The organism is Micromonospora sp. DT47, from assembly GCF_049844475.1.
Lineage (GTDB): Bacteria > Actinomycetota > Actinomycetes > Mycobacteriales > Micromonosporaceae > Micromonospora.
In genome coordinates this window covers 1-111,237 of record NZ_JBNCLC010000016.1, presented here as the reverse complement: position 1 = coordinate 111,237, position 111,237 = coordinate 1, and the positions used below count along the sequence as shown (strand labels likewise).

114 protein-coding genes and 2 pseudogenes are annotated in these 111,237 nt (G+C 69.8%); 59 read left to right on the top strand and 57 right to left on the bottom strand.

All coding sequences use genetic code 11. From position 1 onward, the window contains the following. The first annotated feature begins 175 nt into the window (after nt 1–175). Nucleotides 176–559 (top strand): hypothetical protein, encoded by a 384-nt coding sequence (locus ACLQ2U_RS22665; protein ID WP_425752746.1) that lies wholly within the window; start codon nt 176–178, stop codon nt 557–559. 332 nt (nt 560–891) lie between these two features. Here the strand turns inward: ACLQ2U_RS22665 and ACLQ2U_RS22660 are convergent, their stop codons facing one another. Continuing rightward, nucleotides 892–1,203, bottom strand: coding sequence for a hypothetical protein (locus ACLQ2U_RS22660; protein WP_425752745.1), 312 nt, complete (start codon nt 1,201–1,203; stop codon nt 892–894). A 339-nt stretch (nt 1,204–1,542) separates the two neighbouring features. Between ACLQ2U_RS22660 and ACLQ2U_RS22655 the strand changes: the two genes are divergently transcribed. Together ACLQ2U_RS22655 and ACLQ2U_RS22650 are read left to right on the top strand one after the other, a co-directional pair. Then, nucleotides 1,543–1,959, top strand: a complete 417-nt coding sequence (locus tag ACLQ2U_RS22655; protein WP_425752743.1) for a hypothetical protein — start codon at nt 1,543–1,545, stop codon at nt 1,957–1,959. 164 nt (nt 1,960–2,123) lie between these two features. Beyond that, a complete protein-coding gene (locus tag ACLQ2U_RS22650) occupies nt 2,124–2,699 on the top strand; it encodes a hypothetical protein (RefSeq protein ID WP_425752742.1) in 576 nt (191 codons plus the stop codon). Nucleotides 2,700–2,996: 297 nt separating this feature from the next. Here ACLQ2U_RS22650 and ACLQ2U_RS22645 read toward each other — a convergent pair whose 3' ends face one another. Then, nucleotides 2,997–3,494: a YcxB family protein gene (locus tag ACLQ2U_RS22645; protein WP_425752741.1), complete on the bottom strand. Its 498-nt coding sequence runs from the start codon at nt 3,492–3,494 to the stop codon at nt 2,997–2,999. 334 nt (nt 3,495–3,828) lie between these two features. Then, nucleotides 3,829–4,335 carry a GNAT family N-acetyltransferase gene (locus ACLQ2U_RS22640; protein ID WP_425752740.1) on the bottom strand — a complete coding sequence of 169 codons (507 nt, stop codon included), beginning with the start codon at nt 4,333–4,335 and terminating at the stop codon, nt 3,829–3,831. A gap of 225 nt (nt 4,336–4,560) precedes the next feature. On the opposite strand from ACLQ2U_RS22640, the gene ACLQ2U_RS22635 reads away from it, so the two are divergent. After that, a complete protein-coding gene (locus tag ACLQ2U_RS22635) occupies nt 4,561–6,201 on the top strand; it encodes a RecQ family ATP-dependent DNA helicase (RefSeq protein WP_425752739.1) in 1,641 nt (546 codons plus the stop codon). Between the two features lie 47 nt (nt 6,202–6,248). Here the strand turns inward: ACLQ2U_RS22635 and ACLQ2U_RS22630 are convergent, their stop codons facing one another. From ACLQ2U_RS22630 to ccsA, 5 genes are read right to left on the bottom strand one after another with little or no spacing between them, the layout of a single operon-like run. Next, the gene (locus tag ACLQ2U_RS22630; protein ID WP_425752738.1) at nt 6,249–7,145 is read right to left on the bottom strand and encodes a cytochrome c-type biogenesis protein CcmH; all 897 of its coding nucleotides are present in this window, start codon (nt 7,143–7,145) and stop codon (nt 6,249–6,251) included. Next, nucleotides 7,142–7,711, bottom strand: a complete 570-nt coding sequence (locus ACLQ2U_RS22625; RefSeq protein WP_425752737.1) for a TlpA family protein disulfide reductase — start codon at nt 7,709–7,711, stop codon at nt 7,142–7,144. Before ACLQ2U_RS22625 ends, ACLQ2U_RS22630 begins: the two co-directional genes overlap by 4 nt. Continuing rightward, on the bottom strand, nt 7,708–9,651 hold the full coding sequence (locus tag ACLQ2U_RS22620) for a heme lyase CcmF/NrfE family subunit (protein WP_425752736.1): 1,944 nt from the start codon (nt 9,649–9,651) through the stop codon (nt 7,708–7,710). Before ACLQ2U_RS22620 ends, ACLQ2U_RS22625 begins: the two co-directional genes overlap by 4 nt. Next, on the bottom strand, nt 9,641–10,051 hold the full coding sequence (locus tag ACLQ2U_RS22615; protein ID WP_425752735.1) for a cytochrome c maturation protein CcmE: 411 nt from the start codon (nt 10,049–10,051) through the stop codon (nt 9,641–9,643). Before ACLQ2U_RS22615 ends, ACLQ2U_RS22620 begins: the two co-directional genes overlap by 11 nt. Further along, nucleotides 10,048–10,806 carry a cytochrome c biogenesis protein CcsA gene (ccsA, locus tag ACLQ2U_RS22610; RefSeq protein ID WP_425752734.1) on the bottom strand — a complete coding sequence of 253 codons (759 nt, stop codon included), beginning with the start codon at nt 10,804–10,806 and terminating at the stop codon, nt 10,048–10,050. The genes ACLQ2U_RS22615 and ccsA overlap by 4 nt, the downstream gene beginning before the upstream one ends. A 138-nt stretch (nt 10,807–10,944) precedes the next feature. On the opposite strand from ccsA, the gene coxB reads away from it, so the two are divergent. The 10 genes from coxB (at nt 10,945) to ACLQ2U_RS22560 (ending at nt 20,538) form a co-directional block, all read left to right on the top strand. Further along, entirely contained in the window at nt 10,945–11,982 is a 1,038-nt protein-coding gene (gene coxB, locus ACLQ2U_RS22605) for a cytochrome c oxidase subunit II (protein WP_425752733.1), read from the top strand. A gap of 17 nt (nt 11,983–11,999) precedes the next feature. Continuing rightward, a complete protein-coding gene (ctaD, locus tag ACLQ2U_RS22600) occupies nt 12,000–13,928 on the top strand; it encodes a cytochrome c oxidase subunit I (protein ID WP_425752732.1) in 1,929 nt (642 codons plus the stop codon). Further along, nucleotides 13,925–14,554: a cytochrome c oxidase subunit 3 gene (locus ACLQ2U_RS22595; protein WP_425752731.1), complete on the top strand. Its 630-nt coding sequence runs from the start codon at nt 13,925–13,927 to the stop codon at nt 14,552–14,554. The genes ctaD and ACLQ2U_RS22595 overlap by 4 nt, the downstream gene beginning before the upstream one ends. Beyond that, nucleotides 14,551–14,955 (top strand): hypothetical protein, encoded by a 405-nt coding sequence (locus ACLQ2U_RS22590; protein WP_425752730.1) that lies wholly within the window; start codon nt 14,551–14,553, stop codon nt 14,953–14,955. Before ACLQ2U_RS22595 ends, ACLQ2U_RS22590 begins: the two co-directional genes overlap by 4 nt. Then, a complete protein-coding gene (locus ACLQ2U_RS22585) occupies nt 14,943–15,857 on the top strand; it encodes a cytochrome c oxidase assembly protein (RefSeq protein ID WP_425752729.1) in 915 nt (304 codons plus the stop codon). Before ACLQ2U_RS22590 ends, ACLQ2U_RS22585 begins: the two co-directional genes overlap by 13 nt. Next, entirely contained in the window at nt 15,854–16,246 is a 393-nt protein-coding gene (locus tag ACLQ2U_RS22580; RefSeq protein WP_425752728.1) for a c-type cytochrome, read from the top strand. Before ACLQ2U_RS22585 ends, ACLQ2U_RS22580 begins: the two co-directional genes overlap by 4 nt. Nucleotides 16,247–16,249: 3 nt before the next feature. Continuing rightward, nucleotides 16,250–17,053 (top strand): c-type cytochrome, encoded by an 804-nt coding sequence (locus tag ACLQ2U_RS22575; protein ID WP_425752727.1) that lies wholly within the window; start codon nt 16,250–16,252, stop codon nt 17,051–17,053. Beyond that, on the top strand, nt 17,050–17,913 hold the full coding sequence (locus tag ACLQ2U_RS22570; protein ID WP_425752726.1) for a ubiquinol-cytochrome c reductase iron-sulfur subunit: 864 nt from the start codon (nt 17,050–17,052) through the stop codon (nt 17,911–17,913). Before ACLQ2U_RS22575 ends, ACLQ2U_RS22570 begins: the two co-directional genes overlap by 4 nt. Then, nucleotides 17,910–19,685, top strand: a complete 1,776-nt coding sequence (locus ACLQ2U_RS22565; RefSeq protein ID WP_425752725.1) for a cytochrome b — start codon at nt 17,910–17,912, stop codon at nt 19,683–19,685. Before ACLQ2U_RS22570 ends, ACLQ2U_RS22565 begins: the two co-directional genes overlap by 4 nt. 205 nt (nt 19,686–19,890) lie before the next feature. After that, entirely contained in the window at nt 19,891–20,538 is a 648-nt protein-coding gene (locus tag ACLQ2U_RS22560; protein WP_425752724.1) for a DUF885 family protein, read from the top strand. A gap of 244 nt (nt 20,539–20,782) precedes the next feature. Here ACLQ2U_RS22560 and ACLQ2U_RS22555 read toward each other — a convergent pair whose 3' ends face one another. Further along, nucleotides 20,783–21,607 carry an ATP-grasp domain-containing protein gene (locus ACLQ2U_RS22555; protein ID WP_425752723.1) on the bottom strand — a complete coding sequence of 275 codons (825 nt, stop codon included), beginning with the start codon at nt 21,605–21,607 and terminating at the stop codon, nt 20,783–20,785. 536 nt (nt 21,608–22,143) lie between these two features. Between ACLQ2U_RS22555 and ACLQ2U_RS22550 the strand changes: the two genes are divergently transcribed. After that, the gene (locus ACLQ2U_RS22550) at nt 22,144–22,689 is read left to right on the top strand and encodes a YciI family protein (RefSeq protein WP_425752766.1); all 546 of its coding nucleotides are present in this window, start codon (nt 22,144–22,146) and stop codon (nt 22,687–22,689) included. Between the two features lie 189 nt (nt 22,690–22,878). On the opposite strand, the gene ACLQ2U_RS22545 is transcribed toward ACLQ2U_RS22550, so the two are convergent. Next, the gene (locus tag ACLQ2U_RS22545; protein ID WP_425752765.1) at nt 22,879–24,144 is read right to left on the bottom strand and encodes an MFS transporter; all 1,266 of its coding nucleotides are present in this window, start codon (nt 24,142–24,144) and stop codon (nt 22,879–22,881) included. 527 nt (nt 24,145–24,671) lie between these two features. Between ACLQ2U_RS22545 and ACLQ2U_RS22540 the strand changes: the two genes are divergently transcribed. Next, complete coding sequence (locus ACLQ2U_RS22540) at nt 24,672–25,766, top strand: winged helix DNA-binding domain-containing protein (RefSeq protein WP_425752722.1); 1,095 nt, start codon at nt 24,672–24,674, stop codon at nt 25,764–25,766. Here ACLQ2U_RS22540 and ACLQ2U_RS22535 read toward each other — a convergent pair. Beyond that, nucleotides 25,753–26,031, bottom strand: coding sequence for a hypothetical protein (locus ACLQ2U_RS22535; protein WP_425752721.1), 279 nt, complete (start codon nt 26,029–26,031; stop codon nt 25,753–25,755). The two genes, ACLQ2U_RS22540 and ACLQ2U_RS22535, sit on opposite strands and share 14 nt — an antisense overlap. Before the next feature lie 138 nt (nt 26,032–26,169). Here ACLQ2U_RS22535 and ACLQ2U_RS22530 point away from each other — a divergent pair, with 138 nt between their 5' ends. The 3 genes from ACLQ2U_RS22530 to ACLQ2U_RS22520 all read left to right on the top strand — a co-directional run bounded on the left by ACLQ2U_RS22530 (nt 26,170) and on the right by ACLQ2U_RS22520 (nt 28,089). Continuing rightward, the gene (locus ACLQ2U_RS22530; protein WP_425752720.1) at nt 26,170–26,880 is read left to right on the top strand and encodes a hypothetical protein; all 711 of its coding nucleotides are present in this window, start codon (nt 26,170–26,172) and stop codon (nt 26,878–26,880) included. 361 nt (nt 26,881–27,241) lie between these two features. Continuing rightward, nucleotides 27,242–27,910, top strand: coding sequence for a hypothetical protein (locus ACLQ2U_RS22525; protein WP_425752719.1), 669 nt, complete (start codon nt 27,242–27,244; stop codon nt 27,908–27,910). After that, on the top strand, nt 27,907–28,089 hold the full coding sequence (locus ACLQ2U_RS22520) for a hypothetical protein (protein WP_319461423.1): 183 nt from the start codon (nt 27,907–27,909) through the stop codon (nt 28,087–28,089). Before ACLQ2U_RS22525 ends, ACLQ2U_RS22520 begins: the two co-directional genes overlap by 4 nt. A gap of 131 nt (nt 28,090–28,220) precedes the next feature. On the opposite strand, the gene ACLQ2U_RS22515 is transcribed toward ACLQ2U_RS22520, so the two are convergent. After that, the gene (locus ACLQ2U_RS22515; protein ID WP_425752717.1) at nt 28,221–29,006 is read right to left on the bottom strand and encodes a PhzF family phenazine biosynthesis protein; all 786 of its coding nucleotides are present in this window, start codon (nt 29,004–29,006) and stop codon (nt 28,221–28,223) included. A gap of 172 nt (nt 29,007–29,178) precedes the next feature. Beyond that, nucleotides 29,179–30,651 carry a tetratricopeptide repeat protein gene (locus ACLQ2U_RS22510; RefSeq protein ID WP_425752716.1) on the bottom strand — a complete coding sequence of 491 codons (1,473 nt, stop codon included), beginning with the start codon at nt 30,649–30,651 and terminating at the stop codon, nt 29,179–29,181. 212 nt (nt 30,652–30,863) lie between these two features. Between ACLQ2U_RS22510 and ACLQ2U_RS22505 the strand changes: the two genes are divergently transcribed. Next, nucleotides 30,864–31,268, top strand: a complete 405-nt coding sequence (locus ACLQ2U_RS22505; protein ID WP_425752715.1) for an MmcQ/YjbR family DNA-binding protein — start codon at nt 30,864–30,866, stop codon at nt 31,266–31,268. A 123-nt stretch (nt 31,269–31,391) separates the two neighbouring features. Here ACLQ2U_RS22505 and ACLQ2U_RS22500 read toward each other — a convergent pair whose 3' ends face one another. Continuing rightward, complete coding sequence (locus ACLQ2U_RS22500) at nt 31,392–31,859, bottom strand: hypothetical protein (RefSeq protein ID WP_425752714.1); 468 nt, start codon at nt 31,857–31,859, stop codon at nt 31,392–31,394. 292 nt (nt 31,860–32,151) lie between these two features. Between ACLQ2U_RS22500 and ACLQ2U_RS22495 the strand changes: the two genes are divergently transcribed. Continuing rightward, the gene (locus tag ACLQ2U_RS22495) at nt 32,152–32,883 is read left to right on the top strand and encodes an SHOCT domain-containing protein (RefSeq protein WP_425752713.1); all 732 of its coding nucleotides are present in this window, start codon (nt 32,152–32,154) and stop codon (nt 32,881–32,883) included. 260 nt (nt 32,884–33,143) lie between these two features. Here ACLQ2U_RS22495 and ACLQ2U_RS22490 read toward each other — a convergent pair whose 3' ends face one another. The 3 genes from ACLQ2U_RS22490 to ACLQ2U_RS22480 all read right to left on the bottom strand — a co-directional run bounded on the left by ACLQ2U_RS22490 (nt 33,144) and on the right by ACLQ2U_RS22480 (nt 35,990). Beyond that, entirely contained in the window at nt 33,144–33,962 is an 819-nt protein-coding gene (locus tag ACLQ2U_RS22490; RefSeq protein WP_425752712.1) for a CPCC family cysteine-rich protein, read from the bottom strand. Nucleotides 33,963–34,251: 289 nt separating this feature from the next. Continuing rightward, nucleotides 34,252–34,653 (bottom strand): DUF805 domain-containing protein, encoded by a 402-nt coding sequence (locus ACLQ2U_RS22485; protein WP_425752711.1) that lies wholly within the window; start codon nt 34,651–34,653, stop codon nt 34,252–34,254. A 707-nt stretch (nt 34,654–35,360) separates the two neighbouring features. Then, entirely contained in the window at nt 35,361–35,990 is a 630-nt protein-coding gene (locus tag ACLQ2U_RS22480) for a hypothetical protein (protein WP_425752710.1), read from the bottom strand. 566 nt (nt 35,991–36,556) lie between these two features. Here ACLQ2U_RS22480 and ACLQ2U_RS22475 point away from each other — a divergent pair. Continuing rightward, nucleotides 36,557–37,279 (top strand): VOC family protein, encoded by a 723-nt coding sequence (locus tag ACLQ2U_RS22475; RefSeq protein WP_425752709.1) that lies wholly within the window; start codon nt 36,557–36,559, stop codon nt 37,277–37,279. A 294-nt stretch (nt 37,280–37,573) separates the two neighbouring features. Here ACLQ2U_RS22475 and hemC read toward each other — a convergent pair whose 3' ends face one another. From hemC to ACLQ2U_RS22455, 4 genes are all read right to left on the bottom strand, one after another. Continuing rightward, nucleotides 37,574–38,515, bottom strand: a complete 942-nt coding sequence (gene hemC / locus ACLQ2U_RS22470) for a hydroxymethylbilane synthase (protein ID WP_425752708.1) — start codon at nt 38,513–38,515, stop codon at nt 37,574–37,576. A gap of 300 nt (nt 38,516–38,815) precedes the next feature. Next, complete coding sequence (locus tag ACLQ2U_RS22465; protein ID WP_425752707.1) at nt 38,816–39,235, bottom strand: barstar family protein; 420 nt, start codon at nt 39,233–39,235, stop codon at nt 38,816–38,818. A gap of 91 nt (nt 39,236–39,326) precedes the next feature. After that, complete coding sequence (locus ACLQ2U_RS22460; RefSeq protein WP_425752706.1) at nt 39,327–39,629, bottom strand: hypothetical protein; 303 nt, start codon at nt 39,627–39,629, stop codon at nt 39,327–39,329. A gap of 111 nt (nt 39,630–39,740) precedes the next feature. Then, a complete protein-coding gene (locus ACLQ2U_RS22455; protein WP_425752705.1) occupies nt 39,741–40,196 on the bottom strand; it encodes a GNAT family N-acetyltransferase in 456 nt (151 codons plus the stop codon). 84 nt (nt 40,197–40,280) lie between these two features. On the opposite strand from ACLQ2U_RS22455, the gene ACLQ2U_RS22450 reads away from it, so the two are divergent. From ACLQ2U_RS22450 to ACLQ2U_RS22435, 4 genes are all read left to right on the top strand, one after another. Beyond that, nucleotides 40,281–40,673 carry an ATP-binding protein gene (locus tag ACLQ2U_RS22450; protein WP_425752704.1) on the top strand — a complete coding sequence of 131 codons (393 nt, stop codon included), beginning with the start codon at nt 40,281–40,283 and terminating at the stop codon, nt 40,671–40,673. An 8-nt stretch (nt 40,674–40,681) separates the two neighbouring features. After that, nucleotides 40,682–40,879, top strand: a complete 198-nt coding sequence (locus ACLQ2U_RS22445; protein WP_425752703.1) for a hypothetical protein — start codon at nt 40,682–40,684, stop codon at nt 40,877–40,879. A 126-nt stretch (nt 40,880–41,005) separates the two neighbouring features. After that, a complete protein-coding gene (locus tag ACLQ2U_RS22440; RefSeq protein WP_425752702.1) occupies nt 41,006–41,791 on the top strand; it encodes a maleylpyruvate isomerase N-terminal domain-containing protein in 786 nt (261 codons plus the stop codon). A gap of 70 nt (nt 41,792–41,861) precedes the next feature. Continuing rightward, on the top strand, nt 41,862–42,413 hold the full coding sequence (locus ACLQ2U_RS22435) for an AAA family ATPase (protein ID WP_425752701.1): 552 nt from the start codon (nt 41,862–41,864) through the stop codon (nt 42,411–42,413). Between the two features lie 364 nt (nt 42,414–42,777). On the opposite strand, the gene ACLQ2U_RS22430 is transcribed toward ACLQ2U_RS22435, so the two are convergent. Next, nucleotides 42,778–43,554: a maleylpyruvate isomerase family mycothiol-dependent enzyme gene (locus ACLQ2U_RS22430; protein WP_425752700.1), complete on the bottom strand. Its 777-nt coding sequence runs from the start codon at nt 43,552–43,554 to the stop codon at nt 42,778–42,780. A 217-nt stretch (nt 43,555–43,771) separates the two neighbouring features. Between ACLQ2U_RS22430 and ACLQ2U_RS22425 the strand changes: the two genes are divergently transcribed. Further along, the gene (locus tag ACLQ2U_RS22425) at nt 43,772–44,575 is read left to right on the top strand and encodes a DUF1062 domain-containing protein (RefSeq protein ID WP_425752699.1); all 804 of its coding nucleotides are present in this window, start codon (nt 43,772–43,774) and stop codon (nt 44,573–44,575) included. Between the two features lie 232 nt (nt 44,576–44,807). Here the strand turns inward: ACLQ2U_RS22425 and ACLQ2U_RS22420 are convergent, their stop codons facing one another. Next, nucleotides 44,808–45,263 carry a helix-turn-helix domain-containing protein gene (locus ACLQ2U_RS22420; protein WP_425752697.1) on the bottom strand — a complete coding sequence of 152 codons (456 nt, stop codon included), beginning with the start codon at nt 45,261–45,263 and terminating at the stop codon, nt 44,808–44,810. 187 nt (nt 45,264–45,450) lie between these two features. Here ACLQ2U_RS22420 and ACLQ2U_RS22415 point away from each other — a divergent pair, with 187 nt between their 5' ends. Then, complete coding sequence (locus ACLQ2U_RS22415) at nt 45,451–46,407, top strand: hypothetical protein (RefSeq protein WP_425752696.1); 957 nt, start codon at nt 45,451–45,453, stop codon at nt 46,405–46,407. Nucleotides 46,408–46,990: 583 nt separating this feature from the next. Then, a complete protein-coding gene (locus ACLQ2U_RS22410) occupies nt 46,991–47,395 on the top strand; it encodes a DUF1062 domain-containing protein (RefSeq protein WP_425752695.1) in 405 nt (134 codons plus the stop codon). Nucleotides 47,396–47,706: 311 nt separating this feature from the next. Here the strand turns inward: ACLQ2U_RS22410 and ACLQ2U_RS22405 are convergent, their stop codons facing one another. After that, complete coding sequence (locus tag ACLQ2U_RS22405) at nt 47,707–48,645, bottom strand: cyclase family protein (protein WP_425752694.1); 939 nt, start codon at nt 48,643–48,645, stop codon at nt 47,707–47,709. A gap of 205 nt (nt 48,646–48,850) precedes the next feature. Here ACLQ2U_RS22405 and ACLQ2U_RS22400 point away from each other — a divergent pair, with 205 nt between their 5' ends. The 5 genes from ACLQ2U_RS22400 (at nt 48,851) to ACLQ2U_RS22380 (ending at nt 52,959) form a co-directional block, all read left to right on the top strand. Continuing rightward, complete coding sequence (locus tag ACLQ2U_RS22400; RefSeq protein ID WP_425752693.1) at nt 48,851–49,501, top strand: DUF4304 domain-containing protein; 651 nt, start codon at nt 48,851–48,853, stop codon at nt 49,499–49,501. A 101-nt stretch (nt 49,502–49,602) separates the two neighbouring features. After that, nucleotides 49,603–50,112: a hypothetical protein gene (locus ACLQ2U_RS22395; protein WP_425752692.1), complete on the top strand. Its 510-nt coding sequence runs from the start codon at nt 49,603–49,605 to the stop codon at nt 50,110–50,112. 194 nt (nt 50,113–50,306) lie between these two features. Further along, on the top strand, nt 50,307–50,795 hold the full coding sequence (locus ACLQ2U_RS22390; protein WP_425752691.1) for a hypothetical protein: 489 nt from the start codon (nt 50,307–50,309) through the stop codon (nt 50,793–50,795). Between the two features lie 1,252 nt (nt 50,796–52,047). Then, nucleotides 52,048–52,251, top strand: a complete 204-nt coding sequence (locus tag ACLQ2U_RS22385; protein ID WP_250799179.1) for a cold-shock protein — start codon at nt 52,048–52,050, stop codon at nt 52,249–52,251. A 426-nt stretch (nt 52,252–52,677) separates the two neighbouring features. Continuing rightward, nucleotides 52,678–52,959: a hypothetical protein gene (locus tag ACLQ2U_RS22380; RefSeq protein WP_425752690.1), complete on the top strand. Its 282-nt coding sequence runs from the start codon at nt 52,678–52,680 to the stop codon at nt 52,957–52,959. A gap of 198 nt (nt 52,960–53,157) precedes the next feature. On the opposite strand, the gene ACLQ2U_RS22375 is transcribed toward ACLQ2U_RS22380, so the two are convergent. Further along, nucleotides 53,158–53,625, bottom strand: coding sequence for a hypothetical protein (locus ACLQ2U_RS22375; RefSeq protein ID WP_425752689.1), 468 nt, complete (start codon nt 53,623–53,625; stop codon nt 53,158–53,160). Nucleotides 53,626–53,733: 108 nt separating this feature from the next. Between ACLQ2U_RS22375 and ACLQ2U_RS22370 the strand changes: the two genes are divergently transcribed. Together ACLQ2U_RS22370 and ACLQ2U_RS22365 are read left to right on the top strand one after the other, a co-directional pair. Then, nucleotides 53,734–54,291: a DinB family protein gene (locus ACLQ2U_RS22370; protein ID WP_425752688.1), complete on the top strand. Its 558-nt coding sequence runs from the start codon at nt 53,734–53,736 to the stop codon at nt 54,289–54,291. A gap of 125 nt (nt 54,292–54,416) precedes the next feature. Further along, complete coding sequence (locus ACLQ2U_RS22365) at nt 54,417–54,869, top strand: VOC family protein (protein ID WP_425752764.1); 453 nt, start codon at nt 54,417–54,419, stop codon at nt 54,867–54,869. Here ACLQ2U_RS22365 and ACLQ2U_RS22360 read toward each other — a convergent pair. Further along, nucleotides 54,779–55,687, bottom strand: a complete 909-nt coding sequence (locus ACLQ2U_RS22360) for an alpha/beta fold hydrolase (RefSeq protein ID WP_425752687.1) — start codon at nt 55,685–55,687, stop codon at nt 54,779–54,781. The genes ACLQ2U_RS22365 and ACLQ2U_RS22360 overlap by 91 nt on opposite strands. 62 nt (nt 55,688–55,749) lie before the next feature. Between ACLQ2U_RS22360 and ACLQ2U_RS22355 the strand changes: the two genes are divergently transcribed. After that, complete coding sequence (locus ACLQ2U_RS22355) at nt 55,750–56,304, top strand: TetR/AcrR family transcriptional regulator (protein WP_425752686.1); 555 nt, start codon at nt 55,750–55,752, stop codon at nt 56,302–56,304. A 440-nt stretch (nt 56,305–56,744) separates the two neighbouring features. On the opposite strand, the gene ACLQ2U_RS22350 is transcribed toward ACLQ2U_RS22355, so the two are convergent. Both ACLQ2U_RS22350 and ACLQ2U_RS22345 read right to left on the bottom strand, forming a co-directional pair. Then, nucleotides 56,745–57,488 (bottom strand): class I SAM-dependent methyltransferase, encoded by a 744-nt coding sequence (locus ACLQ2U_RS22350; RefSeq protein WP_425752685.1) that lies wholly within the window; start codon nt 57,486–57,488, stop codon nt 56,745–56,747. A gap of 571 nt (nt 57,489–58,059) precedes the next feature. After that, nucleotides 58,060–58,752 carry an AAA family ATPase gene (locus ACLQ2U_RS22345; RefSeq protein WP_425752684.1) on the bottom strand — a complete coding sequence of 231 codons (693 nt, stop codon included), beginning with the start codon at nt 58,750–58,752 and terminating at the stop codon, nt 58,060–58,062. Nucleotides 58,753–59,818: 1,066 nt separating this feature from the next. Here ACLQ2U_RS22345 and ACLQ2U_RS22340 point away from each other — a divergent pair. Continuing rightward, the gene (locus ACLQ2U_RS22340) at nt 59,819–60,112 is read left to right on the top strand and encodes a DUF7336 domain-containing protein (RefSeq protein ID WP_425752683.1); all 294 of its coding nucleotides are present in this window, start codon (nt 59,819–59,821) and stop codon (nt 60,110–60,112) included. 155 nt (nt 60,113–60,267) lie between these two features. Here the strand turns inward: ACLQ2U_RS22340 and ACLQ2U_RS22335 are convergent, their stop codons facing one another. Beyond that, nucleotides 60,268–60,627: a hypothetical protein gene (locus ACLQ2U_RS22335; protein ID WP_425752682.1), complete on the bottom strand. Its 360-nt coding sequence runs from the start codon at nt 60,625–60,627 to the stop codon at nt 60,268–60,270. Between the two features lie 268 nt (nt 60,628–60,895). After that, entirely contained in the window at nt 60,896–61,360 is a 465-nt protein-coding gene (locus ACLQ2U_RS22330) for a MarR family winged helix-turn-helix transcriptional regulator (protein ID WP_425752681.1), read from the bottom strand. A gap of 95 nt (nt 61,361–61,455) precedes the next feature. On the opposite strand from ACLQ2U_RS22330, the gene ACLQ2U_RS22325 reads away from it, so the two are divergent. Then, the gene (locus ACLQ2U_RS22325; RefSeq protein ID WP_425752680.1) at nt 61,456–62,343 is read left to right on the top strand and encodes a pirin family protein; all 888 of its coding nucleotides are present in this window, start codon (nt 61,456–61,458) and stop codon (nt 62,341–62,343) included. Nucleotides 62,344–62,443: 100 nt separating this feature from the next. On the opposite strand, the gene ACLQ2U_RS22320 is transcribed toward ACLQ2U_RS22325, so the two are convergent. Further along, complete coding sequence (locus ACLQ2U_RS22320; protein ID WP_425752679.1) at nt 62,444–63,187, bottom strand: N-acetyltransferase; 744 nt, start codon at nt 63,185–63,187, stop codon at nt 62,444–62,446. Between the two features lie 315 nt (nt 63,188–63,502). Between ACLQ2U_RS22320 and ACLQ2U_RS22315 the strand changes: the two genes are divergently transcribed. After that, on the top strand, nt 63,503–63,808 hold the full coding sequence (locus ACLQ2U_RS22315; RefSeq protein WP_425752678.1) for a hypothetical protein: 306 nt from the start codon (nt 63,503–63,505) through the stop codon (nt 63,806–63,808). 89 nt (nt 63,809–63,897) lie between these two features. On the opposite strand, the gene ACLQ2U_RS22310 is transcribed toward ACLQ2U_RS22315, so the two are convergent. The 10 genes from ACLQ2U_RS22310 to ACLQ2U_RS22265 form a co-directional block, all read right to left on the bottom strand. Further along, nucleotides 63,898–64,404, bottom strand: coding sequence for a hypothetical protein (locus ACLQ2U_RS22310; protein WP_425752677.1), 507 nt, complete (start codon nt 64,402–64,404; stop codon nt 63,898–63,900). 32 nt (nt 64,405–64,436) lie between these two features. Then, nucleotides 64,437–64,943 carry a hypothetical protein gene (locus tag ACLQ2U_RS22305; protein ID WP_425752675.1) on the bottom strand — a complete coding sequence of 169 codons (507 nt, stop codon included), beginning with the start codon at nt 64,941–64,943 and terminating at the stop codon, nt 64,437–64,439. A 121-nt stretch (nt 64,944–65,064) separates the two neighbouring features. Next, the gene (locus ACLQ2U_RS22300) at nt 65,065–65,394 is read right to left on the bottom strand and encodes a DUF4190 domain-containing protein (protein ID WP_425752674.1); all 330 of its coding nucleotides are present in this window, start codon (nt 65,392–65,394) and stop codon (nt 65,065–65,067) included. Between the two features lie 121 nt (nt 65,395–65,515). After that, nucleotides 65,516–65,959 (bottom strand): hypothetical protein, encoded by a 444-nt coding sequence (locus tag ACLQ2U_RS22295; RefSeq protein WP_425752673.1) that lies wholly within the window; start codon nt 65,957–65,959, stop codon nt 65,516–65,518. Beyond that, nucleotides 65,956–68,391, bottom strand: a complete 2,436-nt coding sequence (locus ACLQ2U_RS22290; RefSeq protein WP_425752672.1) for an AAA family ATPase — start codon at nt 68,389–68,391, stop codon at nt 65,956–65,958. The genes ACLQ2U_RS22295 and ACLQ2U_RS22290 overlap by 4 nt, the downstream gene beginning before the upstream one ends. A gap of 132 nt (nt 68,392–68,523) precedes the next feature. After that, complete coding sequence (locus tag ACLQ2U_RS22285; protein ID WP_425752671.1) at nt 68,524–68,877, bottom strand: hypothetical protein; 354 nt, start codon at nt 68,875–68,877, stop codon at nt 68,524–68,526. Between the two features lie 135 nt (nt 68,878–69,012). Beyond that, the gene (locus ACLQ2U_RS22280) at nt 69,013–69,834 is read right to left on the bottom strand and encodes a ribonuclease HI (RefSeq protein WP_425752670.1); all 822 of its coding nucleotides are present in this window, start codon (nt 69,832–69,834) and stop codon (nt 69,013–69,015) included. Between the two features lie 40 nt (nt 69,835–69,874). Further along, the gene (locus ACLQ2U_RS22275; protein WP_425752669.1) at nt 69,875–70,603 is read right to left on the bottom strand and encodes a hypothetical protein; all 729 of its coding nucleotides are present in this window, start codon (nt 70,601–70,603) and stop codon (nt 69,875–69,877) included. A gap of 67 nt (nt 70,604–70,670) precedes the next feature. Then, a complete protein-coding gene (locus tag ACLQ2U_RS22270; protein WP_425752668.1) occupies nt 70,671–71,126 on the bottom strand; it encodes a hypothetical protein in 456 nt (151 codons plus the stop codon). 125 nt (nt 71,127–71,251) lie between these two features. Next, complete coding sequence (locus tag ACLQ2U_RS22265; protein WP_425752667.1) at nt 71,252–71,785, bottom strand: DUF4352 domain-containing protein; 534 nt, start codon at nt 71,783–71,785, stop codon at nt 71,252–71,254. A 99-nt stretch (nt 71,786–71,884) separates the two neighbouring features. Between ACLQ2U_RS22265 and ACLQ2U_RS22260 the strand changes: the two genes are divergently transcribed. The 6 genes from ACLQ2U_RS22260 (at nt 71,885) to ACLQ2U_RS22235 (ending at nt 82,953) form a co-directional block, all read left to right on the top strand. Further along, complete coding sequence (locus ACLQ2U_RS22260; RefSeq protein ID WP_425752666.1) at nt 71,885–73,825, top strand: N-6 DNA methylase; 1,941 nt, start codon at nt 71,885–71,887, stop codon at nt 73,823–73,825. A 117-nt stretch (nt 73,826–73,942) separates the two neighbouring features. After that, nucleotides 73,943–75,898 (top strand): type I restriction-modification system subunit M, encoded by a 1,956-nt coding sequence (locus ACLQ2U_RS22255; RefSeq protein ID WP_425752665.1) that lies wholly within the window; start codon nt 73,943–73,945, stop codon nt 75,896–75,898. Continuing rightward, on the top strand, nt 75,895–77,070 hold the full coding sequence (locus ACLQ2U_RS22250; RefSeq protein WP_425752664.1) for a hypothetical protein: 1,176 nt from the start codon (nt 75,895–75,897) through the stop codon (nt 77,068–77,070). Before ACLQ2U_RS22255 ends, ACLQ2U_RS22250 begins: the two co-directional genes overlap by 4 nt. Beyond that, nucleotides 77,067–80,123, top strand: coding sequence for a type I restriction endonuclease subunit R (locus ACLQ2U_RS22245; protein WP_425752663.1), 3,057 nt, complete (start codon nt 77,067–77,069; stop codon nt 80,121–80,123). The genes ACLQ2U_RS22250 and ACLQ2U_RS22245 overlap by 4 nt, the downstream gene beginning before the upstream one ends. 57 nt (nt 80,124–80,180) lie before the next feature. Then, nucleotides 80,181–81,791 carry a serine/threonine-protein kinase gene (locus ACLQ2U_RS22240; RefSeq protein ID WP_425752662.1) on the top strand — a complete coding sequence of 537 codons (1,611 nt, stop codon included), beginning with the start codon at nt 80,181–80,183 and terminating at the stop codon, nt 81,789–81,791. A 13-nt stretch (nt 81,792–81,804) separates the two neighbouring features. Next, nucleotides 81,805–82,953 (top strand): hypothetical protein, encoded by a 1,149-nt coding sequence (locus tag ACLQ2U_RS22235; RefSeq protein WP_425752661.1) that lies wholly within the window; start codon nt 81,805–81,807, stop codon nt 82,951–82,953. Between the two features lie 47 nt (nt 82,954–83,000). Here ACLQ2U_RS22235 and ACLQ2U_RS22230 read toward each other — a convergent pair whose 3' ends face one another. Further along, a complete protein-coding gene (locus tag ACLQ2U_RS22230; RefSeq protein ID WP_425752660.1) occupies nt 83,001–83,237 on the bottom strand; it encodes a GntR family transcriptional regulator in 237 nt (78 codons plus the stop codon). 404 nt (nt 83,238–83,641) lie between these two features. On the opposite strand from ACLQ2U_RS22230, the gene ACLQ2U_RS22225 reads away from it, so the two are divergent. The 5 genes and pseudogenes from ACLQ2U_RS22225 to ACLQ2U_RS22205 all read left to right on the top strand — a co-directional run bounded on the left by ACLQ2U_RS22225 (nt 83,642) and on the right by ACLQ2U_RS22205 (nt 88,810). Then, nucleotides 83,642–84,523, top strand: coding sequence for a helix-turn-helix domain-containing protein (locus ACLQ2U_RS22225; protein WP_425752659.1), 882 nt, complete (start codon nt 83,642–83,644; stop codon nt 84,521–84,523). Then, nucleotides 84,516–84,710 carry a DUF397 domain-containing protein gene (locus ACLQ2U_RS22220; RefSeq protein WP_425752658.1) on the top strand — a complete coding sequence of 65 codons (195 nt, stop codon included), beginning with the start codon at nt 84,516–84,518 and terminating at the stop codon, nt 84,708–84,710. The genes ACLQ2U_RS22225 and ACLQ2U_RS22220 overlap by 8 nt, the downstream gene beginning before the upstream one ends. A gap of 162 nt (nt 84,711–84,872) precedes the next feature. Continuing rightward, complete coding sequence (locus ACLQ2U_RS22215; protein ID WP_425752657.1) at nt 84,873–86,267, top strand: hypothetical protein; 1,395 nt, start codon at nt 84,873–84,875, stop codon at nt 86,265–86,267. Nucleotides 86,268–86,329: 62 nt separating this feature from the next. Further along, a pseudogene (locus tag ACLQ2U_RS22210) lies at nt 86,330–87,578 on the top strand (AAA family ATPase). Beyond that, nucleotides 87,575–88,810, top strand: a complete 1,236-nt coding sequence (locus ACLQ2U_RS22205) for a DUF2201 family putative metallopeptidase (protein WP_425752656.1) — start codon at nt 87,575–87,577, stop codon at nt 88,808–88,810. Before ACLQ2U_RS22210 ends, ACLQ2U_RS22205 begins: the two are co-directional and overlap by 4 nt. Here the strand turns inward: ACLQ2U_RS22205 and ACLQ2U_RS22200 are convergent. The 6 genes from ACLQ2U_RS22200 to ACLQ2U_RS22175 form a co-directional block, all read right to left on the bottom strand. After that, nucleotides 88,800–89,015, bottom strand: a complete 216-nt coding sequence (locus tag ACLQ2U_RS22200) for a hypothetical protein (RefSeq protein ID WP_425752655.1) — start codon at nt 89,013–89,015, stop codon at nt 88,800–88,802. The two genes, ACLQ2U_RS22205 and ACLQ2U_RS22200, sit on opposite strands and share 11 nt — an antisense overlap. A gap of 163 nt (nt 89,016–89,178) precedes the next feature. Continuing rightward, nucleotides 89,179–89,679, bottom strand: coding sequence for a hypothetical protein (locus tag ACLQ2U_RS22195; RefSeq protein WP_425752654.1), 501 nt, complete (start codon nt 89,677–89,679; stop codon nt 89,179–89,181). A gap of 9 nt (nt 89,680–89,688) precedes the next feature. Beyond that, a complete protein-coding gene (locus tag ACLQ2U_RS22190) occupies nt 89,689–89,895 on the bottom strand; it encodes a hypothetical protein (protein ID WP_425752653.1) in 207 nt (68 codons plus the stop codon). Nucleotides 89,896–89,904: 9 nt separating this feature from the next. Next, nucleotides 89,905–90,285, bottom strand: a complete 381-nt coding sequence (locus ACLQ2U_RS22185; protein ID WP_425752651.1) for a hypothetical protein — start codon at nt 90,283–90,285, stop codon at nt 89,905–89,907. 103 nt (nt 90,286–90,388) lie between these two features. Next, the gene (locus tag ACLQ2U_RS22180) at nt 90,389–90,607 is read right to left on the bottom strand and encodes a DUF397 domain-containing protein (protein ID WP_425752650.1); all 219 of its coding nucleotides are present in this window, start codon (nt 90,605–90,607) and stop codon (nt 90,389–90,391) included. Beyond that, complete coding sequence (locus ACLQ2U_RS22175; protein ID WP_425752649.1) at nt 90,600–91,487, bottom strand: helix-turn-helix domain-containing protein; 888 nt, start codon at nt 91,485–91,487, stop codon at nt 90,600–90,602. The genes ACLQ2U_RS22180 and ACLQ2U_RS22175 overlap by 8 nt, the downstream gene beginning before the upstream one ends. A gap of 326 nt (nt 91,488–91,813) precedes the next feature. Between ACLQ2U_RS22175 and ACLQ2U_RS22170 the strand changes: the two genes are divergently transcribed. Beyond that, nucleotides 91,814–92,113, top strand: coding sequence for a DivIVA domain-containing protein (locus ACLQ2U_RS22170; protein ID WP_425752648.1), 300 nt, complete (start codon nt 91,814–91,816; stop codon nt 92,111–92,113). Further along, on the top strand, nt 92,110–92,361 hold the full coding sequence (locus ACLQ2U_RS22165) for a hypothetical protein (RefSeq protein ID WP_425752647.1): 252 nt from the start codon (nt 92,110–92,112) through the stop codon (nt 92,359–92,361). The genes ACLQ2U_RS22170 and ACLQ2U_RS22165 overlap by 4 nt, the downstream gene beginning before the upstream one ends. Nucleotides 92,362–92,562: 201 nt before the next feature. On the opposite strand, the gene ACLQ2U_RS22160 is transcribed toward ACLQ2U_RS22165, so the two are convergent. After that, nucleotides 92,563–93,282: an N-acetylmannosamine-6-phosphate 2-epimerase gene (locus ACLQ2U_RS22160; RefSeq protein WP_425752646.1), complete on the bottom strand. Its 720-nt coding sequence runs from the start codon at nt 93,280–93,282 to the stop codon at nt 92,563–92,565. Next, nucleotides 93,279–94,181 (bottom strand): ROK family protein, encoded by a 903-nt coding sequence (locus ACLQ2U_RS22155; protein WP_425752645.1) that lies wholly within the window; start codon nt 94,179–94,181, stop codon nt 93,279–93,281. The genes ACLQ2U_RS22160 and ACLQ2U_RS22155 overlap by 4 nt, the downstream gene beginning before the upstream one ends. A 244-nt stretch (nt 94,182–94,425) precedes the next feature. On the opposite strand from ACLQ2U_RS22155, the gene ACLQ2U_RS22150 reads away from it, so the two are divergent. Beyond that, nucleotides 94,426–94,677 carry a hypothetical protein gene (locus ACLQ2U_RS22150; RefSeq protein WP_425752644.1) on the top strand — a complete coding sequence of 84 codons (252 nt, stop codon included), beginning with the start codon at nt 94,426–94,428 and terminating at the stop codon, nt 94,675–94,677. Further along, a complete protein-coding gene (locus ACLQ2U_RS22145; RefSeq protein ID WP_425752643.1) occupies nt 94,674–97,127 on the top strand; it encodes a hypothetical protein in 2,454 nt (817 codons plus the stop codon). The genes ACLQ2U_RS22150 and ACLQ2U_RS22145 overlap by 4 nt, the downstream gene beginning before the upstream one ends. A gap of 104 nt (nt 97,128–97,231) precedes the next feature. Here ACLQ2U_RS22145 and ACLQ2U_RS22140 read toward each other — a convergent pair. After that, a pseudogene (locus ACLQ2U_RS22140) lies at nt 97,232–97,351 on the bottom strand (helix-turn-helix domain-containing protein); the annotation flags it as partial. Between the two features lie 326 nt (nt 97,352–97,677). On the opposite strand from ACLQ2U_RS22140, the gene ACLQ2U_RS22135 reads away from it, so the two are divergent. Then, nucleotides 97,678–97,974, top strand: coding sequence for a DivIVA domain-containing protein (locus ACLQ2U_RS22135; protein ID WP_425752642.1), 297 nt, complete (start codon nt 97,678–97,680; stop codon nt 97,972–97,974). Beyond that, complete coding sequence (locus ACLQ2U_RS22130) at nt 97,971–98,237, top strand: hypothetical protein (RefSeq protein ID WP_425752641.1); 267 nt, start codon at nt 97,971–97,973, stop codon at nt 98,235–98,237. The genes ACLQ2U_RS22135 and ACLQ2U_RS22130 overlap by 4 nt, the downstream gene beginning before the upstream one ends. A 387-nt stretch (nt 98,238–98,624) precedes the next feature. On the opposite strand, the gene ACLQ2U_RS22125 is transcribed toward ACLQ2U_RS22130, so the two are convergent. Then, on the bottom strand, nt 98,625–99,998 hold the full coding sequence (locus ACLQ2U_RS22125) for a PQQ-dependent sugar dehydrogenase (protein ID WP_425752640.1): 1,374 nt from the start codon (nt 99,996–99,998) through the stop codon (nt 98,625–98,627). A 690-nt stretch (nt 99,999–100,688) separates the two neighbouring features. On the opposite strand from ACLQ2U_RS22125, the gene ACLQ2U_RS22120 reads away from it, so the two are divergent. Together ACLQ2U_RS22120 and ACLQ2U_RS22115 are read left to right on the top strand one after the other, a co-directional pair. Beyond that, nucleotides 100,689–103,283, top strand: coding sequence for a discoidin domain-containing protein (locus ACLQ2U_RS22120; protein ID WP_425752639.1), 2,595 nt, complete (start codon nt 100,689–100,691; stop codon nt 103,281–103,283). A gap of 368 nt (nt 103,284–103,651) precedes the next feature. Further along, nucleotides 103,652–105,715, top strand: a complete 2,064-nt coding sequence (locus ACLQ2U_RS22115) for a beta-propeller domain-containing protein (protein WP_425752638.1) — start codon at nt 103,652–103,654, stop codon at nt 105,713–105,715. Between the two features lie 125 nt (nt 105,716–105,840). On the opposite strand, the gene ACLQ2U_RS22110 is transcribed toward ACLQ2U_RS22115, so the two are convergent. The 5 genes from ACLQ2U_RS22110 to ACLQ2U_RS22090 all read right to left on the bottom strand — a co-directional run bounded on the left by ACLQ2U_RS22110 (nt 105,841) and on the right by ACLQ2U_RS22090 (nt 111,225). Continuing rightward, nucleotides 105,841–108,459, bottom strand: coding sequence for a caspase, EACC1-associated type (locus tag ACLQ2U_RS22110; protein ID WP_425752637.1), 2,619 nt, complete (start codon nt 108,457–108,459; stop codon nt 105,841–105,843). 33 nt (nt 108,460–108,492) lie between these two features. Continuing rightward, nucleotides 108,493–108,918 carry a hypothetical protein gene (locus ACLQ2U_RS22105; protein ID WP_425752636.1) on the bottom strand — a complete coding sequence of 142 codons (426 nt, stop codon included), beginning with the start codon at nt 108,916–108,918 and terminating at the stop codon, nt 108,493–108,495. A gap of 220 nt (nt 108,919–109,138) precedes the next feature. Next, nucleotides 109,139–110,542, bottom strand: a complete 1,404-nt coding sequence (locus tag ACLQ2U_RS22100; protein WP_425752635.1) for a (Fe-S)-binding protein — start codon at nt 110,540–110,542, stop codon at nt 109,139–109,141. A 72-nt stretch (nt 110,543–110,614) separates the two neighbouring features. Then, a complete protein-coding gene (locus ACLQ2U_RS22095) occupies nt 110,615–110,941 on the bottom strand; it encodes an FAD-binding oxidoreductase (RefSeq protein WP_425752634.1) in 327 nt (108 codons plus the stop codon). 68 nt (nt 110,942–111,009) lie between these two features. After that, nucleotides 111,010–111,225, bottom strand: a complete 216-nt coding sequence (locus tag ACLQ2U_RS22090) for a zinc ribbon domain-containing protein (protein ID WP_425752763.1) — start codon at nt 111,223–111,225, stop codon at nt 111,010–111,012. Nucleotides 111,226–111,237: the final 12 nt, after the last annotated feature.

Here is a 111,237-nt window from a genome sequence, read left to right as displayed (position 1 = left end):
CAGACTGGCGGCGATCCGTCCGAGGAGGCTGGACGGTCTACGACTGCTGGACAGGAAGATCCGCTAGCGCCGTACGCCGCACATCCATTGGCTAGAAGATGGGCAGCCTCGTGTAAGGCGGCGAGGTGCTTGAGGATGCTCGCAATAGCCTGGACGTTGATCAGAAGGGGCAGTCTTGGACGCAGACAGCGGCGAATCAGGAGTGACGGTCCCACTCGACCAGGCGATCGAGGTAGCTCGCTTGCTTGAGTGCCTCACCGTCTCGCTTGATCGGATCGGTTCACGGATGGCGGGCGGGGACGCAGACGCCGAGACCCTCGACCGATTCATCACCGAGTGGCTGGTCGGCCCTCAGGTTTCTCGGGCGCGGATGGTCCTGTGGGATGCCGTCAGCCAGGTGATCGGTGAGGAGGCGGTGGAGGAAATCGCTGAAGCCGTGCCCTGCTTCCCGGACGCCTTTCCCGAGGAGGTCCGACGGCTTCGGCAGGAGCGGTCGGCGTGGCAAGAGGCGCGCGGTGAGCCACCTCCCAAGCGAACAGGGCGCCACGCCGCAGGCTGACCGATGTTGTCCAATTCCCAAGCTGACGGTTCGGGCCTGTCGCCGCGTCAACTGGACGGTCCGCATCCAGTCCGCAAGAGGTCCACGGACGGTGGGGAGCGGTGAGAGATGTCGGAAGGCATTTCCGCTGCTAGACCACCATGCGCCCAGGGTCGGCGGGACGGGCGGTTTGATCTCATAAACCTCGGTCGCCGTGCCCGTTGCGTGCCCGTTGGCATGGGAGCTGACGGTCAACGACGGTCAGCTCTTGGACGTGCCAGCCGGCGGGAGGGCGCAGGTCAACCCAGGTCACCTCCGCGCGAGATCCGGCGGTGTCCACACTTCCTAAACCATTACTCGTACAGCCGGGACGCGGACAGCAAGTAGGCGAACGTACGCCAGCTGGGCGGCTCGATCTCGGAACGCAGATCAGCCTTCCCGGCGTCGAGGTAACGACCCACCATCCATGCAGCGAGAGCTTCCATCCAGGCTCCAGGCGTTCCCTGTGCCCAGGTACCTTCAGCGAGCAGGTGCCCTGCGGCTCGCTGCGCCTCGACCTGGCGCTCGTCCTCCGCATACTCCTCCGCGAGTAGCTCGGCGAAGCGCACGAAGTCCGCCACGGACTCGACCGCTTGCCAGTCGTCAGCATCGGTTGGGGTAGCCACGCCGGCAGGATAGACGAGGGTCCCCGTACAGCCATTGGTACAGCCAAGCCGGCAGACGCGGACCGGAGGAGAGCGGCACGGACCGACGAGCGCTGTAGGTCAGCGGCGAGGAGCGACATCGGCCGACAGGGCGCGTGATCTTTGCAAGGCAGAGGTTAGGTGTTCGAGCCCTCTGGCTCGACCAGCATGAACACCGGAACGGCTTCCCGTGAGTTCAAGACCAAGGCGATGCGCGGTCGCCTTCGCCGAGCCTTGACCGGGTGGAGAACGTGGGCAGGGACGAGCTTGCCCAACCGCGGAGATCCCGTCAGATCGGCTGACTTGTGCGACGCTCTTGACGTGCGCGGCGTCTTCGTCTTCCCGTCCATCGAGCAGGCCGCCGTCGTTGCTCTGCTCGACCATCTGTCCCTTGGCCAGAGACATCCGTGGCTGGTGGACGGGTGCCTGTACGTGGAGCTGACGACCGAGGATGACTGCCTGTACCGGGACTGGGAGCCGGAGGCCGTGCGGGGTCTGAGCCGGGCCTGCGGCCAGCGACCCAGTTGGGCATTTCAGATCGATGTCTCGGGCCGAGTTGACGGGACAGCGGAGGTCCGCCGTCTGACGTTGACGCTGCTCGCTCAAGGCGGCATCGCAATGGATGACTACTCCGACCATCCGTGGACCGCAGAAGAGATCGCTAACGACGTGGCGGTGGACGGCCTGTGCTTCTTCGACTTCAGGACCCACTACGAACGGACCAAGCTCACTCAGTAGTCGATCGCGGCTCTCGCTCGCGCCGGATGGCGGGCCATCCACGGGCCACAAGGTGGTGGCACTAGAGGCCAACCCAGGCCGCGAGCGGCTAGGCCAACAACGCGGAACGCCGCACCCCGACCCGATCCTGTCCAATTCCCAAGCTGCTGTTGCGGGCAGGCGCAATGCCTGGCGCTGACCACCGCCTTCCCACGACGACGGAGGTGCTGTTCAACCCGGTCGACGCGGTGCAGATGCAGGCGTCGTACCGCGGCCTGGTGATCCGGTGCGCGACCGAGGAGGAGGCCGCGCGGATCGACCGGGACATCTCGGACTGGTGCCGCGAGGGCGAGGCCCGCGTGCTCATGCTGGAGAGCGAGGGGGTGACCGGTTACGTCGTCACCGTTGCCGTCGGATGGTGCGGAGGCGTGTTGTCGGACCTGCAGCCGTGGTTCTTCAACAGGTTCAGCGCGTACGACCCGGTGTGGCCGGTCAAGCCGCTCACCGGAGTCGGCGGTGAGTTCGACATTGCCTCGCCGCAGGAGGTGGCGGAGGCGTTCCTCGCCGGTCTGCCGGAGGGCGTACGCCGGGAGCGGCACCGCTACGTGCACCTGCTCACGGCGGTGACCGAGCAGGACGACCGCCGGAGCCGGCACAACCTGGGCGTCTTCCTCACCGAGACGGACGCCGAGGAGGCGAAGCGACTGGTCGAGCCGCACGTGGCGAGCTGCTGGATCGAACCCCTCCCGGTGGTGCTGTAGCAGGCCCACCAGCGGTCCCGGGGAAGGTGACGAGACGATTCGCCGCCCGCGCGTGGTCACCCTCGCTCCGGTGACCGCCCTGCACCGTGCGCTCTACGGTGCGTCTATGTCCGCTTCCCTGCACACTCGCCTGCCGCAGTCCTCATCCAGTCCTCAAGAGGTCGACCTTCGACCGCTGGCGCTGAGAGATGACGAGAGGGGTTTGCGCAGGCCAGGCGGGGTCCAAGCAGGTAGACCGGGGTGGGCAATTTGATCTCGTAATGCGTAGGTCGGCGGCGTCCGGTGGCGTTCCACCTCTCAGGCAGCCACCGGTGTACGTGTGGCGAGGAACGCCCGCAACTGCACCTCTTGGTCCTCGCCCATGCCTTCCTTGGGCAGGGAGATCGCGTGTCGGGAGCCGTAGAACAGCAGCCAGCCGGTGTCGGTTTCTACGACACGGGTGATGGCCGTCCACAGGATCTCGCTACGGATCGAAGGGTGCTCCTGGATGATCCGGTCCTCGGTCACGATGAGGAGCGCTTCGTGCTGACAGATCTCAGGCAGGTCGGACACTGCCCGCTGCAGAGATCGCGAATTGCCGAGGCCAAGGTAGACGCCGTAGGCCGCCAGCGCCAGCAGGAGAACCACGAGACCACTCATGCCGGACAAGGTCAGGAGCAGGGCTCCACCGCCAGCACCGACGGCCACAGCGGCTACGGCGAAAGATCGTGTGACGTGCAGCGTGTCGCCGTAGATGATCCGCAGGTCAGCGAGCAGCCGGGCGGCATCGAACGGCTTGTTGACCCGGATCTCCATGAGCGTTCCCTCCAACACCGGCCCCAACATCAGCGGGGCATGCGACGGCGTGCACGGAGATCTTGGCACCAATGACACCGCCGTACAGCCATCCGTACAGCCAGGCCGGTCGACTCATGCGGTTTCAGGCCGACGGGCGGCGACAGGACGGCCAGGTCAAGGGCAGTCACCGGCTCCGGCCGACAGCGGTCTTGATCTTTGCAAGGCAGTGGGCGGTGCCCGTTCCGTGGCCAGACGGCAAACCCTCAAGCATGAGTTACGACCTGGCGGTGTGGGAGGGCGAGCAGCGCGCAGGCAGTGGGACCGGCTACGGCCAGCGGCTGCCCGGTGCTGGCTACCTATCGAGCGTGGTGGAGAGGATCTTCTCCATGAGGTGCTCTCGGCGCACGCCGTCGGGCATCGTGTCGCCGAACTTTCCGGTGTCGGTGAAACCGTTCCGCTGGTACAGCTCGGTGGCTGCCTCATTGCCCTCTGCTACGGCGAGCCGTAACGCCTCGGCGCCCGCCTGGCGAGCCCACCGCTCTACCGCCCGGACCAGTTCATCCCCAACGCCTCGTCCCCTTGCCGCCGGAGCAACCCACATCGAGATCAGCTCGACGGCATACTTTTCACTGGTCGGCACACCGCTAGCCATACCGGCCGGCTCACCGTCGAGCACCACAAGAGCGTTGTAGGAGTTCGGGATGCTCAACCGGGCGCGCCACCGTTCCTCCCGGTCACCTTCGCCCTGCCAGTCGGCAAGCTGAGAACCGAACGCAGAGGGGGCTTCGGCTAATGCGGCGAGCCGCAGCTCTCGCCAGACCGCCCAGTCCTCTGGCGTCAGTGTCCGCAATTCGATCATGTCACGCAGCCTTCCTGAGGAGGGTTGTGGGCCGCTAGTCAATTCCCCGGCCGGCTCGCGCGGTGATCACAGACCGACGCCAACGTAACGCCATCCGGACCGGGGACCAGCACAAGAGCCGCAGAGCACGCCTGACAGCAACGCGTCGGACCCGCCGGGTGAGGCGTACGAAGGGTCTTGGGATGATCTTATGTCCGTCGGTGCAGTTGGTTAGCATGCCCGGCGATGATGATTCTTTTTCGCTCCCTGCGGCTTCGCCGCGCCGCCCGTAGACACTTCGGCTGGCAGAAGCTGCGCCCTGCGCAACTGCGGGCGATGCGCGCGCTGCTGGTGGGCCGTGACGCGCTGGTCGTGCTGCCCACCGGGGGCGGGAAGTCTGCGGTGTACCAGGTCCCCGCTACGCTGCTGCGCGGTCCCACGGTGGTGATCTCACCGCTGCTGGCATTGCAGCAGGACCAGATCGGCAACCTCAACGAGCGGGGCGATCCGGCGTTGCGGGCGGTTCGGATCAGCTCCGCGGAGAGCCCGAGCAAGCAGGCGACGGCGCTGGCCGAGCTTCGCTCGGGGGCCGCGAAGTTCCTGTTCATCACGCCGGAGCAGCTCAGTTCGCCGGAGCGGCTGGCCGAGGTCCGCGCGCTGCGTCCGGCGCTGGTCGCGGTTGACGAGGCGCACTGCATCTCGTCGTGGGGACACGACTTCCGCCCCGACTACCTCACTATCGGCCACCTCATCCGCGGCCTGGGCCGCCCGCCGGTCGTGGCGCTGACCGCCACGGCATCGCCGCCGGTGCGCGACGACCTCATCGCGCGGCTCGGCATGCGCAAGCCGCGGCTGGTGCTATCCGGATTGGACCGCCCGAACCTCTTCGTGGCGGCCACGCACTGCCCCAGCGAGGACTATCGCTGGCGCAGGCTGCTCACCCTGCTCAAGGAGGCCGACCCGCCCGGCATCGTGTACGTGCCGACCCGGCGTTCTGCCGAGCAGTTCGCCGTCCGGCTGTCCGACGCGGGCTTCCCCGCACAGGCCTACCACGGTGGCATGGCGGCATGGGTGCGTCACCGCCGCCACGAAGACTTCCTCGCCGATCGGTTGCCGATCATTGTCGCCACGTCCGCGTTCGGCATGGGCATCGACAAGCCAAACATCCGGTGGGTGGCACATGTGGCGCTGCCCGACTCACCAGACAGCTACCTGCAGGAGATCGGGCGGGCCGGGCGCGACGGTGAGCCGGCCCGGGCGTTGCTGCTCCACCGAGCCGAGGACATTGCCCTGCAACGCTTCTTCAACGGCGGCGCCCCTGAACTGGACGAGTTGCGAGCGGTCGCAGCCGTCCTGCACAACGGCCCGGTGACGCGCACCGCGCTGGCCAAGGTCACCGGCCTGGGCCAGCGCAAGGTCGCCAGCCACATCAGCCTGCTTGAGCAGGTCGGTGCGGTGGCGACGGGGCCCAGGGGTGAACTCAGCGTCGCTCGGTACGCACCCCTGCCCGACCAGGCGGCTCGGGAGGCGCTGGCCGAGTACGCCCGCTATCAGGCCGGACAGCGTTCCCGCACCGACATGATGCGCCGCTTCGCCGAGAGCCGGGGCTGCCGCATGCAGTCGCTGCTGGGTTACTTCGGAGAGCAGCTGACCCGCCCCTGCGGGCACTGCGACAACTGCCAGGGCGGCACCTCTGAGGTGCTCCCGGACGACGGACCTTACCCGCTGCACAGCACCGTGCGACACGCCAACTGGGGATCAGGCATGGTCCTCGGGTACGAGAAGGACCGCATGACCGTGCTCTTCGACGATGTCGGCTACAAGACCCTCTCGGTCTCCGTCGTGCAGGCGCAGGGCCTGCTGGCACTCGAGGCGAACCGCCGCTGAGGCGCGTACAGACGCAGGTGCTTCGGCCCAGGGCGCTCCGCCAGGGGTCACGGGCCGGTGGCCAGCAGACGACTGATCTCCCCGGCGGCAGGGTGCTCCGGATCGACGGCCAGGAAGCGTCGCAGGGTGCGTCCCGCCTCGGCAGAACGACTGCCGCGCTGCGCCAGCCCCAGCACGAGCAGCCCGTCCGGGGAGTCCGGAGAGCGGGCCAGCACGTCCCGCGCGGTCTGCTCCGCGCCCGTGCTGTCGCCTGCTCGGAGCAGCGCGAAGGCCAGCCGCAGTCGGATCCTGTCGTCGGGCCGGTCCCGTAGCGCCTCCCGGTACATCTGTGCCGCGGCGTCGTACCGATCCTGCGTCTCCAGGTCGCGGCCCAGTTGCACGGCGACCGCGACCGGGTCGGCCGGTGGCGACTGCTGCGAGGGCCGGTCGAGACGGCCGGCGGCGACCGCCACCGACGCCACGAGGGCCACCAGACCGATCGACCCGGCCCGCCACGCCCGGCGAGCGGCCCGGCCGATCGGCGCGGGCCGCACCGCTGTGGTGGGAGCGGTCGACGTCGCGCGGGGACGCAGCGTGCGCAGGGCGGCGTAGCCGCCGGCCAGCAGGGTCAACGCGGGCACGGCCCAGAGCAGCAGTTCCGCGCCGCGGGCTGGTGGATCGGTCAGCACCTCCGCGCCGTAGCGTTGGACGAACCACTGCCGGATCTCGTTGCGGTCCCGCCCTTGTGCCAGTTGGTCCGCCACCACCTGCCGCATCGCCGCCGCGATCGGCGACCGGGAGTCCGCCACCGATTCGCCCTGACAGGCCGGGCAGCGCAGACCGGCGGCCACCGCGCGGACTGGGTCCTCCTGGCCGGTGTCGCCGGCCGACCGGACCAGTCCCACGCCGGCCGCGGCTGTCAGGGCCGTGAGGACGAGTGCCGCCAGGGCGGCGGGCCACCTCATCCGGCCAGTAGCGGCGCCACCCGCTGCTCCAGCCACTGCCGGGTGACCACGCCCTGCTGCCGGTCGACGATGCGGCCGTCGCGGTCCACCACGAAGGTCTCGGGCACCCCCCGTACGCCCCAGTCGACCGACCGGGTGCCGTCCGGGTCCGGCAGCACGGTCAGCCCGCGCGTGCCGGTCTCGTCGAGCAGCGCCCGGACCGCCTCGGTGCCGTCCCGGACGTTCAGCCCGACCAGCCGTAGTCCCTGCGGCGACCACCGTCGTTCCGTTTCGACCAGCAGCGGCAGTTCATCCCGGCACGGGCCGCACCAGGAGGCGAAGACGTTGACCAGCAGCACGTGGCCGCGGGCGTCGGCCAGGTCGAACCGGCCACCGTCCAGGGTGGCGCCGGAGAGCGCCGGGGCCGGCGTGGGCGTCACACCGGCGGTGCCGACGGGCGCCGGCGTGGCAGGCGACCGCAGGCCGAGGGCGACCAGCGCGCCGACGGCGACGGTCACCGCCAGCACCAGCGCGGGGCCGGTGCGCAGCGGGCGCGGTAGTCGTGGACGGGCTCCGCGGCTGATCATCTCGGGGCCCCGACGGCGATCGGGTCAGGAGATGGCGGGGCGACGTCCCGGTGCGGCCGGCGTCGGGAGTGGGTGGTGCCGATCGCGGCCAGGAGTCCCCCGGTGGCGGTCAGCGCGCCGCCGGCCCAGAGCAGCCCGACGAGCGGGTTCACCGCGAGCCGTATGGTGGCGCTGCCGCTGTCCGGGGCGACCGCGATCAGCGTCACGTACGTGTCCCGCAGCAGCCCGGTGTCGATCGCCGGCACGGTGACCGCGGTGTCCCGGGCGGGGTGGTAGCGCAGGGCCGGCGTGACGGTCCGCTCCGCGCCGTCCGCCTCGCTGAGCCGGAGTCGCGCCTGCACCGCCATGCCGCCGCTGCCGACGGCCCGGTCCACCCCGGTCAGGCGTACGGTCACGTCGGCTACCCGCAGGGCCTCTCCGGTGCGGAGGGTCCGTTCGGCGTCCTGGCCGTACGCCGAGGACCCGGCGACGCCCACCGCGACCAGGGCGATCCCGGCGTGCCCGATCAGCCCGGCGAGCCTGCCCGGTCTCCGGTTCGGGCTGGACGGCGGTAGCCGGCCGAGCAGCTCCGCGGTCAGGCCGGTGAGCACGAACGCCGCCGCGCCGAACGCGGTGAGCGTCGCCGGGCCGGGTCGGCTGAGCAGTCCCACCACGGCGACGGTGGCGAGCGCCACGCCGCCGGGTACGGCGAGTCGCCGCAGCGCCTGCGTCCGGTCGCGGACCCGCAGGGCGGGCGTCGCCCCCATCACCAGCAGCACCGCGATCGCCAGCGGTACGGCGGTGCGCTGGTAGTAGCCGGGTCCGACCGAGGTGCGCACCCCGCCGAGTGGGCCGGAGAGCAGCGGGAAGATCGTGCCGATCAGCACCACCGCCGCGATCGTCACCAGGAGCACGCCGTTGACCAGCACGGCCGTGGTCCGGGACAGCAGCGGTGTGCTGTTGGGGCGGGCCGGTTCGGGGCGGCGGGATCCGGTCACGACGGTCGACACGACGACCGTCAGCAGCACGAAGCCGAGCAGCATCGGCCCCAGTGGTGAGTCGGTGAAGGCGTGCACGCTGGCCACCGCGCCGGACCGGGTGAGGAACGTGCCGAGCAGCACCAGCACGAAGCTGGCGCAGGCCAGGGTCAGGTTCCAGCCGGCCCGGCCGGCGGCGCGACCGAGGGTGGCGTGCAGGAAGGCGGTGGCGGTCAGCCAGGGCAGCAGGGAGGCGTTCTCCACCGGGTCCCACGCCCAGTAGCCGCCCCAGCCCAGCACCGCGTACGACCACCAGGCCCCGAGCCCGATACCGGCGGTCAGCGCCGCCCAGGCCGCCAGGGCCCACGGCCGGGCGGCCCGCAGCCAGTCCCGCCCCTGCTGGCCGGCCAGGGGTGCGGCGATCGCGAAGGCGAACGGTACGACCAGGCCGATGTAGCCGGCGTAGAGCAGGGGAGGGTGCACCCCCATCGCCGGGTGCTGCTGCAGCAGCGGGTTCGGTCCCGGGCCGTCGGTGGGGACCGGACTGACCTCCCGGAACGGGTTCGCGGCGAAGGCGGACAGCGCGAAGAAGAACATGGTCACCGCGCTGACGACCACCATCGCGTACGCGTGCAGCCGGGGCGGGTGCCTGCGGTGGGCCAGCAGCGCCGCGTATCCGGCGAGGATCAGCAGCCAGAGCAGCAGCGACCCGTCCAGGGCGGACCAGAGACTCGTCACCGCGTAGTACAGCGGCACCTGGCGTCCGCCGTTCTCCGCCACGAAGCGGACGCTGAAGTCGTGCCGGAGCAGGGCCGCCTCCAGCAGGCCGCAGGCGAGCGCGGCGGCGACCAGTGTCGCGGCGGTGGCGAGGCGGGCCGGTCGGGTGGGCGCGGCGAAAAGGGCCGTCCGCAGCCAGAGCAGGGCGGTCAGGGTGGCGCAGAGCAGCCCGACCGCGAGGCTCGCGGTGCCGAGGTCACCGAGCATCTACCGACCCTGCCGGCGCGGTGGACGGCCGGTACTCGTTGCCGTGCCGGACCACGACGTGGTCGGAGCGGAACACCCTGTCCGCCGACAGGGTGCCCTCGACGACCGCTGCCTCGCCCTCCCGGAACGTCTCCGGCGGGACGCCGCGCTGCTCGACGGTGATCTCGTGACCGTCCTCGGTGAGGCGGAACACCACGAGGTCGCCGCTGTGGCGCAGCGACCCGGGCACCACGTCGCCGCCGAGGCGTACCCATTCCCGGGTCGCGTCCGGGTCGCCGAGCACCTCGCCCGGGGTGCGGTAGTAGGTCAGGGTGTCCCGCAGCGCGCTGATGACCAGCAGCGCGCCGGCGGCGAGGAGCACGGCGACGACGGCGGTCCGGCCCGCCCGGCGACGGATCATCCGACCCGGACCGGGACGCGGTCGGAGGCGGGGGACGCGTCGGTGGTCAGCCGGCGTTCCAGCCGGACCACCCGGTGCAGCAGGACGCAGAGCGCGGCGAGCGTCGCGGCGGCCACGGCGAGCAGCAGGGCGACGCCCATCCTGGGGTCGATCGGCGGGCGCTGCGGGGCGAGCACGGTCGCCTGCTGGTGCAGCGACCGCCACCAGACGACGGAGAAGTGCACCACCGGGACGAGCAGGAAGCTGGCCACGCCGACGACCGCGGCCGGCCGCGCCACCCGATGGTCGCCTCCGTCGCGCCCCCCGGTCCGCTCCGCCACCGCGCGGCGCAGCGCCAGGTAGCCGGCGTACGCGAGCAGGAGCAGGACGGTGCTGACCAGCCGAGGGTCCCAGGCCCACCAGGCCCCCCAGACCAGGTGCCCCCAGAGCGAGCCGGTGGCGATCGCGACGGCGGTCAGCGCCGCCCCGATCTCCGCGCCCGCCCGGGCGAACCGGTCCCAGCGCAGGTCGCCCCCGATCAGGTACGCCCCGCTGGCGGCCAGCACGACGGCGAACGCGGCGTAGGCCACCCAGGCGGCGGGGACGTGCAGGTACATCAGGCGCTGCGCCTGGCCCTGCACCTCGTCGGGGGGCGCCAGCCACCCGCCGGCCACTGTCGCCGCCGCGGTGAGCCCACCGGCGAGCCAGGCCATCGTCCGGCGGCCGGCGGCCGCTCTGCCGGTGTCCGCGACAAGGTCCACCGTGGAGGCTCGCATGATCTCCCTGTCCGCGCCCGAGGGGCGCTTGCGGATGAACGAGTGCGATTTCACCATAAATCGCTCCGGGCGCACTCGTAGGGGTATCAGTCGCAAACAGGGACAAAAAGGGGTCCGAAGCGCCTAGTGTCGCTCCCGGTGGACACGACAGCGGGGATGACCCTGAGCGCGGCCCGACCCGCCGGGCGGCGCCGCCGGCCGCGCCCGGTGCTGACGACGCTGTGCGGACTGGCGCTGCTCGCCGGATGCGCCGGCAACCCGCCGTCCGCCCTGAACCCCGCCGGTACGGGGGCGGCCCGGATCGCCGACACCTGGTGGCTGCTGTTCTGGATCTCCACGGCGGTGTTCGTCGAGGTCATGGCACTGCTGATCTGGGCGCTGGTGTTCCGGCGGGGCAACGCTCGGGTGCGCCACGGGCAACCGTTGCGCTTCGTCACGATCGCCGGCGCCGGGCTGCCCTTCGTCATCCTCGTCGCCGTCTACGGGGTGGGTCTGAGCGACCTCGCCGCGCTCGGTGACCACCCCGGCCCGGACGCTCCCACCGTGGAGGTGACCGGGCACAAGTGGTGGTGGGAGGTGCGCTACCAGGGGGCGTCCGGAGCCACCGCCAACGAGATCCACATCCCGGTGGGGGAGCGGGTGAAGGTGCGCCTGCGCACCGACGACGTGCTGCACAGCTTCTGGGTGCCGCAGCTCATGCCGAAGACGGACCTGATCGCCGGCGAGACCCGGGAGACCTGGTTGCAGGCGGAGCGGGCCGGCCGCTACCGCGGCCAGTGCGCCGAGTACTGCGGCACCCAGCACGCCCACATGGCCTTCCTGGTCGTGGCGGAACCCCGCACCGACTTCGACGCGTGGCTGATCCGCCTGAACGCCCCGGCAAGTCAGCCGCGCACCGCGGTCGAGCGCCGCGGCCAGCAGGCGTTCGTGCAGGGCACCTGCGCCGCCTGCCACGCGGTGCGGGGCACCGGCGCCCAGGGCCAGGTGGGGCCCGACCTGTCGAACGTCGGCGCCCGGTGGAGCCTCGGCGCCGGGGCGGTGCCCAACGATGCCGGGCACCTCGGCGGCTGGATCGTCAACTCCCAGACGGTCAAGCCCGGCAACGCGATGCCCGCACAGCCGGTCGACGCCGCCCAGCTGCCCGACCTCATCGCATACCTGCGGTCACTGCAGTAGGTCGGGGAGGGGAAACGATGTCCACGACCACCACGCCGTCGCCCGGCGTCAGCCGGGAGGACCTGGCGCGGCTGACGGAACACTGGGGCGAGCGCCCCTCGCTGCGGGCCTGGTTCAGCACCGTCGACCACAAGAGGATCGGCCGCCGCTACCTGGTCACCGCCGGGTTCTTCTTCGTCCTCGCCGGGCTCAGCGCCCTGGCGATGCGCACCCAGCTCGCCCGACCCGAGGCGGGCATCCTGTCGCCCCAGGAGTACAACCAGCTGTTCACCATGCACGGCACGGCGATGATCTTCCTGTTCGCCACGCCGATGCTCTTCGGGTTCGGCAACTTCCTGCTCCCCTTGATGATCGGCTCCCGGGACATGGCGTTCCCGAGGTTGAACGCCTTCGGCTACTGGGTCTTCCTGTTCGCTGGGCTGTTCATGTGGGCGAGCCTGCCCTTCGGCGCCGCCCCCAACGCCGGCTGGTTCGCCAACGTGCCACTGACCGCGGAGCAGAACACCCCCGGCCTGCACATGGACGTCTACGCTCTCGGGCTGCTCTTCCTCGGCATCTCGACGACTGCCAGCTCGATCAACTTCATCGCCACCGCGCTCAAGCTGCGCGCACCGGGGATGTCGCTGAATCGGGTGCCGTTGTTCGTCTGGGCGATCGTGGCCACCGCGTTCATGGTGATCTTCGCGTTGCCGGCGCTGAACGTGGACAACGCGATGCTGTTCCTCGACCGCCGGTTCGGCACCCACTTCTTCGACCCGTCGGCCGGGGGGAACGTGTTGCTCTGGCAGCACCTGTTCTGGATCTTCGGGCACCCCGACGTCTACATCATCGTCATGCCGGCGCTGGGCATCGTCTCCGCCGTGCTGCCCGCCTTCACCCGGCGCGGCGTGGTCGGCTACCCGCTGATCGTGCTGTCCATCGTGGCGATCGCGATCATCTCGTTCGGGGTCTGGGTGCACCACATGTTCGCCACCGGCCTGCCGCCGCTGTCCTACAGCTTCTTCAGCGCGGCCAGCACGATCATCACCATTCCGTCCGGTCTCCAGATCTTCGCCTGGCTGGCCACCATGCTGCTCGGCCGGCTGGTGATCCGCGTGCCGCTGCTCTTCGTCATCGGCTTCGTCGTGACCTTCGTGCTCGGCGGTGTCACCGGCACGATGTTCGCGCTGACCGCGTTCGACCAGCAGGTCACCGACTCGTACTTCGTGGTGGCGCACTTCCACTACGTGCTGATCGGCGGCGCGGTCTTCCCGATGCTCGCCGGCATCTACTACTGGCTGCCCAAAATCACCGGCCGGATGTACCACGAGGGGTTGGGCCGCTGGGCGTTCTGGCTGGTCTTCGCCGGCATGCACGTCACCTTCTTCCCGATGCACCTCTACGGCCTGTTCGGCATGCCCCGCCGGATCTACACCTACCCCAGCGAGCCCGGCTGGGGCGGGTGGAACCTGGTCAGCACGGCCGGGTCGTACCTGCTCGCCCTCGGACTGCTGCTCGTGCTCGTCGGCGTGGCGCACGCCGTACGCCGGGGCCGGCCCGCCCCGGCGGACCCGTGGGACGCAGACGGCCTGGAATGGGCCACCGCGTCGCCGCCCGAGCCGTACAACTTCCCCGTCCTGCCCCGGGTGCACAGCCTGCACCCGGTGTGGGACGAGCGGACCGCCGAGTCGACCGGCGCGGGCGCCACCGAGAACCGCATCCTCAGTGCGGGGCGCCGCACGCTGTTCACCAGCGAGCTGGACGCCCGCCGCGAGCGTGCGGTGGAGATGCCGGAGTCGACGCTGAAGCCACTCGTGCTCGCCGGCGCGCTGCTGATCTTCTTCACCGCCCTGCTCTTCGCCTGGTACCCGGCGGCGGCCGTCGCCGTGGTCGCGGTCATCGCGACGATCGCGGTCTGGCTCTGGCCGCCCCGCCACCCGGACCAGGAACCAGGGGTGGCGGCATGACGGGTCGGGGCGGGGTCGTGGCGGCGGCCACGGGCGCCGAGGCGCTGAGCACCGAGCTGCCGGTCGGCCGGTCGACCGGCTGGTGGGGCATGGTGATGTTCGTGGCCACCGAGGCCACCCTCTTCGCCTGCCTGCTCGGCAGCTACTTCTACCTCCGCTTCCAGTACGGCCCGCAATGGCCGCCGGGCGGCATCGGGGCCCCGGAGCTGCTCAAGCCGCTGGTGATGACCGCGGTGCTGCTGCCCAGCAGCCTGCCCATGGTGTGGGCCGAACGCGGCAGCCGGCACGGCCAGCTCTGGCGACTGCGGTGCGGGCTGGCCGCCACCATGGTGCTCGGGGTGACCTTCCTGGCCCTGCAGGCCATCGAGTACGCCGAGAAGCTCCGGCACTTCACGATGACCACCGACGTCTACGGCTCGCTGTTCTACCTGATCACCGGCTTCCACGGGCTGCACGTCCTGGTCGGACTGACCATGATCGGCTGGCTGCTCGCCACCTCCCTGGGCGGCGGCAGCTTCGGCGCCCACCGCCACGAACGGGTCCGCAACGGCGCGATCTACTGGCACTTCGTCGACGCGGTGTGGGCCGCCATCCTGTTCACCATCTACCTCTCCCCGCGACTGTGACGACCACGCGACCCGGCCCCCGGGCCCGCCTCACCGGCGGCCTGCTGCTCTGGTACGGCGTGCTCGGTGGCGCCGTCGCCTGGGCGGTGCACCTGCTCGTCGCCTGGAGCCTGGACGAACTCACCTGCGCCGCGGGCTCCGAGCGCGTCTCCGCCCTACCGCTCGGGTCGGCCGTCGGGCTGGCGGTGGTCATCCCGGCCCTGCTCACCGCCGGCTCGCTGGCGGTCGCCGCGCTGGTGTGGCGGCGCACCGCCCGAGCGCAGTCAGCGGGCGCCGAGGATCGGGCGTTCGGCCGGTCCAGGATGCTCGCCGTGGTGGGCGTCTGGCTCAACCTGCTGTTCCTGACGATCATCGTGCTCGGCGGGGTCGCCGTGCTGGTGCTGCCGCCATGTCAGGGCTGAGCGTCTACCGGGCCCACGAACCCGGTCAGAGTCCGGTGGCCGAGAGCCTGCTGACCATGCTGGCGGTCGTCACGGTCTGCCTGCTCGCGGCCGGCTACGGCCGCGGCGTCCAGGAGCTGTGGGCCCGACGCGGTCCCGGCCGGGTCATCCCAGGCTGGCGGGTCGGCGCGTTCGGAGCCGGAATACTCGTGGTGCTCGGCGTGGAGCAGGGACCGGTGCACGACCTGGCGGAGGCCTCCTTCGCCGGGCACATGGCCCAGCACATGCTGCTCCTGCTGGTGGCCGGGCCGCTGCTCGCGGCGGGCGCGGCGGGGCTGCCGCTGACCATGGCCGCGCCGCTCCCGCTGCGCCGGCTGCTCGCCCGCTGCCGGGTGGCGCCGCCGGTGCGCCGGCTACGCCATCCGAGCACGTACGCCCTGCTGGCCGGTGGCGGGCAGAGCGTCGTGCTCTGGTTCTGGCACCTGCCCGGGCCGTACGCCGCCGCAGTCGACCGTCCCGCCGTGCACACCACCGAGCATCTGTGCTTCCTGGCCACGGCCTGGCTGTTCTGGGCGCCGGTGCTCGGCTCGCCACGGCACCGCGCGCCCGCCCCGGTGACGGTGCTGCTGCTGGCCGGCACCATGCTGCCCGCCTCGGCCCTCGGCGCCGTGCTCACCTTCGCCCCGCAACCGGTCTATCCGGACCGGGTGTTCGGCGCCGACCCACTGGCCGACCAGCAACTCGCCGGCCTGTTGATGTGGGCGCCGATGGACCTGGCCGTGCTGGTCGTGACGTTGACCGTGTTCCTGCGCTGGCTGCTGCGAATGGACCGCGACCGGCCCGACGGCCTGCGCGGGGGACCGGTACGCCAAGGGGCCCACCCGACGGCGACCAGAGCTGGAACGGAAGGGATGGCGCGATGATGGTGCGTCGCTTGCTCTGGGCGCTCGGTGCGGCCCTCATGATCCTGCCGGTCGTCGCGGTCACCGGCTGCGCCTCGACGGCCCCACCGCCACCACCGGAGTCGCGGAGCGGACGGTCCGACCGGGGCGCGGAGCTGATCGCCCAGTACGGCTGCGGGTCGTGCCACACCATCCCCGGCGTCAACCGCGCCGACGGCCTGGTCGGCCCGCCCCTGAACCGGTTCGGCGCCCGCTCCTACATCGCCGGCCAGTTGCCCAACAACGCCGACAACCTGCAGCACTGGATCGCCGATCCGCAGGCCGTGGAACCCGGCACCGCCATGCCGAACCTGGGCGTCACCGCGATCGACGCGCAGGACATCGCCGCCTACCTCTACACCCTGGACTGACCGATGCGGCGTTCACGAGCGGCAACCCGCCGGCCGGCCCCGCACCCGCACCGAGCCCTCGCGGTCGGGACGGTGCTGATGCTCGCCGCAGGACCGGTGGCGCTCGCCTCCGCACCAACCCCCGGGGAGTCCGCGGCGCCGGCCGCTTCCGCCCCACCGTCCATCACCGGGGACCGGGGCGCCCGGCTCTACCTGGAGCAGTGCGCGAGCTGCCACGGCGAGCAGGGGCAGGGTACGCAGCGGGGACCGTCCCTGATCGGCGTCGGCCCCGCCTCCGTGGACTTCCAGCTCTCGACCGGACGGATGCCGGTCTCGCAGGAGGTGCAGCAGCCCCGGCGCGGGGAACCGGCGTTCTCGGCCGACGACATCGCCGCACTGGTGGACCACGTCGACAGCTTCGGTGGCGGCGGCCCGCAGATCCCCCGGGTCGCGGCCGGGAACCTGACCTCCGGCCGGGAGATCTTCGCGGCCGACTGCGCCCCGTGCCACGGCGCGACCGGCGCCGGGGCCGCGCTGACCGACGGCTGGACCGCCCCGCCGCTGTACGACGCGACGGCGACGCAGGTGGCCGAGGCGGTCCGCGTCGGCCCGGGGCTGATGCCGGTCTTCCCCAGTCAGGTGCTCGACGACCAGCAGGTCAACGACGTGACCGCCTACGTGCAGCGGCTGCGCAGCGAGCGGCTGGACCGGGGCGGCAACCCGCTCGGCCGGCTCGGCCCGCTGGCCGAGGGGCTGGTCGCCTGGGTGGCCGTACTGGCGCTGCTGGTGGCCGCCGCCCGGTGGCTGGGCAGGAGGGCAGGGGAATGAGCGCGCGGCGTCCCTCGGCGAGCGAGCGGGCGGCGAGCCGTCGGATCGTCGCCGCGCTCCTGACCAGCACGGCAGGGGCGGTGGGGTTCGCGGTGACGTACAGCCTGGGCGGCGACACCCGCTGGGAGGGGATCTGCCTCGCGGTGGCCTTCGCCGGACTGGCCGTGGGCCTCGCCGTCTGGGGGCGGCGGCTCGTGCCGGTCGGCGGGTACGTCGAGGAGCACGAGGGCTTCGCCCCAACCCCGGCGGAGCAGGCGATGACCGCCGCGGTGCTCACCGCGCCGGACAGCCCGGTGCGACGGCGGGGCCTGCTCGCCGCGCTCGGGCTGGCGCTGGCCGCGCTCGGCGCCGCCGCGCTGTTCCCGCTGCGCTCCCTGCTGCCGTTCCATGGGGCCCGCCCGGTCCAGGACCTCAAGGACACTCCGTGGGGGCCGGGCGTGCGGCTGGTCAACGCCGCCGGACGACCGTTGCGGCCGCAGGACGTGCCCGCCGACACCGTGGTCGGCATCTTCCCGGAGGGTCACCTCGACACCGGCGACGGGCCCGCCTTCGCGGTCCGCCTCGACCCGGCCCGCTTCTCCCGGCCGCCCTCCGGCGGTCATCTCGACGGTGTGGTGGTCTACTCGCTGCTCTGCACGCACGCCGGCTGTCCCGTCCGGCTCTACCTCAAGGGCACCGCACGGGTGCTCTGTCCCTGCCACCAGTCGTCATTCGACCTGCTGGCGGACGCCAGGCCGGTCGCCGGCCCGGCGGCGCGGACGCTGCCCGGTCTGCCGATCGAGGTCGGCCCGGACGGCTTCCTCCGCGCGACCGGCGACTTCACCGCCCCACCCGGCGCCGGCTTCTGGAGCCGGCCGTGATCACCGATCGGCTGGCCAGGGCGCTCGACGACCGGCTGCGGCTCTCCCCGATCACCCGCCGAGCGCTGGCGAAGGTCTTCCCCGACCACTGGTCGTTCATGCTCGGCGAGATCGCGCTCTACTCGTTCGTCGCGCTGATCCTCACCGGCGTCTACCTCACCTTCTTCTTCGACGCCAGCTCCGCCGACCGGGTCTACCACGGCGACTACGCCCCGCTGGACGGCGTCACCACCTCCGCCGCGTACGCCTCGACCGTGCGGATCAGTTGGGACGTCCGGGCCGGTCTGCTGATCCGGCAGACCCACCACTGGGCCGCGCTGGTCTTCGTCGCGGCGATCGTGCTGCACCTGGCCCGCATCTTCTTCACCGGCGCGTTTCGCAAACCCCGTGAACTCAACTGGCTGATCGGCGTGACCATGCTGTCCCTCGCCCTCGCCAACGGCTTCACCGGCTACTCGCTGCCGGACGACCTGGTCTCCGGGCTGGGCCTGCGGATCATCACCTCGGTGGTGGAGTCGGTCCCGCTGGCCGGGGCGTGGCTGGCCGCCCTGGCCCTGGGCGGGGAGTTCCCCTCCGACGTGATGATCCCTCGGATGTTCATCAGCCACGTACTGCTGGTACCCGCCGTCCTCGTCGCCCTCGTGTCGCTGCACATGGGCATCCTGGTGCGGCAGAAGCACACGCAGTTCCCCGGCCCGGGACGGACCGAGCACAACGTGGTCGGGTCGCGGCTGTGGCCGAGCTACACGCTGCGCACGCTCGCCCTGTTCGCCTGGGTGATGGCGGTGCTGTTCGCCCTCGGCGGCCTGGTACAGATCAACCCAGTCTGGATCTACGGCCCGTTCGAACCGGCTCAGTCCACCGCACCGGCTCAACCCGACTGGTACGTCGCGTGGGGCGACGGCGCCCTGCGGCTGTTCCCACCCCTGGAGTTCCGCATCGCCGGGCATCTCGTGCCGGCGCCGTTCTTCCCCGGCGTCGTGCTCGGCGGGCTGACCTTCCTCGCCCTCTACGCCTGGCCGTTCGCCGAGCGGCTGCGCACGAAGGACCGCCGACCACACCACCTGCTCGACCGGCCCCGCGACCACCCCGCGCGGCTGGGCGTCGGCGTCGCCGCGCTGACCTTCTACGCGGTGCTGACTGTCGCTGCGGGGGACGACATCCTCGCCCGGCTGCTGCGGGTGCCCGTCTACGACCTGCTGTCGGTGTTCCAGGTGCTGGTGGTCGTCCTGCCGCTCCTCGCCGGGCTGCTCGCCTTCCTGGTCGCGCGGGCGCTGCGCGGCGGCGAAGCCGGCATCGGCGAGCTCACCCGCTCCGACCTGAGGCGGGCGGCGCGGCGGGCGGCCCCTGGATCCGACGGCGAGGGTCGCTCCGCTGCGTCGGACGTCCCCGTCAGGGACAGGAGGGGGGAGCGGATCGAAATGTGGGCGGAGGGCGACCTGTGGTGGTGGCGCTACCGGGACGAGGCCCGGCACATCGTCATCACCGCTAACCGGGCCGTGCAATCGGAGGAGGAGGCGGTCTCGGCTTCCCGGCTCGCGTACCCCGGGGTCGACCGCGTGGTGGTGCCCGGGCCGCCCCCGACCCCACCACCCGGCCCGGTCCGCGCCGCCCTGCGCCGGTGGGGCCGCGCCGCAGCCGCCGGGTCGCTCCTGCTGGCGGCGCTCGTCGACCGGCGGCGGGTCCGCCGGCGACAGGAGCAGGAGCGAACGGACCGCGCGTCGCAGCCGGAGCCGTCGGACGAGGCGACGACCGGTGCCGGGCGGACCTGAGATACCTGGTGGGACAGCCAAAGGGCCGTGACGAAGGTCGCGAGCAGCCCCACCTGCCACCATCGGAGACGCTCACGTTCGCGAAGCGGGCGTGATGTCGTACGCAGGTTCGGCCTGATGGTGGTCATCCGGCGTTCACTGGAGCATCGCGCGGGCTTCGCTGAGTAGCTCGCACTGTCGGCGCCAGTCGCCACCGGAGAGGCCCATGACCAGGTGGCGTGCTCCGGCGGGGTGGTCCCTCCCCGAGGACGCAGCGAGTTTCCCCACCTGGTACGCCTACAGCACCGCCTATCACGAGGGCCTTCCCGGCCACCACCTCCACCTCGGCTCCGAGGCCTGCCGGGGAGGCCTCGGGCAGCGGCTGAACCTGCTCGGCGGGCTCTCCGGTAGCCAGGAGGGCTGGGCCTTGTACGCCGAGCGGTTCATGGACGAGCTCGGGCTCTATGAACAGCCGGGTGCTCGACTGGGGTATCTATATATGCAGCTCCTGCGGGCGGCACGGGTTGTGGTCGACATCGGCCTGCACCTGCGGCTGCCGATGTCGTCTGGTGACAGAGCATTGTGGACGCCGGACGCGGCGCTGAAGCTGCTGCGGGACCGCTGTCACCAGGGGCCGTACGCGTCCGCCGAGCTCGCGCGTTACCTGGGCCGGCCAGGGCAGGCGCTGGCCTACAAGGTGGGTGAGCGCGTGTGGCTGGCAGGCCGCTCGTCCTTCCCCGGCGACCGGCGCGCATTCCACCGTCAGGCGCTGGAGCTGGGTTCGCTGGGCTTGGATCAGTTGACGGCCGCCCTCACGGGTGACCGCGCACCACTCGTGCACCGCGGTGAAACAAGCCAGGGACCGCGCTTGTAGCTGCACGTCCTCGACGTCCGACCAGTCTGAACCAGGGCCAGACTTAACAGCGCGTACGACCTTGGTATATCAACACGGTCATGGTCTATTTCCACGTCCGGATCTGCCGCAGACCGCGCGTCACGCAACGTCACAGTCGGTCGACCGAGACAGCGCTCGGTCATGGCACCGATGAGCGCAAGTCGCGACATCGAGGTTCGCATTTCTCTGGGTGCCGATATTGGTCGCCGTGGGAGCAGGGCTGCTATCCGGCGGGGGTTGGAGGTCGGGTGAACGCCTGGTCGCGGGGAGCCAGGCGGTGGCATGGTCCGGCCGCGCGGAGCACCACGTCGAGGACTTGGTCGGGGTTGGCGGCGTAGCTTGTGCTGAACCAGGCCATGTTCGCCTCCACCACGGCCCAGTGTTCGTCGCCGCGGTCGGCGTTGCTGGCCAAACCGACGTCGACGACGACGGCGCTGGGCAGGCTGTCGGCGCAGGCGTCGAGCAGGCCGGCGGCGAAGTCGAGCACGGCGGCGCGGTGCGCGCAGGCGTCGAGGGGGGCCGGGTCGAGCCGGCCGTTGGTGGCGTAGCGGCTAGCGGCGTGCACCGTGGCGTCGAGGACGAACAGCCGGTACTCCACCAGGAACGTCACGATCTCGCTGACCAGCACTGGAGTACCGGCGGGGTAGCGCTCGTTACCGGGCAGGCGGGTGCCGTCGGCGTAGACGCCGGCCGTCAGGGTCTTGTCCCGGGGCGGCTTGACGAACATCGGCGTACGGGACCAGCGCGCCTCGCCGAGGGTGGTGAGGGTGATGTCGCGGCGGGTGTACTCGTACGGCAGCCGCGCCAGCCAGTCGTCGGCCGGTTCGAGCAGGGCCAGGTCGAGGTCCGCGGCGACCACCCCCGCAAAGATGGGCCCGCCGTAGAGATGCCCGCCCACGGCACGCCGCAGCCGGGCCGGTACTGCCGAGCTGGGCAACGGCTCCACTGCCAGGCCTCGTCGCCGGGCCGATTCGGCAAGCAGTTCGGCGGTGCTGTCGGGGCGCGGGGGCAGCACCAGGAAGTCGGCGACCGGGACGGCGATGGTCATGACTCACGATTCTGGCGATCCGCCACGTTGCCGTCGCCCGATTATCCTCGCCGCAGCCGACAGGGAGGGTCGGGTTGCCGCCCTCGAACCGCCCCGCGAGCGCAACGCAGCGTGTTGTGCCGTCGCCGCACACGACGGCTCCTGGACAGCAGAAGCATCCTCATCTGGCTGCTGACGGGCGGTCGTTAGGTGAGCGGACCATAGCGAGACAAACAAGAGCCCCCACGTCGAACGCAGGGGCTCTTCGGACCCGGCCCGGCTCGAACGGGCTACCACCCTCTCCAACCGCGGACGCGCCCTTACCGGGTAGACGCGCCTTGGGCAGGCTCATCTCAATGCTAGGACGCACTTGCAACTGACGCGCACGCCCAGCCTTGTGCTGATGTTCGATGGCGTCCGCTCATGGCCGCCGATCGTGAGCGTCGACCGCCTCACCCCTGGATCAATCAGACATATTGCGACCTTGCCGGGACCGTGACACGGCCGGGTGGTACCCGTCCGCGTCGGTGCCTGGCATGGAGGTCAGACTTTGGGGCATGGAGTTCTTCTGCTACCACCGGGACCGGCCCAGCGCGGTGGCGCTGCGCGACGAGCTGCTGGAAGAGCATTGGTCCTACATGGACCGCTACTCGAGAGAAATGATCGCTCGCGGCCCGACCCTTGCCGGCGACACGCCCACCGGCAGCGTGCACATCGTCGACCTGCCCGATCCCGCCGCCGCGCGCGTGTTCGCTTTCGACGAGCCCAACTATCAGGCCGGCGTGTACCGGGACGTGCTGCTGCGCCGGTGGCGCAACACGCTGGGCCGCACCATGTGGGACTTCCCCGGAGGCCGGACCGGTGGTAACCGGTACCTGGTGCTCGGCCTCGGCGCGGGGCAGGCCGCCGACCTCGCGGTGCCGCCCGACCGGGACGAGCTGATCGCGTACGGGCCGCTGCTGTCCGACGACGGCGCCACCTGGCTGGGTACGGCGGCGCTTGTCCGGGCGCCGGATCCGGACAAGGCGCGCGCGGTGCTGACCCCGGACCGGTACGCCGACATCGAGGTGCACAACTGGCAGTTTGGCGGGCGGCCGTCATGACCCGAGGGCTGGCTGTGGACTTGGTCCAGCGTGTCGGCAGGGCATGGACGCGGCAGGCGGGGCCTGCTCGGTGTTGGCTGGCTTCGTCGATGCCTGTCAGCTTCCCCGGGGCCAAGATCGAACGTCCGGATCTGCCGCTGATCGCGCGGTCATGCCGAGAAGCGGACGCGTGGACTGCGCACGAGGGCGTCATGGCGGGTTCGACTCTGGAGCACTACGAGCAATACGTGCGAATGTCGCGCGGTTGAGGGAGGTTTCACTGCGGTCCGTTACAGCGCTGTCCGTCACGGCGAAGCGGATCACGAGTGGACCACGACGTCCCAGCGCCCACACGGTGAGCGCGAAGCAGCAGAGCGCCGTTCCCGTGATCGTGACCGCTGTCCAGCCGCCCGCCGACCAGAGCGTGGTCGCGGCGGCGGAGCCGATAGCAGCGCCGATGAAGTTGCCGGTGGCTAGCGCCGTGTTGAGCCGGCTGCGGGCCTCGTGGGAGAGGGCGAACAGCCGCGCCCGGTTGAGGAGGGCCTGCGTCTGGAGGGCAACATCGATCATGATGATCACGATGATGATAAGTACGACGGACCGGCCGGCGAACGCCGCGACGACGAAGGCGCCGAGGGCCAGTACCCAGGCCGCGCCGGTGGCCGGAAGCGACCAACCGCGGTCGTGCAGACGACCGCCGTGCAGGCCGGAAAGGACACCAGCGAGGCCAGCCAACCCGAACAACCCAATCACCGCTACCGGGTACCGGAACGGTGGGCCGCTGAGCAGGAACGTCAGCGCCGTCCAGAACAGCGAGAACGCGGCGAACCCTGTGGCGGCCAGGACCAGCGTCCATCGGGCCGCCCGCTCGCGCATGACCACCGCGCCGACCGAGGCGATGAGCTGCGGGTATGGCATGCGCGTCCGCGGTGCCAGCGGTGGAATCGCGCGGTAGAGCAGGACCGCGAGCAGGACGGCGACGACCGCGGCGAGGGCGAAGATCGTACGCCACCCGGCGGCGCCGGCGACGAACCCGCTGATCGTGCGGGAGGCCAAGATACCGGTGAGGGTCCCGGACCCGATGGCGCCGACGATCCGACCGCGGTGGGCGTCGCCGGCCAGGTCCCCGGCGAGCGGTGTGAGGACCTGCCCGGAAATCGTCGTCACGCCGAGCACGCCCAGTGCGAGGAGGAGTACGCCGATCGACGGCGCCAGCGCGCACAGCAGCAGTGCGGCGGCCGAGGTCAGCAGCATCACCGGGACGAACCGGCGGCGGTCGAGGACGTCGCCGAGCGGCACGAGCAGCAGCACGCCGACGGCGTACCCGACCTGCGTCGCGGTGACGAGCCAGCCGGCCGTCGTGGTCGCGGCGCGTAGATCGCCTGCGATGAAGCTGAGCAGCGGCTGCGCCCAGTACAGGTTGGCGATGGCCGCTCCCGCCGCCAACGCGAACAGGAACGTCAGCCGGCGGCTCATCTCCGACGGCGGTGCCATGCGGGGTGCTGCCACCCTGCCACGCTAAGGCGCGGGATCAAGGCGTGGGGCCCAGCGAGGGCCTGAGCGTGGCAGGGCCGCATCCGCCGGGATGTCCAGATCTCTCCCGGCACCCTTCAGGCGTGCCCGGACAGGTCGACACGGCGGGCAACGACAGTCCCCACCGGTGGGGTCGCAGTAGGGCACAAGACGCTGTCATGGCGATCGCGTGGGTATGGCTCGTCGCGTTCGCGGCCAGCGGGCGACGCCGTTGCCTTGGCATGATCGGGTGCGCACATCTGCCGCGAAGCGCTCGTCACGCAAGGTAACCAGCTCATATGCATCCGGACGTGACGATGAGCGTGTGTCGATCTCTCGAACCCTTCGTCGCTCTGCAACGGCTGCGAGACGCGATGCGGGGATTCCCTCTCCGGCTGGATTCTTAGGCCGACGTGGTGACGAGTTCGTCGGTGACCTACTGGGCGACGTTGGAGGGGAAAGTGTCTGGGGTGGGCGATAGCGTCACCGCCATGAGCGTGCTCGACCGCCGCACCCTCAACCGGTCGCTCCTGGCCCGCCAGCTCCTGCTGCAGCGGCACGACATGCCGGTCGCCGAGGCCCTCGAGCACCTGGTGGGGTTGCAGGCGCAGGAGCCCCTGGAGCCGTACGTCGGGTTGTGGAGCCGGCTGGCCGGCTTCCAGCCGCCGGCGCTGGCCGAGCTGCTGCTGAGCCGCCGGGCGGTCCGCACGCTGCTGATGCGCCGCACCCTTCACCTGGTCACCGCGCGCGACTGCGTCGCGCTGCGGCCCGTGCACCACTCCATGCTGGTCTCACGGATGTGGTCAACGCTGCGCCGGGTGCTGCCCGGCGTCGACCTCGACGAGCTGACGAAACTGGGCCGGCCGCTGTTCGAGGAGCGGCCGCGCATGCTGACCGAGGCGGCCCGCGCAATCGCCGACCGCTGGCCGGGGGCGGAGCCGCGCTCGCTGGGTGACGCGCTCAGCACGCTCGTGCCGCTCGTGCAGGTGCCACCCCGCGGTGTCTGGGGCGAGCGCGGCGCCGCGTACAACACCACGATCGAGGCGTGGCTGGGCCGCCCGCTGGAGCCGGAGTCGCCGGCCACCGTCGACGCGCTGGTCCTGCGCTACCTCGCCGCCTACGGCCCAGCGGCCAGCGCTGACATCCGCGCCTGGTCGGGGCTGCGCGGGCTGCGCGAGTCCGTCCAGCGGTTGCGACCGTGGTTGCGGACGTTCCGCGACGAGCGCGGCCGCGAGCTGCTCGACGTGCCCGACGGCGCGCTGCCCGACCCGGAGACCCCGGCGCCGCCGCGCTTCCTGCCGGCGTTCGACAACGCGGTGCTCGGCTACGACGACCGCAGCCGCGTCATCGACACCGAGCATCGCGGGCTGAGCGTCGCGGGTGCCCGCTTCCTGCTGGTCGACGGCCGGGTCGCGGGCACCTGGGCGGTCACGGTCGACGACGGCGCGGCGACGTTGCGGATCACGCCGCTGCGCGCGCTCACGACAGGCGAGCGCGACGCCGTCGTCGCCGAGGGCGAGAGCCTGCTGACCATGTTTCAGCCCGACCCTCGGTGCGCCAACCACGTCTTGATCACGGACGCTTGACGCAGGTGTAGGCGCCGTAGCAGGGGTGCGAGAACGTGACGCCCGCGACGTCGAAGCCGGCCGCGTCCAGCATCGGCTCCAGCAACCACGGGAAGGTGCTGTACTCGGTGCAGATGTGCTCGGCGCGTCGGCTTCGGCCGGCCGGAAATCGTAGATCAGGTCGCGCAGCCGCAGCACGCCGCCCGGGCGCAGCATCCCGGCGATCCGGTCGAGCGCTCCCGCCTTCCAGAAGTCCGAGCTGGTGCAGCGTGTGCCGGGTGAGCACCGCATCGAACGTACGGTCGTGCCGAGAACAGTTCAGGCGATCAACGCCTGCGAGGCTCCGGGATGCCAGGCGCCAGCGGGGCGGGGCTAGCCTGTGCATGACGCCCACACCGCCGGGAGCTCCGTGATGCTCGATGACATGCGCGTCCTGCGTGACGCGGTAGCGGAGTACCGCGCGGCGGCGACGGCTGCGGGCCTTGACTGGCCCGATCACGCCGAATCGCCCGGCGGGCAGCCACCCGACCTGGTCTACCGGCTCTTCGACGTGGACCACGTCGCCGAGCAGCTAACCTGGTTGCAGTCGCAGGAATGGCCGCCCCGGCGGCTGCTGCCCAACGGCGGATGGGTCATGCCGTGGCCGACCGACGGGGGCGAGGAACTCGACACCCTGGCGATATCGATCGGCACGCCCTTCCCGTGGCGGCATCAAGTGCGGCTGTTCAACTTCGAGCAGCTCGTCTACACGTTCGTGCTCGCGGGCGACCACGAGGGTGAGATCTGGCGCTACGAGTTCACCCCCGATGTCTGGGGTTCGGCTCGTGCCGCCACCAGTCTCGCCGCGCTCTTCACCGGATGGACGAAGGGGATCACCGCCGGCGCGGTCGTCTACGACGGCCTCAACGGTTGGCTTCAGTTCAGGGAAGGCGTGCAGGACGACATCGCCATGCTCCGGGAACGGGTTCCCGACGTCGATTTCCTGACCCTTCCGGTGTATGTGGCGGATGAGTCGCTGCTGCGGGCGCGACAGCGCGAATGCGGGGTCGACATGGACTGCATCGAGCGGGGCTTCGACTGCTACGAGGAGTTGTTCGCCACCGTCCAGGCCACTCGAAGGTCCCTCGGCATCTGATCCGACGCCGACCGCCCAGGGGACCACGAGGAGGATTGCTCACCGCAGCGGTGCGGTTATCCCGCGGGGCCGACCACGTAGGTGCCGCGCCTAGGAGTAGCCGCCACACTCACACGATCGACTGCGCCATCCGCCACCGGCCGTGCGTCATCCAAGGTCACGTGCACGGATCTGCCGCCGACCGAGCGCTACGCAGCGTCACGGCAAGCGGATCGATCCGGCGTCCGGTCGTGTCGAAGAGCGGATGTTCGGGCTCACCCGGGCCACCGAGCGTGGGGCGCCGGGCCTGCTCCGGACGGCGCCCGGCCGGCACACTGAGCCTGTAGATATGAAGAGTCTCTGTCGTACTAGTCTGCGGATCATGGCCTTGCAACCGGATGAGTTCTATGACCACGCAGTCGCCGCTGCGGATAGCGCGCGCCGGCTCCCGCTGGCACGTATGACGGGGTGGGAGATCAGTCCGTTCGAGCCGGACGGGCTGCGCGTCGCGCCGCTGCGCCCGCCGGTTCTGCCCGAGCCGGCGCGGCACGGCGAGGACCCATCGGACTGCAACGTCTGTCGCAACCGGGACGAAGGAATCTGGTTCGACGACCACTGGCGGCTGGCCCAGATCACGGGAGTCGGCGTGCCGCTGGTGCTCATGCTATATCCGCGCGATCACTACGACATGGCGGACCTGCCCGATGAGCTGGCCGCCGAGCTGGGACTGTTAAACACACGCATCGTCCGCCACATGCAGGCACTGCCGCACGTCTCGCGGGCCCACGTCTACCGCATCGGGGACGGTGCTGCACACCTGCACATCTGGTTCTTCGCCCGGCCCGAGGGACAGGCCCAGCTGTACGGGTCGTGGCTGGTCGTCTGGGACGACCTCTTGCCGGAGTACCCGGCGGACGTGGCGGAGGCAGACGCTGCGATCGTGGCGGACGCGTTGGTCGCCTCCTACGGAGGCCGCCGGTCGGCCACCAGCGAACCGCCAGCCGATCCTGGGCGACTGGATCAAACGGCGATGACCCACGAGCCGAGGTGACCGATGCCGACAACGTCGGCGTCCTGCACCCAGAGCCGCCGGGTGTCGTGGACCCGCTCGGCCGACAGGTGAGCGCCATGAATGCGACTCGCGCGAAGTACGACCTCGACGATCAGGAACTCGCTGACGTGGCCGTCCTTCTCGGCCGCCCCGTCACGCGGATCCTCGCCCATTGGTGATCACACGGGCCTCATACTCGGTTCGAAGGTTGATCGAATGCACGCTTATGCCGCGATCAGGGCGCCGGATCACCGGTCGCTGAACAACCGGATCTAGCCGATGAGCGGGCGATCGCACCGCGCGGGGGCCTTCAGAGCTCGATGTGGCCCTCGAGGTAGAACGCGCACGAGCCGTGCAGCTGCACCCGGTCGCCGACGAGCCGGCAGGCCAGCTCACCGCCGCGCCGCGACGCCTGGTACGCGAAGAAGGTGTCCTTGCCCGTCCGTGCCGCCCAGAACGGCACCAGCGCACAGTGCGCTCCGCCGGTCACCGGATCCTCGGGGATGCCCTTGGCCGGTGCGAAGTACCGGCTGACGAAGTCGTGCGTGCCGTCACCGGCGGCGGTCACCACGACCCCGGTCCGGTCCAGCCGGGCGATCGCGGCGAGGTCGGGTTCGAGCAACCGGACGTCGTCGGCCCCGGGGAGCAGGGCGAGGTAGTTGTTCCCGTCGATCGCCGTCTCCACCGGTGTGACGCCGAGCGCGGCCGACAACGCCGGCGGCAGCGGCACGGCGCGCACCGTGCGAGCCGGCAGGTCCATCCGATATCCGGCGCCCTCGCACTCGACCGTCAGCGGCCCGCTGGCGGTGTCGAACGTGACGCTGTCGCGGCCGGGCTCCAGACGCTCGACGACAACGGCGCCCGCCGCCAGGGTCGCGTGCCCGCACAGCGGCACCTCCACCGTCGGCGTGAACCAGCGCAGCCGGTACCGGCCCTCGGACAGCACGACGAACGCCGTCTCGGCGAGGTTGTTCTCCGCGGCCACGGCCTGCAGCAGAGCGTCATCGAGAAACCGGTCCAGCACCACCACGGCGGCCGGGTTGCCGGCGAAGCGGCGAGTGGTGAAGGCGTCGAGCTGGAAGATCGGGACCCGCATGGCCCACAGCGTAGGGAGCGCGACATCCGCAGGACGACACCGGTCGCCGTCCGCTCACTGCGCAGACTCTTCCTGTCGGCGGTCTCGTCGGGCACCGTGTCTGGTGCCGGCGATCTCCGGTCGTCGGCGCACCTGGTCTCCACCGGGCCACCGCGCAACGGCAGTCGGGCGGTCAGCCGGCGTAGCGGGGCTCGCTGAGCCGGCGGCGGAATTCCGCGTGAGCGGTCTGGAAGACGTCGTTGAGCCGCTCGAGCTCGGACTCGGTCGGTTCTCGCCGCAGCCCGACATCGATCTTGAAGTCGCCGTCCACGATCGCCACGTCGAGGCGGTCGAGCAGGTCCGCAGGAAGCCTGGTAATGACGAACTCGCGGAACGCGTCGGCGATCGTGCCCGCCATGTCGCCGCACCCGCAGGTGCGGCCATCCAGGACCGCACCGAGGTGGCTGCGGCCGATGATCGCGTCCGGGTGTAGGGGATCCATGACGGTCAGGCCTTCCTCCAGGACCGTGCGGGCCTCCGACAGCCGTGCCTCATGCTGGAGGAACAGACCGAGGGCGATGCAGGACCGCCCGACCGTGTCATGGTCGGTGCCGCGGCGCGCCTGGCTCACTGCCTCGGTCAGTCGTTGCTCCGCCGGGCCCACCTGGCCGGCCTCCTTCAGCGCGAGACCCCAGTTGCGCAGGACCTGACTCCGCAGCTCCGGACGACCGATGCGCTCCGCCCTCGCGTGCGCCGACGCGTACGTGCGCAGCGCCTCGGCATCGCCGGCTTCGTCCTGGGCCATCGCCAAGCCGAGCGCTGCCATCAGCGCCTCCTCCTGCCGGCCCTGGCGGTCGTACGAAGCGAGCACGCGCTCGATCGCATCAACCCGCCCCGCCTGGTCACCGACATCACGGCCGAGGTTCGCCAGCGCGGACAAGGCGTTGAGCGTCGCCTGGTGGTCAATGCCGAGCCGCTCCTCCAACGCGGTGACCAGGGAGGCAAGCAAGGGCTTGGATGCCGGATCGTCGTGGTCCAGCATCTGGGTGACGACTCGCCCGACCTGCTCGACGACCTCGTCCGGCAGTTGGTGCAGGCCCACGAAGAGCGGCTCGCGGATGCCACCGGCGTGCACAATCGCTGCTCGCAGCGCCAACGCGGAGGCCACCCGCTCGTGCCCGTTGCGCCACAGATTGGCCACCGCCTCCTCGACGACCTGCCGGGCACCTGCCACGTCGCCACGCTGCCGCAGCAGGTCCGCCAGCGGTTCGAGGCCGAACGCGTACCCGGCATGCTCGCGACCGTAGAAGGCGAGCCGCTCCTGAACGCCCCGGCGTAACTCCGTCTCGGCCTCGTCGAGTCGTCCGGCCGTGCGCAGCGCCAAGCCCAGATTGAGTCGGTAGGTCAACTGGTCCTTGCGGGACTCGTGATCGCGCGGCGTCGCGGAGACGGCGCGGCGGTAGCACTCGATCGCACGGTCGCATTGATCGGCGTTGAGCAGCACATTGCCGAGGTCACACTGGGCCGAGGCCCATTCCGGGCTGCCGTGACCATGTTTGTCCGTGACGGCCTGCAGCTCGCGCGTCATGAGGTTCTCGGCGTCGCCCATGCGACCCTCCCGCAACAGCGCGAAGGCCACCTCGACCGGAGTGAGGGGTGTCGTCACGAGCCGCAAGTTTAGGGCCTGCCTACTAGGGTTCGCGTACCCCTGGGAACACATCGAGCAAGGCCCCGCCCGGCGCGATCAACCAACCATGATCGGACATCCGCATCTGCCGCGATGATGGCGCCGTGCGAGCCGCAGGTCGACCGCGGCGGCTGGTGCAGGTTACCGCCGGCAGGGCGCCACAGCCGTCCACCGTGTGCTTACCTTTTGATATGCCGCACCCCATCATGTTTGACGAGGCAGACCCGCTCCTGAGCCGACTGCGGGCGCTCGCCCTGGCCTTCCCTGACGCGGCCGAGAAGATCTCCCACGGGCATCCCGCCTTCTTCACCACCAAGGTCTTCGCCTACTACGGGGGATCGGTGAAAGTCGACGGCGTCTATCGGCAGCATGAACATTCGATGCTCGTGCTGGTCGATCCCGACGAGGGTGAGGCGCTGTTGGAGGAAGACCGCTGCTACGTGCCGGCCTACCTGGGTGCCTACGGGTGGATCGGGGTGGACCTGACCGGCGACACCGACTGGGATGAGGTCGACGAGCTACTCGACGCCAGCTACCGACGTACGGCCGGGTCACGCAGGGTTGCTGTGCTCGACTCCCGGCGGTCCCGACCATGATGCCGGCCGAGGCCATAAGGAGCGATGACCGCCACGACAGCCCGGCCGGCCAGACGCACGGATCTGCCGCGATGAGATCGCCGGCGTGGCGACAGCGGGTGTCCGCTCGGGTTGGCGATCCTCCTATCCTCTTTGTTCGTCAGGCTGCCACGGCAAGTAGGCGGCGGCCGTCCCCGCCAGACTGCCGACGATCAAGGCAAAGGCCAGCGGGAAGAAGAAGTCCCACGGCGCCGGCAGCCAGCGACCGAGAAGGATGCCAGCTACAAGGCATCCTGCAGTTGTGACCGTGAAGGCGAGTACTGCTCGCAGCCGATACCCTCGGCGAATCCGCGGCATCCCGAAGGCGGCGAGGGCGGCCACGCCAGCGTCCTCGTCCCACCCGAGACCAACTGCCGTCAGAACGATCACCACGCCGACGAGGACGCCTACCAGCGCGGAGCAGGCGACATTACGCAACGCCGCGGCGAGCGGCGGATCGGGAATGCCCGACTCGCCGGTGAAGACAAGACGCCCCGCCCGGTCGTTTGCCCAGCCACGCACGACCGAGTCCGCACTCGCTGACTTGGGCTGACCAGGCCCATCGACTGCCATGCGCCCAGTGTGGATCGGCGATCAGCTGATGTCGACCTGCCAACGAACGCTCGCCGCTGTAACCCAGGATTCGTCCGCCTGCGCCGCGATCCGCGCGCTACGCAGCGTTACGACGCCCCAGCGCGCCAGTGCACTGACATGCCGATGAGAGTGTGGTCGAGGCGTTCGACGGGTCGCGTCCCATCGACGGCCGCTGCTAGCGTCACCGGCAACCATTGAGAATGGAGTGCCGATGGTGGATCGGGCGGAGGTCGGTGGACGGCCGCGGTCGGTAACGATTGCAGTGACTCTGATGACCGTCGTGGCCGTCGGGTATCTCGCAGACGCGGTAGCGGTCGCCGCTGGGGCAGCTGCGTACCCGGACCGTGTGCGGGAGGCACTGAACACCTCCGAGGTCGACCCACGTGCCTTTGACGCTCTCAAGCCACTGGCCTCGGTATTGCCCTACGTCGCGGCGTTGATCACCGCCGTGGCAGCACTGGTCCTACTGGGTATCGCGGCCTCAGTGCGTGCGGGGCACTTCGCGGGCCGCATCATCGCCTGGATCGCGATCGGTCTGTCCCTGATGTGCAGCTTCTGCGGGCTCGGCCAAGCTGGTACGCCCGCTTTCAGCGGAATCTTCTACGTGTCCGCCTTCAGCCGTGACGCCTCCGGAACTCACACGTTCGTCCAGCGGTTGCCGGCCGCGTACCCGCCGGCCTATCAGTACCTCAGCGCCGGCTTCGCCCTCTTCGCGATGCTCGCCCTGATCGTCGTCGTCGTGCTGCTCGCGCGACCCTCAGCCAACCGCTTCTTCCGTCCGGTCAGACAGCTGGCACCGCCGCCAGCAACTCATTACCTGGCCGACTCGGCGCCAGCAACTCATTACCTGGCCGACTCGGCGCCAGCGCCGGCCGCTGGGGCAGCCCGTCCGATCATCGGCCAGATTTCCCAACTGTCGGTGCTGGTCCGGCAGCATCAACGCGGCGAGTTGACCGACGAGGAGTTCGCTGCGGCTCGCCAGCAACTGCTCGGTGGCCCCTGATACCAGCACGTCAGACATGCTGGTATCCACCCGGCGGGAGACGCAGCTGCGCGCCCTCAGGGTCACACTCGCACCTCCCGCCATCGGCCACCGCGGTAACGCCCGCACATGCCGCCGATCGTGCGCGCCGACTCCGGGGCACCCGTCACCGCCTGTAGCCGGCCGGCGCTGGTGGGAACGCCCTGCTTTGCCGAATTGAGGATGCCGACAGCGTCTCCATCAGACTCCGCGAGCGGACGACACGTTGCGCGAGCCCGCTCTCAGGAACGGTCCGTGCCCCGGGCGGGCGACCACCGCACGACGATCAGCCCTGTGATGTAGTAACCGTCTTCATCGACGCGGGTGGCAACTTCGAGTTCGACAGAGGTCGCCGTGGTGCGTAGCCGGTGGACTTCCCAGTGGCGGTACCGCAGGTCGCGTAGCCAGGTTTGCTCGACCTCTTGCGCGACACGCGTCGGTGATGCCGCCGGCTCGGCGATACAGACAGCCGTGATCTGCTGGGCCGGGTCGGGGGCTGTGGTCACGGTCACCTCCCGGATCGAAGGGCACCGGGCCAGGTAGTGGTCGAAGTCGATCGATATGCCCGAGAGATTGTCCGGATCGGCGGGGGTTGCCACGGATGCGACTGCGCGGACTGCCTCGGCGAAGGCGGTTGGATCGGCGTCGTCCACTGGCGGTTCGGGGAGATCGATACCCTGCACGTCGTCCCACCAAGCCCGGACCCTGCGTCGGCGCCACCAGTACAGGACCGTCCGATCGTTCGGCCATCCCGCCAGGGCGCCACCGCCTGGCTCGAAACGGTCCCGCTGAAGGTCGATCGTCCGCCAGTGCGGTTCTCGGCCGTAGTCGGCCGGGTCGGCTCGGTTCTCGTTGAGGCTGTCCTCGTCACAGGCGCCGTACATGCCGAAGTTGCGTTGCGCGTCGATCAACGAGGATTTGTTCGCACCTCGCGCCCGGTACGGCCAACGTAACTGGCAAACATCGTCCTCCCATCGGCACACCGGACAGATTTCGTGTGAGCCCGGCGGATCCCCCAACGTTCGGTAGCCGCAACAGACACACGGGTACGGGAGGTCCATGCGATCAGTGTGCCCGACACCCGTGCCGCACCAGCGGCTTCGATTGCATCGGCAACGGCTCGCCCCACGTCACCACGCGGTTCGCATGACGCACCGTCCGGCCCGCTATCCGCTCAGACACGTGCCACCGATCGGGTCGCCGTGGTGCGCGCTCATGCCGCAGATCGCGAGGCGGCGCCCGCCCGGTCCGCTCCGGGCAAGAGTTGGCTGGCCGGTGGTGAGGCAAACCGGCCAGCCTGCTGCACTTGAAGCTGGCAAGCGACGCCAGGCGGTCAAGATTTTGGGATGGTCACGCGATGCTGGGCGCGGGCAGCGGCCGCTCCTTGGGGTTGGTGCCGAAACGGTTCGCCCCGGGCGTGCTGTTCAACACAAAGAACACCAGCAGGACGATGGCGCCCACGATCGGCACCAGTCCGATCAGCAGCCACCACCCCGACCGGTCGGTGTCGTGCAAGCGTCGCATCGCGACCGCCAGCGTCGGCAGCAGCAGCGCCAGGTTGACGATGATGCCGATGACACCGGTGGACCCGTCCGACCCGAGAGTCGTTCCCAGCACACTATCCAAGATGGCAGCGGCAAGACCAACAAGGACGGTGAACAGGGCGAACCACCAGTACTCAGACCGGCGGGCCCGACCCGTGAAGCCGACGTACTGAGTAAGAACCGACCTGATCGCGGCAGTGAAGGACATAACTGTCTCCGGTCTCTCGAGTGGGAGTTGCAAGGTCGTCGCGGACGCAGCCAAGCAGATCGCCCCACCGGGGGTCAACGGCCGAGCAGCCGCCGACGAATAGAAGCCGCCACGCCAACAAGACGAACATCCGCATCTGCCGCGAATCCCTCGTTACCCAACGTGAGGCGGCTACTCGGCAACCGGTGCGTCACTCAGTCCGGCGTTGGAGCGGAACTGGTGCACGTCCATGGCCTGGGGCAGCAGGATCGGCGGGTTGGCTTCTCGCATCGCCAGGAGACCAGGTATCGCTCCACGAGTGATCGCCGCATCGACCGCCCGCCGTGTCTCCGGTGGAAGCGACTCCCAGGTGGCCTTTGCAGCACAGAGGTGGAAGGGCTCATCAACTCGTTCTGGGAGATCGGTCGTGCAGCGCTGGCCGCAGCCGAGCAACGATAGTCGATCATGGTGCAATTGTCGGTTCCTGTGGTTCTTGACGCTAGCTGGATTCAGGGTGAGTGGGCCTGACTTTGGAGCCGTCTATGCAGCGCACGCTCACTGGGGGAGCCTGTTCGTGCTGGTGACCTTTTGCGGCATGGTGATCGTGCCGGCGGCGACGGGGTTGCCGGTGCACCCTGGTCCCCACCGGGTCATCGCCTCGTCCGCTTGACCGCTCGAGGTCCTGCATGAGTTCTGCGAGGCCCGGTGGTCCAGGACATGCCGACTGGCTACAGGGCTTTGCGCCATCGAGCGCCGATCAGTGAGCGACCGGCTGTCGTGTCCTGGGACCACCGGGTGCCGCTCAACTGCACGCGCACCTGACCGCGGCCCCTGCCGGCACATCCGGTCCCGACGCCTCCCCGCGGGCTGGCATAACCCTCGCCCTGGTCGCCGCCCTGAAAGCCATCACCGAGCAAATCCGCGCCCTCGACGACCAGATCGCCGAACAGCTCTCCGCTCATCCCGACGCGGCGATCTTCACCTCGCTGCCCCGCTCCGGAACCGTACGTGCCACCCGCCTGCTCGCCGAGATCGGCAATGCCCGAGGACGCTTCCCCACCCCACAAGCCCTGACCTGCTTGGCCGACGCCGCGCCCTCCACCCGCCAGTCCGGCAAAGTCAAGGTCGTCACGATCCGGTGGGCCGTCGACAAACAGCTGCACGGCGCCGTCATCGACTTCGCCGGCGACTCTCACCACGCCAACCCCTGAACGGCCGACCTCTACCAACGCGCCCGAGCCCGCGGCCACGACCACCCCCACGCCGTACGCATCCTCGCCCGCGCCTGGCTGCACATCATCTGGCGATGCGGGCAGGACCGCATGCCCTACCACACAAACAAACACGGCGCCCTCCAAACCGTTCTCCAGCCAGGGGCTTGACACAGGGCTACTCATGCCGCGATCAGGGCGCCGGCTCACCGGTCGCTGAACGACCGGATCTGCCGAGTTCCGGTCGGGTGAACAGATCAAGCCGTTCGGCCCTGTGCGCATGCCGCCCCGACCTGGCGAGGTTCGGTGATGTCGAGCTCGGCCTCGTCGGGCCTACTCCCCGCCCGGGCGACCAGGGAGCTCCGAAGCGGAGGTGCGGGCGTTCGTCCCGTGACTCAACGTCGGCGAGGATCCCGTGACCGGCAGCCTCCACGCCAGTCTGGCGCAGTGGCTGGCCGGGTCGAGGCAGCCGGCGTCGTACGTCGCCAGCCAGGGGACCGTGCTCGGACGCGTCGACTGGGTCACATCAAACCTGGAGGACGACCAGGTGTCGGTGGGCGACGCTCCCGCACACGATCGCGCGCGAGAGCGTCGCCCTCTGATATTCGCGTTGCGTCGCAGGCCCCGAGCGCCTTAGCGTTGCTTTCCTCATGGGCAGGGCGGACGTGCCGTGTTTGCGGCTATGAGTCAGCAGATCGGAGATGCGGAGCGGGATGACTACTCACCTTTTTGCACTCTGCTTCGATGCGAACGACCCGCTCCGTCTCGCGCGCTTCTGGGCCGGCGTCCTGGGCTGGGAGATGGCCGACGATCCCCACGACGGCATCGCCCTCCTGCCGAGCGATGACACCGGGTTCCGGATCCGATTTCTCTCGAGCCAGGAGCAGAAGGCCGGCCAGAACCAGATGCACCTCCACCTGACGAGCACCTCCCTCGACGACCAGCAGCAGACGGTGGCTCGGGCGCTCGGGCTCGGCGGCCGGCACCTCGACATCGGTCAACGCCCGGAGGATGAGCACGTGGTGCTCGCCGACCCCGAAGGCAATGAGTTCTGCGTCATCGAGCCGGACAACAACTTCCTCGCCGACTGCGGATTCGTCGGAGAGCTTGCGTGCGACGGTTCGCAGGACGTCGGGTACTTCTGGAGCGAAGCGCTGGGCTGGCCGTTGGTCTGGGACCAGGACCAGGAGACCGCGATCCAGTCGCCGCGCGGCGGTACGAAGATCGCCTGGGGCGGTCCGCCACTGATGCCGAAGACCGGGAAGAACCGGCTGCATTTCGACCTCGCTCCACCTGTCCACGGCGATCAGCAAGCGGAGGTCGACCGGCTCGTCTCTCTCGGGGCGACTCGAATCGACATCGGCCAGGGCGAGGTCAGCTGGGTGGTGATGGCCGATCCCGATGGCAATGAGTTCTCTGTGTTGACCCCCCGATAGCGCGACCAGGTCCGGGTGGGCGGCGACCCTGCAGGTCGCGATCATCGGCTAGCAGAGGCCAACATGATGCCGGTCGCGACCGAAGAGCCACCGGGCGTGAGTCCCCGCCAAGGTCGTTCGGCTCGCTCGCGTTCCTGAAATCGTCAGACCGTCCGGATCTGCCGCGATCAGGGCGCCGGCTCACCGGTCGCTGAACGACCGGATCTGCCGAGATCCGGTAACGCCCGGTCTGCGCTGCGGCCCCGTGCCCGCGATCTTCGGGTTGAGCTCGGGGCGACGGTATCTGACGGTCGGTCAGGCCGACTCGTGGGTAGGCAGATCGAGGAGGTCACGGGCGCCTTGGCGCAACAGGGCCGCGGCGACGGAGGTCCCGAGGGTGATCGGGTCCGCCGCCCATTCGTGCACGTCGAGCACGGTCTTGCCGTCGAGGCTGATCACTCTCGCCCGCAGGCCGAGGCGCCCGTCGGGCTCGGTGCGCGCGAGCGCAGCAATCGGGGAGTGACAGTTGCCCTGCAGGATGTGCAACATGGTCCGCTCGGCCACGGTCTCCTGCCCGGTCCGCGGGTCGTTGAGGCTCGCGGCCAGGTCACGGGTGCTGGTGTCGTCGTCGCGGCATTGCAGGACCAGGGTGCCGGAGCCGACGGCCGGGACCATCGTGTCGACGTCGATCGGGTGGGTGATCCGGTCGGCCTGCCCGATCCGCTTCAGGCCGGAGACCGCGAGCAGCAGCGCGTCGTACGTCTCGCCGGCGTCGAGCTTTGCCAGCCGGCTGTTCGCGTTGCCACGGATGGCCTCCGGCACCAGGTTCGGCCAGTGCAGGGCCAGCTGCGCGACCCGCCGGACCGCGGAGGTACCGATCCGGGTGCCGGCGGGCAGCTGCTCGATGCGCAGTCCGCCCGGGTGTACGAGGCAGTCCCGGACGTCGTCGCGGGTGAGGTAGGCGGCCATCACCGTGCCGGCTGGTGCCGGCCGGTCCCCGGGTACGTCCTTGACGCAGTGCACCACCAGGTCGACGTCCCCGGCGACCAGGGCGGCGTCCACCTCCTTGGTGAACGCCCCCTTGCCACCCAGTGCGGCCAGGTCGCCGTGCCACCGGTCCCCGCTGGTCGACATCGACATCACGTCCACGGTGACCTCGGGGTGCCGGTCGGCGAGCATCGCGCGGACCCGCTCGACTTGGGCCAGCGCCATCGGGGAGTTGCGGGTACCGATACGCAGCAGGCGGGAGTCGGACATACCGGCGAGGGTAGTCCGCTGGATACAGGCGCCGACGACCAGGCCGGATGCCCATCCCATGACCACCGGCCGGATCCCTCGATAGATTTCTTACCAAGCTCGTCGGAATCGCACCACCGACGCAGACTAACGACCCCGGTCAATGATCAGCGACGCCCTACCCGCCGCACGGATCGGCACCGGCTTCCGAATCTGCCGCGGAGCGCGTCGCTGGGAGCCGCGGCCAGCGGAGGCGTGGACCTGGTGAGCGGATGCCGCTGGGGTCGGGCGACAACGGTCAGGAGGTCGGACCCGAACGGTTTAGAGCAACTCGAGGACGATGCCGTCCTCGGATTCGCTGCCGCCTGGGCCGTGATCGTGGATGATCTCTACGATTATGCCGAACAGCGTCTGCCCTTGGCCACGCTGTGCGTCGCTGACCCTGGCCTCGATGCTCGCGCGGTGCGATGGGTGGCAGGTGAGGAGGATCTGCTCCAGCCATCGGACCGTCGCGTCATAACCGAGCGCGACCCGGGACGAGTCAGAGTTGACCCACTTGAGTACCCAGCCGGTCTCGGGGGTGCCGAAGCCTCCGCGGAGGATGTCGTTTAAGGCATCGAGGCTTCCGTTCCAGGTGCCGTGACAAAGCAGCTGCGAGAACTCGCGTACGAAGCCGGCGAAGTCGACGAACGAGGCTCCGTCGATGACGAGCACGGGAAGGGCATCGCTCTGGTTGGTCACGGTGCAAGTATGGGCGCGACGCACAGCATCCGGATCTGCCGCCGACCGAGCGCTACCTTCGTGTCGAGTGCACCGCCGTACTCGGTGAGGCTTACCAGGCATGCTGATCATCGGCGTCGGGGGGAGGCGGCGGGGCGTACTGATTCCAGGTGCCATCGCGGAACATGTACAGCCGGAAGTAGGACTCCTCCTGGTCCATCAGGAACACCTGTACCCGCTGGGGGTAGCGCCAGGGCACCGCCCGAATCTGGGTGAGTAGCGCGTCCAGGTCCGCGTGATTGAGGGCGCCGGCCCAGACCTCGCACTCCGGGTTCTTCCCACCACCCCAGTGGTTGGCTTCTGGGTCGGTCAGAGTCTGTAGCGTGCCGACTCCCCGAGCCTGGTTGCCGTACACGGCCGTTTCGTGACGGAGACGACCTCGGAGCTGCACGAGTCCACTACCGAGAATCAGCACCTCCGACGGGTCGCAGGAGGTCGAGAAGCCGGGCGGTCGGGCGGATCGCGGTCACAGGTCTTTGGCCATGTTGCGGCCGGTCTCGGTGAAGCCCAGCTGCTCGTAGAGGGCTCGGGCGCCGGTGTTGTGGGCGAAGACGTGCAGACCGATTTTGGTCAGCGCGTTGTCGTGGCACCAGCGCTCGGCGTCCAGCATGATCGCGCGGCCGTAGCCCTGGCGGCGTACGTCGGGTTCGACGGCGACGTTGTAGACGAACGCGGTGTCGTGCGTGACTTTGACCCAGAGGAAACCGACCCGGCGGTCGCCGTCGTAGGCGTACCAGAAATGGTGGTCAGGGGTGGCGGACTCGTCGGGAAGCAGCTGCGCGTAGGTGTCGGCGGCGTTGCGGGCCGCGTCCTGCGCCGACTGGCCCGACGCGGCGACGCTCCGCGCGTAGTGCGCCTCGGCCTCGGCCCGCCACGGCTTGTACTGATCCTCGGTCATCGGCTCCAGCCGTACGTCCATCATGACCGACAACCTACCGAGTCAAAAGCACCCGCGCGCACTCTCAGTTCGGGGCCGCCGGTCCACGGCGACCCTAGCGTTACGCGCATGCGAACACGTACCCGTCGTGCCGTCGACCGATTCAACGCCTGCGTTCTAAGGAGGCCTGGCTACCGCGCAGCCGAGGGGCGTGCCGCAGGCACCATCGCCCGCTACGGCCGCGTCGATCTGCTTTGCATTGACGAACTCGGTTACATGGAGCTCGACCGGCACGGCGCCGAGTTGCTGTTCCAGGTACTGACTGAACGCGAGGAGACCAACTCGGTGGCGATCGCGTCCAACGAGTCGTTCTCCGGCTGGGCGAAAACCTTCACCGACCCTCGCCTCTGCGCGGCGATCGTCGACCGGCTCACCTTCGGCGGCAACATCATCGAGACCGGCACTGACTCCTACCGCCTCGCCCACGCTCACCAGAAGAACCTGGCCATGGCCGCGGACTGACCCACGCCATGAGCGACCCGACCATCCCCACACCTGCCGAACGGGCCGCGCTCAACGCCGCCCTGCTCGCCACCGGCGCCGAGACCGGTTTCTGGGACGACACCGGCCGCCCCGCACCCTGGCCCGACGACATCGACGAATGGACACCCGCAACAGAGAATCCGCCACCCGCGCACCCCAGCGTGAGCGGTGCTGTTGCCTTCTGAGGATCGCCGATCTGAGGAAGGGGCGCCCGCGCGTCATCCAAGGGCACGTATCAGTGCTGGGGCGGCCGCCGCGTCGGCTGCGAAAATCGCTGTCCGGTCGTCGGAGCACAGTGATAGAAAGCCGGGGTGCACAAAATTCTCACGTTCCCTGATCATCTGCGGCTGATCAACGAACGGTCGGCCGCCTTCCGCGCTGCGGTCGCCGCGGCACCCAGCCTCGACGCGCAGGTGCCGACCCATCCCGAGCGGACGCTGTTCGATCTCGTGCAACACGTGGGGATGGGCCGCCGCAAATCAGCCGCCATCATCGCCGCAGGGCCCGCAGACGCGCCCCCGGAGAAGTCGGCTTGGGAGGACGGCATGGGTGCGCCTCGGGAACGCGAGGCTCTCCTGGCCTGGTGGACCGAGTCCGTCGAGCAACTGACGAGCGCGCTGCGTGAGGCCGGCCCGGACCGCGGTTGTTGGACGTGGTGGGATGACTCGCCGTCACCGCAAACCTCTGGTGCCTGGGCGCGGCGACAGGTCCCCGAGATCGCGGTGCACACCTACGACGCCCAGCTCACCGTGGGTGCCCCGCAGCCGCTACCGGACGAGGTCGCCCTCGACGGCTTCGACGACTGCCAGTTCACCCTCTGCGCGACGACGGTCGCCTGGCCACACGAACCCGCCATCGTCGATTACCACGCCACCGAGGGCCACTCCTGGCGCCTTCGGCTTTCCCACGACGGCGCACAGGTCGCCCACCTCACGCCCGCTGCCGGCGAGGACCCCGACACGGCCGACGCCTCCGCCCAGGGCGCGGCCAGTGACCTGGTCCTGTTCTTCTACGGCCGCATACCGCTGGATTCGCTGAAGTTCGAAGGCGACCGTCGTATCTTCGATCAGCTCGTAGCCTGGGACCCGTCCGTGTGACAACCGACGACATGCGATCTCGTGCACCCGGAGGCCGAGGCCGCAGCGAAGTCGTAGGTATCCGGCTCGGGTGGCTACGCTCGTGAACAACGTTGATGTGCTCGTCCTGCACGGATCGCCGGGCTCGGGAAAGTCCACCCTGTCGGGTGCCATAGCGGACCTGCTGCGTGAGTCCGGTTTGGCGAACGCGGTGATCGACCTCGATGACCTCACCATGGTCTACCCGCACCCCGAGCGGTCTTTCGCGCTCAACAATCTCAGGGCTATCTGGCCCAATTACGCGACTATTGCGGGTTTGCGGCTCGTCATTCCCAGTGTTATCGCGGACGAGGACGAACGGGTGCAGCTTCGCGCTGCCGTGCCGGGCTCACGGTTCGTCGTCTGCGAGCTGACCGCCCCTGAGACGGTCTTGAAGGAACGGGTCGCTGCACGGGAACCGAACGAGTACTGGCGCAGCCGGCTGCGCAACTTCGTCGATCTCTACCAGCAGCGCAGCGATCTTGCGAGGATCCGAGACTTTCAAGTGTCGACCCACGCAAGGTCTGTTGCGGAGGCAGCTCGCGAAGTCATCGAACAGGTCGGGTGGCAGCTTCGGCCTGAAGCCGAGCGCCTACAAACCTAACGCACAGTCACTGATCTGAGTTCCTGCAGCAGGCCGGGGTGGGGCCAAATCGGGCCGTCACACCATCGCACGCCTCCACCACGATGGGGCCACCACAGACCGTCCGAGCGGGGCCACCGCAAGCCGTCAGAATCAGAGGGTGATGGTCACGGTGCCACAGCCGTCGCCGGCTTCCAGGCTGAAGCCGCGCTCGTACTCGTAGTCCGACCAGTCGATGTAGCGGTGGTCGTTCTCGCCGGGCCAGTAGGCGTTGGGCGTTTCCGTGAAGGACTCGCTGAAATACCGCTACGAGTGACGGGCCGCGGACCCACCGCCGTGCGCTGAGGCCGAGGTCGGCGCAGGGCCGTGGGTCCGTCGTCGCGTCCTATTCCTCCGGCTCCCAGGCGATCAGCTGGTCGAGGACGCGCCGGTCGCCGTCGAGCCGCAGCGAGTCCATCGGAATGCGGCCGTAGCAGAACATGACCAGCTCATTGGCCGTGCCCCGGGCGGAGACATAGGCCGCCTCCGGGCCCTCGCCGGCGACCGGCGTGGGGAGGCGGGCGGTCCGGGCGCCGTCGGCGGAGAACCAGAGCCGCCAGGAACGGCCCTCGGTGGCGTGGTAGTCGATGACCGCGGGCTTGTGCGGCCACGCGGCCGTCGTCGCGACGCAGGTGGTCAGGAACTCGTCGACACCGTCGAGGGCCACCTCGTCCGGCAGCGGCTGCGGGGCGCCCACGGCGACCTGGGCGTCGTAGGTGTGCACGGCGACCTGCTGAAGCTGGTGCCGGGCGACGGCACCAGTCGTCTGCGGCGACTGCGACGGACCCCACCACGTCCAGCAACCACGATCCGGGCCGGCCTCCCGCAGCGCGTCCAGCAGCTCCCCCGTCGACGCGGCGAACCAGGCCAGCAGGGCCTCGCGCTCCCGGGGCGCCACCGGGGCGGACATCGCCGGAGGAGCGTCGGCGGGCCCCGCGGCCACGATGGCGGCCCACTTGCGGCGCCCCTCGCCCAGGTGCTGCACCAGGTCGAACAACGTCCACTCGGGGCAGGTCGGCACCCGCACGTCGAGGCTGGGTGCCGCGGCGACTGCCGCCCGGAAAGCGGTCGATCGTTCGTCCATCAGCCGCAACAGGTCAGCGAACTCCAGAGTCTTTTCCACCGCGGCTTTGTACCACCCCGTTCCGACAACCGACAGCGGGTTTCCCCACCCCCGGCGGCGGGGCCACGCGGAAAATCCGTTGCCCGGCGGCCCGCGGGTTGACCATGCTGACGCCCATGGATCAGTGACCAGTGGCGCACGTGCGCGATGAAGGCGGGTTCGAGTCACCTCCCCGTCTCGGTCCGCCGTGCCACTCGAAGCCCGCACCGGGTGACCGGTGCGGGCTTCCTTCACGCGACGTGATCTGCGACGTCGCGCCAGCCGGCGTGCTCCGCGCCGAGACGCCGGCTGCCCGCCACTGGATCCGGGAGGCACCCCCCGGCGCGTCATCGCGCTGCCGGGCGCCTCCTGCCTAGACCTTGGAATCGCCGAAGCCATGAATAGTTCCCGCCATGTCCGCGTGCCGGCCGACGGTCGCGGACCCGGCATCGACCGCAAAGCGCTGTGGGTGGTCAGCGAGCTCGGACTGCCGACCATCGTCAAAGCCTGCGTGTCGTGCAGGTCCACCCGTCACCGTCCCACCGGGAAGATCCGGGTCAACGCGAACCACAAGCTGCTCGACGTGTGGCTGCTGATCTGCTGCGACCTGTGCGGCCGCACGTCGAAGATCCCCGTCCACGAGCGCGTCAACGTGCGGGCGCTGGACCACGAGCGGCTACTGAGGTTCGAGAACAACGATCCGGCCATGGTGCGACAGCTGACCATGGACGCGACGCTCGCCCACAAGGCCGCCTACCAGCTCGACTGGACCGGCACCTGGCAGTTGGACACCGACATACCGTTCTACGACCTCCAGCGCGAGGATGCCGCGCCGCTCGAGGTCATCATCAGGTTCGAGCTCCCGGCACCCGTCCGGGTCGAGAAGCTGCTCACCGCCGGGTTCGGCCTGAGCCGTCCCGCCGTGCGAGGCATGGTCGACTCCGGGCGCATCCGCCTGCCCCTGCCCATCGACGCCAAGGCCCGCGAGGACTTCACCTTCCTTGTCGTCACCGCCCCACCGCTGTCACCCGAGCGGGCATGAGGTGCCACCTGATCAATGCCCATGATCGAGGCTCTCCCCGTACCGCGTCACTGACGTTCGGTGGCAACTCCACTGACGTTCTGTCCAGCCCTCCACCGGGGTCCTGCTCGGCGACCAGGTCGAGCACGCAAGCAATCACACGCAGGCCCACGGCAAAGGCCATGGCGACCAGCGGCTGCCGGCCCCCTCCACCAGCGGGGGCCGGCAGCCATGCGGCGGCTGTTCCGACCGGCTATTGCACCGGACGCAGCGGCGTGACCGAGCCGCCCTGCCAACCTGTGTCGGGCGCCATGTGCCACTCGATGTGACGCTTCGGGTTGGTCACCCAGGAGCCGCACGCCGGGCACTCGAAGCCGTTCGGGGCGCCGGGCGGGCCGGCCTGCGGGCCGGTGTTGTCGGACTTCTGCTCGGTCTTGCGGCTGGCGGCCTCCCACAACGGCACCCAGACGGACGTAAAGGTACGAGTGTCCACGTCCATGTGCTCGGCGAGCCGATCGAGCAGCTCACGACTGGGCGCCAGGTGGCCGTTGAGCACCCGAGAAAGCATCGACTCGGAGTAGCCGACGTCGCGCGCCAGCTTGGCCAGCTTCGGCTTACCGGCGGTGACGCGAGCCGCGGTGAGCACCTCGCTCAACTGCTGGCGGGCGGTCTCCGGGTCCAGTACGTCCTCGGCGGCCGCAGCCGCCATGAGCTGAACCTTTTCCAAGGGTGAACGTCCTTCAAGGCCAGACATCCGGATCGCCGCGCCCGACGCGGAGCGGATCGCGGCGGTAGGCGCGAAGCTCAGCGACCTGTACGAGGACAGCATTGAGGCGCAGATCTTCGGAGTTGTCGTCGGGGCGGCCGAGGCTGCTCGGCAGCCCACCGCCGAACCCATGGAACAGCTTGTCGCGTGGACGGTGGACCTCTGGTCGGAGCTGGGGCCCGAGGACGAGGACTGGGGCGAGCGGGAGGCGCAGGCGCAGCGGGACAGCCTGGCGATGACGCAGCAGCGTCCGGCGGAGGCGGCGGCCCAGATCCGGATCGTTTCCGCCCGGCTCGGTGCCGAATGGGCGGCCGGGCTTGCCAACCACGGCCTGCTGAACGCCGATCCGAAACGACCGGAGATCGTGATACCCCCGCACGATCTGGCATACCGGGTCGGTGACGTGGTGGCGGTGTCGTGCCCGTGGACCCCCACGGTGACGACGCGCCGCGGCGGCTACCACGCGGCGGTGCGCTGGCCGTGGGCCGTGCTCGATCCCGACTCGCGTTACCGGCCGGACGGCAGCTTCGCCTTTCCCGTCGACGAGTCCACCGAGCCGTGGTGGCCGTACCAGCTGCGCCCCCAGGCGGCCGAACTCGACGAGGGCGACCGGTGCGTGGTTGGCATACCGCCGATCCGGTGCTACGTGGTGCGATCCGACCGATACGACCCGCCGATGGACGACGGCTTCCTGCCGAGACTCACAGCGAGCATCGCGCTGCTACCGGCCGGCAGCGGCTACTCGGGCGCGGCGGACGTGTGGCTGGAGCGTGCCGAGCCGATCGAGATGAAGCTGCTGCACCGCCCATACGGTGCGCTGCGCTCCGGTGACGTTGTCGACGACGCGGACGGTCGCCGGCTGCAGTTCGTACCGCCGTTCCTGTTCTACGCCGACGGTGGTCGAGTGCGGCCGGCGTGGCCACTGGCTTTGGTGACGCGGGGGGTCACGCCACCGCCGGACGCGGTCGACGCCGTCGCCACCGCGACCGCCCTCGGCAGTCATCCCGACGAAATCGAGCGCTGGCTTACCTGCAGCGAGGTGCCGTACACAGCCGCGCTCGCCGAAGAACTCTTCGACGAAACCTGAGCCGTCCACGAGAGCGAGCGACCGACGCCGCGCTGGTCGGCGCGCACCCGACGCCGCCTCCGGTCATCGGTTCAACGGTCAGACGCCCGCGCGTCGACCGAGATCAGGTGCACTGATCTGCCGCGATGCGAGCGCCGCCGTGACGACGACGGATGTCCGGGCTCGGGCTTTCGAGGCGGCTGCTCCTATCCTCTCTGTTCACCAATCCGCCGCGGCAGGTAGGCGGCGGTCGTCCCCGCGAGGCTGCCGAAGGACAGGGCGAAGGCCAGCGGGAGGAACAAGTCCCACGGGGGGCGGCCGGAAGACGGCAGAAAGGGGCCGCGGGGGCGATCGGCGCGTGGTCGACGCCCAGCTCGCCGACCCCGCCCCTCAGTGCTCGGCACCAGGACAAAAATGGGTGTCCTCGCCAGCCCGTCCCGCCCTACCTTGTACCTGGATCTTCTTCTCCGACCCACTCACGAGAGGACTTCACCCCGCGTGACGCCGCCTGCTCTTTAGACCTGACACCTTCCCCGTGCATCGGTCGCCGACGTCGCCGTCGGCTCCTTTCCCATGCCTTCCGTCAGGTCTTCAGAGAGATCATATGTCTACGCATCCTCATATCGTGCTGTCCTGGGCCGTTCGGCGCACGCGCCTTCCCCTGCTCGCGTTCCGCTGCGTCCACTGCCATTCCGGCCTCGCCAGCACCGGCGACGGGAAGTTCCGCGTCAATGCCAACGGCAAACTCCTCGACATCTGGCTCCTGGTCGCCTGCGTTTCCTGCAACCGAACCAGCAAAGTCAGCGTTCACGATCGCGTCCCGGTCCGGTACCTGGATCCGATCCTTCTGGAGGGCTACTCCGGCAACTCCTCCCGCCGTGGGCCTGAGCCGGGGCGAGAGGCAAGGTGGCCTTGCCCCGGACTGCATCATGCGGCGGTCCGCGCGCGGTCGCTCATGACCGGGCGCGAACGAAGGTCAGGGCCGGCCCGACGCCGGCGACGAAGGTGAACGCCCGGGTGCATACATCCGGACGTGTCGATGAGCGCGCACGGGGACCCCCGCTATTCTCGTACGGCAGACGAGGCCGGCAGTCTGTTCAGGAGTGTTCGCGCCAACTCGACAACGATTGCGGATCGATGAGCTCGGTCGGCAAGCGCCGCAACCACTGCGATCTCCGCCACTCGGGCTTCGAGGTCCATCTGTTCGCATAAGGCGAGTCTGTCGGCAGTGCGCTGCTTTTCCATGATCCTCAGGACAACTGTGCCGTTCCAGGTGCGGGCCGGGTCCTTCATGGCATCGCACCCCCTCGTGGACCGCGGTCAGAATGTAGCGATCGGGTTGACCGGGCTGCCGGACGTACCGGCGAAGCGGACCGGCGCGACTGCGAGGTGGAAGTCCCACTGGCCGAGCTCGGCAGCCGTCGTCGCGCACACCTCCAAGTCGCAGTTGTCGAGCAGCCACAGACCCATCGCGACGAGGCTCACGGCGTGAACCGGCATCAACACGTCTTCGTACCCCGACGGCTGAACGTCCTGGGGGGTGTCAGCGCCGATCAGCGCGACCTGCCGTTCATGCAGCCACGGCAGGCAGGACGCGTGCCAGCCGGCCTGCGTGAAACCGCTGGCCTCACCGGCCTCGTGCCGGACGCGGCCATAGCCGGTCCGCAGGAGTACGGCATCGCCGGATCGCACCCGCACGCCCTGGCGACGCTCGGCCTCCTCGAGATCGTCGGGGAACACACCCTGCCCCGGTTCCAACCACGGCACATCGCGGACCCTCGCAATGTCCAGCAGGACACCACGCGTGATGATCCCGTTCGCCGCCGCCGTGACAGCCGCCCACGCCGATCCCGTTGCGGCGTCCACCAACGAGTGCGACCGCCCGTTGTACATCGTGCCGTCCCAGAAGATGTGGCACGGCGAGTCGACGTGAGTGAGGGTGTTGCCGTGGAACGTGATGCCGAGCCGCTCGGACGAAAAGCCCCAGCGCCGGTCGTTGCGGAATCCGGGCACCGGCATGTCCTCGGCACCCGGCATGTCGGCGGCGCACGGGCACGTCGTCGTCGACCGCTTCATGTCTTCCGGTACGGCAACCTCCCATGCGCACGACACGCTCCTGCCGTGGCGCACCGCCCGCGCCGCCGCCACCCGGACGTCGTCGGTGATGTGGTTCAGAGTGCCGAGTTCGTCGTCGTCGCCCCACCGTCCCCAGTTCGACAGCGTGTTGAAGTATCCGAGCACCTCGTCCTGTGTGGGCATCGGTCGCCCTGCCGTCATCGCAGCATCGACTCCTCGGGTAACGCGGTTCGAGGCACCGCAGGCACTGTATCCTGGCCCTCGCCTTTGACACGCCAAGGCCCGCTGGACTGGCATGACACTAGACCATGATCACGTGCGCACATCTGCCGCGATCCGGTCGTGCCAAACGAGCGGTGGTCGCGATGCGGTCTGAGAAGGTGTGTCTATGACGACGCAGGCAGCGCTCCGGGCGGCGCTACGTGACGTAGTCTCGCCTGCCGCAAGGGCCGAGGGGTTCAAGGGCTCTGCGCCCACTTGGCGAATGACCAACGCTCTAGGAGACTGGGCTGTGGTCAACGTGCAGTCGTCCGCATACAGCACCTCTGAGTCGCTCCGGTGCGTCATCAATCTCGCTGTCGCGCCCGCGCCATGGCTCGCTTGGCAGCAGCAATCTCTCGGGTCACTCCCCAAAGCAATCACCGAATCGCTGGGGTTGTACCGCCACCGACTGCACCCCACCGGCACACCTCCTGGCACGGACGGCTGGTGGGAGGTCGGCGGCGACCGAGATGCATCGGCGGCGGCAACCGACATGACCGAGCAGCTGGCTATTCACGGATGGCCAACCCTGAAGCGGCTGATGGACCGAGAAGCATTACTCGACCAGATCCGCTGCGGAGACCTCGGATATATGAAAGCCAGGAACTTCGGGGCCTTCTTTGCTCGGGCAGAGGCCCTCATGCTCGCCGAGAATGGCTCCAGCCCACGGCTCGAAGAACTCATGAGCTTCGGCACGGCTAACGTCATTCCTGCCCAGCATGACAACGCCGTGAGATTCGCCGAATGGGTGCGGAACCGCGCAGCACGTTCAGCGTGAGCGTTCTCGCGACGTCCGCTCACTGGCGCGAGGCGCGCTGTCGTGCCGAGATGAGTACGTCCAGCGGGCAGTGGTGATCTACGGTTTGAGAGACTTTCGGCGTGGCTGTAACGCGGAAACTGGCACGGCTCTCGCCTGGGCAGCTTGCCGCGTGCCGCAGCTCGGTCGAGGAGTTGGACAAGCTCTGTGAGTTCGAGATGCTGCCCTCGTCGGACTACCTGGACCTCGATTGGGCGCCGGCGCCACTCATCCGCGTTTTCGAGCTAGCGCAGGTCAGCCCGCCGATCGTCGTAGCGCTGCGGCGCGGGCTCGACGGCGATGGGGAGATCAATCCGGCTTACCGAGACCGCCAGGACACGGTGTGGGGGCATCCCGTGGCGGCGCTTGAACCTGACATCGTCGCTGATGTTGCCAGGTTGCTCGGCCAGGTTGAGCCGGAGGTGGTGCTGGCCGCCCTGCCGGAGGACGCCGCGGCTGCAGCGCTGAGCATCGAAATGCGCGAGTTCGATGGACACCCGCGACCATACCTGCATCGGCATTTCGCCGCGCTGCGCGACTTTTATGCGTATGCGGCGCAACTGCGGCTTGCGGTTGCCCTCTGGTGGGACTGAGTCGCACCGAGTCTGGCGCGCATCCTCAACTGCCGCTGACCGCGCCCGATCAGCGCCCGCTCGTGCCGAATTGCGGATGTTCGTTCTGTGGACCGGGTGAGATCATGTCCCGTGGGTGAACGGCCGCGCGTGCGACCGGCACCGTTATACAGCGCTGAAGTGCGAGTTGATACGGACAGCCGGGCGGAGTACGGATGATCACGGGACACGACACGGTCCTCCTCAGCGGCGGACGGGTCGACGTCGGCATCCGGGCGATGCTGGACGGTCTCCATGGCCGATGGCCGAACATGGTGGTTTCCGTCAGCGGGGTGGCCAACGAAACGTTCCTGCCGTGGCCGAGGTCACGTGGCGACGTGCCGGCCGGTACGGGCGAAGTGCTCGTCGCGCGCGATACGCAGATGGAGCAGCGCTGGGACGATGTCGGCTACTCGCTCCTGGAACACGACGAGGGGCCGTTCGCGGTGCTCTACCAGCCATCCGGCCGGTCCGCGGTCGAGATCAAGCTCGATGAGGACCCCTATGACCGGCCCGGATTCCGATTCGGACCCTACCCGGCGACGTTGGTCGCTGCGGGCCTGTCGCTCGTCACCCTGGTGACGCCGGACATCGAAAGTCCGTTCAGCCGAGGCATCCTTGACGCGCTCCGGCAAGCCCTGACCAGCCAGGCTTACCACCTCTGATCCCCGACCCCCTGGGTACGCCCGACCAACGACATCCGCTCGTGCCGCTGACCGAGCGTCCTATCGTGACACCAATGTGCCCTATGCCGCGCCCTGCGGGACGTGGCCGAGGAGGTGTTTCATGCATGCCGGGGCGCGGGCACTCACGTTGGCGGTTGGTGACCGCCGTGGTCTGTTGCTCCGGGACGTCGTTCGGTCGGCCAAGTGTTGCACCATAGGCACGACCAGCACAGGTTCGCAATGTTGTTGGAGCCGCCGTTGAAGCGGGCGAGGCGGTGGCCGAGGGAGCCGATACGTCTGCCGACGGGCGCCCACGGCACCGGTCGGCCGTCGGGGCCGGATGGCCGTTGTTCGAGGGCGAGGGAGCCACAGTGCTCGCAGCGTCCTTCGGCGGCTTGGAGAACTGCCCAGACATCAGCGGCGACCATCTTGCAGTCCGCTGGCCCGGACAATGAGCCTCGCCCGATTCGCTGTGCGCGCCTTTGCCCGGCACCATCGCTGGCGTTCTTCCACGGTGGTGTCCGCGAGATACTAGGCCCATGACCTGTAGACGAGGGCGGGTTGTTCTGCCTCAGCGTCGTCTTCGGGTGCCAGCGGTGCCGGATGTGCCCTGTCGAGCAGTCTCTTGGCCCGCGAGGGCGGTAGCTGCGCTGCGCAGGTGCTTGATTGTGTGCTCCGCGGCCCGCTCGTCCAGGGTGTCGGGCGCCCATGTGCCGATCAGGCGGCCGTGCCCGTACGTGACGTCCGCACCTTCCATGAGTGTGGCCAGGTATGTCAGCGGGCCTGGGTGCCGCAGCAGTTCTGCAAGGAGCATGCGCAGGGCTTGGGCGTTCTCGCCCGGGACGGATAGGGCCTCCTGTGCGCGCGTGTGGAGGATCGCGCGGCGGCCGGCGGGGTGACGTTCGGCGTGGTAGGTGTCGAGCAGCCCGGTGGGGGCGGTGCCGCTCGTCCTGACGGCGCCCGACTAGAATTCACGCCACATCAGGCGCGACCTGCCGATTCTCGGTGTCGCTGCCACTTCCCAGTCTTGTAGTGACCAGGTCCACTCACCGCCATGGGATCGACGACGGATCATGTGCTACGGTAGCCGAGTTGCAGTTTTGATTTCCGTAGACGTTTTCCGGCGCCTGATGGGGCATCTGAAACCCATCCAGGCGCTTTTCGTTTTTCGTGTCGTTTCGACGCGGGTGATCAACGCGGCGGCGTAGGGGTCTGCACAGTGCGGTCTCTAACAGCCTGCGAAGGAGCAGACATGACTACAGGTACCGTGAAGTGGTTCAACGCCGACAAGGGCTTCGGCTTCATCAGCCCGGACGACGGCGGCGCCGACGTCTTCGCCCACTTCTCCGCGATCTCGGCGAGCGGCTTCCGCAGCCTCGACGAGAATCAGAAGGTGGAGTTCGACATCACCCAAGGCCAGAAGGGCCTGCAGGCGGAGAACATCCGCCCGCTTTGATCCACACTCTGCGAACGGCGGCCCGACTGGTTCAGCGGGCCGCCGTTCGGCGTTTCATGCGCTCACCACGGCATCGCGAAAATCGTCTGATCGGCAGAAGGCCGGGCATCTCGGTGTGGAGCCAGCTCAGCATTGCCCCCGTGTTCTCTTCTCTGGATCGATTCGGACCTCGGGCGCTAGTCTGCCCAGGCCGACTGTCAGCCCGCCCAAGGCGCGCCTCTGGCTCATGAACCAGACAGACACAGACATCGACCCTTATCGCTAACGAGCCGAATTCCGCATCGCCGCCGCCCTGACGGTCGAGGCACGTACGGTCGCGGTCCAGGTGGAGCACACCATGGTCGGACTCGACGCCTCGCCTCCTGATGACTGTCAGACAGCCGGGACCCGGGGTGCACGGCGTTACATCCTGAAGGGTTGATGACTATGACGACGACCTACTCGGGTCCTGCGAGGCTGATCCTGGTCAACGGCGCATGCATGTCCGGCATGGCTTCCCTCAGTACCAACCAGCGCGGAGGACTCAACGGCTGGGGCGGCACGTTCCGTCCGGACGAGATCACGACAGACCTTCGCAACGCAGTCGAAGGGCTGCAATTGGAACTGCCCTACGATCGGATGGGGACAGTCGCCGTCACCGGCATACGCAAGCTACTCGCCACGCAGGTGTTGATGTCGTTGGCAGGCCGCGGACCCGCACCATTCTGATCAGCGCCGCACGGCCGCCGCTACATCGCCGCCGCGACGCGGTCACTCTGCTCTGACGCAGCGACGAGGGCAGGACCGTGTTGATCGGTAGACTCTGCCAGGAACCGTCAACTCTCATGCCGCGATGCGCGCGGTCATGCCGATGTGAGGGTGCTTTCTCAGCCCTCCAGCTGCGAAGGACGGGCCCGCCATCTGCAATCAGGTCTGCAAGACGCGGGCGACCGTCACCGTTCCTTCGAAGAAATTTCGTTCGAGAAGTGCACCTGCGCGGTACATCCAGAGGACAGGGTCGACGTCCAAGATCTCCGCGATCCTGGGCAACGCCTCGGTGGCCCTCAGGAGCACGCTGGGAATCGCTAGGCTTCCCCACATGATCACGAGGTCGCCGTCCTCGCGGATGAACTCCCCGATCACATGCATGCCTTCGTCCTCGGCGTGAACGACCAGATCGCCGGCCACCTCGGTCCACGCGATCGAGCCGTCCCGATTTTGCGGGAACAGCCGGAGGCTCGCCGCCTCATACCGAAGATGCTCCTGCAGGTCCAGCAGGCGGACGCCTGGGCGCCCAACCCACGTCAGCAGCCGAGACTCTCCCTCGGGTGCCCGAGCCACTTTGACCATCGATCGCGGCAGAAGGTCGGCCCGGGTTCCGTAGAGGTCGCTCACGAGTCGAACACCCTACCTCGGCCTACCAAGGTCAGATGTCCGCATCTGCCGCGATCCGCGCGGTCATAGCCGATGAGCGGTAGACGAGCGGCTGGCTATGCTCCGGTCATGAGCGAAGCGTCTCCACAGCCTTCCCCGTCGGCGGCTTCCACCGAGGCCGAGTCCCTGTTGTCAGTTCTCGAGCGCAACCGGCGGACCTTCGCCTGGAAGACGTCGGGGCTCGACGAGAAGGGTCTGCGTGCGACCACGGCCGCCAGTGCGATGACGCTCGGTGGTCTCGTCAAGCATGTGGCCTTGGTCGAGGCAGACTGGTTGGCTGTCAAGCTCGCCGGACAGGAGTACGGAGCCCCGTGGGACGCCGTAGATTTCGACGCCGACCCTGACTGGGAATGGCGCACTGGGGCGCTGGACTCTCCGGAAGATGTCTACGCATTGTGGCGAGACGCTGTCGAGCGGTCGCGCGAGCTCGTGGCTGAGGTCATTAAGGAGCGCGGGCTCGACGGACCGGCGTCCTTTACCTGGCCGGACGGCCGCTCGCCTTCGGTCCGCGCCATGCTCTTGGACATGGTTGAGGAGTACGCACGACACACGGGCCACGCGGACATCCTCTGTGAAGCAGTGGATGGTCGCGTGGGTGAAGGCGCGCCTGAAGACTTCAGCGTCTAAACGTCCTCAGCTGCCGCTGTCCGCCCGGGTGGCAGTCCCTTCTGGCCTCACACTCTAGGCAACGATGAACGAACATGGTCCAGACACGACCTTTCCCGTGCGCCGGAAGTGGCCATACAACCGTGCTGGCACGGGGCCTGACCACGAAGGAGGTGTTCGCTTTGCCTGTCGGCCGGCTCCACCATCTGATCGTCGACTGCCCGGATCCGATGGCCGAGGCGCGGTTCTGGAGCGCGGTCCTCGGCGACCCGATCACCTACGCGGACGAGGACTTCGTCGTCGTGTCGGCCAGCACGACGGCGTCCGGGCTGGCGTTCCAGGGCGCCGCCGTCCTGACGCCGCCGACGTGGCCGGAGCCGGGGGTGCCGCAGCAAATGCACCTTGACGTGATGGTGGACGACGAGGATGCCGCGGGTGAGGCAGTGCTCGCGCTGGGCGCGCGGCGGTTGCCTATGAGCGGACATCTGAGTGTTGAACTAGCCCTACGTCATGCGGCTCGTTCGAACCAGTCGAGCGCGAGGTCGGCGACCGCGGCCGGGGCGTCGTCGGTGATGAAATGCGCTGCCTCGTCGACGTAGGCGAACCCGACGCGATCGGCGTACCGCTCCGGATTGCGGCAGATGCGCCCCATGAGCTCCTCGGTGTAGGGGCGGTCGCGGCGGCCGAATACCACGAGGGTCGGCACCGTGAGCCGCCGGCGGCGGTAGACGCCGCGGATCATGCGCATGCCTTCGGGCAGGACCATGCCGCGGCAGAGCGTACGCACCGCGCCGTCGATGTCGGGTCGGCGCATCGGGGCGAGGTGGGCTTCGACGGCTGCCTCCGATATCGGGCGGGCGACGTACTCCCCGGAGAAGATTCCGCGCAGTGAGGCGCCCGGGCGGTGCCAGACGAACGGGGGCAGGTGCCGGAAGGCCGGGAGGAGCTTCGGGCTGAACTTCATGAAGCCCGGCGGCACGGAGAGTTGCACTGCCGTTCGAACCCGCTCGGGGTGGTCGTAGGTCAGCTGCATCGCGGTGATGACGCCCATGTCGTGGGCGACGAGGTGGGCGCGCTCGATGTGGAGGACGTCGAAGAGGGCGAGCAGGTCGCGGAGCCGGGTCTCGCGTTCGATACGCGGATCGTCGGCCACGGTCCAGCCGGCCCCGCGCAGGTCGGGGCAGATGACGCGGTAGCCGCCTGCGGCAATGACCGGAGCTATGGCGTGCCACTGCCACCAGTGCTCGGGAAATCCGTGCAACAGCACGACCGGTTCGCCCTCGCCGATGGCGGCGAGGTGAGTATGCAGGCCGGGCGCCTCGACGACGAGATGGTCGAAGCCGGAGGCCTCTGGCAGCGGCGGCGACCAGGCCGAGGCGTCGACGGAACGGGTGATGCGGGGCTCGGGCGTGGGCATGGCGACCCCTTTCACGCGGTGGAGTACTATGTTCATAGTAGACCTCTTGAAAGGGGGGCGTCATGCCCGCGGCGACCCGGGAGCGCGCACTCGAGGCGGCCGTGGAGCTGCTCGGCGCGGAGGGCGTGCGCGCGTTGAGCCATGCGCGGGTCGACGAACGGGCAGGCCTCCCCCCTGGGTCGACCTCGAACTGGTTCCGCACTCGCAGGGCGCTACTCGGCGGCGTGGTCGACTGGATGGCCGAGCGCGAGCGCGCCGATTTCGACCCAGCCGCGATGCCTGCGATCACGGGACTCGACGGGCTGATCGAGGGCTTGTGCGCCATGGCCGAACTGCAGACCGGGCGGTTCGCCGCGCGCACCCGCGCACGCTACGCACTCTTCCTCGAACTCGCCGGCGATCCTGAGCTTGGCGAGCCGCTGCGGCGGCAGCGCCGCGAGTTCGAGCGGTGGACTGAGCGGATCGTGATCGCCGTCGGCATCGCCGACCCCGTGCCGGCGACCCGGGCCCTCATGGCGCTCGCCGACGGACTGCTCCTGCACCGGCTCACCGTCGACCCCGCTCTTGACATGCGCCCCGCCATCGAACGCGCGGTGCGCGCCCTCGCAGAGTCTTGACCTGACGCTCCAGCGCAGACAAACAGAACACCGCTAAGACAGACTTTCGTCGAGTACCACGGCGCCGCCGTGTCTATGTGGAGCCCGGGGACGGGGCGCCGCCCGGCAAGTACGAAACCGACGCCGGCTGGATCGTTGCTGCACTTGCCTCCGGCGCTGCCGCTGACGGCGTAGCGGACTGTCTGCAGTGAGCATGGAACTTGAAGCCCTCCCCTTCGTCGAGCAGCCGATCGCGTCGAAGATCGTCGACGAGGGCACCGCCTAACGACCGGACATGCTGCGATCCGCGCGCTACGGCGTCACGAAGTGCTGACTCGGCCGGCATACGCACATGCCGAATAGCGTGCACGTGATCTTGATCCGGGAGCTTCCCCTGATTGTCGACGCCGTGGACGGCAAGATCGCCGGTGCTGCGCTTCAGGCGTGGGCAGACGGCTTCTTCAGGCCGGCTTCACTGCAGCCAGGCCCAAGACGTCAGGAACGCCGTCCGGACCGATCTCCTCCACGCGATCGAGTCGCAGTCCGGCCGCGACTACCGCGTTGAGCAGGTCGGCGAGCGGTACGTGCCAGGCGCCGACGCGGGCCCGGACCCCGGCCGGGCACCAGGCTTCGTAGGTATGCGACCGGTCGGCGTAGCGCTCATTGACAACGACGGCGGGCCGAGCGCTCCAGTCGGCGAACGCGCCTACGTAGCAGGGATGAACGCCGATGTGGACGAACCGCCCGCCGGGCTGCAGAACCCGGGCCACCTCGCGGAGCACGGCCGCGTAGTCCGGCACATCGGTGTGCGCGAGGACGCAATCGACCGCCGGGACCGCGCCGTCGGCGAACGGCAGTACGGCCGCGTCCGCCCGCACCACCGGCAGCCGGCGCGCGGCGTGGCGCAGCTGGCCGCCGGACAGGTCCAGTCCGACGGGTCTCCACCCCAGCGCGCGCAGCTCGTCGGCCTGCACCCCGGTGCCGCAGCACAAATCCAGGCAGACGCCATGCCCGGCGCCGAGCAGCTGGCGCAACAGCGCCTGTCGACGCGTCGTGTACTCGGCGGCGGCACCCGTCACGTAGTCCTCGTACCAGTCGGCGTGCGCGTCGTAGGCGGCCGTCGTCGTCATCATCAGACCGTAGGCCAGCACCCGCCGGCCCACCGGCCCGAGCCGCCGGCGTTCGCCAGCAGCGAACGCGTCCACACACCGAATTGAGCTGGGCGCGACCGGGCGGCCATAAAGACCACGCCCTGGTTGCCGGCGATCGACGGCAGCGGCCCGCCCCGAGAGACATGGTCTGTCCGGAGCCCCCACACGGCAATCAGTCGTCTGCGCCATAGCTTATTGCGAACGCCGTTACCTGCTCGACCCCAGCGGGGACACCGCCAAACGCGCCGGAAACCGGCATCCGCATCTGCCGCTGCTCGCGCGACGCGTGCCGCTCGGCACGGCCGTCCGCACAGCCGGCGCACTGGCGTTTGGGCTCAGGCTCCGATCCGGATGCTCAGCTGAGCGCCAAGCTGACGGAATCCCAGCGCCCGCCTCGGGGCTCCGCCCCGAACCCCGACCCTCCTCAGAGATCAGCCGCGGATCCCCTCGCCGGGCACCACAAGGGCTACCAGCCTCCCCGGACGGGGCCAAGGTCGTTCGGCTGGTTAGGCGCTCCACCTTGTCCCCGTCCGGGGAGGCTGGACGGTCTGGCGACTGCCCGACGAGGAGATCCGCTGAGCGGCGGACACCGCTGGACGACTGTCTGCGCCGCTTGATGGTTCGCTCAACTCCGGCGGAGCGATTCCACCAATTGGCCAGGACGCCAGTTACCTGCGGGCTTTGGTCGATGGTTCGTTGCTGGCTCGTTCGGTAATGAGCCGCCTCCCGTTCTTGGCGGCCCAAGCAGGGCGACGACTGCTGCCACGATCGTCTCGATGGCCGGAGCGCCATGGTCTGAGGTGTCGATCTCAATGACGGCGTCGACTCCCTCTGGCGGTTCGAAAATCGACCGCTTCATCTCGCCCCGCTGAAACAGGGATAGGAGCTGCTGGTCGATGGCCCCGCCTTCGGCCGCCCGAGCACCAAGTCGCCGGTCGATGACCGCCTCCTCGGCGACGACGTGAACAGCCAGCACTCGGGTGCCACACGCGAGCAGCACATCTAGCAGCTCGTGGGACAACACCGAGGACTCTACGACGAAGCTCACCCCTGAGGCCGCGAGCAGGCGGGCTGCGTTGACCATCACGGCTTCAGCCCGGAGGCTGACGGGACCGCCGGCAACGTGGAAGTCCCGGTCGAGCCGAACGCCGCCGTCCTCGGCCGCGGAGGCGGAGGACAGCCCAAGACCAGTCTTGATCTCGTCCCGAGTCAGGAACGGGATACCCAAGCGGCCAGCCGTTGCAGAGGCAACGGTGGTCTTCCCAGCCCCCGGACACCCGCATACAGCGATCACCACCGGCCGTTCCCTCACCAACATCCGCCGATCCTGGCAGAGCCGCAGACGTGCTGTCGACGTGCTGAGCGTGAACACCAGGGCGTCACGGGCCATCCATGGGCCAGTAGCGGCGGCCGGCAGCGGTCATGAGCGGGCACCAGGGGCAAGTAGCTTCGCCGTTGACCGCAGGCGTTTCGGGCATCGCGACCGGTCGATCGCGCTCTTCCAAAATGAAGGTGCGCGGCATGGGCACGGCCAGGTGACGGGGTCATGGTTGCGAGGCAGCGATGAACGACTCGATCCGGTCCAGGTCTTCGGGTTGCAAGCCACGGTTTGATTTGGGCGCGATCAGAAGTGCTTGCCCACTGGCAGTCAACTCATCACGTAGGGGGCCTGGCGGGGGCAGTGCCTCGTCGTCGGTCCATACAAGTCTGCGACCCTCGGCCAGCACGGCGCGAGCTGCAGCAAGCTTCAGCGGGCAACAAGCAGGACCCCGTGGCATCGGATCAGCCGTGATCGCCCGAGACAGCGGGGGCAGTCGCCACAGGTACTCAAGCCGGTGCGCATCCGGGCACCATGTGGTGCACCAACGGACGGCCACCACGCCGGACTCATGGAGGGGCCGGATCCGGTCGATCAGAGCTGGCGCCCAACGGACGATGTATGACACCTGGTCGGTGTCCGACCAGACCTGGCTTTTCCTGGGTGGCCCGCCCCAACCTGGCCGGTTCGCGTTGATGACCCCATCCACATCCAGCAACCACACCGGGCGTCCGGAGGGCAGGTCCATCTCTGCTTCGTCCCACCCAATCCGGCCACGACCGGACAGTAGAGGAACGGCGGGCAGGGGTCGAACGGCATTTGGTCGCGCGTGCTCGCGCAGTCCGCATCTAGTCCGCAAGAGGCCCACGGACGGCGGGGAGTGGTGTGAGATGTCGAGAGGCGTTTCCGCTGCTAGGACCTCATGTGCCCAGGTCACCGGAGCCGGCGTCTTGATCTCGTAATGCGTAGGTCGATGGTTCGATCCCGTCAGGTGGCAACGCCGTTCCCCGGGGTCGATCACGCCGCGCCGGTGGGGGCAGAGCGGCAACGGGTAGCGTCCGGCTGCATGGAGGTCTTCCTGCTGTGGCACGTCCGCCACGCCCGGTGGCTCGACGGGCGACCAACCACGCATCGAGACGAAGCCGGCGAGCTCGCCTGGGACGAGGAAGACGGTGACGATCTCAAGATTCTGGGGGTGTACTCGTCGGAGGCGCGAGCGGAGGACCGGATACAGCGAGCCAGGAAGCTGCCTGGCTTCCGCGACGAGCCCGACTGCTTCTACATCAACGGCTACACCGTCGACCAGGACCACTGGAACGACGGCTTCGTGTATAACCCGCGCGACGATCAAGCCGACTAGACAGGCAGCCGCTCGCCCTGCGACCGGTACAGCCAGGCGTACAGCCAGGACCTGCCGCAGGCGTCGACGCCGGCCGACAATGACGGGCAGGCTGACCAGGGCATAGCCACCCGAGCAGCCATCCGTGATCTTCTTCTAATCCGAAGGCCAACGCCCTAAGGCCTGAGCTGATACCGGGCTTGGGACGCCTCCTCCGGGCGAGGGGTCCAGTCGCGGTAGGGCAGGAGCGCCAGCCGCCAGGCGATGACGCCGAACACGTAAATGCCGACACCGCCGGCCAGCCACCACAAGGCATCTCGTCGTCGGTAGGAAACCCGTGGGGCGAGCCAGGCCGTTGTGGCGGTGGGCACCGCGATCGCACCGAAATCGGCCAGAACGCCGCTTCCCGTCCTGTCTTCGATCAGCTCGCTGATGACGAGCGAGGGCACTATCACCCCGAGCATGATCATTGCCGTGATCAGTGCGCGTGGTACCGCGCCGAGGGGTCGACGCGAGCTGGGTTGGTCAGCGAGCACGAGGCGACGGTACGCGAAGCCCGCCCGGCCTACTGGTCCTCGACCCTGCGGGTGGGGACTGCCGTGCCCGATCGCGCGGCCGGCGAGGGTCTACGGCGGTCAGGATCGATGGGCAACAGCCGAGAGTGCGCAACAGGTCAGCAGGTCATTGCCGAGCCGTATTCGCTGGCGTCGACACGTCTTCATTGACCTGCCGTTTCGGATCCTCTATGCCGCCGGCGTGCCCGCGCTCCGCTGGGTCGGGCAGCGGCCGGGGGCCGGGGCTGGGTCAGCCGTGAGGGTCTTGGTCGGCTCGGAGGCTGTCGAGGATGGTGGTGGAGATGTCGGCGAGCTGGCGGATCTGTTCGTCGGTGAGGGGTTCGATGGCCAGCCGGCGGACTTCGCTGGCGTGACCGGGGGCGGCCTGTCGGAGTACGTCGCGGCCTTCCGGGGTGAGGACGGCGTACATGGCGCGGGACGCGCCGTTCTCGCGCCGGACGAGGCCCCGCTGGCACATGCGGGTGAGCTGGTGGTGCAGGCGGCTCTTCTCCCAGCCGAGGTTGCGGCCGAGTTCGAATACGCGTTGCCGGCCGCCGGGGGCGTCCGACAGGGCGACCAGGACGCTGTAGTCAGCGTTGGAGAGGCCGCTCGCGGCTTGTAGCTGCTGCTCGATGCGGCCGCGCAGGACCTCCTGCATCTGGAAGAACGTGCGCCAGGCGTGAAGCTCCCGCTCGTCCAGCCCCTGCTGCTCCATGCGCGCATCCTACCGTCCAGTTGATGTATCAACCGAGGGGTGTACCCTTCGGTTGATCCATCAACTCGATGGTCGGATGAACGGATGTGGATGAGATGGCACCCCGACGCGGCACGGTGAGGCGGACGGTCGTCCGGGTGGAGGACAAGGTCCGCGTCGGCCCCGACGGGCAGGTCGACGACAAGGCCGTGATCATCACGCCGATGCGGCCGGCCCGCACCGACCCGTTCCTGCTGCTGAGCGAGGACTGGTTCTCCTCCCCGGGATTCGAGTGGCACCCTCACCGCGGCCTGGAGACGGTGACCCTGGTCGTCGACGGCGTGCTGGAACACGGCGACAACGCCGGCAACAACGGCGCGCTGGCCACCGGGGACGTCCAGTGGATGACCGCCGGGCGCGGCGTCATCCACCGCGAGCTGGCCTTCCGCAACGAGCGGGCGCACATTCTGCAGTTGTGGGTGAACCTGCCCGGCGAGAAGAAGATGGTCGACACGCGCTACCAGGACCTGCTCGCCGTGGACCGGCCCGTCATCGAACACGCCGGCGCGCGCGTGGACCTGATCTCCGGGACGGCCGGCGGTGTCACGGGACCGGCCCGCAACCACTGGCCGATCTCCGGAGCGGTGATCACCCTGGAGCCGAACACCCGCCTGGACCACGTACTGCCCGCCCGTGACCGCGCGTTCTTCTACGTCCTGTCCGGCCGGCTGACCGTCGCCGGACGGCCGGTGCGCGCCGGACAGATCGCCTGGTCCGATCCCGTCCCCGGGGCGGCGAACGGATCGACGGCCACCCTGGAGACCGGCGACGGCGACGCGCCCACCGTGGTGATGGCGTACAGCGGAAAGCCGATCAACCAGCACGTGGAGATGGACGGCCCGTTCGTGATGAACAGCCGCGCCGAGATCGCTCGGGCCTTCCGCGACTTCCACGGCGGCAAGTTCGGCGCGATTCCCCGCCAGGCCCGCCTTAAGTACCGCTGAGCCCACTCCGGTCGGCGATCTTCACCCGGCCGGCCTTTCACGGAAGGCCACGCTGCGGGCGGGCAACAGCAGCTGGCCGTGAAGACCCACCCGGCCTCTCCTACAGCCGGTGGCGGACCCAGACGTTCGGTTCGACGTAGACGGCGTGATCGTGCGCCACGTCGCAGTGCACCGGCACCAGCGCTCCCGGTACGCGCACCGGCCCGCTGGTGTCGAACGGCAGGCCGGTCCACGAGCGCCACTCCGCGAGCGTCCCGCTGATCATCATCGACCGGGTGGCGACGCGCTCGATGCGCCCGCCCGCGCGTACGTGCACCCGCAGCCACGGGTCGACGGGCAGGCCGTCGTCGCGGACCTGCGCCGCGTACTCGGTCATCGGCAGGTCGGGTCGGGTGTGCTTGCCGCTCGGGCGGACCGGGGCGACCAGGGTGTCGTAGCCGAGTTTGCCGACGGCCTGCCGCATGGCGGCGAGCATCAGGGCGGAGAGCCCGGCGGCGCGCCGGTCGGGTCGGATGCAGATCTCGATGGCCGAGACGATGTTCGGGGTGGCGCCAGTGAGGCGGGTGATGGTGGCGCGCTGGATCGCCCGGTCCCAGCCGCCGTCGGGAAGCTCCGGCTCCGTCCAGCGCAGCGGCACGGCGTACGCCCGGGCGACGGCGCGGCCCGGCTCGGCGGAGTCGACAGCGGCGAACACGAACTCGGGGTAGAGGTCGTGGGCGACGTTGTAGTACACCGCGCCCATCGGGTCCCAGAGCATGAACTGCGGCCACGCCCCGTCGAAGTCCCGGTCCAGCAGGGGTGCGAGGTCCGGGCGATCCGCCAAGCTCGCGATGTCGATCGTCACGGGCGGAACCATAGAGCGCCGAGCCGTGCACCGCACCTCAATTCGCGGCGTCGCTCTCAAAGGCCCGCTCGCCGTCCGGGTGCCCCACGGACTCGGCCCGTGACCGATGCCTGCCCGGGTGCCGCTGCCGGCGGGTGCGTCCGGCCGGCTCAGCAGGCCGAAGGCGTGGGGGCAGTGCCGCAAGGTGTCGCCGCGGCTCGAGGATATCGCCCGCGAGATACCGCGTTAGGATCTTCTCCTTGTGAGAGGCCCCTCCGGGGCCTTTCGTCGTTTCCGGGATCAACGCCGTTTACACGGCCCGTGAGGAGGCTGCCAATGGGCTACCACCTGGTGATCGAGACGGACACCGCCAGCGGTGAGCCGGTGGACGACTACCGGGCGGACGAAGCCGGCGGGCGGCTGGCTCCGCTGTGCCCGAGCTTCAGTGCCTCCGTGCACGGTCCGCAGGTGACCGTGACCCTGTACGTCGAGGGTGACGACCTCGGAGACGTGTTGCGGTCCGGTGCCGAGGCGGCGCTGCGGGCTTTCGAGTCGGTGGGGGAGCCGCTGACCTTCCGCTCCGTGGCCCTCTACACCGAAGCGGAGTTCGACCGGGTGTTCCTGAGCGAGGCGGTGTCGTAGCGGCGCAGGCCGCGTCAACGGGCGGATTCGTCGACGCGGCCATTGTCGGGCCGGACGCGCGGCGGTCCGACAAGCGGGCCCCTGCAGCGTTAGGAGGAAGCTGTGGCGGTGGTGCCGACAGTCTCGATCCCGAAGAGCGCCCGGACCGCCGCCCGTACCTCCTGCGAATCGTTGGCCATGGCCGTACGGGCCTGCGCGAGCAGCGCCTCGGTGTCGGCCAGCCGCTGCCGCTCAAGATCGGCCAGCAGTTCCTCGACATCCGGTACGGACCGCTCGCCGGACAGCGCGCGGGCCGGCGGCTGGAGGTCCATGAGGTGGCAGAGCAGCCGCAGCGGCCGGTGCCCGTACACGCGGGTTCCGCCGGGCAGCCTGGGCAGGCCGTAGGTGCGCAACCGCGCCACGGCGCCGTCGAGCAGCGGCGTGGCCCAGTGGGCGTTGTCGAAAAGCCCGACCGAGGACGCGTCCGGCAGCCCGAGGCCGGCGACCACCTGGTCGACCTCCTGCGCTGCGGCCTCGGCGACGACAAAGACGTGGGGCGAGATGCGGCTCCGGCGGAAGACCTCCGACCAGGCGCGGCGCGGCTTCGACGATGTCACCGGGGCAGTATCCGTACCGTCGGGGGCGACGTTCACGCGGGGTGTCCATCGTGATCGTGCCGTTGACGGGCCACGTTGAGGAGGTGGTCGAGGTCCTCCCGCGTCCTGCCCGTCGCCATGGCGAGCTCCCCGAGCGGGTCGGCGTGCCCGCGACCGGCGACGTCGTCGAAGATGGCGAGCAGGTCGGCCTCGAAGCCGTCGGCCCCCGCACCCCGTGCCTGGGCGAGCTCGGCGAGCCGGCCTTCGATGTAGCGGCGCACCATCACCTGGTACGCCCCGACGCTCGGCAGCACGTGGAACTCGGCCACCATGTCGTCGACCTGCCGTCCCATCCGGTGCAGGACCGCCGAGGTGACGCCGCGTTTCCGGACCTCGGGCGCCGCGTCGTCGGCGACCCGGATGACGACCTCGTCCGGTCCGGTGATGTCAGCCGGTCCGACGTCGCTGTGCCACCGGGCGGTGATGACGCAGCCATTGTCCTCACGGGACATCTCGACAGACCGGTCGGGCACCGCGCGAGCGCGATTTTCCTGGGACATGGCACACCTGTCTTTCCGGCGCCTCGTGGCGCCTGCTGGCCGGCCGCGGTGGCGGCCGGTGTCGTCCTGGTTTCTCTGCCCGGCCCTCGGGCGCGTCGCTGCGCCGGCTCAGGGGCGGGGATCAGGGAGTCGGGGTCGGGGTGGCCGCGCCAACGACGCCGCCGAAGAACCACATGACCGTGAAGGCGATCATCGGGCCGACGAAGACGTAGCCCAGGACGAGGCCGGCGACGGCCATGCCGTGCCCCGACCTCGTGCCGTCCCGGGTTTCCCGCAGGGCGAGGTGGCCGAGAATGACGGCCAGGATGCAGGGCAGCCCGAACAGGCACCAGCCGCCGAGCACGCCGAGAATCCCGAGCACCAAGGACGCCGTCGCCATGCCCGAGGTCAGCGGCGGGTGCACGGCGACCCGCTGCGCGGCCTGGAAGTAGCCTCCGGGCTGGTAGGGCACGGCCGGGACCGTCGGGTACGCGCCGGGAGGTCCGGACACCGGCGGGTACGGCCCGGGAACGGCGGACACCGGCGGGTACGGCCCCGGGACGCCAGAGACCGGCGGCTGCGGGCGGGTGGGGTCAAGACCGGGCTGCGGGTACGTCATCGTTCGGTTCCGTTCTTCCGTCGAGTTGGGTGAGCAGGACGCTCACCTCGGTGTGCAGGCGACGCAGTTCGGCGGCGGTCGGCGCCAGTTCGTAGCAGTGGTGGTGGGCGGCGGCCGACAGGGTCGCCCAGGCAAACGCGACGCGGCGGGCGACGCGGGCGCCGGGCCCGAGCCGGCCGCGCAGCATCAACTGCTTTGCCCGGCCCTGCCGGCACGAGGCAACCGTCGGCTTGACCCGGCGCCAGTAGGCGTCGATGCCGCCCTCGAGCGCGAGCCGGATCAGGCAGGCGCACGCCCGTGGCCACCAGCCGGCGGTCACCGCGACCGCGCCGAGCGCGCCGGCGCCGCGCAGCATCTGGTCGGCCGCCGCCAGGCACCGCTGGGGTGTCGGCGCGGCAGTCCTGGGCACGGCGGTCACGACAGCGCCTTCGCGAGGTGGCGGGCGTCCGCGACCAGGCCGGGCAGGTCCGCCAGGTACGCCCCGTGCACGCCCTCCTTGCACGCCTTGTACGCGCCCCCCGCCCGCGACCCGTGCCGGCGGCTCAGATACCCGAGCACGTCACCGCCGCGGTCGGCGTCGTCGAAGAGCGCCAACGCGACCGTGGTGGTCAGCCGCCGAGACGCGTCCACGATGGCCGCCTCGATCTCGTCGTGCGGCACCCCGCGGGCCACCCGCCGCCGCCAGACGATCCGGTGGCAGGCTGCCTCGATCGCCGAGCGGCACAGCTCCGCCACCACCGGACCCCGTACCTCGGCGGCGATCTCCTCGTTGCGCGACAGCGCGTACGCGTCGTCCAGGTAGCGGGTCACCGGGTCGGAGCCGGGCCGCAGGGTCACCACCGACCGCTCGGCGCGAGCCACCTCGATGATCCGCGCCTGGCCCAGGTTCAGCCGTTCCACCGCCTCGGGCAGCCGGGTGTCGTGGGTGAAGACCACCACCTGCCGCTGCTCGGCCAGGTCGGCGAGCACCCGGGCCAGCCCGTCGACCTTCGATGGGTCCATGCTCTGCACCGGGTCGTCGACCACGATGAACCGGAACGGGCTCTCCGGAGCGCAACCGCGCGGCAGGAACGTCGCCAACCCGAGGGCGTGCATCTCGCCCTGGCTCATCACGCCCAGCGCCGTGCCGTTGTCCGTGCCGTCCACGCTGACCGGGATCACCACCCGCCGCCGGGTGTTCGCCCCCTCCAGGGTCATCGCGCCCAGCTCGACGTTGCTCTCCTGCCGCAGCTGCCCCCAGATCCGCTGCGAGTGCTCCGCGAACGGCGCGACCCGCTGGTTGCGCAGCTCCGCCCCGGTCGCCTTCAGCCAGGCCCGCGCGGCCTTCAGCCGGGCGAGGGCGCGTTCCCGCTCGGGCAGCTTTCCAGCCGCCTCGACCCAGGCCCGCAGCTCGCCGGCCGCCGCCTGCCAGCCGGTGTCGCGCTGGCGGAGCAGGCCCTTCGCGTACGCCTGCGTGGCCTGCGCCGCCGCGATCACCGCCGGGTACTGCGCGGTCAGATGATCGGCGAGCTCCTCCGGTCCGCCCGGCGCCAGCCGCAGCGCCGCCGCGGCCGCGCGCAGCCCGTCCATCGGCACCCCGGCGGCGTCGCCGTCGGGCACGTCAAGGTCGTCGACCAGGTAGTGCGTCCGCTGCAGCACCGCCGTCAGCCGAGCGGCGGCGGCCTGGGCCGCGAGTGTGCGGTCGCGCAGGTCCGCCAGGGACGCGGCGGCGCTGGTCCGCCAGTCGCCGTCGAGGCTGCCCGTCGCGCAGACCGGGCACGGTCCGTCACCCCGGTCGTCGTGGTGCTCGATGGCGAGCCGGAGCAGCTCAGCGCTGCGCAGCGACGCCCGCGAGCGCCCGCCGTCGTGGCGGCGCGCCCCGGCGGCGGCCTCCCGCACCTGCCCCGCGAGCCGGGCCACCTCGTCCGCGTCGGGCAGCTGCATCGCCACCAGCCGCCGGCAGAGCAGCACGGCCTCGTCCGCGGTCGGCTCCTCCGGCTCGTCGAGGATCGCGGTCAGCGCCACCAGGTCGGGGCGGGTCGCGGCGAGCAGTGCCGCCGCCCGGCGCGCCCGGTCGTCGTTCATCTCGGCCAGCGTGGCGGCGAGGGCGGCGCGCTGTCCGCGTACCTCCTTGAGGGCCGCGTCGATCGGGCGCGCGGCGACCATCAGCCGGCGGTCGGCGTCGGTGATCGCCTCCAGGCCGAGGATCGCGGAGATCGCGTCGAAGAGCTGGCTCTGCGTGCCGGCGGTGAGCCGGCCCAGCTCGGCGGCGGTGAGGAACGGCCGGTACAGCTCCAGCGGCCGGGCCAGCCCCAGCTCGGCGAGATCCTTGTAGCTGCCGCGCCCGCTGGTGACGGTCACCCCGGCCTCGCCCAGCTCCGCGCCGGACGGCCAGCAGCGGACCACCCGGGTGGGCGTGCCGACCCCGTCGGCCCGCAGCTCGACGGCGATCCGACACGGGTCGCCGGCGTGCAGGTTGCGCCACCCGGTACGCCAGACGCTGTTGCGGTCGGCCCAGCGGGCGCTGTCTCCGGTCAGGGTCAGCTCCACCGCCTCGGCGAAGCTGGACTTGCCGGAGCCGTTGCGGCCGACCACCACGGTCAGCCCCGGGCCGGGTTCGATGGCGAGGGTGCGCTCCGGGCCGACGCCGCGGAAGCCGGCGACGGTGACCGAGGAGAGCCAGATCCGCTCCCGCGGCTCGTCCGCCGCCGGACGCTGCGGCTCCAGCGCGGTCGGCTCGCCGGCGAGCGCCGCGTCCAGGTCGGTGTCGCCGCTGAGCGCGGCGAGGACCACCTCGGCGGTGTCATCGGGTACGCGGTCGGCGGCGAGCCGGTCGAAGATCAGCTCGATCAGGGGCTCGGTGCGGTTCATCAGGCGACCTCCGACGGGTGCTGATGCGGGTTTGGGGAGGGCGTACGGGGCCGACGGTTCCGGCTCGTGCCGGCTCGCCGGCGGTGGTGGTGCGGCGACGCGGTGAAATTGCTGTCGTCTATGGATCGGCGGTCAGGCCGGCAGCGCAACATGCCAGTCGCGCAGGAACGCCTCGACCACGTCGTGCGCCCGGGGGCGAACGTCGAACGGCTCCTCGATCCGGCGGCGCGCCATGTGCGCCAGGCTGTCGGCGGCCTCGTTCAGGGCGTGGTGGGCGTGCGCCTTGGACCTGCCGGAGCCGTTGCGGCCGACGACCAGGGTGATGCAGGACCCGGGTCCGATCTCGACGGTCCGCTCCTCGCCGAACTCGCCGGTGAGCGCGGCGAGGACCAGCTCGGCGGTGTCGGTGGGTACGTCGTCGGTGGCCAGCCGGTCGAAGATCAGCTCGACCAGGGGAGTGGCGGTGGGCTGCGGGAGCTGGTTCATGATCGTCTCCAGGCGCGTGGTGTCCGCGGGCCGACCGGCTGGTCGGCCCGCCCGGGATGAGCGGTGGAAGGGTGTTCGGCTGTGGAGCTGATGTCGCAGACGGATCAGGCGGTTGCGCCGGCAGGGGCGACGCGGTCAGACGGTGGCGCTCGCGTGCCAGTCGCGCAGGAACGCGTCGACCAGGGCGTACGCGCGGGGGCGGACGTCGAAGTACTCCTCGCGCCGGCGGCGGGCCATGTGCGACAGGCCGTCGGCGGCCTCGTTGAGGGCGTGGCCGGTGTGCCCCTTGACGTGGAAGAAGGAAAGGTCCGGGCGGCGGGCCACCAGCTCGGCGAGCCGGACCAGGGTGGGCTGCGCGGACCAGCGGCGCTGCCGCAGGCTGTAGCCGGCCGGCATCGCGTCGGTCTCGCCGGCCTGCCAGCGGTGCAGGTACCGCAGTGCGGTGCGGCTGTCCAGCAGCACGGTCAGCCCCGCCGGCGCCTCTTCGTACGCGGTCAGCAGGTAGTCGGCCGCGCGCAGTTCGTCGACGAGGACCCGGGAGACGCCGGTCGGGTCGAGCCGGCCGGTGCCCCGGCCGAGCAGGCCGTAGTGGCCGTCGCTGACCACGTACCCGATGCCGCCGGCGCGGCCCTTCCAGCTGGCGTCGGTCGCGGCCACCAGCGGCGCGGACACCGCCGCCCAGCGGACCACCCGGCCGCGGCCGCGCTGCTGGTCCGGCCTGCGGCCGGCACCGTGCTGGGTGTGCGTGGCGGCGAGCTTCTCGGCGGTGTCGAGCAGGTCGCCGGCCGAGGCCAGCTCGTCGTAGTGGGCGGCGGTGAGGGCGAGGCGGACGGCGTCGCCGATCCGCTGGCAGTCGTCGCAGCCGGTGCGGCGGGCGTAGGCGCGAAGGGTGAGGGCGCGGTCGTGCAGGGGAGCGGGGAGTAGGTCCAGGGCGCGGAGAAACTCATCGGGGCGCACGACGCCTCCTGTGACGTGTGGGGGAGGGGGAGGGGAGGGCTCAGAGGACCTTGATGGAGTTGACCTGGAGCATCGGGACCGTGGTCTCGCCGCCGATCTGGGTGTCGTAGCTGAAGGAGCCAAGCACCGTGACGTTGGCGCGGAAGATGTCGTCCTCGACGAGGTTGTCGAGGTCCGACTCGGACCCGTTGAAGATGGTGTTGGTCTCGTACTCGTACTCGTCGGCCATTCGGCGGTGGGCGACGTCCGCCCGGAAGCTGTCGGTGCCAGTGGCCGCGTCGAACTGGGTGACCCGGCCGTAGACGACGTAGGTCTTTCCCAGGTACGCGTCCGGGTTCTTCGCGATGAGCTTCCACTGCCGCTCGGTCAGCGTCTTGTACGACGGCGGCTTGGGCTTCGGCGGCGGAGTGGTCTTCGTCGGCGACGGCGCGGCGCTGGTCGGGGCCGCCGTCGTGGGAGCGGCGGTGGTCGGCGCGATCGTGCTCGGGCTGGCGGACGCCATGGCGCCGGCGGCGGGCTTCGCGTCGTCGCCCGATGCAGCGATAACGGCAACACCTACACCAAGGGCGATGACGAGGGCGACGCCAGCCACCGCCCAGGCGCGGGTGTTGGAGTGCTTGGCGGGCATGGCCGGTTCGGGCGCGTTGGCGAGCGTGGCGGCCTCCGGGCGGGCGGCCGATGTCGGGGCTCCGGCGGTGGCGGGGGAAGTGGCCGGCTCCTGCGGTTCGGCGGGCTGGTCGGGCGTCATCGGACTGGTCCCGTCGGTCATGAAAATCTCCTGCTGTTTCAGGGCTCTTGGTCGGGCTTGATGGGGGACTTGCTGTCCTGCGGTCTGATCAGGGGACGGAGAGGGTGAAGGGACCCTTGTCCGTCTTGTCGTGAAAACCGAAGGCATCGACCTTGTAGAGGCTCTTCTCAGGCACCTCAAAGGTCAGGGCAGCGGTACAGCTGTAATCCCCGGTGTCCGCGCTGCCAGAAATCTCGCCTTGCAAGGGCAGCGACTTGGCGGCGAGGATCTCTCCATCCGGATCGGAGACCGTGAGGCTCTGGCTCGGGAACGACTTGAAGCTGTCCGAGAAGACGCAGCCAGAGCCGTCGATGTTCTGGCAGTACAACCCGTTGGTGCAGTGAACGTTCACGCTCACACTTACCAAGCGGGGAGGCGTCGGACTAGCGGCAGCGGAGGGGGCCGCAGGCGAGATGGCGGCAGTCGGGCTGTCGTTCGTCGCTTTACTGCAAGCCGTCAGCCCAAGGGCCGTGACGAGCAGGATTGCGCTGATCGCCTTTCTCACGAATTGCAACCTTTCGGTGGGTTAGGACATGGACTCGAAGGCGGACGATTCCGGGCCGTGCTGTGGCAGCAAGGGCTGGGAAGAATGGGGCGGGCGGTGACGCCCGCCCCTGTTCGAGCTGCGGATCAGGTGAGGGAGACGGTCACGCCGCCGGAGAACATCGAGTCGTGGAGCTCGAGCTTGGTGAGCTTCACGTTCTTCGGGATGTCGAAGACGAACACACCGGTCACCTGGTTGCCGGGGTTGATCTCCTCGAGGAAGGTGCTCGCCTCCTTGTTGGCGTAGAGGCCGGCCTCGGTGTCGGACGAGTACTCGGTGCCGTTGGCGGCGTAGGCCTTCTGGCTGCTGCCGTCGAGGGTCTGCGCCTCCTTGCCGATGTTCTTGACGTTGACCGTGACCAGGCAGAACTGGCCCTGGGCCTTGTCGCCGAGCATCGAGCTGCCGACCTTCGCGACGCCGCACTTCGACGACTTGACCGTGAACTCGAACTTCCCGTCCCGGGCCGCCTGGCCGATCTTCGCGGTCTTCGCCGGCTTGTCCTCGCCCTTGGCGCCCCCGGCGTCGGCCTTGCTGTCGGTGGCGTCGTCGGTGGCGCCAGAGCCGCAGCCCAGGGCGACGAGGGCAGTGGCGATCAGGGCGAGGGTGGTGGTCTTGCGCATCGTTTTCCTCCTGCTGTGAACGTGGCGGGGTCAATGAGAGCATCATCTGTGAACCGTGTCAACACGCATGATGCTTGACAGGTATGACACACTTCGGAGGTGCATGAGACACCGACCATCACGGCAGCGGAGATCGCCCGGCTCGCCGGGGTCGGTCGCGCCGCAGTCAGCAACTGGCGCAAACGGCACCCCGACTTTCCCGTCCCGGTCGGCGGGACCCCGGCCAGCCCCGAGTTCGACCTGACCCAGGTCGAGCAGTGGCTCCACGGCCAGGGCAAGCTCCCCGAGCTCTCACCCGTCGACCGGCTCTGGCGGCACCTCGCCCCGACCACCGACACCGCCGCCGACGCGCTCGCCGCCGTCGGCGCCCTGCTTCTCGCCCGGCAACGCGGCGAACGCCCGTCACGCCGGCAGGTCGACCAACGCGTGGCCGACCTGCTTCCCGAGATCGACGCCCTCGCCGACGCCCTCGGCCCGCAGACCGCCTTCGACCAGCTGTGGCAGCGCTTCTCCGCCCCAGGCCCCGGCCGGCCCTGGGCCACCCCCGACGACCTGGCCGACCTCATGGTCGGGCTCGCCGACGTCGGCGGCGGCGCCGTCCTCGACCCGGCCGCCGGCTCCGGCGCCACCCTCCGGGCCGCCGTCCGCGCCGGCTGCACCTCCGCGTACGGGCAGGAACTCGACGAGTCCCTCGCCCGGCTCGCCGGACTCTGGCTCGCCCTGCGGGACGTGCCCGGCGAGGTCCGCCCCGGCGACTCGCTGCGCGCCGACGCGTTCCCCGGCCGCACCGTCGACGCCGTGCTCTGTCACCCGCCGTTCGGCATCACCACCTGGGGACACGAGGAACTCGGCTACGACCCGCGCTGGGAATACGGCCTGCCCCCGCGTACCGAACCGGAGCTGGCCTGGGTGCAGCACGCCCTGGCCCACCTGCGACCCGGCGGGCACGCCGTCCTGCTCATGCCCCCCACCGCCGCCGGCCGCCGGGCCGGCCGACGGATCCGCGCCGAACTGCTGCGCCGCGGCGCGCTGCGCGCCGTCGTCGCGCTACCGCCGGGGGTGGCCGCGCCGCACGGCGTGCCGCTGCACCTGTGGGTGCTGCGGCGGCCCGCGGCCGACGCGCCGCCACCGGCGCGGGCGCTGCTGATCGACGCCGCCGACGGCGACCTCGCCGAGCTGTACGCACGGGTGCTGACCACCTGGCGGGCCTTCACCGCCGCACCCGACGCCGAGATCGAGGAGGTCGGCTTCGCCCGCGCGGTGCCGGTCATCGAACTGCTCGACGAGGAGGTCGACCTCACCCCCGCCCGCCGGCAACCCGCCGTCGGGGGCGAGCAGAGCGGCGAGCATCTGGTACGCACCAGAGAGCGGCTGGCCGCCATCGTCGGCGACCTGCCGGCGCTGATGCCGCAGGTCACCCCCACGCCCGACGGGGCTGCCGCCCTCACCCACTCGGTCGGCGAGCTGGCCCGCACGGGAGCGCTGCAGCTTCTCGGCCCGATCCGGACCGCCTCAACCGACGGCGACGCGACCTCGGGTGACGGGCCACCCGTGCTCACCGTGCAGGACGTGCTGAACGGCGAGGATGCCTCCGGGCGGGACGACGGCAAGCTCGGCCAGGAGATCCCCCTGGCTGTCGGGGACGTGGTAGTGCCGATGATCGCCCGGACGCTCACCGCCCGGGTGGTCACCACCGAGGGGGCGCTGCTCGGACGCAACCTCTACCTGCTGCGACCCAACCCGGCGGCGCTCGACTCCTGGTTTCTCGCCGGGCAGCTGCGCACCTCCGCCAACGAGAAGCAGGCGTCGAGCCTGTCGGGGACGCTGCGGTTCGACATCCGGCGGGCACAGGTGCGGCGGCTGCCGCTTGAGGAGCAGCGGGTGCACGGGGAGGCGTTCCGGCGGCTGAACGCCTTCGAGTCGGCAATCCGACAGGCGGCGTCGCTGGGTGCGGACCTGGTCCGGCTGACCGCCGACGGCCTGGCGCGTGGATCACTCCACCCTGATCAGCGGTCAAGACGGAAGCAGCCGAGGAGGTAAGGGGCGCCGCGCCCGCTCCTACTGACGGATCAGGCCCCTCATCTGCACCGGGTGGGGACTGCACCGCTACAGGCCAGCGGCCATACTCCTTGACTTAAGGCAATCGAAAGGAACCTGGTGAGTACTGACCACCAAAAGCTCGCAGGCCTCATCTGGTCGGTCGCCGACCTGCTGCGGGGCGACTACAGGCAGCCGGAGTACGGCCGCGTCATCCTGCCGCTCACCGTGCTGCGGCGTATGGACTGCGTGCTGGAGCCCACGAAGGAGGCGGTACTCGCTAAGCACGTCGAGTTGGAGAAGCTGGGCGTCAAGAACGTGGACCCGGTGTTGCGGCGGGTCGCCAAGCTGTCGTTCTACAACACTAGCCCGTTGTCCTTCGGCCAACTGCTGGGCGACCCGGACAACGTCGCAGTCAACCTCCGCGCCTACCTAGGCGGCTTCTCTGCCGGAGCCGTGGAGGTGCTTGAGAAGTACGCATTCGACACCCAGATCGGCCGACTCGATGAGGCTGGTCTGCTCTACCAGGTGGTCGCGAAGTTCGCCGACATCGACCTGCACCCGAACGCCGCCTCGAACCGGCAGATGGGTTACGTCTTCGAGGAGCTGATTCGAAGATTCGCTGAGTTCCTCACCGCTGGTGAGCACTTCACCCCGCCAGAGGTCATCAAGCTGATGGTCAACCTGCTGCTCGCGCCTGATGAGGACGACCTTGTCACTCCGGGCATTGTCCGCAAGGTCTATGACCCGGCCTGCGGCAGCGGTGGAATGCTGACGGAGGCGCAGGACCACATCGAGGCGCACAACTCGAACGCCACCGTCGAAGTCTACGGTCAAGAGCTCAACGGCGAGACGTATGCGATCTGCTGGTCAGACATGCTGCTGAGGGGTGCCGATCCCAACAAGATCGCCTATGGCAACTCCTTTACCCAAGACGGCCATGAGGGTGAGCGGTTCGACTACATGCTCGCCAACCCGCCGTTCGGGGTGGAGTGGAAGAAGGTCGAGAACTACATCAGGGCCGAGGCGGCCCGCGGTCACGCCGGCCGGTTCGGCGCCGGCCTGCCCCGGATCAACGACGGCTCGCTGCTCTTCCTTCAGCACATGATCTCGAAGATGAAGCGGTCCGAGGACGGTGGCAGCCGGCTGGCGATCGTCTTCAACGGCTCGCCGCTCTTCACGGGCGCGGCCGGGTCGGGGGAGTCGGAGATCCGCCGCTGGATCCTTGAGAATGACCTCCTGGAGGGCATCGTTGCGCTGCCCGACCAGCTCTTCTACAACACCGGCATCTCCACCTACTTCTGGATCCTCACCAACCGCAAGGAGCCGTCTCGCAGCCGGAAGGTTGTACTGCTTGACGGCCGCGACTACTGGACCAAGATGCGCAAGAGTTTGGGCGACAAACGCAAGATGCTCACCGACGAGCACATCGCCGAGTTGACCCGGGCGTACGTCGACGCACTGTCCATCGCGGACGACCCGGAGCACCCGCAGCACGGCAAGGTGAAGGTCTTCAAGTCCACGGACTTCGGGTACCAGCGCATCACCGTCGAGCGCCCGCTGCGGGTGCGCTTCGAGGTCACCGAGGAGACGGTCGCGCTGCTCGCGGAGGCGCGGGCGGTTTTGAAGTACGCCGAGCGCGAGGCGCTGCTGACGGCGGCGAAGTCGCTGATCGGTACTCGGTCGGAGGCGCGGGCCGACTTCGCGATGAAGCTGAATGGGCTGGGGAAGCTGCCGGCGGCGATGGAGAAGGCGGTGTGGGAGGCGTTTTCGATCAGCGACCCGGAGGGAGAGGTGCAGACCGACCGTAAGGGCAAGCCGGTGGCGGACGCGGACCTGCGGGACAACGAGAACGTGCCGTTGGATGAGGACATCCACGACTACCTCAAGCGCGAGGTGCTGTCGCACGTTCCCGACGCTTGGATCGACGAAACCAAGACCAAGATCGGATACGAGATCCCTTTCACCCGCCACTTCTACGTCTATCAGCCGCCACGGCCACTAGCTGAGATCGATGCGGAGCTAAGGCTTCTCCAAACTGAGATTCAGGCTCTGGTGGGCGAGGTCACCCAGTGAGCGAGGTACGGGTCAAGACTATCGTCCGCAATGTCACAGAGAAATCCACAGGGGAACTACTGCCATTCATGGGGCTCGAGGATATCGAGAGCGGAACCGGACGTCTCATCCCCGAAGAGTTGTCGTTCAAGGCGGCTACCGACGCTTTATGCCACCGCGCCGGAGACGTTCTCTTCAGCAAATGCCGGCCTTACTTGGCGAAGTCTTACTTGCCCTGTAACGCTGGCACGGCAACGGGCGAAATGCTTGTTTTGCGTCCTGGCCCTGAGGTCGACCCAAAATTCCTTTTCTACCTTACCTTCTCGTCTCCTTGGATCGATTGGGCAAATACCACTTCGTATGGTACGAAAATGCCTCGCACCTCGTGGGAGGCGCTTGGGGAGCACAGATTTTGGCTCCCTAGCGTAAGCGAGCAGCGCAAGATTGTTACCTATCTCGACAGGATTACGGCGAAGATAGATAGATTGATCGTCGCGAACAATGCGATGATTAAGCTCGCAGCGGTGCGACCGAAGGCTTACGTTGATGAGGCATTGTCGTCAGCGGCTAGGCTGTTGCCACTGAAGTCCGCGGTGCGCTATCGGGAAGGCCCGGGAATTATGGCGGCCGACTTTCGCGAGACCGGGGTTCCTCTAATTAGGGTTGCAGGGCTGAAGGGGCGATCTGCCTCTTTGGCTGGCTGCAACTACCTAGATGAACATAAAGCGCGGACGATTTGGCGAAAATCTCGCGTAAGGCTGGGGGACTATCTACTTAGTGCAAGCGCGTCCACTGGCCAGGTTTCCGTCGTGGACAGCTCGGAGCTCGTTGGTGCCATTCCGTATACCGGCATCATCATCCTCAGGCCTGCGGCATCCTCGGTCGATATGCGCTACATCGAAGCGGTTCTTGCCTCCACTTCGTTTCTTGATCAAATTGATCAGCTAAAGGCCGGGATGGCGATGCAGCATTTCGGTCCTACGCACCTTTCTCAAGTCCGGATTTTGTGGGTCGACGAGCGCAAGCAAATAGAAGTAGGCAATATGTACGGCAAGCTTCTCGAGCAAGCGGCTGACATAAGCAGCCGTATAACCCGAGTTGTGGACCTGCTGCGAGAACGCAAGTCGTCTGTCATTACCGCAGCAGTAACAGGTCAGCTTGATTTGGCGACGGCGCGGGGGGTGGACGGATGAGCCCGGTGCACCAGGAGCAGTCGTTCGAGGCAGCTCTCGAGGAGAGGCTGCTCGACTCGGGTTGGTCAGCCGGTGTTCCCGATCACTACAACCGACAGCTCGGGCTCGACACCTCAGAGCTGTTCATCTTCATCGGTGCCACGCAAAAGTCGGCTTGGGACAAGTTGTGCTCCTACCACGGTGGGCAGCCCGAGGCGCAGCGGCACTTCGCCCAGTACCTCGCCAAGCAGATCGACGAACGCGGGCCACTCGACGTGCTGCGGAGAGGCGTCAAGGACAAGGGCGTGCTGATAAAGCTTGCTTACTTCAAGCCCGCCCACTCCATTACAGACGACGCGCTCAAGCTCTACCGCGCCAACCGCCTCACCGTCACCCGCCAGCTCGCCTATTCGACCCAGAACAACAAGGCCCTCGACCTGGTCCTCTTCGTCAACGGCATCCCGCTCGCCACGGCCGAGCTGAAGAACCCGCTCACCGGCCAGACCGTCGAGGACGCCAAGAAGCAGTACCGCGAGACACGGGACCCGAAGGAACTGCTGTTCGCGAGGCGTACCCTCGTGCACTTCGCCGTGGATCCCGACCTGGTCTTCGTCACGACGAAGCTCGCGGGCGACAAGACCCGGTTCCTGCCCTTCAACGCCGGCTCCGACGGGCCGGGCGTGTCCGGCGGGGCCGGTAACCCGCCGGCGGGACCGTCGGGTTACCGCAGCTCCTACCTGTGGGAGCAGATCTGGCACCCGGACGCCTGGATGGACCTGGTCCGGCGGTTCCTGCACACCGACAAGGAATCCAAGGCGCTGATCTTCCCGCGCTACCACCAGTGGCACGCGGTGACCAATCTGGCCGACCACGCCGCCCGCAACGGCTCCGGCCACAACTACCTGGTCATGCACTCGGCCGGGTCGGGCAAGTCGAACACCATCGCCTGGCTGGCTCACCGGCTCTCCAGCCTGCACACCGCGCCCACCCTCGGCCACTACGCCCTCACCAAGGGGCTGCGCCCCAACGAGCCGGTCTTCGACAAGGTCATCATCATCACCGACCGGGTGGTGCTGGACCGGCAGTTGCAGGACACCGTCTTCCAGTTCGAGCACGTGCCTGGTGTGGTGCAGCGGATCGACAAGGACTCCGCTCAGCTCGCCGCCGCCCTCGAGGGCGAGACGGCCAAGGTCGTCATCACCACCATGCAGAAGTTCCCCTACATCCTCAACCAGGTGCAGGGGCTGCGCGGTAAGCGGTTCGCGGTCATCGTCGACGAGGCGCACTCGTCGCAGTCCGGTGACTCGGCCGCCGCATTGAAGAAGGTGCTGCTGAAGCTCGGCAGCGACGACGTGGACGATTCGGGTGATCTGCTCACCGCATCGGCGCTGGCCCGGGGCCGGCACGAGACGCTGTCGTACTTCGCGTTCACCGCCACGCCCAAGCCGAAGACGCTGGAACTCTTCGGCACGCCGCACCCGGTCACCGGCAACCCGCAGCCGTTCCACACGTACTCTATGCGGCAGGCCATCGACGAGGGCTTCATCCTCGACGTGCTGCGCAACTACGTGACCTACAAGTCGTACTGGAAGTTGGCCAACGCCAACCCCAACGACCCGGAGGTCGACCCGAAGAAGGCCGGCGCGCAGCTGGCCCGCTTCGCCAGCCTGCACCCCACCATGCAGGCTCAGAAGGCCGAGATCATCGTCGAGCACTTCCGCAAGCACACCGCCCCGCGCCTCGGCGGTCGCGCCAAGGCCCTGGTGGTGACCGGCTCCCGCGAGGGGGCCGTCCGCCTGCACACCGCCATCAACAAGTACGTCGAGATGCAGGGCTATGTCGGCTGCGACTCCCTGGTCGCCTTCTCCGGCGACCTGGAGGTCGACGGCGTCGAGCACACCGAGGCGCGGAGCAACGGGTTCAGCGAGGGCGAGCTGCCCGAGCGGTTCGCCTACACCGCCGCCGACGACAAGTACGCCGGCACGCCGAAGGCCAAGCAGGGCACCGAGTTCAAGATCCTGGTTGTGGCCGAGAAGTACCAGACCGGCTTCGACCAGCCGCTGCTCACCACGATGTACGTGGACAAGCTGCTCAAGAACGTCGCCGCCGTGCAGACCCTGTCCCGGCTGAACCGCACCCACCCGCTCAAGGCCCAGGGCGACGTCTTCGTTCTCGACTTCGTCAACGAGGCTGGCGACATCGCCGAGCAGTTCAAGCCGTACTTCGAAACCGCCGCCACCACCCCCACCGACCCCAACCTGCTCTACACCGCACAGAACGCGGTGACGGGCTACCCGGTGCTGGTCGACTCGGAGATGCAGGCGTACGCCGACGCTTTGCTCGCGGCGGAGCAGAAGGCCACCAGCGACACCGCCCTCCAGCGGGCGCACGCCGCCCTCTACCGTTTCACCGAGCCGGCCGTCCAGCGCTTCAACGCCCTGGCCGCCGACGACCCCGAGGCCGCGGACACCTTCCGGTCCGCGCTGCGCGACTACACCCGGATGTACGCGTTCCTCAGCCAGGTCGTGCCCTACCACGACGAGGACCTGGAACGGCTCTACCTGTACGGGCGGGCGCTGCTCAACCGGCTGCCCCGCCGGCAGGACCCGTCCGTCGACATCGGCGAAGTCGAGCTGACCCACCTGCGGGTCAGCCAGACCGGCGAGCACGACGCGTCGCTGTCGCCCGAGGGCGAGCAGATGCTGCCCGGCTTCGTCGGCGGGGGAGCGGGCAAGCAGCACGAACTGGACAAGGTCGCGTTGTCCGAGCTGATCGACGTTTTCAACGACAAGTTCGGCATCGGGCTGGGCGAGGCCGACAAGGTCTGGGTCGAGCAGCAGATTGTCGCCCTGGCCGAGGACGGCACCCTGGAAGCCGCCGCCATGGTCAACGACGAGAGCAACTTCGGCGTGGTGTGTGACAAGCGCATCGAGGACGTGATCTTGTCTCGGCACGACGACAACGGCAAGCTGATGCAGCGCTACCTGGACGACGACAGCCTGCGCTCGCAGCTCAACCAGTTCGCCCGCCGACAGGCGTACCAGATGATCCGCCGCCGCAAGGGCATCGCTTAACCCGAATGGCCAGCCGTAGGCTGGCACCTGCTGGACCGCGTGGGGGAGGCGACGGCAGTGCAGGCACAGACGCGTGTGGCCGACCGGTACGAGTTGACGTATCCGGTCGGTCACGGCGGCATGGGGCAGGTCTGGGCCGGCTTCGACGAGAAGCTGGACCGGCCGGTGGCGATCAAGTTCCTCCGCCAGCTCGCCCTCCCAGAGAGCGAGCGGGAGAACGCGGTCGAGCGCTTCATGCGGGAGGCCCGGGTCACCGCTCGGCTCGACCACCCGGGGGTGCCGAGCGTTCACGACGTCGGCTACCACGGCGACGACATCTACATCGTCATGCAGCTCGTGCCGGGCATGGTCCTCGCCGACCTGATCGCCGAACGCGGCTGGCTCTCGGTGCCGTGGGCCGCCGCGATCGGCGCGCAGATCTGCTCGGTGCTGGCCGCCGCGCACGCCGCCTCGCTGGTGCACCGTGACCTCAAGCCGCAGAACCTGATGGTCACCCCGACCGGCGCGGTAAAGGTGCTCGACTTCGGCGTGGCCGCGCTCCTCGGTCCGGCCGACGTGCCTCGGCTCACCGTCACCGGGCACACCCTCGGCACTCCCACCTACATGGCCCCAGAGCAGGCTCTGGGTAGCGCCGTCGGCCCGCGAGCGGACCTGTACGCCCTCGGCTGCGTCCTCTTCGAGCTGCTGACCGGTGACCCGCCCTACCGGGCGGACAACCCGCTCGGCATGCTGCACCGGCACATGAACGACCCGGTCCCGTCGGTCGCGGACCACCGGGCCGGCGTCCCCGATGGCCTGGTGCAGCTGGTCGTCCGGCTGCTCGCGAAGGACCCGCAGCACCGTCCGGGGTCGGCCGCTGAGGTGTACGAGACGCTGGTGCCGTTTGGTGCCGTCGTGCACGACCTGGCCGCCGACGCAGCGATGACCGTCGCCGACGGGCAGCGGGTCGACCCGACCATGCCCTACCGGTATCCCTTCGGCCCGCTACCTCCCCGCGCGCCCCTCGCTCCCACCAAGGTGGACATAGTCCGGCCCCGCACTGCGCCGGAGGTTGTCGAGCCGCTGTCACTCGGCGAGCTGACCCAGATCGAGGAGCGCGCCTGGGAACTGGCCGAGGAGGAACGGTTCACACAGGCGGCCGAACTGCTCGCGACGGCGCTGCGCCCGGTCCGCAAGGGCCATGACGCGAAGCAGCCGAGGATCCTGGAACTGCGGCTGAACCTGGCCAACCTCTACGTCCTCGCTGGCGCGTATCGGGAGGCGCTGCCGGAGTTCACCCGACTCGTCGCTGACCTAGCCGAGCGGCCGGTGCCCGATCAGGAGCTGATCTGGCACTGCCGCCAGCAGGCGGCCGTGTGTCAGGTCGAACTCGGCGAGGGGCCCGCAGCGCTCGCCGCGCTGCGTTCCCTGCTCGCCGAGGAGCGGAAGATCATGGACCCGAATTCGCCGGAACTCCTCGCCCTGCGCCAGCAGGTCGCCATGCTCGCCGCCGGCGTCGGCGACGTCACGGACGCCCGATGCCAGCTCGAAGACCTGCTCAGCGACGTGAGTCGTCTGCACGGCCCGCAGTCGTCGGCGGGTGCGGAGGTTCAGGCCCTGCTGACCCACCTCTGGCGACTCGGCGACGGTGCCGCCGGAGCGACGGATGACCGACGGAGGACGACGTGAAAGGCAGCTGCACATGTTCGAGCTGGTAGACGCGCTCAAACAGTGCGTCGAACGGGTCACGCGCTTCCGGCGTCAGCATCAGCGGATCGGCGAGCAGAACACCAAGGCGGGCCTGATCGAGCCGGTCATCGGGGCGCTCGGCTGGGACGTGTTCGACCCGGACGAGGTCCACCGCGAGTACCGCCGTCGCGGCAGGGACAATCCGGTGGACTACGCCCTGCTGCTCCTGCGCACCCCGCGGCTGTTCATCGAGGCCAAAGGGCTCGGCGAGAACCTCGACGATCCGCGCTGGGCCAACCAGACCATCAGCTATGCCGCAGTGGCCGGCGTGGAGTGGGTCGCCCTGACGGACGGTGCGGAATGGCGCATCTACAACGCGCACGCTCCCGTGCCGATCGAGCACAAGCTGTTCCGCGCCGTCCGACTCGAACAGGACATTGATGGTGCGGCGGAGCTGTTGTCCCTGCTGAGTAAGGACAACATGCGAGACAACCGGATCGAGGAGCTGTGGAAAGGCTTCTTCGTCGACCGGCAGGTCCACGCGGAGCTCCTCGAACTATTCGGGACGGGCGAACCGGCGCCCGAGATGGTGGCGCTGCTTGACCGCCGCCTGGCCAGGCTCACCCGTGACGAGATCAGGTCGAGTCTCGTCCGGGTACGCGCCACCTTTGACTTCCCCTCGTCAGCGGCCAGCTCGCCGCCTAACCGGCCGGTGTCGACACCGGCCGACGCTCCGGTCGTCGAGCCTGTGGCGCTCACGAAACCAGGCCCCGCCCTGCCTGACGGCGCGGAAGCTACACCCATCGGACCGCGCCGGAAGGCGAAGCGGCCAGTATCCGACGCCGAACGGACAGTCAAGATCATGGACATGATCAACGCCGGACGCCTCCGTCCCGGGACCCGCTTACATGCCAGATACTGGGGGGAGCAGCATGTCGCCGAGCTGCTCCCCGACGGGAGCATCCGCTATCAGGGCAGGTCTTTCGGATCGCCGTCCGCGGCAGGGAAAGCGGTGAAAGACGGTGTGCACGGGCTGGGCATCGACGATGCACGCACGGCCACCGACGGGCTCGACTTCTGGTCAGCCGAGGACGCCCGCACCGGTGAGACTGTGTCACTGAAAGAGATCCGACGTCGTGTCGCAAGCGGGGAGGACGCATGAAGGACGGCGAAGGCGTAAGCCCGGGATTGAAGTGGGAGGGCTAGCGACTACGTACCCTGCTCCCGAGTGTCGGCGACGAAAATCCCGATTCCCATGCGTCCGACAAGCTCTCCGAGCTCGATCATCGAGTCAAGCGCGCGTCGGACCGTTACGTGGCTTGTCTCGTACTCGTCTGCCAGGAGTCGGACAGAGGGAAGCTTGCTCCCCGGTGGGTAGATGCCGGCCCGGATCTTCGCGCGGAGATCGTCTCTGATCTGGCGCCACAGCGGCTGGGCGTACGGCATGTGATCAGAGAAGCACCCGGTTGAAGGATCATGTAAAGCATCCCCATCCTATCTTTACAGGCTTTACAGGTCGGCTAAGCTGCCCTCGTGACTGATAGGCCAGGGAGGGGACGTGGGTAGGCGGTGGAAGTGGTTCTTGCGGTCGGGGAGGGTCGCGGTCGACCTGACCGAACAGGTTGTGCCAGGCGAGGTGCCGGGGTACTTCCGGCGGCTGACGGTCGAGAACGTCGTACCCGATGGTGTGGTGACCTCGCGGTGCGACGGCGCGCTCGTCTTCGAGCGGCCCGAGCGGAGGCGAGAGGGCGGCGCGGCGGACCAGTGCGCGGAGCGCTACGGCCCGCTGCCGCCGCGGCAAGCGAAATCGGAGGCGGTGCTGCCGGCCAGCAGGCGTAGGAGACGAGCGGATGGCTGACGACATGGGGTCGACGGTGCCCCGGCGGCAGCTCGGGCGGGCGTTGCGGGAGCTGCGGACCGAGGCGCGGATGACGTTGGACGGTGCGGCGAAGGCGCTGGAGTGCAGCCGGCAGAAGGTGTGGCGGATCGAGGCGGGCCTGAGCGCCGTGCGCGGGCTCGACGTACGGGCGATGTGCGACCTGTACGGCGCGACGCCCGAGCTGACCGGCGCGCTGACCGGCCTGGCCGGCGAGACGCGGGCGAGGGGCTGGTGGCACGCCTACGGCGACACCGTCCCCGACTGGTTCGAGCTGTACGTCGGCCTGGAGTCAGCCGCCGGCCGGCTGCGGGAACACGACGACACGCTCGTGCCCGGCCTGCTCCAGACCCGGGACTACGCGTCCGCGGTGTGTCAGCACCGGTCGGGCATGACCGACGACGAGCGGGAGCGCCTGGTCGAGATGCGGCTGCAACGGCAGGTCCTGCTGCGCCGACGACTGCCGCCGCCGCCCCGGTTCGACGTCATGCTCTCCGAGGCGGTGCTGCTGCGGGTCGTCGGCGGCCCGGCGACGATGGCGGAGCAGCTCCGGCACCTGGTGGAGCTGGGCTGGCTGCCCCACGTCTCGATCCGGGTCGTGGCGCTGGCCGCCGGCCTGCACTTCGGTGCCGTCGCGGGAGCGTTCGTGTTGCTCGACTTTCCGCCCGGCAACCGCGTGGAGCCCGAGCCGTCGGTCGTCTACAGCGAGTCGCTGACCGGCGCGCTCTACCTCGACCGGAAGGAGGAGTTGGCCGCCTACGAGCGGATCTGGGCGAGCCTCGACTCACTGGCTCTGGATGAGCTGCAGACCCGCCACCTGATCACGAAGATCTCCGAGGAGGTTCACCATGGCTGAGCTGACCGGCGCCCGGTGGCGCACCAGCGCCCGCAGTGGCGACAACGGCGGCAACTGCGTCGAGGTCGCCGACAACCTGCCCGGCGTCGTCGCCGTACGCGACAGCAAGGACCGCACCGGGCCGGTGCTGAGCTTCACCCACGACGCCTGGGCGGCCTTCGTCCGTGCTGCGTGGTCGTCGCACTGAGAGACGCCGACCGGCGGCGGGCCCGGGTTTGCGCCGGGGCCCAGCGTCGGCCGACGGAATGTGATCACGGTCTGTACCGGCCGAGGTGGACGGGGTATGCTGCCCCGCGATGAACACCTCTCTCGCCAGATTGGGGGACCGGTTTACGCAAGGTGAGTGCTGATGCACCACTTGACCGTGACCGGGAGTTCCCGCCTCTCCCTCTGGCGGCACGTGCGCGAGTTCGCCGTGCCGCTCTCCATGATCGAGTCTGCGACCGCCCGCCGTGCCGTCGGCGACTGGGCCGGGGCGTGCGCCGCCGCGCGCGTCGACGTCGACCTGGACCTGCGCTCGCTCGGCCGCACCTACGGCCGGGAACTCGCCTCCCAGCTCCGGACAGATCTTCGTCACCTGGCACCGGATCTGTTGCGCTGGCACCTGCCGAGGATCGCGCCGGACGGGCTGCTGCGCCCCGGACTGACCGTGTCCTTGGCCCGGTACGACCTGACCGGGCAGGCGGCCGGCGGCACGACGTGCCCTGAACGACGGCACGACCGCGCAACGGTGCACCTGGTGGTCCGCACCCCGCCAGCCTGGGCGGACGCGGGCCAGCGGATCAGCCTCGCCCTCTGGGACGCCTCCCGTCCCGGGGCCGGTCGCGGCCGCCATCCGCATCCCCGCCCCGGCCGGCGGTTCCGCCTCGACCTGCACCGCCACCTCTGGGATGCGCGCCGCGCCGGGGACCTGCGGGCCCGCTCCGGAGCCGACCGGACCCCCGGCTCCACCCTGGAGCTGAACGTGCTCCGGGACCGGAGCTGTGCCGTGGACCGCTGGGCGGACGAGGCACGCCTGCTGCTGCGCGCGGACGGGTGGGCCGACGGCGCCGTGGCCGTACGGCTCGGTGGCCGGCGGCGGTTGGTGCTGGACCTGGGAGCAGGGTCCGATGGGGCGGGAACGCCGCGGCTCACGGCGGCGTCGGGCTCCCGGTTGCCGGTGCTGCCCGATGCGGCGACCTGCGTGCTACCCGACCTGGCGTTGTTGCGCGCCGGGCTGATCGACGCCGACCGGCTACATCCGTTGGTCGCGGCTGCGCTGACGCCCGACCGCTTGCCGGCCGCCCCGCCACAGACGACGGACGACCGGGCCGGCGCCCACATCGTCGAGTGTCGCGGCGCCCGGCACCGGATCGGCCTCGTCGACGGGGTGCTCGTCCCGCTGGACCACGATCCCGCCGAGATTCGTCGTGAGGAGTTGCTGGCCGCGCTGACCGGCACCCCGCTGCCGTGCCTACGGGTGATCGACGAGGTGCACCGCCACCCGGAGTGCCTCGTCGACGTCCGGGCTCGGCTGGACCACGGTGACACCGCGGGTGCCCTGGCCGTCGTCGAGGACCTACTCGGTCCCGGCGCGCTGCTGCGCGGCGGCGCCCTGCGCGAGGAGCTGGAAACAGCGGCGCTCCGGCGGGTCACGCACGGGCTATTCCGGGCGGGGCTGGTCGGGCACAGCCCTGCCCGCGAGCCGAAGGACCGCCGCCCCCGCGACCTTCGCACCCACCCACGCCACGCGACCCGCCCCTGACCTGCGGGTCTCTCCTTTCTTCCACGGCCCAACGGCCCCACCCGACCGACAGGTGATTGCTCATGCCCTCGTACGCCCCGTCCGCCGCCACCGCCTCGTCGCACGCCCCGCAGCTCGACGTCGCCGCCGACCTGCTCGCCCTGCTGAACGACACCACCACCGAGTCGCGCCCCGACGCGCAGTTGGAGGCCCTGACCCTGGCCGTGGCCGCCGATCTGCCGGTGCTGCTGTGGGGGGAACCGGGGATCGGCAAGACCGCCGCCATGACCCAGCTCGCCGCCGCTCTCGACCTGCCGCTGACCACGGTGATCGCGAGCGTTCACGAGCCGTCGGACTTCGCCGGCCTGCCCGTCGTCGGAGACGATCCCGCAGGGCAGGGCGTCCCGATGGCCCCGCCGGAATGGGCCGTCCGCCTGGCACGGACCGGCCGGGGGTTGCTCTTCCTGGACGAGCTGTCGACCGCGCCACCGGCCGTCCAGGCCGCCCTGCTGCGCCTCGTCCTCGAACGGCGGGTCGACCCTGCGGCTGCCCGACGGCGTACGGATCGTCGCCGCCGCCAACCCGCGCGCCTCCGCCGCCGACGGGTGGGATCTCAGCCCGCCCCTGGCCAACCGGTTCGTCCATCTGCAATGGACCCACGACCACGACGTCGTGGTCCGCGGCCTCGGCGGCACCTGGCCACGCGCGTTGCTGCCCCGGCTCGACCCGCGCCGGCTGACCGAAGCCGTCGCCTTCGCTCGCCGCGCGGTCTGCGGGCTGCTCGCCGTCCGTCCCGGGCTCGTGCACCGGCTGCCCACCACCGAGACCAGACGGGGCGGCCCCTGGCCGTCGCCGCGTACCTGGGACATGACGCTGCGGCTGACCGCCTTCGCCACCGCGGCCGGTACCTCCCGGGAGGTGCTGTCCATGCTGGTTCGCGGCACCGTCGGCGACGGGCCGGGACTGGAACTGCTGGCCAGCATGGATCGGATGGACCTGCCGGACCCCGAGGACCTGCTGGCCGCCCCGACAGCGGCCGACCTGCCCCAGCGGGGGGACCTGCGGCAGGCCGTCCTCGACGGCGTGGTCGAAGCGGTCCGGCAGCGCCCGGACAAGGCCCGCTGGGACGCCGCCTGGGCGCTGCTGGTGCGGGCGCTGGAGACCGGGCCCCCGGACCTGGTGGTCGTCCCCGCGACCACGCTCGCCGCCCTGCGGCGGGAGGACTGGGACGTCCCGGCCTCGATCGAGCGCCTCGCCGGGGTGGTGTCGCTGACCCGGCGGGCCGACGAGGCCGCGGCGCGGGTGGCGGCCGCTGCGGGGGCCGGCCGATGACCCCTTCCGGTACGGGGAGGCTGGACCTCGACAAGCTCTTCGCCGCCCGGCTGCACGCCGCCCGGGTCCGGCCCTACCTGGCCACGGCGCTGTTCGCCCTGCACCCGGTGGCGTCCCGCCGAGTGCCGACCATGGCGGTGGACTCGTACTGGCGCTGCTACGTCTCGCCGGCGTTCGTGGCCCGCACCCCGGTCGAGGAGCTGGCCGGGGTGTGGGTGCACGAGGTCTCCCACCTGCTGCGCGACCACCACGGCCGCGGCGACCGGGTCGCCCGGGAACGCTGCCTGACCGGGCCGGGGGAGCGGCTGCGGATGAACATCGCCGCAGACTGCGAGATCAACGACGACATCTACGGCGACGGGCTGGCCCGACCTGACGGCGCCGTCGATCCGGGGCTGCTCGGGCTGCCCGAGGGTGAGCTGATGGAGGACTACCTTCGGCAGTTCCGCCTCGGCCCGTACACCCAGGGCCTGGTGTGGCTGGACTGTGGCAGCGGCGCCGACGGCCTGGAGCGGGAATGGGACCTCGGACCGGACGGCGCGCACGGACTCAGCGCACAGGAACGCGACGCGGTGCGCTTCCGGGTGGCACACGGCATCACCGGCCGCCCCGGCGACGCCCCGAAGGGGTGGCAACGGTGGGCGGAGCAGGCGTTCCACCCGCCGCAGCCGTGGCGGCAGCTGCTGGGCGCGGCGGTCCGCTCGGCGGCTTCCAGCTCCGGTGCCGGCCAGGACTACACCTACGGCCGGCCGTCCCGGCGGTCCGCGAGCCTGCCCGGCATCGTCCTGCCCAGCCTGCGGCGGCGACCGCCCCGGGTGTCCGTCGTCGTCGACACGTCCGGCTCGGTCAGCGACGCCGAGCTGGGCAGCGCCCTGCTGGAGGTTGCCGCGATCAGCCGCGCCGTCGGTGGACGACGCGACCTGGTCACGGTGCTGTCCTGCGACGCGGCGGCCCAGGTTGTGCACCCGTTGTGCCGCGCCGAAGGAATCCCGCTGGTCGGAGGCGGGGGCACGGACCTGCGGGAGGGCTTCGCCGCCGCGCTGCGAGCTCGCCCCCGACCGGACGTCGTGGTGGCCCTGACCGACGGGCAGACACCGTGGCCCGCCTCGCCGCCACCGTGCCGCACCGTGGTCGGCCTGTTCCCGCGACAGCCAAGGGGCTCATGGGCCGACGAGGACGACCACAGGCCGGAACCGCCGCCGTCCTGGGCGCAGGTGGTCGTCATCGGATGATGATTGCGAGGCTCAGGTGCTCTGGACAGAGGCTGTCGGCGAGGTCCGCGTACTCGGGGCGCAGCTGGCGGGCCAGAGCGTAGAAACCCTTGAGCGGGCGCCAGTCCTTGCTGCCGACCACGAGCGCGCTCCAGATGGGTTCGCCGCGCCCCACGGCCCGTTGCGAGACCTGCTCCAACGGACGGCTCAGATGGTCGGCCCGCATGCCGATTCGCTTCCCGAGCGGAACGTATCCGATCAGGCCCTCTGCTACGGCTATGCCATAGAGAATGTCGGCGATGCGGCCGACGCGGTCCGTCTGGAGAGTACTGAGGTTTTGAGCGGGATCGGCTGGGCCGTTAGCGGCAATCGAATGGCAGGTCAGGGCGTCAGCGATCCTGGGATGCCCAACGGTACGTCCCGAGCGCCTCGCAGCGGGGAACGAGATGGGGCGTCACGCCGGCGAGAAGGGTGTCGGCGTCCGCGTCCGAGAGTCGCAGCAGCACGCGCCGCAGGTAGATGCTCCACGCCTGCGGCTTGGGGAACGCGTCCAGTCGCTCGACCAAGGGTTGCAGCTCCAGCCCGCCGGGATACGGCACGAGGCCTTCGATCGCGAGATCGCAGCCCGAGACGAACGGCCGCGCTGCGATCTCGATGGGGTCGTCGAAACTGCGGACGGCGGACCGGACCCGCGCGAGGCCGATGATCCGACCGCGGTCCCGCGTCGGATTCAGCCACGCGCCCCGGGTTGCATAGAGGAACAGCCGATCGCCCTCCCGGAGGGCCGCCACCTCCGCGCGCGGTGTCGAGGGGAACGCCATCCGTTCCTCGCGGAGCACCCAACCGATGGCATCGCGGTGGCCGAGAATGACCAGGTACGACTGGGGCACGGTCCAAGCCTACGACGGCCGCTGCCGGCCGGTTGCGTTGCGCCCCTGCGGCTGGGCCGGGTCGTAACTGCCCTCGAGGAAGGCGATGAACCGCTCCGGGTGCTGGATGTAGGTGCTGATCGTGCTCGGCCGGTGGTTGCCGGCGGCGAGCAGGGCTGCGTGGTAACGCGCCAGCTCATGCCGCAGCTCGTGGGTGCTCCAGCTCTGCTCGGTCACCAGTTTCCCTCAGACCCGAATGACACCGGAGTTGTGCTGCTCGACGCTGCGGGCCGCCAGGAGCGCACCCACGATCAGGTACGCGATCCAGGTGAGCGGCATCGTCACGATGCCGACCGCCAGGAAGATAAGGAAGAAGTTCACCCAGAACAACGCCCAGAACGACACCATGAGGATCACGCCAGTGGCGACGCGGCCCGCGTAGAGGTTGCCCACTCCGAACACGCCGAAGAGCCCGAGGACCAGTTCCAGTGCGACAGCCGCGCCGGCAGACTTCTGCGGGACCACCGCCACCGAAGTGGGGTGGTAGGCGGGTGGGCCGTAGGCGGCGGGGACTGGCAGGTGCTGCTGACTCGCGTGCCAGTGCTGAGATGGGTCCTGATAGGTCACGAGGAACAGTCTCGTCCCGGTCACCGAACGCGTCACCCTACGATTGGTCCCGCTGGTGAGACTGCCAGATGGGTCTGGCCGTCCTCTTGGACGGCGGGTGTCGCTACGAGCGCGCCGAGTCCGGGTGGAAGCCTTCCGCCTTGATCGTGCTGACGAAGTTTCCCCAGACCTCCGGAGAGAAGGTCAACAGCGGTCCCGCACTGTCCTTGGAATCGCGGACGGCGACTATGCCGCGGAGGCTGTCGGCGACCTCGACGCAGTTGCCGCCGTTGTCGCCGCTGCGGGTGCTCTTGCGCCAGACGGCGCCGGTCAGGTCAGTCATGGCGCATCTCCCCGATGATCCTTTTGATCATGTCCCTCGATTCTGCCTGACCGAGGGCGAGCGCATCCAGACCCTTCCACACGTCCTCGTAGGCCCGAAGCTCGTCCGGCTTGTCGAGGTAGAGCGCCCCGGTCAGCGACTCGCTGTACACGACGGACGGTTCGGGTGCGGCGCGACCGCCCTTGGTGGCAGGGAAGTCCAGCAGGACGAAGGAGCCCGCCACCGCGCCGGGATGTGGCCCGGCCCCGAGCGGCACGACGCGCACGGACACGTTCGGCAGCTCGGATGCTTCAAGGAGATGGCTGAGCTGTTCAGTCATCACACCGGAGCCACCGACGACGCGGCATAGCACCGCTTCGGAGAGCACGGCGTCCAGCCGTGGCGGCTGGGGCAGCCGACGCGTGAGCAGAATCTGCCGTTGCAACCGCACCTCGACCGCCCGTTCGCGCTCCTCGACACTCAACCGGCTCGTCGGTCGGTAGAGCCCGAGAGCGTAGGCGCGAGTCTGAAGCAGCCCAGGGATCAGCGTCTCGCCGTACTCGCGCAGGTGGGCGGCGGCGGATTCCAGGCCGACGTACAGCTCGAACCAGCTCGGCACCGCGTCCCCGTACGCGTGCCACCAGCCCTTCGACTTCGTCTCCGCGGCCAGCCCGCGCATCGCCTCGGTCATCTCCGCCGACACGTGGTACAGCTCGCACATCGCCTTCACGTCCAGCACCCGGACTGCGCCCATGCCGCACTCGATTCGCCAGATCTTCTGCCGGCTGTATTCGAGTGCCTCGGCGGCGGCGTCCAGCGTCACGCCGGCCTCGGTGCGGAACTGGCGCAGCAGCCGGCCAAGCTGCCGGCGCGGCACGGTCGATCCGATGTCCTCTGCCATCCGAGCACTCCCTGATTCCGTCCTGCAACACTGCGTGACGCCGCACTGCAACTTGTACAGGTTGCAGTAAAGAAAGTCAATACTCCCGGCAAAAATTCGGCGATGGAATGTTGCGTTTCCACTTCGCACTGTCACATGCTGACTACAAGGAGGCGGCCGGGTGCGGCGTCGACGGGAGCAAGCAGCACCGACAACACGACCCATGAGCAGCCCTGGTGCCGTACCGCTGATCGAAGCTGCGGTGGCAGGGCGGGGTGGGTCCGCCCGTGCGGGGAGGGCGGGTGGTCCCACCCCTTCCAACCCACGACGAGAGGCAGGCCAGCGAAATGAGTGTCCCCAACCAGCGACCGGCCCGGGGGAGCGCAGCGACCTACCGCTCCGGCGCGTACACGAGTCTGCTGCCGTGGCAGGTGCGCGAGCGCCGCTTCAAGCTGGTCGGGCTCGGACGCCGCGGCCTGGCGCCCGACGACGTCTACGCCTTCCTCGACCGGGTCGCGAATGACATGGCCGCCGTCTACGCCGCCCTGGCGGCGAGCCGCCGGGAGACCGCCGTCATCAAGGACGCGCTGCGCCGCTGGCAGTCCGACCAGGCCCGCGCCCGCACCGACCGGGGACCCGAGGCATGAGCCAGCGCTACGTCATCCACCTGCCGGTCGTCGTCGCCGATCTGCCGGCCGCGCAGCGCCTGGCCCGGGTGATCGGCCGCTGGCTGCTCGTCCTGCCACAGACCGACCCGGGGGAGACCACCGTCTCGGCCGAGGACCACCAGAACGTACGGCATCGGGTCTTCTGCGACCTGTTGATGCCCGGCGGCCGGCGTTGCCTTCTCCGCGCCGACCACGACGGTGCCTGCTCCCGCCGCCTGCGCCGCTGAGCAGCGGGCGGCTAGCACTATGACGGGTTCTGTGACGTGGGAAGGCGCTCCCACCGGGAACGCGCTGAGCAGTGCTTCCACGCAACCACCTTTACGAGCTGGAGCTCGTCGCCGATGCGATGTCCGGCCTCGCGGCCGACGAGCACGACTTCACCTTCCAGTGGGTCTTCCCGCGGGTCGGAACCGTCCGGCCACCGCCGACTACCGCTGACCGGGTTGGCCGCACCGCGGTCGGCCGGCCCCGCGGGGGGTGGCCGGGATGAGACGGCGGGTAATCCACAGTGGTGAGGTAATGGCGTTGCCCATCACGACGGCGTGTGCGCCGGCGTCGAAGGCGTGCCCGATCTGCTCCGCCGTGCGATAGCGGCCTTCGGCGATTACCGGCACAGGCAGTAGCTCGGCGAGTCGCGCCACGAGCTCCAGGTCGGGTCTGTCTGTTGCGGGCCTGCCTGAGGTATAGCCGGACAGCGTGGTGGCCACTGCGTCGGCGCCGGCATCGGCCGCGGCTAGGCCCTCCCTCAGGGTGGAGACGTCGGCGAGTACCAGGGCGGTGGTGTGGGCGTGTACGGCGCGCACAGTGTCGGCGAACATCCCCCCGTCCGGGCGGGGCCGGTCGGTGGCGTCGACGGCGACGATGTGCGCTCCGGCTGTGGCGACTTGCACTGCGTGTGCCGGGGTTGGGGTGATGAACACGCCGGCGGTGCCGTGCTTGGCCAGCCCGATCACAGGTACGGCGACGGCGGCGCGGATGGCGGTGATGTCGGCCAGTCCGTTGGCGCGGATGGCCACCGCACCGCCCATCGCGGCCGCGGCGGCGACTCGCGCCTGCAGGTAGGGATTGCGCATCGGGTCGTCGGGCTCGTCGGGCAGTGGCTGGCACGACACCACCAGGCCACCGCGGAGGTCCTCGAAGAGCGTCACTTGTCCTCCATGGCTAGTCGGGCGGCCCCGATGGCCACGGCATCGTCGCCCAGTGCGGCCGGCAGCAGCGGTACGTCGGCCCAGGCGGGCAGCAGTTCGGCGGCGTATGCCCTGGTCGCGGCGGGGAACAGCGCGGGCGCCGCGCCGCCGGCCACGATGACCGCCTGCGGGTCGAGCAACGCGACGAGTCCGGCCAGCGCGCCGCCCAGCGCCTCGCCGGCCAGGGTGAGCACCCTCCGGGCTGTGGTCTCGCCGGCCGCGGCCCGGGCGGCGACATCCCGCCCGGTCACCTGCTCGCCGGTGGCCAGAGCGTACGCGGCGCCGAGCCCGGTGCCGGAGGCGAGCGCTTCCAGGTGTCCGTGACGCCCGCAGCCGCAGCGCAGCCGTTCGGCACCAGGGGCTGGCAGGTGTGCGACCTCGCCCGCCGCACCGTGGGCGCCGTGTTCGACGCGGCCGTAACGGATGAGGCCAGCGCCGAGGCCGGTCCCGACGGCGACCAGCAGCAGGTGCTCGCGTTCACGCCCCGCGCCGGTCCACGCCTCCCCGAGCGCGGCGGCGTTGACGTCGTTGTCGACGCTTACCCGCCGGTCCAGCCGTGCGGCGAGTTCGGCGGCGATGCGGGTGCCGGCCCAGCCGGGCAGGCTGTCGGTGGCGTACCGGACGGTGCCGGTGGCCGGGTCCAAGGTTCCCGCGGCACCGATGCCGACGCTCGTTCTCCGATCGCCGCTGAGTAGCTGCCCGGCGAGTCCCGCAGCGGTGTCGAGCACCGCCCTGGGACCCTGCCGGGCGGGCGTCGGGGCCTGGGCGCGGCCCACCACGTTCCCGGCCGGGGTCACCAGCATGGCGATGGTCTTCGTGCCCCCGATGTCGATGCCGACGTAGGCCGTGTCCTCGCGCATCAGCGTCTCCAGCGGCCAGGTGGCGGGGTCGTCCGGGTGGCGCTGTCGATCATCGCTTCCCCTCTTCGCAGGTGACCGGGCGGATGGCTATCTCGGTTGGCGTTGTTGAGAACCTACTATCGGCCTGGACCGTAAATCATGCTAGGGCGGATCAGAGGCGTGTGCCGTGTGTGGGCGCGTTCCTTGACGTCTCCACGGTAGGAAAGTTACGGTCAGGGCCGTTACTGCGGAGGTGCCTACAGATATGCGCGCTGTGGCAGAGCTGGAAGAGCGGCGGTCCCAGCCGCGCGAGGCGCTCGTGGCGGATCTGCGCAAGCCCGACGGGGACATCCTCGCCTTGGGTGCGGACGGCAAGCTCGGCCCCGGCCTGGTCCGGCTGGCGCTGCGCGGGGTGGCCGCCGCGGAGACCGGCGCCTACCCCGCAGAGATTGCGGGCCGGACAGCAACATCGAAGACGGATGACCCTCTCGGACAGGCGCTGGAGGAACAGGCATGACAAGAACCAGGCCACCCATCGCGGCCGCGTTACTCACCGTTGGCGCGCTACTCGCCGGCTTCCTCACCGCGACGGCCACGCCGCAGGCCGCACTCGCCGCCCCACCGTCCGCTCCCGCTCCGATCGTCGGCGCCGAGGAGGACTTGGGCCACGCCATCAACTCCCGCGTGCTCTCGCAATATCAGGCGCAGGGTGTCGACCAGGAGGGGCGGCCCCAGGCGTACTGGGTAACGGCTGGCAACAGCGAGATCCCGGCGATGTTCCAGGTCACCGACATCAGATCGGGCAAAGTCCTTTTCGGCCAGCGACTGCCCTCCGGTACGGGCAGTTGGGCGGTGACGTTCGCCAAGCCCCAACGCGCCGTGTATTTCGGGATGACAAACGGCAGGGTCTACACCTGGGCACCCGGCGATACGGCCGTGACTTCCCTGGGCATACCGTTCCCCGGCGAGCAGATCTGGCGGATGGCCGCGGCACCTGATGGTGTCGTCTACGGCGGGACCTACCCGAGCGGGAAGCTCTTCTCCTACGACCCCTCGACGAGCCGGTTCACCGACCACGGCCAGATCATCGCGGGTGAGACCTACGGCCAGTCGCTCGCGATCGATGATGACTACGTGTACTTCGGCACCAAGCCGAACGCGAAGTTGGCCCGCTTCGATCGCAAGACCGGCGATGTGCAGCACATCGCGCTGCCGGCCCGGTACGTGGACGAAGAAGCCGTGTACGACATGACGCTGGCGGGCGACTATCTGTTCATCCGACTCGACCATTCGAGCGATCTTCTCGTCTACCGGCTGAGCGACGGAACCGTCGTGAACACCATCCCCGCGATCTCCGGCCGGATGGTGTCCGAACCCGATCCGACGGGCCGTTACGTCTACTTTCGGATCGTGGCCGACGGCGTCGTCCAGTACGACCTGCAGACCCACACCTACTCTCCCGTCGGGTGGAAGCCGAACGCGTTGCCGGGCAGTTGGGACTGGATCGACCTGGCCGACCCGGCGTGGCCGGGCCCGACCCTGTCGATGACGTACTACTACGGCCGGGTCTACCTGTGGAACCCGCAGACCCACGCGACCCGGTACATCGGCGAAGAGGACCTGGAAGGCGCCCCCAACCCGATCCAGGCGATGGGGACCGGGCCGGACGGAGCCGTCTACATCGGTGGGTTCCTGTCGCCGCCCGGGATGGCGAGGTTCGATCCCGAAGACGACGTCATGACGCTGCTGTCCGGAGCTGGACAAGTGGAGGGGTTCGGGAGTCAGGGCGACCACCTGCTGTACGGGCGCTACCCGGACGGCAACCTGCTGGCATTCGACACCACCAAGCCGTGGGCCTACGGCACCAATCCCGTCCCGAAGGCCATTCTCGGCGACGAGCAGCAACGCGCGCAGGCGTTCGTCGACCTCGGTGACGAGATCGCGGTGGGCAGCATCCCGCGAGCCGGACGCCTGGGCGGGGCGCTGAGCTTCTGGACGCCGTCCAATGGCGAGGTCGAGACGTATCGCGACATCGTGCCGCAGCAGAGCGTCGTCAGCCTCGTCGAGCACGATGGGCTGCTCTACGGGGGCACGTCGATCAATGGTGGGTACGGCATCGAACCGTCGGCCAGCCAAGCTGAGTTGTTCGTGTTCGACCCCGATACCAAGCAGGTCGTCGAGCGTGTTGTCCCGGTGCCCGGGGGATCTGCCGTCAACGCTCTTGTTGTCGATGCAGCGGGCATGGTCTGGGGCCTATCGGACGGGACGCTCTTCACCTTCGATCCGGGGACCCGTACCGTGAGGCGAGCTGAGCGGCTGTTCCCGAACGTGACGACCATGTACGGCCACGAGCGCGGTCTGGTTCTCGCCGAGGACCGATTCCTCTACGCCGCGATATCCGACAGCCTGTGGCGTATCGATCCGGTGACGTGGCAGACCGCCGAGCTCGCCTCCGGCCGGGTGGCCTTCCTCACCAAGGGCGGGGACGGCAATCTGTACTACGGCCGCGTGTCGCGCCTGTACCGGTGGAACTTCGCGCTCAAGGCCACCTGCTCCCGCATCATCACAGGCGAGTACTCCGGGCAGCTCAAGGTCGAAGCGGGGACGACGTGCCTCAGGGACGCGAACGTAGGTGGGCCCGTGTCCGTCGGCATGGGGGCGAACCTGGTGGTTCACGACAGTGTCGTCAAGGGTCCCATGCGGGCCGAGGGAGCGGCGGGCCTGGCCATCCACGACAGTTCAGTCAGCGGACCGCTGTCCGTCATTGGCACCTCCGGTGACTTCAGGCTTGTCAAGTCCTCGATATCCGGGCCGGTGACCGTCGTCGACGGCCGAGGACCGTCCCTACTTTCCGGCAACGTGATTCGCGGACGCCTGGAATGCGCCGGCAACGATCCCGCGCCGCGCGATGATGGCGAGCCCAACCAGGTGACCGGGCCAGTGCAAGGGCAGTGCGGCCACCTCTGACCGGCCGCCGACCACGGCCGGTGCTCCGAATCCCACCCGGGGCACCAGCCGTGGTTTGTTGTGCGGACCCCGTACTCGTTGTGCACCTGCCCGCCTCCATTCTGCCGGCTGTATTCGAGCGCCTCGGCCGCGGCGTCGAGCGTCACGCCGGCCTCGGTGCGGAACTGGCGCAGCAGCCGGCCGAGCTGCCGGCGCGGCACGGTCGATCCGATGTCCTCTGCCATCCGGGCACTCCTTGATTCCATTCCGCAACAGGGCGTGACGCGTCTCTGGAACATCTATGGGTTTCAGTAAGATAAGTCAAGGTCTGTCCCAGAAAATCCGCCTCCGAACGTTGCGCGTCCACTTCGCACTGTCAAAGGATGACTACCGGCGCGGGGGGCGGGCGGGCCCCCCCCCCCCCCCCCCCCCCCGCTTCTCGATCGGCAATCCGTTGAGCAGCCCTGGTGCCGTACCGCTGATGCAAGCTGCGGTGTCAGGGCGGGGTGGGTCCGCCAGCACGGGACGGGCAGGCGGGCCCACCCCTTCCAGGAGCAGGAGGGGCAGGCTGATGAGCGTCCGCGACGAACGACCGGGGCAGGGGAGCGGGGCGACCGCCTACCGCTCGTCCGCGTACACCTCGCTGCTGCCGTGGCAGGTGCGCGAGCGCCGCTTCAAGCCCGCCGGGCTCGGACGCCGCGGCCTGGAGCCCGCCGACGTGTACGCCTTCCTCGACCGGGTGGCCGGCGACATGGCCAGCGTCTACGCCGCCCTCGCCGAGAGCCGCCGGGAGACGGCCAGGATCAAGGACGCGCTGCGCCGCTGGCAGTCCGAGCAGGCCCGCGTGGCGAACGGCGAGCGCCGGTGACCGAGCGCTGGGTCATGCACCTGCCGGTTACCGCCGCCGACCTGCCCGCCGCGCAGCGGCTGGCCCGGGTGATGGCCCGCTGGACCGGGATGCTGCCGCAGGCCGACCCGGGGGAGACCACCGTGTCGGGCGAGGACGACCAGAACGTACGGCATCGGGTCTTCTGTGACCTGCTGATGCCCGGCGGCCGGCGCTGCCTGCTCCGCGCCGACCACGACGGCCCCTGCACTCAGCCGGTGCCGAACACCGGTCGAACCAGATGACGCTGCTTCTTGGTCTCGCGTGGACGACTAACGACGACACCCCGGAGGACACCGGTCGGCAGCCTCTTGCGGTGGAGGCCGTGATCGGGGCGCACGCCGCCGCGCTCGTGCCGGGTGTCATCACGACCACACCTCACGCGCGTTATCTCAGCCTGCACGCCCGCCTCGCGCTCGAGGCTCGGCGGCGGGGGCTGGACCGACGACGCGGTGGAGTTGCCCGACGAGGTGAAGAACGCAGTGCTGGCCGCCCAGCGCCGCCAGTATCGGTGAGGGCAGGTGGGGCTCGGTATGCGGGACCTTCAGCCAGAGCAGGTAGCCGTCAGGGTCTGCGGCGGCCCAGACAGCCGATCTGCTCGACCAGTGCAAGCTCCGATACCGAGCAGGCGATCAGCCGGCGGGGCGGGGCGGCGCAAGCCGGATCACCGCGCCGCTCGCGTCGTCACTGACCAGCAGCGTGCCGTCCGCGTCGATCGCGACGTCGACCGGCCGGCCCCACGCATCGCCCGTCGACTCGTCGAGCCACCCGGTGGCGAGGTCACGCTGCTCGCCCGGGCCCTGCCGCCACGGGAAGTGGATCACTTTGTATCCGGTGGGCCGGCTGCGATTCCACGAGCCGTGCAGGGCGATCACCGCGCCGAGGTCCGGTGCCGCCGTACCGGCCGTGAAGGTCAGACCCAGCGGGGCCGAGTGCGCCGGGATGCCCACGTCGATCGGCGTGGCCGTCGCACAATCGGCCGCCCGCCCGTCCCGGTTGAGGTCGTAGTCCCGGTCGTACGGCATGTTGCGCACGCCCCGGTCGGGGTTCGGGTTGCAGAACGGCCAGCCGTAGAAACCGCCCTCGCGGACCCGGGTGAAGGGCTCCGGCGGGTGGTCATCCACGTACGTCGTGACCCGGCGGCCGAGGTCGCCGCGGCCGTCGCCGTTGACGTCCCGGTCGTCGGGCACCGGCAGGTTGTCGCGGTTGTTGACCACCGCCCACAGGTCACCCGAGTCGGGGGCGAACGCGAGCCCTTCGGCGTTGCGCAGGCCACGGGCGAACAACCGGCGATCGGCGTTGCGCCCGGCCGCGTCGTAGGTGTAGATCGCTCCGCGCTGCGGATCGCTCCGGGTGTCGCTGACGCAGACGTTGCAGGTGGAGGCGATCGAGACGTACAGCCGCCCATCGCGGACGGCGATGTTCTTCAGCACGTGCGCGTACTGGCCGCGCAGTTCGGCGGTGCTGGTGTCGGGCAGGCCGTCGGCGACCACCTCGCCGGGTCCCGGCCGGTCCCCCGTGCCGTATGGATAGCGCACCACCCGGTCCGCCTCGGCGACGAAAACCCATATGCGACCGGCGACATCGGCGAACACGATGTCGTGCGGCCGGTTGAGGCCGGTGAGGAACTCACTGGCCTGACCGGTGCCGTCGGCGCCCTTGCGAATCAGCAGGACAGTTCCCCGGCTGGGCTGGGACAGCAGCAGGTCGCCGGCCGGGGTCGGGGCCATGAACCGCGGCTTGGCCGCCCGGACGTACACCGAGGCGGACCAGCCCGCCGGCAGGTTCAGGTGGCGCGGTACGTCGTACGGGGCGGCTGTTAGGCCGGCGGGCACCTGCACCTGCACCGGGACGCGGACCAGGTGGTCGGCACCGCCCGCAGCAGCCCGGCCTGGAGTCGACGGCCCGGGCGTCGCGCTGGGCCGGCGATCGGGTTGCCCGCACGCACCGGTCATCAGCACGAGGACGGCGAGCAGGCCGGCAGCGCGTCGACGGCGCAGGATCATGCCGACGACGGTACCGCCCGCTGCCCGGATCACGTGAACCACAACGCCGCGGTGTCGGGTTGAATGGGCGGCGATCATCCGTTCGCGTACCGCTGCGGGAAGGGCGTTCCATAGGCGCCGGCCTGCCTCCTCGACTGGGGCCGGGTCCAGCTGCGCGGCGGTGGCCGCACGTGCGATCAAGGCATCGGCGGCCTGCGCTGCCGGCCCTTGGAGGGCCTCTACGGCGTCGGCCATGCAGATGTCAGCCGATCAGCCGGTCGGCCCGCCCACAGACCGGGAGCGGCGCGGCTTCGCCTCCCTGCGGAAGAGGGAGATGACCGGATGAGCGGTCGTTCGTATTCCCTGGTCAGCGGCGGTTTCTGGTCGTCGCTCTGTTACGTCAACCTGTCGACGGTTCAAGCAACACCGGGTAGTGCGCTACGGACGAGGAAGTGATTCAGATGCGGATAAGAATTGACGAGATCTTCACGGACGCCGGAGTCGCGTCCACTCCGAACACTCACGGGGATACTCACCACAAATCGGCCGAAGTCGTATTTGTGAGGCGGTCCAAACCACACCAATTCTGGTGCCCGTCTTCCGTACTTTCAGCTGATGGCCTCGGCGCTGCCGGGTGGGAGCCTATTCACTAACCCAGTGGCTCCCGACCGCCGCTGGCCAGGAGTTCTCGGCGTGACGGGGGTGTCGCCGATGGCAGTCCGACCGACGAAGCGTCTCTTCGGGCGCCCGTTCGAGCGTCGCCTGATCCCGATTGTGGTTCTCCTGATCGGTCTGCTCGCCGTGCCGATGCCCAGCTACGCCCGCGATCCCGGCAACCCGGCCCAACCCGCACCGGGCGGCGGGTCCCCGGTCGTCGACCCGCACGCCGGCCACCGCGCCGCCGTGGCGCCGACCGGCGAGCCGCCGATGCCCGGCCCCATGGCGATGAGCGAACCGCCCGGGGAGTCGTACGTCAAGCGGGACCTGGTCCTGCCCACAACGGGCTGGATCGCCACGGCCAGCGATCAGGCACCGACCTACCCGGCCAGCAACGTGCTCGACGGCCAGCCGACGACGATCTGGCACTCGCGCTACGCGACTCCCGCCGCGCCGTTGCCGCACACCATCACGATCGATATGCGCAGCGCGCTCAGCATCAAGGGATTGACGTATCTGCCGCGGCAGGACACGTCGTCGAACGGCAACGTGGGCCGCTACTCCGTCTCGGTCAGCAGCAACGGGACCGCGTGGGGCTCGCCGGTCGCGACCGGCACGTGGGGCGACACCAAGATGGTGAAGACTGCCGTCTTCGCCGCCGTCAACGCGCGCTACGTACGGCTGACCACCCTGTCCGAGGCGGGCAACCGCGGCCCGTGGTCCGCGGCGGCCGAGATCAAGGTGATCGGCGGCCCGGCCGTGGCCGGGGCGTTGCCCCGGGCAGGCTGGACCGCGAGCGCCAGCGACCAGTCCGCAGCGTATCCCGCAAGCAACGTGCTGGACGGCAACGCCACGACGCTGTGGCACTCCCAGTACTCGCCGGCCACGCCGCTGCCGCACACCCTCACCATCGACATGAAGGCCACGAAGAGAATCGGCGGCCTCACCTACCTGCCACGCGCCGACGCGTCCAACAACGGGAACATCGGCCGCTATTCCATCTCGGTCAGCGTCGATGGCAGCGCCTGGGCCACGCCGGTGGCGAACGCCACGTGGGTCGACGACAAGACCGCGAAGACCGTCGCCTTCGCCGAGGTCGACGCGCGCTACGTGCGGCTGACCGCCACCACGGAAGCCGGCAACCGCGGCCCGTGGTCGGCGGCGGCCGAGATCGAGGTGCACGGCTCGGCGCCGGCCGCGGGCGTCGGCGGCAGGTGGGACGCGCCGATCGGCTTCCCCGCCGTACCCGTCTCCGCCGTATTGCTGCCCAACAACAAGGTGCTCACCTTCGCCGCAGTCGGCGACATGAGATTCGACAAGTTCGGTGCCACGACGATCGTGTCCATTTTGGACCTCGCTACTGGTGCGGTCAGCCCGCCGGCGAACATCAACACCCAGCACCAGATGTTCTGCAGCGGGCTCGCCGTCCTGGCCGACGGCCGGGTGCTCATCAACGGCGGCAGCACCGACGGCGCGACCACCATCTACAACCCGGCGCTCAACTCGTGGGCGGAAGGGCCGCGGATGCAGATCCCGCGCGCCTACCAAAGCACCACGCTGCTCTCCGACGGGCGCGTGTTCACGCTCGGCGGTTCCTGGTACGACGCCGCCGGCAACAAGGACGGCGAGGTCTTCACGCTGAGCGGCAGCAGCGGCACGTGGGCGAAGCTGACCGGCGTCACGGCCACCCGGATCCTCACCGCCGACCCGGGCGGTGTCTACCGCTCCGACAACCACGCCTGGCTGTTCGCCATCTCCGGCGGCGCGGTCTTCCACGCCGGCCCGAGCAAGCAGATGAACTGGATCACGACGAGCGGGGCGGGCACCATCGTCGGCGCCGGCAACCGCGCCGACAGCGCCGACGCGATGAACGGCAACGCGGTCATGTACGACATCGGCAAGATCCTGACCTTCGGCGGGGCCACGGCGTACGAGGACGCCGGTACCGTCACCAACGTCCAGGCCACCCGGCGGGCGTACACCCTGGACATCACGGCCGGGAGCGGACAGCCGGTCGTCACCACGCGCGTCGCGGACATGGCGTACGCCCGGGCGTTCGGCAACGGCGTCGTCCTGCCGGACGGCACTGTGCTGGCGCTCGGCGGCCAGCAGCATCCGCAGGCCTTCACCGACACCGGAGCCGTGTCCAGCCCGGAACTGTGGGACCCGGCGACCGGCCAGTTCACCACGATGGCGCCGGAGGTGGAGCCGCGCACGTACCACAGCGTCGCGCTCCTGCTGCCCGACGGCCGGGTGTTCTCGGGCGGCGGCGGGCTCTGCGGCTCGTGCGCCACCAACCATCCGAACGGCCAGATCTTCACACCGCCGTATCTGCTGAACCCCGACGGGTCCGCGCGGGTCCGGCCGACGATCACCGCCGCGCCCGCGACGGCGCGGCCCGGAACGACGATCACGGTGACCACCGGCGCACCGGTCCCGCGCTTCGCGCTCGTGCGCACCTCGGCCGTCACGCACACCGTCAACACCGACCAGCGGCGGATCCCGCTCACGCCGACGAGCGTCAGCGGCACGACGTACACGCTGCCGATCCCGGCCGACACGGGCGTTACGCTGCCGGGCGACTACCTGCTCTTCGCGCTCGACACGCAGGACACGCCGAGCGTCGCCAGGTTCATCCGGATCAACTGAAGAGGGTAGGGCGAAGCCCCACACGCCTGCCGCCCCACGAGGTGTCCGTTACCCGTCTCAGTCGTCGTCGCACTGCGGCCAGGCGCTCGCGCCGCCCTCACACCGGATCCGGACCTATCCTCGGTGGGCCTTCATCGTTCCCAGGGCTGCTTCAAGCGATCCTCGCGGCCGAGTCCCGGGTCCGTACCGGCCACCGCCGACGCCAGGCAACGGCCGGGTCGTCGAGCCGGGCCGACCGGGGGCCGTACCGGCCTGAACCAGCTGCCCCGGGCGGGGAACCCAGCCCGGGGCGGACACGTCGTAGGGGCATGACAGGCAGCAGCGTCGGCGTGCCCCATCGAACGGCCGCCCCGGGCATCCCCCGAGTCATGACTCCAGCCCGGGTCATGGGACTGGCCCTGGTTGCCAGCCTGGCCCTGGTCACCGGCTGTACGGCGGAGCCGGTCCCCGCGCCACCACGTGACCGGGGACTGCCGGCTGGCGGGTTCCGGCTCGTCGCGTTCGACTCCTGCGCGGAGGCGCTGCAGCAGCTCAAGACGGCTGCCATGGCGTACGTCGGGCCCTGGGGGTTCGGGCCGAACGGGGACATCCGTACCTCCGAGATTGCGGAACAGGCCGGGGCGCCCGCCGGAGCGAAGCGGGCGGATGCGGCGCCCGGGGCCAACGCGGCAGCCCTGGGCGACACGGCGGCCGGGGCTGCCGCCGCCGGCTACTCGGGCACCAACACCCACGAGGCCGGGGTCGACGAACCGGACCTGGTCAAGACCGACGGCAAGCGGATCGTCACCGTCCGCCAAGGCAAGCTGTACGTGGTCGACCCGGCCACCCGCCAGCTGACCGGGGAACTGAAACTGGCACCCGGCGGGTTCGGTGGGGCCGAAGACAGCCTGCTGCTGCAGGGTGATCGGGCGCTGGTGCTGCTCCGCGAGGGGTGGGTTGGAACGGCGAAACCCGCCGTCCCCGAGGGAGGCGGGCGCCCCGCCCCGGCGGACGGCGGCTCTGCCCCGATGCCGGACGACATCGTCGGCCCCCGGCTGATCATGGTCGACCTTTCCGGCGCGCCGAAGGTCATCGGCGAATACCGGATCGACGGCAATCTGGTGGACGCCCGCCAGGTGGGCACGACGGTCCGCGTCGTTGTCCGCTCCGCGCCCCGGCTGAACTTCCCATACCGCGAACGGGCCACCGACGAGCAGCGCACCGGCGCCAACCGCGAGATCATCGACAACGCCAGCGCCGACGACTGGCTGCCCCGGTACGAGGTCACCTCCGGCGGGCGAACCAGCACCGGACGGGTCGGCTGCGACCGGGTGAGCCGGCCGGCCAGCTACTCCGGCACGTCGCTGGTGACCGTGCTCAGCTTCGACCTCGGTGTGGCCACGCTCGGCGGCGGCGACCCGGTCACCGTGATCGCCGACGGCGACACCGTCTACAGCAACGGACCCCGGCTGTACGTCGCCAATGACCAGCGCTGGCGGGTGCTGCCGATGCTGACCGCGCGGAAGGTCGCACCCGATCCCAAGGACGAGACCACCGAGATCTACCAGTTCGACACCTCGGGCGCGGGTGCCCCGCGGTACGTCGCCGCCGCGTCCGTACCGGGCTGGCTGATCAACCAGTACGCCATGTCGGAGTGGGACGGACACCTGCGAGTGGCCACCACCAGTGGCCGTACCTGGGGCGACAAGCCTGACTCGACGTCCAGCGTGTACGTCCTGCGCGCCGACGGTACGACGCTGACCAAGGTCGGCAAGGTCACCGGACTGGGCAAGCGGGAACGGATCCACGCCGTACGGTTCGTCGGCGGCACCGGGTACGTCGTCACCTTCCGGCAGACCGACCCGCTCTACACCGTCGACCTGCATGACCCGACGGCGCCAAAGGTGAGCGGCGAACTGAAGATCAACGGGTATTCGGCGTACCTGCACCCGGCCGGCGAAGGACGGCTGCTCGGCGTCGGGCAGGAGGCGTCCAACCAGGGCCGTGTCCAGGGCACCCAGCTCTCCCTTTTCGACGTCTCCGACCCGGCCAAGCCGACCCGGATCGCCCAGTATCACGTCAAGCAGGGGCACTCCGAGGCGGAGTTCGACCCGCATGCGTTCCTCTACTGGCCGGCCGAACGCCTGGTCGTGGTCCCACTGACCGTCTACCGCAAAGGCGCCGTGGGCAACCCTGGTGCGGTGAACGACCAGAGTGTCGTGGGCAAAGCGGGCCTGCCGAGCAACGTGGCGCTGGCTCTACGGGTCGGCGACGGCGGGTTCACCGAGGTCGGCACGGTCGACCACACGCTGGGCACGGGGCGTCCCGAGGACCTGGCGCCGATCCGCCGGTCACTGGTGGTCGACGGAGTGCTCTGGACCGTCTCCGGCGCTGGCCTCAAGGCGACCAGCCTCTCCACCATGAAGACCCTCGGCTGGCTGCGTACGGCGTGACCCGCATGATGGTCGCCTACCTGGCCAAGCGGATCGCTTAGCGGCCAGGGAACGCGCGGCGACCATGCATCTCGGCACGCGCTAACCGAGTGCCGACCGCCGCCGGCCAGCGGCCTGGCCCGGCGTCAGGTGGGCGAGGGGCGAGGCTCCGCCGTCGACAGGGAGAGCCAGAAGAAGCCATGACCGGCCAGGCCGATGTCGTATTCGCCGGACTCCTGCACCTTGGGGAACTCGGCGCCGCCCATGAGCTCCCGCGGCCGACGGCCGGCGTGCGAGGACAGGGTCAGGGTCGTCGTCTGTGGGTACCGGGAGAAATTGAACAAGCACAGCACCTCGTCGTCGCGCTCGCCGCGGAGGAATGCGAGCACGGTCGGGTTGGTCGACCGGACGATGCGGCAGCCAGGGCGGGAGAACGCCGTCCAGGCGTGGCGCGTCTCGATCAGCTTCTCGACCACGTGCAGCAGGGAGGACCGTGAGCGGAGTTGGTTCTCCACGTTGACCGCCATGTAGCCGTAGATCGACTCGTGGACCAGCGGCGCCGGCAGGTTCTCCGGCTGTGCCACGGAGAAGCCACCATTGCGGTCCGGTGCCCACTGCATCGGCGTGTTGACCGCCCGATTGCCGGGCAGCGACAGGTTCTCGCCCATGGCGATCTCGTCGCCGTTGTAGATGACCGGAACGCCGGGCATTGACAGCAACAACGCGAAGGCGAGTTCGAGCTGCCCCCGGTCGTCGTTGAGCAGGCTGGCCGTCCGCCTGCGGATTCCGGTCGACCCCCGCATGCGGGCCAGCGGCGCGTAGGTGTGCAGCAGTTCGTCGCGTTCCCGCTCATGCAGCAGGCCCAGCGACATCTCGTCCCCGTTGCGCAGGAACACCGCCCAGTGGCGGTCACCTGGCTGGTCACGCATCTGCGACAGCACCCGCGACACCGGCCGGTGCGCCTCACGCCGCATGGCGAGCAGCAGACTCGGCATGAGCGAGGCGTACATCACCAGGTGGCACTCGGGGTGCTCCTCGGTGCCGAAGTAGGAGCTGGCGCCTGCCGGCCAGTCCTCGCTCCACGCGATGAAGATCCGATTCGGGTATGTCGAATCCAGCCAGGACCGCAGTTCCCGCAGGTAGCTGTGCGTCTCGTCGAGTCCCTTGCTCGGCGTGCCGGTGCGCTCGAACAGGTAGGGAACCGTCAGCAGGCGCAGGCCGTCGACCCCCTCCCGGAGCCAGAAGTCCATCACGTCACGCATCGCGACCCGCACCTCGGGCGCGTCGTAGTTCAGGTCCGGCTCGTGGGGGCTGTAGCGGTGCCAGTAGTACTGTCGCCGTCTACCGTCGTACGTCCAACCCGCGCCACGGCTGCTGAGCGGTTCGTCCGCCTCGGCGTAGTCGCCGCCCGTGTCACTCCACACGTAGAAGTTCCCGTACGGGCCGTCCGGGTCGCTCCGAGAGGCCTTGAACCACGGATGCTCTTCGCTGGTGTGGTTGAGCACCAGGTCCAGCACCACCCGCAGACCCTGCCGACGGGCGAGGCTGAGCAGCTCCAGCAGGTGCGACGGCTGCCCGAGGCCCTCGTCGATGGCCTCGAAGTCGGACGCCGCCCAACCGTCACCCGGCGACGGCGACGCCATGATCGGGTTCAGCAGCAGACATTCCACCCCCAGCCGGCGCAGGTAGTCCAGCTTCTCGGTGATCCCGCGCAGGTCGCCGTGGCCGTCGCCGTCGGAGTCGTAGAAGAACCGTACGTTCACCTCATAGAACGTGCTGCCAGCCGCCCAGTTGGGGTCGCCCGGCGGCTCCGGGCCGGGGTCGTCCTCGACCTCGGCGCGGGTGACGCGGAGCCGACCCGACAGGGCCTGCCGGGCTCGCGCGGCCACGCGCTCAGCCGGGTCCCGCTCCAGGGTCTCGAGCGTCTCGAACGCGGCCACCAGCTGCTCGCGGGTCCGGTGCTTGCCGTGCGCCCAGTTGCTCAGCTCGTCCACGGCGAGCACCCGTGCCGACGCGAGTCCGCTGCGGGTGAGCGCGAGGAGGTCGCCCGGAATCAGCTCGGGCCGCCGGGGCGCGTTGCTGAGGATCAGGTCCCCGACGCCGGCGGCCCGCATCTGGGGGGTCTGCCGGTGCTCCCGGTCGACCATCCGGACAGCCGCGTACTCGAAGGCCTCCCGGACGCTGATGATCCCGTTGCCGTCGCGGTCGGCGGCGCCGGTCCGCAGCCCCTCGAGGAAAGGGCCGGAGAACGCGGACGGCAGCGCGTGCTGCTTGTAACCGTCACCCTCGTGTGCCAACTCGGTGACCCCGGCGGACACCACGACGATGCGGCTGCGGTCCCCGCGCTGCTTGAGGTCGCCGAAGGCGCCCGCGTGGCAGCAGTCCAGGATCAGGACCAGCTCGCTGGCCCGGCACTCGTCGATCCAGTGCCTCAGTTCGTCGGCCGGTACCGCGGTCGGCGGAAGGCGGTCCGGGTCGGTGTCGGCAGCGGTGAGGTAGAGCCGATGCCCGTCGTGCAGTCGCCCGTGGCCGGAGTAGTACACGAGCAGGAAGTCGTGGCGATCGGCGCTCTTCAGGAAGTCGTAGAGCGTGACCTGCGCGGCGTGGGCGTCGTCGTCGAGGGAGTCCCGGACCTCGTCGAAGGCGCCGAGCCCGGGGTCCCGGAGCAGCTGTGCCCAGTCCTTGAGGTCACTGGCGGGTGAGTCCAGGTCGGGCAGCGCTTCGCTGGCGTAGGTGCCCACACCGATGAGGAGCGCGCGCTTCACCGTGGGTGCCCACCGGGTCCGGACGCCCCTGCGTCACTCACCATCGACCTTCTGCGGCACGGCGGGCGTGCCCTGCCGGGGCACCGACACCGACTTGATGACCTCGGTCATGGTCTTCTCCGACACGTCCCGCACGTCGATCTCGGTGCCGTCCGGGAGGGTCATCCGCAGATGCTTGCCCTTGTTGCGTTCCTGGTAGCGCTTGATGACCTCGATCAGGTGCTTGATGTCCGCCGCGGCCCGCTTCGCAGTCGGATAAGAGAAGACGGCGAGGGTGAGTGTGCCGAAGACGATGCTGACCGGATCGCGCGTCCCCGGCGCGGCCTGCTCGACGAGCTCCGTCGCCTCGACACCCGGAAGCTGGTTCAGGTGGTCCTTGAGATGGCGCGCCTGCTCGGCCAGTTCCTCATCGGTGACCGGCCCGTCGGACACCACCCGCAAGATAAATCCATCGGTCATGATCTCATCGTGGTCCCTGTCGGTATGCCCGGCAAGGGTCCGACCGTGGGATCCCGCGCGGGCGCCGGTCGCTTGGCGGGCGGTACGCCCGTCACCACCCGATCCGCCCCGGAACGCGAGCGCTCGACGGCCCGCGCGTGACGTGCATCCGACAGATCCGTGACGATGTGCGCGACCTCGTCACTCTTCCGGTCGCGGCAGCGGCAGGAGGGGCCGCTCCTCACCTCAGCAGGTCGGTGACCGGTCGGGCGCGGATCGACGCGTCGAGCACCTGGGCGGTGTGGGCGAGGGCAACGGCGCCGCCGAGCCGCGCGACCGCGGCGCCGACCTGCATGAGGCAGCCAGGGTTGGCGGTGACGAGCAGGTCGGCGCCGGTTGCCAGAACGTCGCCGGCCTTGCGTTCCCCGAGCTGCGCCGCCGGCTCCGCGTTGAGCACGTTCCAGACGCCGGCCGATCCGCAGCAGATCTCCGGGTCGGCGATCTCCCGCAGCTCGAGCCCGGGTATCCCCCGCAGCAGCTCACGGGGCTGCGCCCGCACCCCTTGGGCGTGCGCCAGGTGACAGGCGTCGTGGTACGCGACAGTCACCGGCAGCGGGTGACGCCGGGCGACCGGCCCCAGCTCGACGAGCACTTCGGACAGGTCGCGGACCTTCCCGGCGAACGCCGCCGCCCGCCCCGCGTACGCCGGGTCGTCCCGGAGCAGCTCGCCGTACTCCTTCAGCGCCGACCCGCACCCCGCCGCGTTGACCACGAAGTAGTCGATGCCGGCGGCGTCGAAGACGTCGACCAGCGCCCGGGCGAACCGCCGCGCCTCCTCCCGCCGTCCGTTGTGGACGCTCAACGCGCCACAGCAGCCCTGCCGGTCCGGGACGATGACCACCTCGCATCCCTCCGCGGCGAGAACCCGGGCGGTGGCCGCGTTGACATCGGGGAAGAAGGCCCGCTGCACGCAGCCGGTGAGCATGCCGACGGTCGCCCGACGGTCGCCGTCCGCCGGGACCCGCGTCGGCACTCGGGCCGCCCGCCCCAGCGCGGGTGCCAGCGATTCGAGGGTGGCGAGCGTCGGCGCCAGGCGCTGCAGCAGTCCGGTACGGCGGACCAGTCGCCGCAGGCCGCTGGCCTGGTACGCCCGCAGCGGTCCGCGCAGCAAGCGCAGCCGCTCCGGGTACGGGAACACCCGGAAGATGGCGGCTCGGAGCAGCCGCTCCCGGCGGGACCGGGGATGCCGGCGTTCCACCTGCTGCCGGGTGTCCTCGATCAGCCGGTCGTAGCGGACCCCGGACGGGCACGCGGTCACGCAGGCCATGCAGCCCAGGCACCGGTCGAAGTGCCGCACCATCGACGCGCTCAGCGGCTCCCCGTCGAGCCCCTCCTTCATCAGGTAGATGCGCCCGCGCGGCGAATCCATCTCCTCGCCCCACAGCACGTACGTGGGGCAGGTGGGCAGGCAGAAGCCGCAGTGCACGCAGTCGTTGACCAGGTCCCGGCGGGGCGGGTGGTGGTCGTCGAAGGCGGGTTCGCCCGGCGACCCGGCGACCGGTCCCAGCACGTCCGGCGGGGCGCTGTCCGCCCGGCTGCCCTTCGGCCGGGCGACGCCGCGCTGGGCCGGGAGGTCGCTCGACATGTCAGATCCCTCCCACGAAGCGGCCGGGCGCGAAGCGCCCGTCCGGGTCGAACTGCGCCTTGACCCGGTGCATCAGCTCGAGTCCGTCGACCGGCCCCCACAGGTCGACCCGCTCCCGCACCGCGTCGCCGCCCCCGCCTCGTCGGTGGACGGGAAGGCGGCGAGCAGCGTACGGACCGACTCGGGCAGCCGGAGCAGCCGTACGGTCACCTCGGTGACGATGCCGAGCGCCCCCTGGGAGCCGACGAGGGCGCCGAGCAGGTCGTAGCCGGGCGCGTCTGGGGCCTGACCGCCGAGGCGCACCAGCTGCCCGTCCGGGGTGACCACCTCCAGCCCGGTGACGTGGTTGGAGGTGAAGCCGTACTTCAGGCAGTGCGCACCGCCGGAGTTCTCCGCCACGTTCCCGCCGATCGAGCAGGTCTGCTGGCTCGACGGGTCGGGGGCGTAGTATTGACGATCTCTCTGCCCTAAAGGGCGGAGATTCCCTGCACGCTGCGGGTGGATCGCGCGGCGTTCGGGCGGATTCCTGCTTCTCGGCGCGGTGCCGGCACGGGTGCCGGTCTTACCTGCGCTCCACAGGCGTTTAGGCTCTCCCAGCGTCCCTGGGCGAGCACGTTGATGGCCGCGTTGACGTCCCGGTCGTGGGCGGTCCCGCAGGGGCAGGTCCACGACCGGACGGACAGCGGTTTGGGTCC

Coding starts and splice junctions, on each gene's coding strand:
- ACLQ2U_RS22315 (WP_425752678.1), top strand. CDS start 63,503: ATGGGCTACCACCTGGTGATCGAGACGGACACCGCCAGCGGTGAGCCG.
- ACLQ2U_RS22290 (WP_425752672.1), bottom strand. CDS start 68,391: ATGAACCGCACCGAGCCCCTGATCGAGCTGATCTTCGACCGGCTCGCC.
- ACLQ2U_RS22380 (WP_425752690.1), top strand. CDS start 52,678: ATGACGACGACCTACTCGGGTCCTGCGAGGCTGATCCTGGTCAACGGC.
- ACLQ2U_RS22575 (WP_425752727.1), top strand. CDS start 16,250: ATGCGGCGTTCACGAGCGGCAACCCGCCGGCCGGCCCCGCACCCGCAC.
- ACLQ2U_RS22525 (WP_425752719.1), top strand. CDS start 27,242: ATGGCCTTGCAACCGGATGAGTTCTATGACCACGCAGTCGCCGCTGCG.
- ACLQ2U_RS22330 (WP_425752681.1), bottom strand. CDS start 61,360: ATGGAGCAGCAGGGGCTGGACGAGCGGGAGCTTCACGCCTGGCGCACG.
- ACLQ2U_RS22500 (WP_425752714.1), bottom strand. CDS start 31,859: ATGGCAGTCGATGGGCCTGGTCAGCCCAAGTCAGCGAGTGCGGACTCG.
- ACLQ2U_RS22165 (WP_425752647.1), top strand. CDS start 92,110: ATGAGCCAGCGCTACGTCATCCACCTGCCGGTCGTCGTCGCCGATCTG.
- ACLQ2U_RS22200 (WP_425752655.1), bottom strand. CDS start 89,015: ATGCGGGCCGACCATCTGAGCCGTCCGTTGGAGCAGGTCTCGCAACGG.
- ACLQ2U_RS22450 (WP_425752704.1), top strand. CDS start 40,281: ATGCGAACACGTACCCGTCGTGCCGTCGACCGATTCAACGCCTGCGTT.
- ACLQ2U_RS22490 (WP_425752712.1), bottom strand. CDS start 33,962: ATGGACCTCCCGTACCCGTGTGTCTGTTGCGGCTACCGAACGTTGGGG.
- ACLQ2U_RS22385 (WP_250799179.1), top strand. CDS start 52,048: ATGACTACAGGTACCGTGAAGTGGTTCAACGCCGACAAGGGCTTCGGC.
- ACLQ2U_RS22115 (WP_425752638.1), top strand. CDS start 103,652: ATGACTCCAGCCCGGGTCATGGGACTGGCCCTGGTTGCCAGCCTGGCC.
- ACLQ2U_RS22630 (WP_425752738.1), bottom strand. CDS start 7,145: ATGAGGTGGCCCGCCGCCCTGGCGGCACTCGTCCTCACGGCCCTGACA.
- ACLQ2U_RS22305 (WP_425752675.1), bottom strand. CDS start 64,943: ATGTCCCAGGAAAATCGCGCTCGCGCGGTGCCCGACCGGTCTGTCGAG.
- ACLQ2U_RS22620 (WP_425752736.1), bottom strand. CDS start 9,651: ATGCTCGGTGACCTCGGCACCGCGAGCCTCGCGGTCGGGCTGCTCTGC.
- ACLQ2U_RS22285 (WP_425752671.1), bottom strand. CDS start 68,877: ATGAACCAGCTCCCGCAGCCCACCGCCACTCCCCTGGTCGAGCTGATC.
- ACLQ2U_RS22585 (WP_425752729.1), top strand. CDS start 14,943: ATGTCAGGGCTGAGCGTCTACCGGGCCCACGAACCCGGTCAGAGTCCG.
- ACLQ2U_RS22420 (WP_425752697.1), bottom strand. CDS start 45,263: ATGGCGGCTGCGGCCGCCGAGGACGTACTGGACCCGGAGACCGCCCGC.
- ACLQ2U_RS22245 (WP_425752663.1), top strand. CDS start 77,067: ATGAGCCCGGTGCACCAGGAGCAGTCGTTCGAGGCAGCTCTCGAGGAG.
- ACLQ2U_RS22345 (WP_425752684.1), bottom strand. CDS start 58,752: ATGTTGGTGAGGGAACGGCCGGTGGTGATCGCTGTATGCGGGTGTCCG.
- ACLQ2U_RS22400 (WP_425752693.1), top strand. CDS start 48,851: ATGACGACGCAGGCAGCGCTCCGGGCGGCGCTACGTGACGTAGTCTCG.
- ACLQ2U_RS22135 (WP_425752642.1), top strand. CDS start 97,678: ATGAGCGTCCGCGACGAACGACCGGGGCAGGGGAGCGGGGCGACCGCC.
- ACLQ2U_RS22650 (WP_425752742.1), top strand. CDS start 2,124: ATGCCTGGCGCTGACCACCGCCTTCCCACGACGACGGAGGTGCTGTTC.
- ACLQ2U_RS22145 (WP_425752643.1), top strand. CDS start 94,674: ATGACAAGAACCAGGCCACCCATCGCGGCCGCGTTACTCACCGTTGGC.
- ACLQ2U_RS22175 (WP_425752649.1), bottom strand. CDS start 91,487: ATGGCAGAGGACATCGGATCGACCGTGCCGCGCCGGCAGCTTGGCCGG.
- ACLQ2U_RS22265 (WP_425752667.1), bottom strand. CDS start 71,785: ATGCGCAAGACCACCACCCTCGCCCTGATCGCCACTGCCCTCGTCGCC.
- ACLQ2U_RS22560 (WP_425752724.1), top strand. CDS start 19,891: ATGACCAGGTGGCGTGCTCCGGCGGGGTGGTCCCTCCCCGAGGACGCA.
- ACLQ2U_RS22540 (WP_425752722.1), top strand. CDS start 24,672: ATGAGCGTGCTCGACCGCCGCACCCTCAACCGGTCGCTCCTGGCCCGC.
- ACLQ2U_RS22155 (WP_425752645.1), bottom strand. CDS start 94,181: ATGCGCGAGGACACGGCCTACGTCGGCATCGACATCGGGGGCACGAAG.
- ACLQ2U_RS22205 (WP_425752656.1), top strand. CDS start 87,575: ATGACCCCTTCCGGTACGGGGAGGCTGGACCTCGACAAGCTCTTCGCC.
- ACLQ2U_RS22570 (WP_425752726.1), top strand. CDS start 17,050: ATGAGCGCGCGGCGTCCCTCGGCGAGCGAGCGGGCGGCGAGCCGTCGG.
- ACLQ2U_RS22340 (WP_425752683.1), top strand. CDS start 59,819: ATGGAGGTCTTCCTGCTGTGGCACGTCCGCCACGCCCGGTGGCTCGAC.
- ACLQ2U_RS22555 (WP_425752723.1), bottom strand. CDS start 21,607: ATGACCATCGCCGTCCCGGTCGCCGACTTCCTGGTGCTGCCCCCGCGC.
- hemC (WP_425752708.1), bottom strand. CDS start 38,515: ATGTCCGACTCCCGCCTGCTGCGTATCGGTACCCGCAACTCCCCGATG.
- ACLQ2U_RS22580 (WP_425752728.1), top strand. CDS start 15,854: ATGATGGTGCGTCGCTTGCTCTGGGCGCTCGGTGCGGCCCTCATGATC.
- ACLQ2U_RS22515 (WP_425752717.1), bottom strand. CDS start 29,006: ATGCGGGTCCCGATCTTCCAGCTCGACGCCTTCACCACTCGCCGCTTC.
- ACLQ2U_RS22225 (WP_425752659.1), top strand. CDS start 83,642: ATGGCTGACGACATGGGGTCGACGGTGCCCCGGCGGCAGCTCGGGCGG.
- ACLQ2U_RS22275 (WP_425752669.1), bottom strand. CDS start 70,603: ATGACCGACGGGACCAGTCCGATGACGCCCGACCAGCCCGCCGAACCG.
- ACLQ2U_RS22625 (WP_425752737.1), bottom strand. CDS start 7,711: ATGATCAGCCGCGGAGCCCGTCCACGACTACCGCGCCCGCTGCGCACC.
- ACLQ2U_RS22220 (WP_425752658.1), top strand. CDS start 84,516: ATGGCTGAGCTGACCGGCGCCCGGTGGCGCACCAGCGCCCGCAGTGGC.
- ACLQ2U_RS22545 (WP_425752765.1), bottom strand. CDS start 24,144: ATGAGCCGCCGGCTGACGTTCCTGTTCGCGTTGGCGGCGGGAGCGGCC.
- ACLQ2U_RS22125 (WP_425752640.1), bottom strand. CDS start 99,998: ATGATCCTGCGCCGTCGACGCGCTGCCGGCCTGCTCGCCGTCCTCGTG.
- ACLQ2U_RS22640 (WP_425752740.1), bottom strand. CDS start 4,335: ATGATCGAATTGCGGACACTGACGCCAGAGGACTGGGCGGTCTGGCGA.
- ACLQ2U_RS22180 (WP_425752650.1), bottom strand. CDS start 90,607: ATGACTGACCTGACCGGCGCCGTCTGGCGCAAGAGCACCCGCAGCGGC.
- ACLQ2U_RS22595 (WP_425752731.1), top strand. CDS start 13,925: ATGACGGGTCGGGGCGGGGTCGTGGCGGCGGCCACGGGCGCCGAGGCG.
- ACLQ2U_RS22475 (WP_425752709.1), top strand. CDS start 36,557: ATGACTACTCACCTTTTTGCACTCTGCTTCGATGCGAACGACCCGCTC.
- ACLQ2U_RS22120 (WP_425752639.1), top strand. CDS start 100,689: ATGGCAGTCCGACCGACGAAGCGTCTCTTCGGGCGCCCGTTCGAGCGT.
- ACLQ2U_RS22495 (WP_425752713.1), top strand. CDS start 32,152: ATGACCGTCGTGGCCGTCGGGTATCTCGCAGACGCGGTAGCGGTCGCC.
- ACLQ2U_RS22215 (WP_425752657.1), top strand. CDS start 84,873: ATGCACCACTTGACCGTGACCGGGAGTTCCCGCCTCTCCCTCTGGCGG.
- ACLQ2U_RS22615 (WP_425752735.1), bottom strand. CDS start 10,051: ATGATCCGTCGCCGGGCGGGCCGGACCGCCGTCGTCGCCGTGCTCCTC.
- ccsA (WP_425752734.1), bottom strand. CDS start 10,806: ATGCGAGCCTCCACGGTGGACCTTGTCGCGGACACCGGCAGAGCGGCC.
- ctaD (WP_425752732.1), top strand. CDS start 12,000: ATGTCCACGACCACCACGCCGTCGCCCGGCGTCAGCCGGGAGGACCTG.
- ACLQ2U_RS22390 (WP_425752691.1), top strand. CDS start 50,307: ATGATCACGGGACACGACACGGTCCTCCTCAGCGGCGGACGGGTCGAC.
- ACLQ2U_RS22170 (WP_425752648.1), top strand. CDS start 91,814: ATGAGTGTCCCCAACCAGCGACCGGCCCGGGGGAGCGCAGCGACCTAC.
- ACLQ2U_RS22370 (WP_425752688.1), top strand. CDS start 53,734: ATGAGCGAAGCGTCTCCACAGCCTTCCCCGTCGGCGGCTTCCACCGAG.
- ACLQ2U_RS22410 (WP_425752695.1), top strand. CDS start 46,991: ATGTCTACGCATCCTCATATCGTGCTGTCCTGGGCCGTTCGGCGCACG.
- ACLQ2U_RS22445 (WP_425752703.1), top strand. CDS start 40,682: ATGAGCGACCCGACCATCCCCACACCTGCCGAACGGGCCGCGCTCAAC.
- ACLQ2U_RS22230 (WP_425752660.1), bottom strand. CDS start 83,237: ATGCCGTACGCCCAGCCGCTGTGGCGCCAGATCAGAGACGATCTCCGC.
- ACLQ2U_RS22530 (WP_425752720.1), top strand. CDS start 26,170: ATGCGCGTCCTGCGTGACGCGGTAGCGGAGTACCGCGCGGCGGCGACG.
- ACLQ2U_RS22505 (WP_425752715.1), top strand. CDS start 30,864: ATGCCGCACCCCATCATGTTTGACGAGGCAGACCCGCTCCTGAGCCGA.
- ACLQ2U_RS22150 (WP_425752644.1), top strand. CDS start 94,426: ATGCGCGCTGTGGCAGAGCTGGAAGAGCGGCGGTCCCAGCCGCGCGAG.
- ACLQ2U_RS22100 (WP_425752635.1), bottom strand. CDS start 110,542: ATGTCGAGCGACCTCCCGGCCCAGCGCGGCGTCGCCCGGCCGAAGGGC.
- ACLQ2U_RS22105 (WP_425752636.1), bottom strand. CDS start 108,918: ATGACCGATGGATTTATCTTGCGGGTGGTGTCCGACGGGCCGGTCACC.
- ACLQ2U_RS22635 (WP_425752739.1), top strand. CDS start 4,561: ATGATGATTCTTTTTCGCTCCCTGCGGCTTCGCCGCGCCGCCCGTAGA.
- ACLQ2U_RS22405 (WP_425752694.1), bottom strand. CDS start 48,645: ATGCCCACACAGGACGAGGTGCTCGGATACTTCAACACGCTGTCGAAC.
- ACLQ2U_RS22550 (WP_425752766.1), top strand. CDS start 22,144: ATGGAGTTCTTCTGCTACCACCGGGACCGGCCCAGCGCGGTGGCGCTG.
- ACLQ2U_RS22455 (WP_425752705.1), bottom strand. CDS start 40,196: ATGATGGACGTACGGCTGGAGCCGATGACCGAGGATCAGTACAAGCCG.
- ACLQ2U_RS22485 (WP_425752711.1), bottom strand. CDS start 34,653: ATGTCCTTCACTGCCGCGATCAGGTCGGTTCTTACTCAGTACGTCGGC.
- ACLQ2U_RS22235 (WP_425752661.1), top strand. CDS start 81,805: ATGTTCGAGCTGGTAGACGCGCTCAAACAGTGCGTCGAACGGGTCACG.
- ACLQ2U_RS22645 (WP_425752741.1), bottom strand. CDS start 3,494: ATGGAGATCCGGGTCAACAAGCCGTTCGATGCCGCCCGGCTGCTCGCT.
- ACLQ2U_RS22360 (WP_425752687.1), bottom strand. CDS start 55,687: ATGCCCACGCCCGAGCCCCGCATCACCCGTTCCGTCGACGCCTCGGCC.
- ACLQ2U_RS22355 (WP_425752686.1), top strand. CDS start 55,750: ATGCCCGCGGCGACCCGGGAGCGCGCACTCGAGGCGGCCGTGGAGCTG.
- ACLQ2U_RS22415 (WP_425752696.1), top strand. CDS start 45,451: ATGGAACAGCTTGTCGCGTGGACGGTGGACCTCTGGTCGGAGCTGGGG.
- ACLQ2U_RS22325 (WP_425752680.1), top strand. CDS start 61,456: ATGGCACCCCGACGCGGCACGGTGAGGCGGACGGTCGTCCGGGTGGAG.